At 61.3% G+C, this 112,136-nt stretch carries 100 protein-coding genes (1 of these 100 running past the window's edge); 44 read left to right on the top strand and 56 right to left on the bottom strand.

Annotated elements, in window-relative coordinates:
• Positions 1 to 1,433, top strand: the 3' portion of a protein-coding gene (locus ACJ8MK_RS18380) for a prolyl oligopeptidase family serine peptidase (RefSeq protein WP_101426857.1). Its footprint begins 661 nt before the window's first position; the window shows 1,433 of its 2,094 coding nt (coding positions 662–2,094); its start codon lies beyond the left edge, outside the window; its stop codon occupies positions 1,431 to 1,433.
• 77 nt (positions 1,434 to 1,510) lie between these two features.
• Here the strand turns inward: ACJ8MK_RS18380 and dtpA are convergent, their stop codons facing one another.
• The 6 genes from dtpA to ACJ8MK_RS18350 form a co-directional block, all read right to left on the bottom strand.
• Positions 1,511 to 3,025: a dipeptide/tripeptide permease DtpA gene (dtpA, locus tag ACJ8MK_RS18375; protein WP_033638407.1), complete on the bottom strand. Its 1,515-nt coding sequence runs from the start codon at positions 3,023 to 3,025 to the stop codon at positions 1,511 to 1,513.
• Positions 3,026 to 3,629: 604 nt separating this feature from the next.
• The gene (gene nth, locus ACJ8MK_RS18370; protein WP_019455952.1) at positions 3,630 to 4,271 is read right to left on the bottom strand and encodes an endonuclease III; all 642 of its coding nucleotides are present in this window, start codon (positions 4,269 to 4,271) and stop codon (positions 3,630 to 3,632) included.
• Entirely contained in the window at positions 4,271 to 4,969 is a 699-nt protein-coding gene (locus ACJ8MK_RS18365) for an electron transport complex subunit E (RefSeq protein WP_033638408.1), read from the bottom strand. The genes nth and ACJ8MK_RS18365 overlap by 1 nt, the downstream gene beginning before the upstream one ends.
• Positions 4,966 to 5,595 (bottom strand): electron transport complex subunit RsxG, encoded by a 630-nt coding sequence (gene rsxG, locus ACJ8MK_RS18360; RefSeq protein WP_033654762.1) that lies wholly within the window; start codon positions 5,593 to 5,595, stop codon positions 4,966 to 4,968. The genes ACJ8MK_RS18365 and rsxG overlap by 4 nt, the downstream gene beginning before the upstream one ends.
• 9 nt (positions 5,596 to 5,604) lie before the next feature.
• Positions 5,605 to 6,690: an electron transport complex subunit RsxD gene (gene rsxD / locus ACJ8MK_RS18355; protein WP_049197119.1), complete on the bottom strand. Its 1,086-nt coding sequence runs from the start codon at positions 6,688 to 6,690 to the stop codon at positions 5,605 to 5,607.
• Entirely contained in the window at positions 6,687 to 7,031 is a 345-nt protein-coding gene (locus tag ACJ8MK_RS18350) for a hypothetical protein (RefSeq protein WP_442517965.1), read from the bottom strand. The genes rsxD and ACJ8MK_RS18350 overlap by 4 nt, the downstream gene beginning before the upstream one ends.
• A gap of 24 nt (positions 7,032 to 7,055) precedes the next feature.
• Here ACJ8MK_RS18350 and ACJ8MK_RS18345 point away from each other — a divergent pair, with 24 nt between their 5' ends.
• Positions 7,056 to 7,949, top strand: a complete 894-nt coding sequence (locus tag ACJ8MK_RS18345; RefSeq protein ID WP_039566349.1) for a helix-turn-helix domain-containing protein — start codon at positions 7,056 to 7,058, stop codon at positions 7,947 to 7,949.
• 32 nt (positions 7,950 to 7,981) lie between these two features.
• Here ACJ8MK_RS18345 and rsxC read toward each other — a convergent pair whose 3' ends face one another.
• The 4 genes from rsxC to ACJ8MK_RS18325 all read right to left on the bottom strand — a co-directional run bounded on the left by rsxC (position 7,982) and on the right by ACJ8MK_RS18325 (position 12,019).
• Positions 7,982 to 10,297 carry an electron transport complex subunit RsxC gene (gene rsxC / locus ACJ8MK_RS18340; RefSeq protein ID WP_414123827.1) on the bottom strand — a complete coding sequence of 772 codons (2,316 nt, stop codon included), beginning with the start codon at positions 10,295 to 10,297 and terminating at the stop codon, positions 7,982 to 7,984.
• Positions 10,290 to 10,862, bottom strand: a complete 573-nt coding sequence (rsxB, locus tag ACJ8MK_RS18335; RefSeq protein WP_004938428.1) for an electron transport complex subunit RsxB — start codon at positions 10,860 to 10,862, stop codon at positions 10,290 to 10,292. Before rsxB ends, rsxC begins: the two co-directional genes overlap by 8 nt.
• Entirely contained in the window at positions 10,862 to 11,443 is a 582-nt protein-coding gene (gene rsxA, locus ACJ8MK_RS18330; protein ID WP_004938443.1) for an electron transport complex subunit RsxA, read from the bottom strand. The genes rsxB and rsxA overlap by 1 nt, the downstream gene beginning before the upstream one ends.
• Before the next feature lie 135 nt (positions 11,444 to 11,578).
• The gene (locus ACJ8MK_RS18325) at positions 11,579 to 12,019 is read right to left on the bottom strand and encodes a DUF2569 domain-containing protein (protein ID WP_019455945.1); all 441 of its coding nucleotides are present in this window, start codon (positions 12,017 to 12,019) and stop codon (positions 11,579 to 11,581) included.
• A 231-nt stretch (positions 12,020 to 12,250) separates the two neighbouring features.
• Here ACJ8MK_RS18325 and ACJ8MK_RS18320 point away from each other — a divergent pair, with 231 nt between their 5' ends.
• Positions 12,251 to 13,291, top strand: a complete 1,041-nt coding sequence (locus tag ACJ8MK_RS18320) for an oxidoreductase (protein WP_101426859.1) — start codon at positions 12,251 to 12,253, stop codon at positions 13,289 to 13,291.
• 73 nt (positions 13,292 to 13,364) lie between these two features.
• Positions 13,365 to 14,369 carry a bile acid:sodium symporter family protein gene (locus ACJ8MK_RS18315; RefSeq protein WP_101426860.1) on the top strand — a complete coding sequence of 335 codons (1,005 nt, stop codon included), beginning with the start codon at positions 13,365 to 13,367 and terminating at the stop codon, positions 14,367 to 14,369.
• Positions 14,370 to 14,380: 11 nt separating this feature from the next.
• On the opposite strand, the gene ACJ8MK_RS18310 is transcribed toward ACJ8MK_RS18315, so the two are convergent.
• From ACJ8MK_RS18310 to ACJ8MK_RS18300, 3 genes are all read right to left on the bottom strand, one after another.
• Positions 14,381 to 14,926 (bottom strand): AAA family ATPase, encoded by a 546-nt coding sequence (locus tag ACJ8MK_RS18310; RefSeq protein ID WP_101426861.1) that lies wholly within the window; start codon positions 14,924 to 14,926, stop codon positions 14,381 to 14,383.
• A 110-nt stretch (positions 14,927 to 15,036) separates the two neighbouring features.
• A complete protein-coding gene (gene add, locus ACJ8MK_RS18305) occupies positions 15,037 to 16,035 on the bottom strand; it encodes an adenosine deaminase (protein ID WP_033638417.1) in 999 nt (332 codons plus the stop codon).
• Positions 16,036 to 16,171: 136 nt separating this feature from the next.
• The gene (locus ACJ8MK_RS18300) at positions 16,172 to 16,927 is read right to left on the bottom strand and encodes a DeoR/GlpR family DNA-binding transcription regulator (protein WP_049196848.1); all 756 of its coding nucleotides are present in this window, start codon (positions 16,925 to 16,927) and stop codon (positions 16,172 to 16,174) included.
• 97 nt (positions 16,928 to 17,024) lie between these two features.
• Between ACJ8MK_RS18300 and ACJ8MK_RS18295 the strand changes: the two genes are divergently transcribed.
• Both ACJ8MK_RS18295 and ACJ8MK_RS18290 read left to right on the top strand, forming a co-directional pair.
• Positions 17,025 to 17,621 carry an NUDIX domain-containing protein gene (locus ACJ8MK_RS18295; RefSeq protein ID WP_049196846.1) on the top strand — a complete coding sequence of 199 codons (597 nt, stop codon included), beginning with the start codon at positions 17,025 to 17,027 and terminating at the stop codon, positions 17,619 to 17,621.
• A complete protein-coding gene (locus ACJ8MK_RS18290) occupies positions 17,618 to 17,986 on the top strand; it encodes a hypothetical protein (RefSeq protein WP_033638420.1) in 369 nt (122 codons plus the stop codon). The genes ACJ8MK_RS18295 and ACJ8MK_RS18290 overlap by 4 nt, the downstream gene beginning before the upstream one ends.
• A gap of 32 nt (positions 17,987 to 18,018) precedes the next feature.
• Here ACJ8MK_RS18290 and ACJ8MK_RS18285 read toward each other — a convergent pair whose 3' ends face one another.
• Entirely contained in the window at positions 18,019 to 19,200 is a 1,182-nt protein-coding gene (locus ACJ8MK_RS18285) for a MalY/PatB family protein (protein ID WP_442517964.1), read from the bottom strand.
• Complete coding sequence (gene malX / locus ACJ8MK_RS18280; protein ID WP_193169232.1) at positions 19,193 to 20,812, bottom strand: maltose/glucose-specific PTS transporter subunit IIBC; 1,620 nt, start codon at positions 20,810 to 20,812, stop codon at positions 19,193 to 19,195. The genes ACJ8MK_RS18285 and malX overlap by 8 nt, the downstream gene beginning before the upstream one ends.
• Positions 20,813 to 21,035: 223 nt before the next feature.
• Here malX and ACJ8MK_RS18275 point away from each other — a divergent pair, with 223 nt between their 5' ends.
• A complete protein-coding gene (locus tag ACJ8MK_RS18275; protein WP_041034948.1) occupies positions 21,036 to 22,067 on the top strand; it encodes a Mal regulon transcriptional regulator MalI in 1,032 nt (343 codons plus the stop codon).
• Here ACJ8MK_RS18275 and ACJ8MK_RS18270 read toward each other — a convergent pair.
• Positions 22,064 to 22,945: a LysR family transcriptional regulator gene (locus tag ACJ8MK_RS18270; RefSeq protein WP_060435947.1), complete on the bottom strand. Its 882-nt coding sequence runs from the start codon at positions 22,943 to 22,945 to the stop codon at positions 22,064 to 22,066. The genes ACJ8MK_RS18275 and ACJ8MK_RS18270 overlap by 4 nt on opposite strands.
• A 206-nt stretch (positions 22,946 to 23,151) precedes the next feature.
• On the opposite strand from ACJ8MK_RS18270, the gene blaSRT reads away from it, so the two are divergent.
• The gene (gene blaSRT / locus ACJ8MK_RS18265) at positions 23,152 to 24,288 is read left to right on the top strand and encodes an SRT/SST family class C beta-lactamase (protein WP_442517963.1); all 1,137 of its coding nucleotides are present in this window, start codon (positions 23,152 to 23,154) and stop codon (positions 24,286 to 24,288) included.
• A gap of 26 nt (positions 24,289 to 24,314) precedes the next feature.
• Here blaSRT and ACJ8MK_RS18260 read toward each other — a convergent pair whose 3' ends face one another.
• Entirely contained in the window at positions 24,315 to 25,223 is a 909-nt protein-coding gene (locus ACJ8MK_RS18260) for a LysR family transcriptional regulator (RefSeq protein ID WP_039566319.1), read from the bottom strand.
• 102 nt (positions 25,224 to 25,325) lie between these two features.
• Between ACJ8MK_RS18260 and ACJ8MK_RS18255 the strand changes: the two genes are divergently transcribed.
• Positions 25,326 to 26,489, top strand: coding sequence for a serine hydrolase domain-containing protein (locus ACJ8MK_RS18255; protein ID WP_442517962.1), 1,164 nt, complete (start codon positions 25,326 to 25,328; stop codon positions 26,487 to 26,489).
• A gap of 45 nt (positions 26,490 to 26,534) precedes the next feature.
• Here ACJ8MK_RS18255 and ACJ8MK_RS18250 read toward each other — a convergent pair whose 3' ends face one another.
• Positions 26,535 to 28,067 carry a YdgA family protein gene (locus tag ACJ8MK_RS18250; RefSeq protein WP_041034957.1) on the bottom strand — a complete coding sequence of 511 codons (1,533 nt, stop codon included), beginning with the start codon at positions 28,065 to 28,067 and terminating at the stop codon, positions 26,535 to 26,537.
• 140 nt (positions 28,068 to 28,207) lie between these two features.
• On the bottom strand, positions 28,208 to 29,386 hold the full coding sequence (gene manA, locus ACJ8MK_RS18245; protein WP_101426864.1) for a mannose-6-phosphate isomerase: 1,179 nt from the start codon (positions 29,384 to 29,386) through the stop codon (positions 28,208 to 28,210).
• A gap of 476 nt (positions 29,387 to 29,862) precedes the next feature.
• Between manA and ACJ8MK_RS18240 the strand changes: the two genes are divergently transcribed.
• The 4 genes from ACJ8MK_RS18240 (at position 29,863) to ACJ8MK_RS18225 (ending at position 33,033) form a co-directional block, all read left to right on the top strand.
• Positions 29,863 to 30,195 carry a hypothetical protein gene (locus ACJ8MK_RS18240; protein WP_043147412.1) on the top strand — a complete coding sequence of 111 codons (333 nt, stop codon included), beginning with the start codon at positions 29,863 to 29,865 and terminating at the stop codon, positions 30,193 to 30,195.
• Positions 30,196 to 30,425: 230 nt separating this feature from the next.
• Positions 30,426 to 31,823 (top strand): class II fumarate hydratase, encoded by a 1,398-nt coding sequence (fumC, locus tag ACJ8MK_RS18235; RefSeq protein ID WP_033638434.1) that lies wholly within the window; start codon positions 30,426 to 30,428, stop codon positions 31,821 to 31,823.
• A 61-nt stretch (positions 31,824 to 31,884) separates the two neighbouring features.
• Positions 31,885 to 32,574, top strand: coding sequence for a helix-turn-helix transcriptional regulator (locus tag ACJ8MK_RS18230; protein WP_308333257.1), 690 nt, complete (start codon positions 31,885 to 31,887; stop codon positions 32,572 to 32,574).
• A 90-nt stretch (positions 32,575 to 32,664) separates the two neighbouring features.
• The gene (locus ACJ8MK_RS18225; RefSeq protein ID WP_101426865.1) at positions 32,665 to 33,033 is read left to right on the top strand and encodes a VOC family protein; all 369 of its coding nucleotides are present in this window, start codon (positions 32,665 to 32,667) and stop codon (positions 33,031 to 33,033) included.
• On the opposite strand, the gene tus is transcribed toward ACJ8MK_RS18225, so the two are convergent.
• Positions 33,023 to 33,961, bottom strand: a complete 939-nt coding sequence (tus, locus tag ACJ8MK_RS18220; protein ID WP_043147415.1) for a DNA replication terminus site-binding protein — start codon at positions 33,959 to 33,961, stop codon at positions 33,023 to 33,025. The genes ACJ8MK_RS18225 and tus overlap by 11 nt on opposite strands.
• A gap of 332 nt (positions 33,962 to 34,293) precedes the next feature.
• On the opposite strand from tus, the gene ACJ8MK_RS18215 reads away from it, so the two are divergent.
• Both ACJ8MK_RS18215 and ACJ8MK_RS18210 read left to right on the top strand, forming a co-directional pair.
• Positions 34,294 to 36,090: a glycoside hydrolase family 3 N-terminal domain-containing protein gene (locus tag ACJ8MK_RS18215; protein WP_442517961.1), complete on the top strand. Its 1,797-nt coding sequence runs from the start codon at positions 34,294 to 34,296 to the stop codon at positions 36,088 to 36,090.
• 118 nt (positions 36,091 to 36,208) lie between these two features.
• Positions 36,209 to 37,495: a glycoside hydrolase family 10 protein gene (locus tag ACJ8MK_RS18210; protein WP_442517960.1), complete on the top strand. Its 1,287-nt coding sequence runs from the start codon at positions 36,209 to 36,211 to the stop codon at positions 37,493 to 37,495.
• 51 nt (positions 37,496 to 37,546) lie between these two features.
• Here the strand turns inward: ACJ8MK_RS18210 and ACJ8MK_RS18205 are convergent, their stop codons facing one another.
• Positions 37,547 to 38,815: an MFS transporter gene (locus ACJ8MK_RS18205; protein WP_031300458.1), complete on the bottom strand. Its 1,269-nt coding sequence runs from the start codon at positions 38,813 to 38,815 to the stop codon at positions 37,547 to 37,549.
• 148 nt (positions 38,816 to 38,963) lie between these two features.
• Between ACJ8MK_RS18205 and ACJ8MK_RS18200 the strand changes: the two genes are divergently transcribed.
• The 3 genes from ACJ8MK_RS18200 (at position 38,964) to bioD (ending at position 42,041) form a co-directional block, all read left to right on the top strand.
• Positions 38,964 to 39,854, top strand: coding sequence for a LysR substrate-binding domain-containing protein (locus ACJ8MK_RS18200; protein ID WP_033638441.1), 891 nt, complete (start codon positions 38,964 to 38,966; stop codon positions 39,852 to 39,854).
• 159 nt (positions 39,855 to 40,013) lie between these two features.
• Positions 40,014 to 41,231, top strand: coding sequence for a sugar metabolism global transcriptional regulator Mlc (mlc, locus tag ACJ8MK_RS18195; RefSeq protein ID WP_004938526.1), 1,218 nt, complete (start codon positions 40,014 to 40,016; stop codon positions 41,229 to 41,231).
• A 144-nt stretch (positions 41,232 to 41,375) separates the two neighbouring features.
• Entirely contained in the window at positions 41,376 to 42,041 is a 666-nt protein-coding gene (bioD, locus tag ACJ8MK_RS18190) for a dethiobiotin synthase (protein WP_033638445.1), read from the top strand.
• A 6-nt stretch (positions 42,042 to 42,047) separates the two neighbouring features.
• On the opposite strand, the gene ACJ8MK_RS18185 is transcribed toward bioD, so the two are convergent.
• Positions 42,048 to 42,542, bottom strand: a complete 495-nt coding sequence (locus ACJ8MK_RS18185) for a DUF2938 family protein (RefSeq protein ID WP_442517959.1) — start codon at positions 42,540 to 42,542, stop codon at positions 42,048 to 42,050.
• Between the two features lie 68 nt (positions 42,543 to 42,610).
• On the opposite strand from ACJ8MK_RS18185, the gene ACJ8MK_RS18180 reads away from it, so the two are divergent.
• Complete coding sequence (locus ACJ8MK_RS18180) at positions 42,611 to 43,003, top strand: helix-turn-helix domain-containing protein (RefSeq protein ID WP_060436260.1); 393 nt, start codon at positions 42,611 to 42,613, stop codon at positions 43,001 to 43,003.
• On the opposite strand, the gene clcB is transcribed toward ACJ8MK_RS18180, so the two are convergent.
• From clcB to ACJ8MK_RS18155, 5 genes are all read right to left on the bottom strand, one after another.
• Positions 43,000 to 44,301, bottom strand: coding sequence for a voltage-gated ClC-type chloride channel ClcB (gene clcB, locus ACJ8MK_RS18175; RefSeq protein WP_442517958.1), 1,302 nt, complete (start codon positions 44,299 to 44,301; stop codon positions 43,000 to 43,002). The genes ACJ8MK_RS18180 and clcB overlap by 4 nt on opposite strands.
• A 125-nt stretch (positions 44,302 to 44,426) precedes the next feature.
• A complete protein-coding gene (gene osmV / locus ACJ8MK_RS18170; protein ID WP_041034977.1) occupies positions 44,427 to 45,566 on the bottom strand; it encodes an osmoprotectant ABC transporter ATP-binding protein OsmV in 1,140 nt (379 codons plus the stop codon).
• Complete coding sequence (gene osmW, locus ACJ8MK_RS18165; RefSeq protein ID WP_033638455.1) at positions 45,563 to 46,213, bottom strand: osmoprotectant ABC transporter permease OsmW; 651 nt, start codon at positions 46,211 to 46,213, stop codon at positions 45,563 to 45,565. Before osmW ends, osmV begins: the two co-directional genes overlap by 4 nt.
• A gap of 11 nt (positions 46,214 to 46,224) precedes the next feature.
• Positions 46,225 to 47,082 (bottom strand): glycine betaine ABC transporter substrate-binding protein, encoded by an 858-nt coding sequence (locus tag ACJ8MK_RS18160; protein ID WP_223307178.1) that lies wholly within the window; start codon positions 47,080 to 47,082, stop codon positions 46,225 to 46,227.
• Positions 47,083 to 47,146: 64 nt separating this feature from the next.
• Positions 47,147 to 47,863 (bottom strand): ABC transporter permease, encoded by a 717-nt coding sequence (locus ACJ8MK_RS18155; protein ID WP_033638459.1) that lies wholly within the window; start codon positions 47,861 to 47,863, stop codon positions 47,147 to 47,149.
• Between the two features lie 508 nt (positions 47,864 to 48,371).
• Here ACJ8MK_RS18155 and ACJ8MK_RS18150 point away from each other — a divergent pair.
• Positions 48,372 to 49,859 carry an MDR family MFS transporter gene (locus tag ACJ8MK_RS18150; protein ID WP_047567634.1) on the top strand — a complete coding sequence of 496 codons (1,488 nt, stop codon included), beginning with the start codon at positions 48,372 to 48,374 and terminating at the stop codon, positions 49,857 to 49,859.
• 56 nt (positions 49,860 to 49,915) lie between these two features.
• On the opposite strand, the gene ACJ8MK_RS18145 is transcribed toward ACJ8MK_RS18150, so the two are convergent.
• Both ACJ8MK_RS18145 and ACJ8MK_RS18140 read right to left on the bottom strand, forming a co-directional pair.
• Positions 49,916 to 50,215, bottom strand: a complete 300-nt coding sequence (locus ACJ8MK_RS18145) for a DUF1161 domain-containing protein (RefSeq protein WP_033648229.1) — start codon at positions 50,213 to 50,215, stop codon at positions 49,916 to 49,918.
• A gap of 89 nt (positions 50,216 to 50,304) precedes the next feature.
• Entirely contained in the window at positions 50,305 to 50,673 is a 369-nt protein-coding gene (locus tag ACJ8MK_RS18140) for a DUF1283 family protein (protein WP_004938560.1), read from the bottom strand.
• 148 nt (positions 50,674 to 50,821) lie between these two features.
• Between ACJ8MK_RS18140 and ACJ8MK_RS18135 the strand changes: the two genes are divergently transcribed.
• Entirely contained in the window at positions 50,822 to 51,148 is a 327-nt protein-coding gene (locus ACJ8MK_RS18135) for a YnfA family protein (RefSeq protein ID WP_334282556.1), read from the top strand.
• Positions 51,149 to 51,184: 36 nt separating this feature from the next.
• On the opposite strand, the gene ydfG is transcribed toward ACJ8MK_RS18135, so the two are convergent.
• Together ydfG and ACJ8MK_RS18125 are read right to left on the bottom strand one after the other, a co-directional pair.
• Entirely contained in the window at positions 51,185 to 51,934 is a 750-nt protein-coding gene (ydfG, locus tag ACJ8MK_RS18130) for a bifunctional NADP-dependent 3-hydroxy acid dehydrogenase/3-hydroxypropionate dehydrogenase YdfG (protein WP_025302722.1), read from the bottom strand.
• 125 nt (positions 51,935 to 52,059) lie between these two features.
• Positions 52,060 to 52,581: a GNAT family N-acetyltransferase gene (locus ACJ8MK_RS18125; RefSeq protein WP_033638468.1), complete on the bottom strand. Its 522-nt coding sequence runs from the start codon at positions 52,579 to 52,581 to the stop codon at positions 52,060 to 52,062.
• On the opposite strand from ACJ8MK_RS18125, the gene ACJ8MK_RS18120 reads away from it, so the two are divergent.
• Positions 52,573 to 52,740: a hypothetical protein gene (locus tag ACJ8MK_RS18120; protein ID WP_154609291.1), complete on the top strand. Its 168-nt coding sequence runs from the start codon at positions 52,573 to 52,575 to the stop codon at positions 52,738 to 52,740. The genes ACJ8MK_RS18125 and ACJ8MK_RS18120 overlap by 9 nt on opposite strands.
• 41 nt (positions 52,741 to 52,781) lie before the next feature.
• Here ACJ8MK_RS18120 and fecA read toward each other — a convergent pair whose 3' ends face one another.
• The 3 genes from fecA to fecI form a co-directional block, all read right to left on the bottom strand.
• On the bottom strand, positions 52,782 to 55,133 hold the full coding sequence (gene fecA, locus ACJ8MK_RS18115; RefSeq protein ID WP_334282557.1) for a TonB-dependent Fe(3+) dicitrate receptor FecA: 2,352 nt from the start codon (positions 55,131 to 55,133) through the stop codon (positions 52,782 to 52,784).
• Between the two features lie 114 nt (positions 55,134 to 55,247).
• Entirely contained in the window at positions 55,248 to 56,204 is a 957-nt protein-coding gene (gene fecR, locus ACJ8MK_RS18110) for a ferric citrate uptake sigma factor regulator FecR (protein WP_033648233.1), read from the bottom strand.
• Positions 56,201 to 56,725, bottom strand: coding sequence for a ferric citrate uptake sigma factor FecI (gene fecI, locus ACJ8MK_RS18105; RefSeq protein ID WP_033638471.1), 525 nt, complete (start codon positions 56,723 to 56,725; stop codon positions 56,201 to 56,203). The genes fecR and fecI overlap by 4 nt, the downstream gene beginning before the upstream one ends.
• Positions 56,726 to 57,150: 425 nt before the next feature.
• Here fecI and guaD point away from each other — a divergent pair, with 425 nt between their 5' ends.
• The 3 genes from guaD (at position 57,151) to ACJ8MK_RS18090 (ending at position 62,291) form a co-directional block, all read left to right on the top strand.
• Positions 57,151 to 58,473 carry a guanine deaminase gene (gene guaD, locus ACJ8MK_RS18100; RefSeq protein ID WP_033655182.1) on the top strand — a complete coding sequence of 441 codons (1,323 nt, stop codon included), beginning with the start codon at positions 57,151 to 57,153 and terminating at the stop codon, positions 58,471 to 58,473.
• A 439-nt stretch (positions 58,474 to 58,912) separates the two neighbouring features.
• Positions 58,913 to 60,199: an HlyD family secretion protein gene (locus ACJ8MK_RS18095; protein WP_033648236.1), complete on the top strand. Its 1,287-nt coding sequence runs from the start codon at positions 58,913 to 58,915 to the stop codon at positions 60,197 to 60,199.
• On the top strand, positions 60,192 to 62,291 hold the full coding sequence (locus ACJ8MK_RS18090) for a peptidase domain-containing ABC transporter (RefSeq protein WP_033638474.1): 2,100 nt from the start codon (positions 60,192 to 60,194) through the stop codon (positions 62,289 to 62,291). Before ACJ8MK_RS18095 ends, ACJ8MK_RS18090 begins: the two co-directional genes overlap by 8 nt.
• Positions 62,292 to 62,475: 184 nt before the next feature.
• Here ACJ8MK_RS18090 and ACJ8MK_RS18085 read toward each other — a convergent pair whose 3' ends face one another.
• The 9 genes from ACJ8MK_RS18085 to ACJ8MK_RS18045 form a co-directional block, all read right to left on the bottom strand.
• Positions 62,476 to 62,763 (bottom strand): hypothetical protein, encoded by a 288-nt coding sequence (locus ACJ8MK_RS18085; protein ID WP_025302730.1) that lies wholly within the window; start codon positions 62,761 to 62,763, stop codon positions 62,476 to 62,478.
• A gap of 42 nt (positions 62,764 to 62,805) precedes the next feature.
• Positions 62,806 to 62,973, bottom strand: coding sequence for a hypothetical protein (locus ACJ8MK_RS18080; RefSeq protein WP_154067229.1), 168 nt, complete (start codon positions 62,971 to 62,973; stop codon positions 62,806 to 62,808).
• A 24-nt stretch (positions 62,974 to 62,997) separates the two neighbouring features.
• A complete protein-coding gene (locus ACJ8MK_RS18075) occupies positions 62,998 to 63,258 on the bottom strand; it encodes a hypothetical protein (protein ID WP_049196799.1) in 261 nt (86 codons plus the stop codon).
• Positions 63,259 to 63,502: 244 nt separating this feature from the next.
• Positions 63,503 to 67,648 carry a non-ribosomal peptide synthetase gene (locus tag ACJ8MK_RS18070; protein WP_442517957.1) on the bottom strand — a complete coding sequence of 1,382 codons (4,146 nt, stop codon included), beginning with the start codon at positions 67,646 to 67,648 and terminating at the stop codon, positions 63,503 to 63,505.
• Positions 67,648 to 71,454, bottom strand: a complete 3,807-nt coding sequence (locus ACJ8MK_RS18065) for an AMP-binding protein (protein WP_442517956.1) — start codon at positions 71,452 to 71,454, stop codon at positions 67,648 to 67,650. The genes ACJ8MK_RS18070 and ACJ8MK_RS18065 overlap by 1 nt, the downstream gene beginning before the upstream one ends.
• A gap of 27 nt (positions 71,455 to 71,481) precedes the next feature.
• Positions 71,482 to 71,922: a toxin-activating lysine-acyltransferase gene (locus ACJ8MK_RS18060; protein ID WP_060420920.1), complete on the bottom strand. Its 441-nt coding sequence runs from the start codon at positions 71,920 to 71,922 to the stop codon at positions 71,482 to 71,484.
• Between the two features lie 18 nt (positions 71,923 to 71,940).
• The gene (locus ACJ8MK_RS18055; protein WP_442517955.1) at positions 71,941 to 73,467 is read right to left on the bottom strand and encodes an MchC protein; all 1,527 of its coding nucleotides are present in this window, start codon (positions 73,465 to 73,467) and stop codon (positions 71,941 to 71,943) included.
• Between the two features lie 81 nt (positions 73,468 to 73,548).
• Positions 73,549 to 73,836 (bottom strand): E492 group microcin, encoded by a 288-nt coding sequence (locus ACJ8MK_RS18050; RefSeq protein WP_125460888.1) that lies wholly within the window; start codon positions 73,834 to 73,836, stop codon positions 73,549 to 73,551.
• Complete coding sequence (locus ACJ8MK_RS18045) at positions 73,833 to 74,108, bottom strand: hypothetical protein (protein WP_060420559.1); 276 nt, start codon at positions 74,106 to 74,108, stop codon at positions 73,833 to 73,835. Before ACJ8MK_RS18045 ends, ACJ8MK_RS18050 begins: the two co-directional genes overlap by 4 nt.
• A 316-nt stretch (positions 74,109 to 74,424) precedes the next feature.
• Here ACJ8MK_RS18045 and dcp point away from each other — a divergent pair, with 316 nt between their 5' ends.
• Complete coding sequence (gene dcp / locus ACJ8MK_RS18040; protein WP_442517954.1) at positions 74,425 to 76,626, top strand: peptidyl-dipeptidase Dcp; 2,202 nt, start codon at positions 74,425 to 74,427, stop codon at positions 76,624 to 76,626.
• A 71-nt stretch (positions 76,627 to 76,697) separates the two neighbouring features.
• Here the strand turns inward: dcp and ACJ8MK_RS18035 are convergent, their stop codons facing one another.
• The 5 genes from ACJ8MK_RS18035 to ACJ8MK_RS18015 form a co-directional block, all read right to left on the bottom strand.
• Positions 76,698 to 78,008, bottom strand: coding sequence for an MFS transporter (locus ACJ8MK_RS18035; protein WP_033655189.1), 1,311 nt, complete (start codon positions 78,006 to 78,008; stop codon positions 76,698 to 76,700).
• A gap of 142 nt (positions 78,009 to 78,150) precedes the next feature.
• Entirely contained in the window at positions 78,151 to 78,780 is a 630-nt protein-coding gene (locus ACJ8MK_RS18030) for an N-carbamoylsarcosine amidohydrolase (protein WP_442517953.1), read from the bottom strand.
• A 9-nt stretch (positions 78,781 to 78,789) separates the two neighbouring features.
• Entirely contained in the window at positions 78,790 to 79,542 is a 753-nt protein-coding gene (locus ACJ8MK_RS18025; RefSeq protein WP_015377793.1) for a maleate cis-trans isomerase family protein, read from the bottom strand.
• A 15-nt stretch (positions 79,543 to 79,557) separates the two neighbouring features.
• On the bottom strand, positions 79,558 to 80,352 hold the full coding sequence (locus tag ACJ8MK_RS18020) for an alpha/beta fold hydrolase (protein WP_033634449.1): 795 nt from the start codon (positions 80,350 to 80,352) through the stop codon (positions 79,558 to 79,560).
• Entirely contained in the window at positions 80,349 to 81,500 is a 1,152-nt protein-coding gene (locus ACJ8MK_RS18015) for an FAD-dependent monooxygenase (protein WP_033634450.1), read from the bottom strand. The genes ACJ8MK_RS18020 and ACJ8MK_RS18015 overlap by 4 nt, the downstream gene beginning before the upstream one ends.
• 326 nt (positions 81,501 to 81,826) lie before the next feature.
• Here ACJ8MK_RS18015 and ACJ8MK_RS18010 point away from each other — a divergent pair, with 326 nt between their 5' ends.
• From ACJ8MK_RS18010 to uilS, 5 genes are all read left to right on the top strand, one after another.
• Positions 81,827 to 82,885 (top strand): 2,5-dihydroxypyridine 5,6-dioxygenase, encoded by a 1,059-nt coding sequence (locus ACJ8MK_RS18010; protein ID WP_033648244.1) that lies wholly within the window; start codon positions 81,827 to 81,829, stop codon positions 82,883 to 82,885.
• A 66-nt stretch (positions 82,886 to 82,951) separates the two neighbouring features.
• Positions 82,952 to 83,425, top strand: coding sequence for a MarR family winged helix-turn-helix transcriptional regulator (locus tag ACJ8MK_RS18005; RefSeq protein WP_033634451.1), 474 nt, complete (start codon positions 82,952 to 82,954; stop codon positions 83,423 to 83,425).
• A gap of 85 nt (positions 83,426 to 83,510) precedes the next feature.
• Positions 83,511 to 84,053, top strand: coding sequence for a (2Fe-2S)-binding protein (locus tag ACJ8MK_RS18000; protein ID WP_033634452.1), 543 nt, complete (start codon positions 83,511 to 83,513; stop codon positions 84,051 to 84,053).
• The gene (locus ACJ8MK_RS17995; protein WP_334282560.1) at positions 84,046 to 87,618 is read left to right on the top strand and encodes a molybdopterin cofactor-binding domain-containing protein; all 3,573 of its coding nucleotides are present in this window, start codon (positions 84,046 to 84,048) and stop codon (positions 87,616 to 87,618) included. Before ACJ8MK_RS18000 ends, ACJ8MK_RS17995 begins: the two co-directional genes overlap by 8 nt.
• Before the next feature lie 99 nt (positions 87,619 to 87,717).
• Positions 87,718 to 88,578 (top strand): UilS family quorum-quenching N-acyl-homoserine lactonase, encoded by an 861-nt coding sequence (gene uilS / locus ACJ8MK_RS17990; protein ID WP_334282561.1) that lies wholly within the window; start codon positions 87,718 to 87,720, stop codon positions 88,576 to 88,578.
• Here uilS and ACJ8MK_RS17985 read toward each other — a convergent pair.
• A complete protein-coding gene (locus ACJ8MK_RS17985; RefSeq protein WP_334282562.1) occupies positions 88,562 to 89,467 on the bottom strand; it encodes a LysR family transcriptional regulator in 906 nt (301 codons plus the stop codon). The genes uilS and ACJ8MK_RS17985 overlap by 17 nt on opposite strands.
• Positions 89,468 to 89,574: 107 nt before the next feature.
• Between ACJ8MK_RS17985 and ACJ8MK_RS17980 the strand changes: the two genes are divergently transcribed.
• Together ACJ8MK_RS17980 and ACJ8MK_RS17975 are read left to right on the top strand one after the other, a co-directional pair.
• The gene (locus ACJ8MK_RS17980; RefSeq protein WP_060420933.1) at positions 89,575 to 90,321 is read left to right on the top strand and encodes a sulfite exporter TauE/SafE family protein; all 747 of its coding nucleotides are present in this window, start codon (positions 89,575 to 89,577) and stop codon (positions 90,319 to 90,321) included.
• A gap of 287 nt (positions 90,322 to 90,608) precedes the next feature.
• Positions 90,609 to 90,875 (top strand): hypothetical protein, encoded by a 267-nt coding sequence (locus tag ACJ8MK_RS17975; RefSeq protein ID WP_060422300.1) that lies wholly within the window; start codon positions 90,609 to 90,611, stop codon positions 90,873 to 90,875.
• Between the two features lie 70 nt (positions 90,876 to 90,945).
• Here ACJ8MK_RS17975 and ACJ8MK_RS17970 read toward each other — a convergent pair whose 3' ends face one another.
• Positions 90,946 to 91,092 carry a hypothetical protein gene (locus tag ACJ8MK_RS17970; protein ID WP_193146253.1) on the bottom strand — a complete coding sequence of 49 codons (147 nt, stop codon included), beginning with the start codon at positions 91,090 to 91,092 and terminating at the stop codon, positions 90,946 to 90,948.
• Positions 91,093 to 91,274: 182 nt separating this feature from the next.
• On the opposite strand from ACJ8MK_RS17970, the gene ACJ8MK_RS17965 reads away from it, so the two are divergent.
• The 5 genes from ACJ8MK_RS17965 to ACJ8MK_RS17945 all read left to right on the top strand — a co-directional run bounded on the left by ACJ8MK_RS17965 (position 91,275) and on the right by ACJ8MK_RS17945 (position 97,373).
• The gene (locus ACJ8MK_RS17965; RefSeq protein WP_033648254.1) at positions 91,275 to 92,330 is read left to right on the top strand and encodes a P1 family peptidase; all 1,056 of its coding nucleotides are present in this window, start codon (positions 91,275 to 91,277) and stop codon (positions 92,328 to 92,330) included.
• A gap of 16 nt (positions 92,331 to 92,346) precedes the next feature.
• Positions 92,347 to 93,171 carry a M55 family metallopeptidase gene (locus tag ACJ8MK_RS17960; protein ID WP_033648255.1) on the top strand — a complete coding sequence of 275 codons (825 nt, stop codon included), beginning with the start codon at positions 92,347 to 92,349 and terminating at the stop codon, positions 93,169 to 93,171.
• 205 nt (positions 93,172 to 93,376) lie between these two features.
• Positions 93,377 to 95,599: a molybdopterin cofactor-binding domain-containing protein gene (locus tag ACJ8MK_RS17955; RefSeq protein WP_442517952.1), complete on the top strand. Its 2,223-nt coding sequence runs from the start codon at positions 93,377 to 93,379 to the stop codon at positions 95,597 to 95,599.
• Positions 95,599 to 96,057, top strand: a complete 459-nt coding sequence (locus ACJ8MK_RS17950; RefSeq protein ID WP_033648257.1) for a (2Fe-2S)-binding protein — start codon at positions 95,599 to 95,601, stop codon at positions 96,055 to 96,057. Before ACJ8MK_RS17955 ends, ACJ8MK_RS17950 begins: the two co-directional genes overlap by 1 nt.
• 11 nt (positions 96,058 to 96,068) lie before the next feature.
• Positions 96,069 to 97,373 carry a c-type cytochrome gene (locus tag ACJ8MK_RS17945; RefSeq protein WP_442517951.1) on the top strand — a complete coding sequence of 435 codons (1,305 nt, stop codon included), beginning with the start codon at positions 96,069 to 96,071 and terminating at the stop codon, positions 97,371 to 97,373.
• Between the two features lie 23 nt (positions 97,374 to 97,396).
• Here the strand turns inward: ACJ8MK_RS17945 and ACJ8MK_RS17940 are convergent, their stop codons facing one another.
• Positions 97,397 to 98,308 (bottom strand): LysR family transcriptional regulator, encoded by a 912-nt coding sequence (locus tag ACJ8MK_RS17940; protein WP_033655268.1) that lies wholly within the window; start codon positions 98,306 to 98,308, stop codon positions 97,397 to 97,399.
• Positions 98,309 to 98,459: 151 nt separating this feature from the next.
• On the opposite strand from ACJ8MK_RS17940, the gene ACJ8MK_RS17935 reads away from it, so the two are divergent.
• A complete protein-coding gene (locus ACJ8MK_RS17935; RefSeq protein WP_033655266.1) occupies positions 98,460 to 99,380 on the top strand; it encodes an alpha/beta hydrolase in 921 nt (306 codons plus the stop codon).
• Between the two features lie 43 nt (positions 99,381 to 99,423).
• On the opposite strand, the gene ACJ8MK_RS17930 is transcribed toward ACJ8MK_RS17935, so the two are convergent.
• A complete protein-coding gene (locus ACJ8MK_RS17930) occupies positions 99,424 to 100,593 on the bottom strand; it encodes a cupin domain-containing protein (protein ID WP_442517950.1) in 1,170 nt (389 codons plus the stop codon).
• 287 nt (positions 100,594 to 100,880) lie between these two features.
• The gene (locus ACJ8MK_RS17925; RefSeq protein ID WP_060452975.1) at positions 100,881 to 101,792 is read right to left on the bottom strand and encodes a LysR family transcriptional regulator; all 912 of its coding nucleotides are present in this window, start codon (positions 101,790 to 101,792) and stop codon (positions 100,881 to 100,883) included.
• A 103-nt stretch (positions 101,793 to 101,895) separates the two neighbouring features.
• On the opposite strand from ACJ8MK_RS17925, the gene ACJ8MK_RS17920 reads away from it, so the two are divergent.
• Positions 101,896 to 102,462, top strand: a complete 567-nt coding sequence (locus ACJ8MK_RS17920) for a chromate transporter (RefSeq protein ID WP_103774019.1) — start codon at positions 101,896 to 101,898, stop codon at positions 102,460 to 102,462.
• A complete protein-coding gene (locus ACJ8MK_RS17915; RefSeq protein ID WP_033655286.1) occupies positions 102,459 to 102,980 on the top strand; it encodes a chromate transporter in 522 nt (173 codons plus the stop codon). The genes ACJ8MK_RS17920 and ACJ8MK_RS17915 overlap by 4 nt, the downstream gene beginning before the upstream one ends.
• Positions 102,981 to 102,984: 4 nt before the next feature.
• Here ACJ8MK_RS17915 and ACJ8MK_RS17910 read toward each other — a convergent pair whose 3' ends face one another.
• Positions 102,985 to 103,338, bottom strand: coding sequence for an AprI/Inh family metalloprotease inhibitor (locus tag ACJ8MK_RS17910; protein ID WP_033648487.1), 354 nt, complete (start codon positions 103,336 to 103,338; stop codon positions 102,985 to 102,987).
• Positions 103,339 to 103,748: 410 nt separating this feature from the next.
• Here ACJ8MK_RS17910 and ACJ8MK_RS17905 point away from each other — a divergent pair, with 410 nt between their 5' ends.
• Positions 103,749 to 105,365, top strand: a complete 1,617-nt coding sequence (locus ACJ8MK_RS17905) for a serralysin family metalloprotease (protein WP_103774020.1) — start codon at positions 103,749 to 103,751, stop codon at positions 105,363 to 105,365.
• A 43-nt stretch (positions 105,366 to 105,408) separates the two neighbouring features.
• Here ACJ8MK_RS17905 and ACJ8MK_RS17900 read toward each other — a convergent pair whose 3' ends face one another.
• Both ACJ8MK_RS17900 and ACJ8MK_RS17895 read right to left on the bottom strand, forming a co-directional pair.
• Positions 105,409 to 106,059, bottom strand: a complete 651-nt coding sequence (locus tag ACJ8MK_RS17900; protein WP_033655260.1) for a dihydrofolate reductase family protein — start codon at positions 106,057 to 106,059, stop codon at positions 105,409 to 105,411.
• A gap of 69 nt (positions 106,060 to 106,128) precedes the next feature.
• Entirely contained in the window at positions 106,129 to 107,130 is a 1,002-nt protein-coding gene (locus ACJ8MK_RS17895; protein ID WP_442517949.1) for an alpha/beta fold hydrolase, read from the bottom strand.
• Between the two features lie 234 nt (positions 107,131 to 107,364).
• Here ACJ8MK_RS17895 and ACJ8MK_RS17890 point away from each other — a divergent pair, with 234 nt between their 5' ends.
• A complete protein-coding gene (locus ACJ8MK_RS17890; RefSeq protein ID WP_041035031.1) occupies positions 107,365 to 107,796 on the top strand; it encodes a DcrB-related protein in 432 nt (143 codons plus the stop codon).
• A 31-nt stretch (positions 107,797 to 107,827) separates the two neighbouring features.
• Positions 107,828 to 112,136 (top strand): RHS repeat-associated core domain-containing protein (locus ACJ8MK_RS17885; RefSeq protein WP_442517948.1); only part of this gene is annotated, 4,309 nt, incomplete at its 3' end.

Below are 112,136 nucleotides of genomic sequence, written 5' to 3'. Positions count from 1 at the left end.
CCGCCGAAACGCTGTATGAAGCGCAGCCTGAGGACATGGCGGTCTTCGCCTATCACGATCGCACGCCGGGCTTTGAGCGCGATTTCGTCGGCCGCAGCCTGGATTTCTATCGCCGCGACTACTTCTTGCTGGCTCAGGACGGCCGGCAGATCAAAATCGACATCCCGGCCGACGCCGAGCTGGATACGCACCGTGAATGGCTGCTGATTAAACCGAGCAGCGACTGGGAGGTGGGCGGCAAGCGCTATCCGTCCGGCGCGCTGCTGGCGGCCAACTTCGATGACTATCTGGCGGGCAAGCGCGAGCTGCAGCCGCTGTTTACCCCAACGGCGGAGCAGGCGCTGAGCGGCTACAGCGGCACCCGCGATCACCTGATCCTCAGCATCATGGATAACGTGGTCAACCGGCTGGAAGTGCTGACGCCGAAGGGCGGCAGTTGGCAACGTCGCCCGCTGGGCAACCCCGGCGCCATCAGCACCATTTCCGCCGGCGGCATCGACGAAGAGAGCAACGCCTATTTCCTGACCGTCAGCGGGTTCCTGCAGCCGACCTCGCTGTACATGGGCAATCTCGACGGCGGTGAGGCGACGCTGCTGAAACAGGCGCCGCAGGATTTTGACGCGTCAGGCTACCAGGTGAGCCAGCATTTTGCGCGCTCCAAGGATGGCACCCGCGTGCCGTACTTCCAGATTGCCGCCAAAGATCTCAAATCGGACGGCAGCACGCCGACGCTGCTGTATGGCTACGGCGGGTTTGAAGTGCCGCTGCTGCCGGGCTATCTCGGCGGCAAGGCGCCGGCCTGGCTGGAGCGCGGCGGGGTGTACGTGGTGGCCAACATCCGCGGCGGCGGCGAATACGGCCCGGCCTGGCACCAGGCGGCGCTCAAGCAGAATCGCCATCGCGCCTACGAGGATTTCGCCGCCGTGGCCGAAGATCTCATCGCACGCAAGGTGACCTCGGCGCCGCATCTGGGCGCGCGCGGCGGCAGCAACGGCGGCCTGTTGGTGGGCAATATGCTGACGCTGTATCCGCAGCTGTTCGGCTGCATCGTCTGCGAAGTGCCGCTGCTGGACATGCAGCGCTATACGCAGCTTTCCGCCGGCGCGTCGTGGATCGCCGAATACGGTGACCCGAGCAAGCCGGAGCAGTGGGCTTATATCAAAACCTTCTCGCCGTACCACAACATTCAGGCGAAAACGGCCTATCCGCCGGTGCTGTTCTATACCGCGACCAGCGACGATCGGGTCAACCCGGCCCACGCCCGCAAAATGGCCGCGCGCATGCAGGCGATGGGGTATCAGCAGGCTTATTTCTACGAGAATACCGAAGGCGGGCACAGCGCCGCCGCCGACAAGCAACAGGCGGCGTTCCACAGCGCATTGGTGAGCGAGTTCATGTGGGCCAACCTGAGCGGCAAACCCAAGTCAGCGTAAGCCTTTTTCTTGCAGGCATAAAAAAACACCGGGGCGTTAACTCCGGTGTTTTTATTTACGTCTCAATCTGCCGGCGATCAGCGAGCCGCGGTGGCTTCCTGCGCTTTCTGATTGGCGTCTTCGGTGGTGTCCAGCGTCATGCGATACAGCTTCGGCGCGGTCAGCATCATCAGGATAGCGATGACGGCGGTGACGATACCGATCTGCATAAACACATGGCTGTAGATGGCCAGCGAAGCGTGCGCGTCGTTGATGTCGCTTGGGACGGCGGTCAGACCGGCAACCTTACCGGCGATCAGCGCGGCGGCGGCGGTAGTCAGGAACCAGGAGCCCATGATGAAGCCCATCAGGCGCTGCGGCACCAGCTGCGCCACCATCGCCAGACCCAGGCCGGAAATCATCAGCTCGCCGATGCTCTGCAGCGCGTAGCTCAGGATCAGCCAGTTGACCGACACGATGCCCTGTTCGTTGGCGAAGCTGGCGCCCCACGGCAGCACCAGGAAGGCGCAGGAGCAGAGGATCATGCCGAAAGCGAACTTGTGCGGCATCGGCAGGCGATCGCCCATTTTGTTATACAGCGCCGCCAGAATCGGGCTGGCGAGCATGATCCAGAATGGGTTCAGCGCCTGATACTGCTCCGGCTCGAAGGCGACGCCGAAGATGCTGTGTTCCACGTTGTGGATGGCGAAGAAGTTCAGCGAGGTTGGCATCTGGCTGTACAGCACGAAGAACACCACCGCTTCCAGCATCAGCAGGAAGGCGACGATCATCTTGCGGCGAGCGGCGCCGTGCAGGGCGAAGGTTTCCTTGGCGAACACCAGAACGATGCCGGCGGAAACCAGGGCCAGCGCCCAGCGCGCGATCACCTGGTTGTGCAGCAGCCAGCTGGACACGGCGATCAACGCCACGATGCCGACCAGCACCATCAGCAGTTTCGGCAGATGCAGCGGCTTGAAGTCAGGCTTGGAACCGTTTTCCTTCACCCACTTGCGGCACATCATAAAGTTGACCAGGGTGATCAGCATGCCGACCACGCTCAGCGAGAACGCCACGCTCCAGCCGTATTTCGCCGCCAGCCACGGAGTGGCCAGCATAGAGAAGAAGGAACCGATGTTCACCGACATGTAATACATGGTGAAGGCACCGTCGAGACGCGGATCGTCTTTCTCATAGCAGGTGGACAACAGGGAGGACGGGTTGGCCTTGAACAGACCGCTGCCCACGGCGATGGTCGCCATGCCCATGTAGACCCAGAAGATGTCGTGGCCGGAGTAAGCCACCATGGCGTAACCGGCGGCCAGCACCAGCGCGCCGAGCACGATCACGCGTTTGGCGCCCAGCACTTTGTCGCCCAGCCAGCCGCCGATGGCGACGAAGCCGTATACCAGGGCGCTGAAGGAAGAGAACAGGGTGATGGAGTCGGCTTCGCTCATGCCGAGCATCTTGACCAGATAAACCGCCATGATGCCCTGCAGGCCGTAGTAGCCGAAACGCTCCCACAGTTCGATCGAGAAGATCAGATAGAACGCTTTCGGTTGTTTGAACGCGTTAAGGCTAACGCTCTCCGGATGTTGGTTGTTTGCTGTTGACACTGGTACCTCTGTTTTTTCGCAGCCCGTCTTTGGAGGACGGGAAAGTACAAAAGTTGATGCGGAACGGCATCCTTTTGCGTTGTTATAGGATGGGGACGGCGGTTAATGTTCACTATCTTTGTCAACGAGGCAAGCAGTTTGTCATATTCGGTTACATTTAACGCCCGCAGGATTATGCCGCGATGTTGCAAATGTTATGCAGTATTAACTTTCGGGTTTTAATGGTTTGCCGATTTTTTGTTTTGATTAAAAGCTATACGAATTTTAAACAGGGATATATTCTGCTGAATTGCTATTTTTTAGCGCATCAGTGTAGGTGAGGTTATTAATCCGTTGGAATGTTGTGCACATGGCGCGTTTTGTAAAATTATAGAAATTTGGGAAAACGAGACTGGCATTTGTGAACGCCTTGTGATCCTGAAAGCGTGACGTTCACCGCAATTTTCGACTAATTTTTCGCTTGAAAATAACACGGCACTGAGCTTTTCACTGAAAACCTCGAAATTGCCGGGGTTACTGCTGCGCGATATCACATTTCCGATAAAAAAGAGGCGCTGGCGGGGGGAGAGGTGGCGACGGGTGCGGTTTGCCGCACCCAACAGACTCAGGATTCCGGATAAACCTTTTCTTTATACTCGCACAGGTCTTCGATAATGCAGGAGCCACAGCGCGGTTTGCGCGCGATGCAGGTATAGCGGCCGTGCAGGATCAGCCAGTGGTGGCAATCGACCTTGAATTCGGCGGGCACCACCTTCAACAGCTTCTCTTCCACCTGATCGACGTTCTTGCCTGGCGCGAAGTGAGTGCGGTTGCACACCCGGAAGATGTGGGTGTCCACGGCGATGGTCGCCCAGCCGAAGGCGGTATTGAGCACCACGTTGGCGGTCTTGCGGCCGACGCCTGGCAGCGCTTCCAGCGCGGCACGATCTTCCGGCACTTCGCCGCCGTGCAGCTCCAGCAGCATGCGGCAGGTTTTGATCACGTTTTCGGCCTTGCTGTTGAACAGACCAATGGTCTTGATGTACTCCTTGACGCCATCAACCCCCAGCGCCAGCATGGCGGCGGGGGTGTTGGCGACCGGATAAAGCTTGGCGGTCGCTTTGTTGACGCTGACGTCGGTGGCCTGTGCGGACAGCAATACCGCGATCAGCAGTTCAAACGGCGTGGTGTACACCAGTTCGGTGGTCGGATGCGGGTTGTTGTCGCGCAGCCGGGTCAGAATTTCCAGTCGCTTCTGCTTGTTCATCAGGCCTTCTCAGCACGTCCTTGTTCCAGCAGCGGTTCCACCGCCACGGCGCGGGCTTTGCGCGCCTTCATTTTTTCGTCGATCAGATATTTGACCGCCAGCAGCAGCCCCAGGCCGATAAAGGCGCCCGGCGGCAACATGGCCAGCAGGAAGGGGCTGTCGAAATGCACCACTTCGATGCGCAGTGACTTGGCCCAGCCGCCCAGCAGCTGGTCGGCGCCATCGAACAGCGTGCCGTTGCCCAACAGTTCTCGCATCGAGCCCAGCGTCACCATCACGCCGGTGGCGCCGAGGCCGATGGCCAGACCGTCCAGCGCCGAGAGGCCGACCGGTTTTCGCGCCGCCACCGCTTCGGCACGGCCGACCACGATGCAGTTGGTCACGATCAACGGAATAAAGATCCCGAGCGACTGATACAAACCGAAGGCATAGGCGTTGATCAGCATCTGCACGATGCTCACCACCGCGGCGATGATCATCACGTAGATCGGAATACGCACTTCGCTCGGCACCCAGCGGCGCACCGCGGAAATCGAGGCGTTGGTCAAGACCAAAACCAGGGTGGTGGCCAACCCCAGGCCGAGCGCGTTGGTGACGGTGGAGGTCACCGCCAGCAGCGGGCACATGCCCAGCAGCTGCACCAGGGCGGAGTTGTTCTTCCACAACCCCTGGACGATCAATTCTTTGGCTTCACTCATTCGGCGGCTCCACACGCAGGTAAGCTTTCAAGTTTAGGCGGCAGCGTTTCCATATACAACGCCGTGCGGCGCACTGCATTGACCACCGCACGCGGGGTGATGGTAGCGCCGGTGAACTGATCGAACATACCGCCGTCTTTCTTCACCGCCCAGCGCTTATCGTCCGGGCCTTCGATTTTCTTGCCGCTGAAGAAGGAAATCCAGTCGGAAATGCGCAGTTCGATTTTGTCCCCCAGCCCCGGGGTTTCGTGGTGTTCAATCACGCGGGTGCCGAGCACCGTGCCGTTGAAATCGGCGCCGACCAGCAGCTTGATGGCGCCGGAGTAGCCGTCCGGCGCGGTGGTTTCCAGCGCGGCGGCGGTCGGTTGCCCGTTTTTGCGCGCCAGGTACAAGCGGTGCGGCGCGCCGTCGCCCAGCGCCGGATCGCTGACCAGGAGGCATTCGTTCTGCATAATGTTGTCGTAGTTTTCCGGCGGCACCACCTGATCGAGCAACGCTTTTTGCTGCAGCGCCGCCTGATGGGCGATGGTGCCTTTCGTCAAGGTATAGACCACGGCGGTCAGGCCGGTGGTGACCGCCGCGAACACCGCCAGCGTGGTGCCGTGCTTTCTCATGGAATTCAGCATGGCGGCTCCTTAGCGATGGCCGTACACGCGCGGCTGCGTGTAGTGGTCGATTAACGGGACGGTGATGTTGGCGAGCAGCACGGCGAAAGCCACGCCGTCGGGGTAGCCGCCATAGACGCGGATCAGCCAGACCAGCATGCCGATCAGCGCGCCGTAGATCAGGCGGCCCTTCGGCGTGGTGGAGGCGCTGACCGGATCGGTGGCGATAAAGAACGCGCCCAGCATGCTGGCGCCGGAGAACAGGTGAATCAGCGGCGAAGCCTGATGCGCCGGATCGATCCACCAGGCAAGGCCGGAGCAGAAGGCGATGGCGGCCAACATGCTGAAAGGGATTTGCCAATGGATCAGGCGCCGCGCCAGCATAAACAGGCCGCCGGCCAGGAAGCCGAGGTTGACCCATTGCCAGCCGATGCCGGCCAGCGCGCCGCCGAACAGCGGCTGCTGTAACACCTGTTCCACGCTGTGGCCGCTGCGCAGGCCGGTTTTGAAGCCGTCGAGCGGCGTGGCCTGGCTGATGCCGTCCACGCCCATCTGCAGTTCGTGCAGCGTCGCGCCTTGCGAGGTATGGCCGCTGAAAATGGCCAGCAGCGTGTCGTGGAGCGACAGCGCGGTGGCGCGCAGCTCATCCGGCGGCAGCCAGCTGGTCATCTGTACCGGGAAGGAGATCAGCAGCACCACGTAACCGACCATCGCCGGGTTGAACGGGTTCTGCCCGAGGCCGCCGTACAGCTGCTTGGCGATGACGATGGCGAAGAAGGTACCGATAACGATCATCCACCACGGGGCCAGCGGCGGCAGGCTGATGCCGAGCAGCAGGGCGGTCAGCAGGGCGGAGTTATCCGCCAGCCGGCTGCGCACCGGCAGCTTGCGCAGCCTGAGGATCGCGCCTTCTGCGGCCAGCGCGACGATCGCCGCCAGCGCCACCTGAATCAATACGCCGTAGCCGAAGAACCAAATCTGCGCCGCGATGCCGGGAATGCACGCCAGCATCACCCACAGCATGATGCGGCTGGTGCTTTGCTGGTTGTGGGTGAACGGCGAGCTGGCGATGTGTAAGCCTTTGGCGGCTGTGGGTGATACCGGCCTGAACTTCATAGAGTAACGATACCTTCTGCGCCGCGCCTGCGGCAGTTTCGATGCGCCGAATTGCGGGCGCGGCAAAAATAATAGCCGAGCATTCTACCTGATTCGATGCGAGGGTAATACGCCTTAATGATAGGGGTATTCGGCTTTCCGCGCATCTGGCGATCGGGACGGCGCGATTTGATTTTTTTTTGGCCGGAAAATAGGCTAACGTGAGGAATTGTCAGTGGAACTTGTGCCGCCATCGACCGCAATAAATGGGTTAACCGTATGAATGAAATATCATTTTTCACCAGATTTCCGCACAAAATAACAACTTTCACATAATCCGTGTAGGTTACTATCGCGAACATTATTGAGTCAGTGAACCCATAATAATGACAAATGAAGACATTTTTTTTATTGAAGAGCTAATTGAGTGGGTGGAGATACATCTGGAGAAACGGCCAAACCTGGATGAAGTCGCGCGTATTTCGGGCTATTCCAAGTGGCATCTGCAGCGTAAATTCAAGCGTATTACCGGCATTCAACTCGCCACCTACATCCGTTCGCGTATCCTGACGCGCGCCGCGGTGGCGCTGCGCATTACTCGTCGCTCGATCATCGACATCTCCGATGAGCTGGGCTTCGACTCTCAGCAGACCTTTACCCGCATGTTCAAGCAGCGCTTCGGCACCACGCCCAATCGCTACCGATCGATGACGCACTGGGACGTGAAAAACCTGATGCCGCGCTTTAACTTCGATGCCAGCTACGGCGCCGGTTATTACCCGGAAGTGAAGCGGCTGACGCTGCCCGAGATGCAGTTGGTCGGTTTCACGCGCCGGCTGGATTTCGCCTCCGAACAGGAGCTGGAGTACTCTTCCTGCATGGCGATGAAGGACGAGATTTTCAACGACTTCTTCAAGGGGCTGCACGTCGACTGTCGGCGGATTTACAGCATCTACTCCCCTCATGCCGGGGAGGGCGACGAGCTCTCATCCACGCTGGTGATGGCGGTCGATCCTGAACACAAAAAAGATATTCTTTCCAACTATCAAATCGACACTTTCCATCTGCCGAGCCGCGAGTTTATCTCCATCAACCATAAGGGTTCGGCGAAAGAGTGTTTGCAGTTTTTCGGCTACCTGATGTCGCATGTAATGCCGGGGCTGAAGGATGAAGTGCGCGGCAGTATGGAAATGGAGATCATTCAAACCAAAGAGTGGAATCCGGAATCCAAACTGCGCCAGATTGATGTGGATTACACCTACCTGATCTCTATCGATTAAACGGCGCCGGCGTCAGCCAGGCGCCGCTGTCATCATTTGTCTTCCGTTTCCGCCGCCAGCGATTCCCTGGCGGCTTTTTTGGCTTTGGCGCGGGCGATAGCCGCCGCGACCGCCGCCTTGCGCGGATCTTCCTCGGTGACTGCCGCCGCCGTTTCCGCCGCTGCAGGGGCATCCGCCTGCTGAGCCGCTTTCTTGGCTTTGGCGCGGGCGATAGCCGCCGCGACCGCGGCCTTGCGCGGATCTTCCTCGGTGGCTGCCGCCGCCGTTTCCGCCGCTGCAGGGGCATCCGTCTGCTGCGCCGCTTTCTTGGCTTTGACACGCGCCAGAGCGGCAGCGACCGCGGCCTTGCGCGGATCTTCCTCGGCGGTTGCCGGCACCGTTTCCGCCGGTGCAGGGGCGTCCGCCTGCTGCTCTGCCTTTTTGGCTTTGGCGCGGGCGATGGCCGCCGCGACCGCCGCCTTGCGCGGATCTTCTTCGGCGGTTGCCGGCGCCGTTTCCGCCGCTGCAGGGGCATCTGCCTGCTGCTCTGCCTTTTTGGCTTTGACGCGCGCCAGGGCGGCAGCGACCGCCGCCTTACGTGGATCGTTCTCTGCTGCTGCCGGAGCAGTGCTGTCTGCGGCCGGCGCTTCCTTGCGCGCTTTCACGCGGGCCAGCGCCGCGGCCACGGCGGCTTTGCGCGCGTCGTCGCCGGAGGCCGCCGGTGGCGCCTCTTTTTCCGCCTCGGCCGCCAACTGGGCGCGGCGTTCACGCGCCTGCGCTTTACGCGCTTCGCGGGCGGCGATCATTTCGCTGTTATCCGGCTGCTGGCCGTCGACCGGCGTAACCGCCGCTTCGGCATTCTTGCTGCGCACGCGCGCCAGCGCGGCCTGCACCGCACCCTGATCGTCGTCGGTCAGTTTGACGGCGGCTTTTTTGTGCCGCTCTTCGCGCGCCAGCTTCTCGCGCTCCAGGCGGGCCAGCTTGGCTTCGTAACGCGCCTTGGCCTCGGCGGCGCGCGCCGCTTCCAGATCGATAGCCTTGATCTCGGCCTTTTCCTGACGGTAGTACTGTACCAGCGGGATGTTGCTGGGGCAGACGAACGCGCAGGCGCCGCATTCAATGCAGTCGAACAGGTTATGGTTGCGCGCCTTGTCGTGCTCCTGCCCACGGCTGAACCAGTACAGCTGCTGCGGCAGCAGCCCGGCAGGGCAAGCGTCTACGCACAGGCCGCAGCGGATGCAGGACTGCTCCGGCTCCTGCGGTGTCATTTCATCGACCGTCGGCGCCAGAATGCAGTTGCTGATCTTGACGATCGGCACGTTCAGCGCAGGCAGGGTAAAGCCCATCAGCGGGCCGCCCATGACCACCATCTGCTGCGCCTGCGGGCGGAAACCGGCGAAGTCAAGCAGGTGCTGCACCGGCGTGCCGATGCGCGCCCACAGGTTGCCCGGGTGCTCGATCGCGTCGCCGGTCAGGGTCACTACGCGCTCAATCAGCGGTTCGCCGTCGACGATCGCTCGCTTGATGGCGAAGGCGGTGCCGACGTTTTGCATCAATACGCCGATGGCAGAGGAGTGCTTGCCGTGCGGCACTTCCTTGCCGGTCAGGATCTTGGTCAGCTGTTTGGCGCCGCCGGACGGGTATTTGGTGGGGATAACGCGTAGCGCAATGCCGGACTGGCCGCGCAACGCCTGCTTCAGCGCCGCGATCGCCTCCGGTTTGTTGTCTTCGATGCCGATCAGCGTGACCTTGGGTCGCAGAATATGTTGCAGGATCTGCGTGCCTTCAACGATCTGATCGGCATGTTCCTGCATCAGGCGATCGTCGGCGGTGATGTAAGGCTCGCACTCGGCGGCGTTGAGGATCAGCGTTTCCACGCCGCTCATGCCGCCCTGCAGCTTGCTGGCGGTCGGGAAACCGGCGCCGCCCAGACCGGCGATGCCGGCCTGATGAATACGTTGAATCAGATCCGCGGCGGGCGCTTGGCGGTAGTCAGCCACCGGATCGCGCTCGCACCAGCGGTCTTCGCCGTTCGCCTCGATAATCACGCACAGCTCCGTCAGCCCGGAAGGGTGCGCGGTGATGTGCGGCGTGATGGCGCTGACGGTGCCCGAGGTCGGGGCGTGAACCGGCACGGTGCGGCCGCGGCCGACGGTCAGCGGCTGGCCTTTCAACACCCGATCGCCGGCATTGACGCACAGCTCGCCTTCCGGCCCCAGATGCTGCTGCAGCGGAATGATAAAGGTCTTGGGCAGGGGAGCGACACGCAGCGGCGCACCGCTGGACTGCGTTTTCATTTCCGGCGGATGGATCCCGCCGTTGAAATCCCAGATCCGGTCTTTTTTAAAGGCGGCGAACAGATTAAGCATGTTGCTCCACGTGGATCACTTGCACCGGGATCGTCTTCATGTCCCACTTCCAGTTGGCGGTGGTGGTGGCGACCGGTCTCATTTCAATACAGTCGGTAGGGCAAGGGGCGACGCACAAGTCGCAGCCGGTGCAGAGGTCGGTGATGACGGTGTGCATGGCGCGGGTGGCGCCGACGATGGCGTCCACCGGGCAGGCCTGAATGCACTTGGTGCAGCCGATGCAGTTGGCCTCGTCGATATAGGCCACTTTACGCTCCGGTTCGGCGGCGGCTTCGCTGCCCAGCGGCTGCGGCTCGACGTTGAGCAGCTCCGCCAGTTTCAACATCACCTGTTCGCCACCCGGCGCGCATTTGTTGATCATCTCGCCGTTGGCCACCGCCTCGGCGTAGGGGCGGCAACCGGGGTAGCCGCACTGGCCGCACTGGCTCTGCGGCAGGATCGCGTCGACCTGCTCGGCGACCGGATCCTCCTCCACCTCAAAACGGCGCGCGGCGTAGCCCAGCACCAGTCCGAACAGCAGCCCGAGCGCGCTTAAAGCCGCGATAGCTATCCACAACGCAGTCATTAGAATTTCACCAGCCCGGTAAAGCCCATAAAGGCCAGCGACATCAGCCCGGCGGTGATCAGTGCGATCGAGGAGCCGCGGAACGGCGCCGGCACGTCGGCGACCGCCAGACGTTCGCGAATGGCGGCAAACAGCACCATGACCAGCGAGAAACCGGCGGCGGCGCTGAAGCCGTACACGGCGGACTGCAGGAAGTTGTAGCCGAGGTTAACGTTAAGCAACGCCACGCCAAGCACCGCGCAGTTGGTGGTGATCAGCGGCAGGAAGATGCCCAGCAGGCGGTAGAGCGCCGGGCTGGTCTTGCGCACCACCATCTCGGTGAACTGCACGACGACGGCGATCACCAGAATGAAGGAGAGCGTGCGCAGGTACACCAGATCCAGCGGAACCAGAATAAAGGTGTTGATCACCCAGGCGCTGACGGAGGCCAGCGTCATGACGAAGGTGGTGGCCATTCCCATGCCGATGGCGCTTTCCAGCTTCTTGGAAACGCCGAGGAACGGGCACAGGCCAAGAAACTTCACCAGAACGAAGTTGTTCACCAGTACGGTGCCGACAAACAGGAGCAGGTATTCGGTCATTGCGATGCCTAAAAAAATAAAAGCCGCCTATTATCGGGAATCGGCGGCCGGACGACAACATATGAATCGCAGGGGTATTGCCTTTTTTGGCGAAAATTTACACAAAATACCCGATAAAACGTGCTGCAACCGCCCTTAACGTTCGGTAAAGGTGCCTTTGACCCGCTGCGAGCGCTTGATGTAAGGCACCAGCAGCGCCGCCATCAGCAGCGGCCAGCCGAGGCTGCGCACCGCCACTTCATCCGGCACCGGCGCGAAGGCGAAGGCTTTCACCGCCAGGAGCACCGTGATCAGCAGCCACAGCAAGAACAGTTTGGGAAAGCGCTGCGAGCGCTGGCAAAACAGCCACAGCAGCCACAGGGTGAAGCACCACATCAAGAGCGTGGTCAGCACCGAAAAGTACCATTGCAGGGTAAACGCCTGGGCGTTGGTCAGCAGGTAGTCGCGCGATTCGGGCATGAAGATCGCCATGGCGTACAGGAGCAGCATCAGGCTGGCGCTGAGCAGGGTGACGATCAGATAGGCCATCGGGGCCAGCAACCAACCGCCGATACGAGAGTATTCAGCTTGAGACATAAAGGCTTCCTGATTGAAACGGGGATCACAGGCGGCATAGCTTAGCGGGTAATACCGGCTTCGTCATCTCAATCAACCGGATAGCTCGGCATCGCGGCGGGTGGCAGCACGTTTGGCTACTCGACGCCGTATTAAGCCCGCTTCAAATTAACATCTCATTTACTTCTTGTTCCATCCGGCCGCATGGTGTCAAATCGAAAGGTCTGTCGTGAGCCTGCAAGAGGAAATCCCATGGCTGAGAAAATTCGTGTCGGGCTGGTCGGTTACGGCTACGCCGGCAAAACCTTTCATGCGCCGCTTGTCGCCGGTACGCCGGGGCTGGAGTTGGCCGCCGTCGCCAGCAGCGATGCCGGCAAAGTGCACGCCGACTGGCCGTCGATGGCGGTGGTGGGCGATGCGCAGGCGCTGTTCGCCGATCCCACCCTCGATCTGATCGTGATTCCCACTCCCAACGACACCCACTTCCCGCTGGCGCAGCAGGCGCTGGCCGCCGGCAAGCATGTGGTGGTGGATAAACCGTTTACCGTGACATTGTCACAAGCGCAGGCGCTGCAACAGCAGGTGCAGCAGAGCGGTTTACTGCTGTCGGTGTTCCACAACCGCCGCTGGGACAGCGACTTCCTTACTTTGAAAGCGCTGCTGAATGAGGGTGCGCTGGGCGAGGTGGTGTATTTCGAGTCGCATTTCGATCGCTACCGGCCGCAGGTGCGCCAGCGCTGGCGTGAACAGGGCGGCGTCGGCAGCGGTATCTGGTACGATTTGGCGCCGCACTTGCTCGATCAGGCGCTGCAACTCTTCGGCAAGCCCGAGCGGCTGTTCGTCGATCTGGGGGAATTGCGGCCGGGGGCGCAGGCGGTGGACTATTTCCACGCCTTGCTGAGCTATGGCAATCGCCGCGTGGTGCTGCACGCCAGCATGCTGGCGGCGGCGGAGAGCCCGCGTTACGTGGTGCACGGCACCCGCGGCAGCTATATCAAATACGGCCTGGACCCGCAGGAAGACCGGCTGAAGGCCGGCGAGCGCCTGCCGCAGGCCGATTGGGGCTATGACATGCGCGACGGCGTGGTGACGCTGTCACGTGGCGATCTGCTGGCGGAGCAACCGCTGCTCAACATTCCCGGCAATTACCCGGCTTATTACGCCGCGGTGCGCGACGCGATCGCCGGCATCGGCGAAAACCCGGTGCCGGCCGCCGACGCCATCGCGGTGATGGCATTGATCGAACTGGGGCTGGAATCGGCCCGGCTGCAGCAGGCGCTGCCGGTGGTCTGAGCCCGTCTATTTCTCTGTGGCCCGGCGCAACGTCGGGCCTTTTTACGACTTTACGTGCAAGGAAATCCGTTTCATGTCCTGGTTGCAGCGTTTGCGCATTGATAAATTTTTGCTGGTTCTGATTTTGGTGGTGATCGTCGCCTCGCTGTTCCCTTGCGAAGGCATCTGGAAAACCTTCTTTGAACACCTGACCACCGCCGCCATCGCGCTGCTGTTCTTTATGCACGGCGCCAAGCTGTCGCGCGAGGCGATCGTCGCCGGCATGAGCCACTGGAAGCTGCATCTGCTGGTGTTCCTCAGCACCTTTGCGCTGTTCCCGCTGCTCGGGCTGGCGATGAATCTGCTGGTGCCGGGCATCATGACGCCGACGGTCTATCTCGGCTTCCTCTATCTGTGCGCGCTGCCGGCCACGGTGCAATCGGCCATCGCCTTTACCTCGGCGGCGGGCGGCAACGTGGCGGCGGCGATCTGCAGCGCCTCGGCGTCGAGCATTCTTGGCGTGTTCCTGTCACCGCTGCTGGTGGGGGCGTTGATGCATACCCAGGGCGGCAATACCGACGTGCTGCACGCCATCGGTTCAATCATTCTGCAGCTGATGGTGCCGTTCGTGGTTGGCCATCTGGCGCGGCCGCTGATCGGCAAGTGGGTCGATCGCCATCGCAAGCTGATCAACCTGACCGACCGTTCGTCTATCCTGCTGGTGGTGTATACCGCGTTCAGCGCGGCGGTGGTGGAAGGGATTTGGCAACGTATCGACGGCTGGTCGCTGCTGACCATCCTGGTGATGTCGCTGGTGCTGCTGACGGTGGTGTTGGTGATCAACACCTATGCGGCGCGCTGGCTGGGCTTCAACACCGCCGATGAAATCACCATCGTCTTCTGCGGCTCGAAAAAGAGCCTGGCGAACGGCATCCCGATGGCCAACGTGCTGTTCCCGGCCGCGGCGGTGGGCGCCATGGTGCTGCCGCTGATGATTTTCCACCAGGTGCAGCTGATGGTGTGCGCGGTGCTGGCGCAGCGCTATGCGCGTAAAACCGCCAAACAACGGGCCGAGGCGGAAACGCTGGCGGCCAAATAGACCGCAGGCCGCTAACGGCAGCCCAGCGCGTCGAGCAGAAAGTCGGCGCGCTCGTCGGGCGAGGCGCGCGGCAGTTCCTGCAGCCGATAGCCCGATCGGCGGTAGACGGCCAGCATAGCTCGATAGGTCTGCTCGGCTTCGGCGAAAGATTGTTTTCTCTCGCTGTCCTGCGCGTAGATTGCTCGCCACGGTGGGGCGATGAACACCGTATCGGCATAGCGAAAAGCGCCGATCGCCGCGGTTAAGGGAGCGGGGATCGGCAACTCGCACAGCGTCAGGTAACCGGCGATATCCGGCAGGCCGCGATCGAAGAACCAGCATGTTGCGCCCGTCGCTTCCCGCCATGAGCGCAGCTCCCAATCCAGCATCCGCTCGGCGAAGGCCTGGCGATCGCCCCACGGCAGCGCATTGCCGCCAATACTCACCTGCTCCTGAATAATCGCCCGGCCTGCCTCCTGCGAATGCGGGTAGCCACGGCGATGAAGAACCTCGATGAGCGTGCTTTTGCCCGAACCCGGGCCGCCGGTCAGCACGATGCGGCGTAGTTTGTCAGACATAAGAAATTCCTCTAGTGCGGCAGAGTTATGGGTGAAAACAGCGATAAAGACGAGCAGGCGGAAGAAAACGGGGGATGAGAAGAAGGCGCCGTGTGGCGCCTTGGAGGAATTTAACCTTGCACTTTGGCGCGCAGCGCCTGTTTTTCCTGCTCGCTGAGGAAGGCCAGCTTCAGGCCGTTTTCCTGCGCGGTGCGGATTTCCTGCGGCGTCAGCCCGGCCTGCGGCGCGGCGACGCGGTATTCGTGCTCGATCTCGATGCCCTGAACCGCCGGATCGTCGGTGTTGATCGATGCCAGCACGCCGTGGCGCAGGAAGGTGGCCAGCGGATGCTGCGCCAGCGAAGGCACGGTGCTGGTCTGGATGTTGGAGGTCAGGCAGGACTCGATGCCGATGCCGTGTTCCGCCAGGAAATCCATCAGCGCCGGATCTTCAACCGCTTTCACCCCGTGGCCGATACGCTCGGCGCCCAGCTCGCGGATCGCCTGCCAGATACTTTCCGGGCCGGCGGCTTCGCCCGCGTGCACAGTGATGCGCAGGCCGGCGTCGCGCGCGCGGTTGAAGTGGTTGAGGAACAGGCTGCCGGGGAAGCCCAGCTCATCGCCCGCCAAATCCAGCGCGGTAATGCCGTCGCGGTGCGCCAGCAACCCTTCCAATTCCTGCAGACAGGCGGCCTCGCCAAAGGTGCGGCTCATGATGCCGATCAGGCGAATGTCGATGTCGCGATCGCGGCAGCCCGAACGGATCCCGTCGATCACCGCTTCCACCACGCCGGCGACCGGCAGCTGGTGCTTCATCGCCATGTAGTAAGGGGAGAAACGCAGCTCGGCGTAGTGCAGGCCGGCGTTGGCGGCGTCTTCGACGTTTTCGTAGGCCACCCGGCGGCAGGCGTCCAGATCGCCCAGCACCGCTACACCCCAGTCCAGTTTCTGCAGGAAGCTGACCAGATCCGGTTCGGCGTGGGTGATCTGCACGTGCGGGCGCAGGCTCTCCAAATCGTTGGCCGGCAGGGCGAGATTGAATTGGCGACCGAGGTCGAGAATGGTCTGCGCGCGGATGTTGCCGTCGAGATGGCGGTGAATGTCGGTAAGCGGTAGGCGGGGATCGATCATGCTGGGCACTCGCTAATTTATCGTAGGTAAAGTGCAGAACAGTATAAAAACAAATGAATGAAACTTGCCATCTCGTTGCATAAAAAAGTGACTTGAATCACAAATAATGCGAAATCTATCGCATTATCGTCGTGAATCAGGCTTTCAACACGCTGACGCCCGCCTGCTGCAACGGCGCGATCAATGCGTCGTCGGTGGCGCGTTCAACGATGATGGTATGCGCCAGCGTAATATCGCCGATCGCATACTGCGAGGCGGCGTTAAGCTTGGCGGCGGAGGCCAGCACCACGGTTTCCGCCGCGCGGGCCGCCAGCGCCCGCTTGATGTAGGCCTCTTCCAGATCGCCGGTGCTCAGCCCCGCGGTGGGGTGCACGCCGGTCACGCCCATAAAATAGATATCGGCGCGAATATGCGACATCGCTTCCACCGCGGCGGCGCCAACGCTGACGATCGAATGCTTGTACAGCCGGCCGCCGATCAGGATCACCTCCACCGTGGGGTGATCGACCAGGCCCACGGCAACGCTGGGGCTGTGGGTGACGATGGTGGCGTTCAGGTTGGGCGGCAGCTGCCTGACCACCTCGGCGGAGGTGGTGCCGCCATCGATAATCACTACCTGGCCGGGGGCGATCAGCGCCGCCGCCGCTTTGGCGATCGCGCGTTTGGCGCCGGATTCCAACTGATTGCGCTCGGCGAAGCTGGCAATGGCAGAGGAAACCGGCAGGGCGCCGCCATGTACCCGTTGCAGCAACCCCTCGGCGTCCAGTTCGCGCAGATCGCGCCGGACAGTGTCTTCCGACAGCCCGAACATTTCGCTGAGCTGCTTGGCCAACACCTGGCCATCCTGGGCCAGTTTTTCCAGGATGATTTTCTTGCGCTGGCTGGTCAACATGGCCATTTTCCTCTCAAATTTGCTTTGCACGAAATATCTTGATCATACACGAAATTGCACGATAGTATCAATTTCCTTCCTCTGGCGGAGTAAACCGATGATAGCCACCAAAGACAGGGTTCGCATTGTCGAAACCCGGGTGTTGTCCGATGACTGGTACCTGCTGAAAAAAACCACCTTTGATTTTCTGCGGCGCGATGGCGTTTGGCAGCGGCAAAGTCGCGAGACCTACGATCGCGGCGACGGCGCGGTGATTTTGCTGTTCAACCGGCGGGCGCAAACGGTGATCCTGACGCGCCAGTTCCGCTTTCCGGTGTTCGTCAACGGCCATGACGGCATGTTGATTGAGGCCGCCGCCGGGCTGCTGGACAACGCGTCGCCGGAGGCGCGCATCCGCGCCGAAGCGGAAGAGGAAACCGGCTATTTCGTGCAGAACGTGGAGAAGGTGTTCGAAGCCTACATGAGCCCCGGCTCGGTCACCGAGAAGCTGCACTTTTTCGTCGGCGAATATCAGGCGGGCGACCGCGTCAACGAGGGCGGCGGGGTGGTGGCGGAGGGGGAAGATCTGGAGGTGCTCGAGCTGCCGCTGGCGCAAGCCCTGCAGGCGGTTCGCCAGGGCACGATCGTTGACGCCAAGACCATCATGCTGCTGCAGTTTGTCGCCTTGAACCGCACGTTGGAGGAAGAACGATGAAAGCGCAACAAATCCTGATCGCCGGCCCCTATCGCAGCGGCACCGATGGCGATCCGCAGCGTATCGCTGCCAATCTGGCGCGCCTGGAACAGGCGGCGCTGGCGGTTTACCAGCGGGGGCACGTGCCGGTGATCGGCGAGTGGTTGGCGCTGCCTTTGGCGGCCGCGGCGGGTTCCACGCAGGTTGGCGATGCGGTGAGCGAGGCGTTTCTCTACCCGGTGGCCCATCGGCTGATTGCGCAGTGTCAGGCGGTGTATCGCATCGAAGGGGCCTCTGCGGGGGCCGATAACGACGTGCGGCTGGCCAACGAGTGGGGCCTGACGGTCTATCGCCGCCTGGAGGAGATCCCGCCTGTTCAGGGGTAACGCAGGGGCGGGCAGAGGCTCGCCCCCTCGCGCTATTGGTCGCTCAGCACCAACCTCAATCCGGCGATCAGCTTGTCCATGCCGGCCTCCAGCTTGCTGCGCGGGCAGCCGACGTTGAGGCGCAGGAAACCGCGGCCTTCCTCGCCGTAGGTAAAGCCCGGCATGATCGCCACCTTTTCGCGCTCGATTAGCACCTGCTGCAGCGCCCGATCGTCTACGGCCAGCGGCCGCAGATCGATCCAGGCCAGGTAGGTGGCCTGCGGCGGGCGCCAGCCCAGCGCGGGAAAAGCCTGCTCCAGCCGCTCGGCGACGTAGGTCAGATTATCCTGCAGGTAGTCGCGCAGGGCGTCCAGCCAGGGTTCGCCGTGGCGATAGGCGGCCACGTGCGCGGCCACCGCCAGCACCGCCGGCGAAGAGAGGCCGTCGCGGGCTTTGAGCTGCTGGAAGTAGGCTTCGCGGCTGGCGGCGTCGCTGATGAAGCCATAGGCGCCGGTCAGTGCCGGAATGTTGAAACTCTTGGAACCGGAGGTCAGCAGGGCCCAGGCGCCGCTCGCCACCTGGCTCCACGGCGTATGGCGGTGTTCCCCCCACACCATGTCCATATGGATCTCGTCGCTGATGACGCGCACGTCGTGGCGCTCGCACAGTTCGGCCATCTGCTGCAGCTCGTCGCGGCGCCACACTTTGCCGGTGGGGTTATGCGGGCTGCATAGCAGCAGGATCTTGGTCTGCGGCCGCGCCAGCAACGCTTCGAGGTGCGCCATATCGCAGCGCCAGTCGTCGCCGGCTTTTTGCAGCGGGCAGGCCAACAGCTGGCGCTGGTTGGCGAGGATCACCTTGTAGAAGGCGTCGTAGGCCGGGGTATGGGTCACCACGTAATCGCCGGGCACCGACCACTGGCGGATCAGCTGCGCCGCCATGTAGATAACGGAAGGGCCGTACACCGCCGTCGCGGTGTCGATGCCGACGTTGAAACGTTGCTGATACCAGTGGCGCAGCGCGCCGAGAAAATCCTCGTGCTGCCAGCGGCTGTAGCCCAGCACGCCGTGCTGCAGGCGCTGCTGCAATGCGTCGAGAATGCACGGCGCGGTGGCGAAATCCATATCGGAGATGGTGAACGGCAGCAGATCGGCGCTGCCGAAACGATCGGCGATATAGTCCCACTGGGTGCACCAGGTGCCGTGGCGGTCGATCGGGGTGGAGAAATCAAACATGGGTGGCTCCCTGCAGCGCCGCGGCAGGGAGCGCCGTGGCTATCAGTGAGTCTAATTCATCCTTAACCGATTGCACCTGCGGGCCGATCACCACCTGCAGATTATGGTCGTTGAGATGCACCACGCCGATGGCGCGGTTGGCCTTCAGCGCCGCGTCGTCCACCCGGCTCATGTCGTTGACCGACAGGCGCAGGCGGGTGATGCAGTTGTCCAGCGTGATGATGTTGTCCGGGCCGCCGAGCGCCGCCAAAATCGCCGGCACGTTGTAGCCGGATTTGCCCACCGCGCCGCTCGGCGCGCTTTGGCTAACGGCGCCATCGCTCTCGCGGCCCGGCGTTTTGATGTTAAAGCGCTGGATGGCGAAGCGGAAAATGGCGTAATAGCCAACGAACCAGACGGCGGCCACCACCGGCACCAGATACCACTTGGTGGCGGTGCCGTGCAGAATGCCGAACACCACGAAGTCGATGATATTGCCGTCGGTATTGCCGATGGTTACGCCCAGCAGCGCCATCACGGTAAAGCCCAGCCCGGTGAGCAGCGCGTGGATCAGGTAGAGGAACGGCGCGACGAACAGGAACAGGAACTCGATCGGCTCGGTGGTGCCGCCGACCACGCAGGCCACCACGCCGGAAATCAACAGCCCTTTGATTTTATGACGGTTCTCCGGTTTGGCGCAGTGGTACATCGCCAGCGCCGCGCCCGGCAGGCCGCCGAGGAACGCCGGCATTTTACCCTGCGACAGGAAGCGGGTGGCGCTTTCGGCGAAGCCGGTGGTGGTTGGGCAGGAAAGCTGCGCCTGGAAGATGGTCAGGGCGCCGCTGACGCTGTGGCCGCACACTTCCATGGTGCCGCCCGCCTCGGTAAAGCGGATCAGCGCCACCAGAATGTGCTGCAGGCCGAACGGCAGCAGCAGGCGTTCGCCGGTGCCGAACAGCATCGGGCCAAAGGCGCCGGCGCTGTTGATCACCCAACCCAGCCCGGTGATGCCGGCGGCGAACCACGGCCAGATCAGCGGGATCACCAGGCCGCACAGGCCCAGCACCACGGTGGTGACGATCGGCACGAAGCGCGTGCCGCCGAAGAACGCCAGCGCGTCCGGCAGGCGGATGGTGTGGAAGCGTTCATGCAGGCGATAGACGATGATGCCGACGATCACCGCGCCGAGGATGCCGGTATCGATCGACTGAATGCCGAGGATGTTCTGGATATTGTTGGCTTTCAGCACCAGCGGATCGCCGGTGGGCAGCACGCCGGCGGCGGTCAGGTAGAAATTGGTGCCCAGATTCAGCACGGCGAAGCCGACGAAGCCGGAGAAGGCGGCGACGCCCTTGTTCTCGCGCGCCATGCCCAGCGGAATGGCGATGGCGAACATCACCGGCAGGAAGCTGAAGGCGAAGGAGCCTACCTTGCTCATCCAGGTAAAGATCAGCTGGAAGATCGGGTGGCCGATAAACGGCATCAGGGTGATCACGTCGCGGCTGCTCAGCGAGCTGCCGATCCCCAGCATGATGCCGCAGAAAGAGAGCAAGGCGACGGGCAACATGAAGGTTTTGCCCAGGCTCTGGAAGAACTCCCAGAGGGTGATTTTTGGTTTGTTGGCTGCTGACATAACCGACTTCTCCTGGCGAAAAGACGAGCAAAAAGAGGACTGCAGATTAGATAAAAAGAAGATAAAACGTTTTACCTAGCAAAAATGCGCCGCCAATCACAAATCTGTCGCCCGGTTTTTGGCGACAATGCGGCAGGCAGTAAAACGTTTTACTGAGATAACGGATTCGGTATACCCTTGATCATTACGGCGCGGGTTGCCCAGGAACGGGTTCGCAGAGACTATGAGCATCAAAAAGATCACCATCACCGATGTGGCGCAACAGGCGGGTGTGTCGGTCACCACGGTTTCCCTGGTGTTGAGCGGCAAGGGGCGCATTTCGCCGACCACCGTCGAGAAGGTCAATCAGGCGATAGAGCAGCTGGGCTATGTGCGCAATCGCCAGGCGGCGACGCTGCGCGGCGGGGAGTCCGGGGTGATCGGCCTTATTCTGCGCGACATCTGCGAACCCTTCTATGCCGAAATGACCGCCGGGCTGAGCGAAGCGCTGGAGGCGCACGACAAGCTGCTGTTTTTGACGCAGAGCGGGCGCGACGGCCAGGGCTTGCAGCGGGCGTTTGACGCGCTGCTGGCGCAGGGCGTCGACGGCATCGTGCTGGCGGGCGGCATTCGCGCGGCGGCGGGCCTGAAGGAGAAGGCGGCCGAGCAGGGCGTGCCGCTGGTCTGCGTGGCGCGCTCCAGCGGTCTCGACGGCGTGGACGTGGTGCGGCCGGACAACATGCAGGCCGCCAAGCTGGCCACCGAATTTCTGATCTCGCGGGGCCACAGCCAAATCGCCTACCTCGGCGGGCAGAGCGACTCGTTGACGCGCGCCGAGCGGCTGGGCGGCTTTTGCGCCACGCTGGTGCAGTACGGCCTGCCGTTTCGCAGCGAATGGATCGTCGAGTGCGATTGCCGGCAGCGCCAGGCGGCGGAAGCGGCGGAGCAACTGCTGCGCCACTACCCGAACATTACCGCCATCGTCTGCCACAAGGCGTCGGTGGCGCTCGGCGCCTATTTTGGCCTGGCGCGCAGCGGCCGCAGCATCGGTTCGGACGGGGTCGACGCCTACTACGGGCGGCAGGTGGCGCTGATCGGCTTTGGCGACGTGCCGGAGGCCGAACTGACCGAGCCGCCGCTGACCTTCGTCTCCAGTTCGGCGCGGGAAGTGGGGCGCAGCGCCGCCGCGCGCCTGCTGCAGCGCATCGGTGACGCCGAGCTGCCGGCACAGAACGTCATTCTGCCGCCGACGCTGATCCGGCGCGGCTCCGCCTAGCCCTGCTGCTGTTCCTCCTCCGCCTCACGGCGGATCCAGCCGATAAAGGTCTTCATCGCCGGCGTCAGATCCCGCGATTTCAAATGGGTCAGCCAATAGGCGCCGAGCGCGGCCTCGGCGGCGAACGGCCGCTGCAGCGCGCCGGCGGCCAGTTCGCGGCGGAACATGCTGACCGGCGCCAGCGCCACGCCATCGCACTGGATCGCGCCTTCCACCATCAGCCTTGACGAGTCGAACACCGGGCCGTTGATCCGCCACGGCGTCACCTGTGCCGCCGCGAACCAGTGCTCCCACTCGTCCTTGCGGTAGGTGCGCATCAGCTGCTCGTGCTGCAGATCCTGCGGCGTGCGCAGGCGCGCGGCGACCGCCGGCGGGCAGAGCACCGTCAGCGGCGCGTCGAACAGCTTGATATTGCAGGTGGCGGGCCAGAGGCCTTCGCCGAAGCGGATGGCGAAATCCATGCCGTCGGCCGACAGATTGACCAGGTTGTTGTGGGTCAGCACCCGCAGATCGATAAACGGGTGCGCCGTGCGGAATGCCGCCAGCCGCGGCATCAGCCAGCCGACGGCGAAGGTGCCGACCACCGCCACCGTCAGCACCTCGTGGAAATGCCCGCCTTCGAACTGCTGCAGCACCGCTTCGATGCGGTCGAAGGCGTCGCTCAATACCGGCAGCAGCGCCTGGCCCTCTTCGGTCAGATCCAGCCCGCGCGGCAGGCGGCGGAACAGCTGAATGCCCAGCTGTTCTTCCAGCATGCGCACCTGCTGGCTGACGGCGGCCTGGGTGACGCGCAGCTCCAGACCGGCGCGGGTGAAGTTCAGGTGGCGAGCGGAGGATTCGAACGCCCGCAGGGCGTTGAGGGGAAGTCGATTGCGCATTGTCGATAGCCATAAGTTTTTCTTTATGCTGGCTGAAATTATTATCGCTTGTCAACCCGGCGGCAAAATCCGATATTTGGCGCGGCTGCTGCGAGCGTCGCGGCAGCCGTAAAGGAATGACATCATCAATCAGGGAAAGCGCCGTGCATAACGCCAATAAAAACTTTTGGCCGCGGCTGATACCCTGCAACCTAAGAGCTTCTATCATGACGAAAATGAACCGCCTGGCGGCCGCGCTGATCGCCGCACTGATCTTGCCGACCGCGCAGGCCGCGCAGCAGCAGGATATCGACGCCGTTATTCAGCCGCTGATGAAAAAATATGGCGTACCGGGCATGGCGATCGCCGTGTCGGTCGACGGCAAACAGCAGATTTACCCGTATGGCGTCGCCTCGAAGCAGACCGGCAAACCGATCACCGAGCAGACGCTGTTCGAAGTGGGCTCGCTGAGCAAAACCTTTACCGCGACGCTGGCGGTCTATGCGCAGCAGCAGGGCAAGCTGTCGTTCAACGATCCGGCCAGCCGCTACCTGCCCGAGCTGCGCGGCAGCGCCTTCGACGGCGTCAGCCTGCTGAATCTGGCGACGCATACCTCCGGCCTGCCGCTGTTCGTGCCGGACGACGTCACTAACGACGCCCAGCTGATGGCCTACTACCGGGCCTGGCAGCCGAAACACCCGGCGGGCAGCTACCGCGTCTATTCCAACCTCGGCATCGGCATGCTGGGCATGATCGCCGCCAAGAGCCTCGACCAGCCGTTTATCCAGGCGGTGGAACAGGGGATGCTGCCGGCGCTGGGCATGAGCCACACCTACGTTCAGGTGCCGGCGGCGCAGATGGCTAACTATGCGCAGGGTTACAGCAAGGACGATAAGCCGGTGCGGGTCAATCCCGGCCCGCTGGATGCCGAGTCTTACGGCATCAAGTCCAACGCTCGCGATCTGATTCGCTATCTGGACGCCAACCTGCAGCAGGTGAAGGTGGCGCAGCCGTGGCGCGACGCGCTGGCCGCGACGCACGTCGGGTATTACAAGGCGGGCGCGTTCACGCAGGATCTGATGTGGGAGAACTACCCGTATCCAGTGAAACTGTCGCGTTTGATTGAAGGCAACAACGCCGGGATGATCATGAACGGCACGCCGGCCACCGCCATCACGCCACCGCAGCCGGAATTGCGCGCCGGCTGGTATAACAAAACCGGCTCCACCGGCGGCTTCTCCACCTACGCGGTATTTATCCCGGCGAAAAATATCGCCGTGGTGATGCTGGCCAACAAGTGGTTCCCGAACGACGATCGCGTCGAGGCGGCTTACCACATCGTCCAGGCGCTGGAGAAGCGCTGACGGCCAGGGGCGCCGACGAGGCGCCCCTACCAGCGATGCTGCCGTTCACGTTGCTCGCGCATGAAATCGATAAAGGCGCGCAGCTTGAGCGGCAGATGCCGGCCGGCGGGAAAGTAGATGAAAAACCCCGACGCTTCGCTGGCGTAATCCGGCAGCACTTCCACCAGTTGCCCCTGCGCCAGCTCCTGCAACACCGTGCCCTGAAAACGCTGTGCGATACCCAGGCCCGCCAACGCCGCATCCTTGATCAGCCTATCTTCGTTAAAAATTAAACTGCCGCTGACGTCCAGCGCGCGTTCATCGTCGCCCAGGCTGAAATACCAGGGTTCCAGTTTGCCGCTGCCGGGGAAACGGTAGCGCAGGCAGTGGTGAACGGGCAGATCGTCCGGCGTGGCCGGTACGCCGCAGCGCGCCAGATAGTCGGGCGAGGCGACCAGCACCCGGCGCTGGCCGTTGTCGATCGGCACGGCGATCATGTCCTTTTGCAGCATGGCATGCATGCGAATGCCGGCATCGAAACTGCCCAGCACCAGATCGGAAAAGCGGTCTTCGGTAAACAGCTCCAGCTGCACCTCGGGATAGCGCCGCTGAAACGCCGCCAGATGCGGCATTACCAGCAGCGAAGCGGCCAGCTGCGGCAGCGTAATGCGCAGCAGGCCCGCCGGCTGCGCGCCCAGAGCGCGCACGTCGTCCGCCGCCACGTCGATCTGGCTCATCGCCGGCGATACCTTCTGATAGAACAACCGGCCCTCGTCGCTGAGGCGCACCGAGCGGCTGGTGCGGTGAAATAACCGCACTCCCAGCTGATTCTCCAGCGCCTGAATGTTTTGCGACACCGCCGGCGGCGTGACGCCGAGCTGGCTGGCCGCGCGGGTAAAGTTGCCCAGGCGCGCGACGGCTTCGAAATAGGGCAACAGCTGCAGGAGTGAACTCATCTATCAATAACCTGTGCTTAATGATTCATTAAATTATTCCTTATTTTAATTTATGACGAAGGTTTTAGACTGATTTTACTTTCCATCAGAGAGATGAAAATCATGTCGGCAGAACAACGGGCGTTAACAGAACGGATCGCGGCGATCGATCAACAGGCGATGGCCGAAGGGCGCATCGTGGGTAGCGTAGTGCTGGTGGCGCGGCGGGGCGAGATTTGCTACGCCGGGGCGGCCGGCTATGCCGATCGCGAAGCGCGGCGGCCGATGCGGCGAGAAACGCAGTTCCGGCTGTCGTCGGTCTCCAAACCCTATACCACGCTGGCGGCGCTATGCCTGATAGAGCAGGGCAAGCTGAGCCTGGATGACGCGGTCAGCGACTGGCTGCCGTGGTTCACTCCGGCGTTGGCGGACGGCCGGCGCCCGGCGATCAAGATTCGTCATTTGCTGAGCCATACCGCCGGGCTGGACTATCGGCTGAACCAGCCGCCGGCGGGCGTTTATCATCAGCTGGGGATCCAGGACGGCGTGGAGCTGTCGACGCTGACGCTGGAGCAAAACCTGCGGCTGTTGGCACAGGCACCGTTGCTGTCGGCGCCGGGGGAGCGCTTCAATTATTCGCTGGCGATCGACGTGCTTGGCGCGGTGCTGGAACGGGTGACGGGCATGCCGCTGCCGCAGCTGTTTGTCGAATGGGTGGCGCGGCCGCTGGGGCTCGGCAATACCGCGTTTTATGCGGCGGACGCCGCGAACCTGGCGACGCCGTATTACAACACGCCGCATGGGCCGCAGCGCATGCATGAAGGCCTGCGGCTGGCGCTGCCGGAGGAGATGGCGGGGGGCGAGGTACTGTTTTCACCCGCGCGGGCGCTTAACGCCGGGGCCTATCCTTCCGGCGGCGCGGGCATGGTCGGCGATGCCGACGATGTGCTGCGGCTGGTGGAGGCGCTGCGCAGCGGCGGGCAGGGCATGTTGCAGCCGGACACGGTGGCGTTGCTGCGCAGCCCGCACGTGGGGGCGCAGGCGCAAACGCAAGGGCCGGGCTGGGGATTCGGTTTCGGCGGGGCGCTGCTGGTGGACACAGATGCCGCGCAGACGCCGCAGCATGCCGGCACGCTGACCTGGGGCGGCGTTTACGGCCACAGCTGGTTCTTTGATCCACAGGCGCAGTTGAGCGTGGTGATACTGACCAACACCGCGTTTGAAGGCATGTGCGGCCGCTATCCGCAGCAGATCCGCGATGCGGTTTACGCCGCGGAAATGGGGTAAATAAAAAGGGCCCCGCAGGGGGCCCTTGATCAGGCTGTCAGGCGATTACTGCGCCGGTGCCGGAGCGGGTTCCGCTTCCTGCGCCGGTTCAGCGTCTTCCGCCGGGGCGCCCAGCATGGCGAACTGGCCGATGAACTCTTGCAGCGACATCTTGTTGCCGTTGAGGTCAACCTGGTTGTCGGCATAGTGGAACGTGCTCGCGATCACGCCGTCTTTCTGGGTGGTCAGCTTGAACATCTGGCCCATGGCCGCCAGGCCCTGCACTTGCTGCTGCGCCAGTTTCTGCGCGTCTTCCGCATTGTAACCCTGCAACAGCGCGGTTTTCGCGGTCACTTCGGTGGCCATCGCTTCCGGAATGGTCAGGTTGATATCCAGCTTTTTAACCGCCTGCGCGATCAGCTGATCCGGCGATTGCGCCGGGGAGGCGGCCTTGCTCGGATCGGTCAGCGCCAGATCCAGCGTGAAGGTGCTCTCGCCCTTGCTGTTTTTCCAGCTCAGCGGCGCGATGCTGAGGCTCGGGTTGCCTTTCAGCAGCAGCGGCAGGTTCTTTTGCAACAGCTCGGCGTTTTGCTGCTCATACACGGCCGGATCCAGGTTCTCGCCCTGTTGCAGCAGCGCCATGGTCTGGCGGTTGTAGCTGTCGGCGAAGTCTTTCAGCGCCTTGCCGTCGACGTTGTCGATTTTCAGCGCCAGCTTGCCGGCGCCGAAATCGTTGCCCTGCACCTTGAGCGCGTCCATGGTGTAGTCGATCTGGCCGCCGATGTTGCTGCTGCCTTGCTCGCCGAACTTGCTCACCAGGTTGAAACCGTCCAACGCCACGGTATCTTTACCGTCGATCGTCAGTTTGAACTGCTTCAGCGTCATCGTCTGATCGCCGAGCTTCACGCCGAACTTGCTCTCGTTGCTGTTGCCTTTCAGGTTGAAGCCCTGGAAGGTGATCTGCTCGTTTTGACCGAATTCGTTCGGGCTGGCGAACACGATATTGTCGCTATTGGCGTCCAGCACGAATTTTTTCAGATCGCTGGACACATCGGCGTTAATGGTGGCGCCGCTGAATTTCAGCGAAGACTTATCCTTCTGGTAGTCCAGCGGGATGATGTCGATGGCGGACGAGGTGTCCCCGCTGTAAGAGATGCGCGAATCGGCGGTAAACAGCGATTTGCCTTTGGTGGTGTCAAACAGGCCTTTCACCGCCGGGGTATTTTCCAGCTCGGTATGCACCGACGCCATGCTCGGCAGCAGATTGAATTTTTTCAGCTGGGCGAAGGGGAACGGGCCGTGATCGATGGTTTCCAGGAACGCCACTTCTTCGCCGGCTTTCAGCGCCGCGTCTTCACTGGTATCCGTGCCGTCGGAGCGCAGCACATAACGCACTTTACTGCTGAACAGGCCGCGCTGGTAATTTTCATAGCTCAGCTTCACGCCGGCTTTCGGCAGGTAAGCTTTCAGCTGGCCGTTGGCGTTGTCGACGACTTCGCCCATGTGCTGCTCGATCAGTTTCCCGGTGTACCAGGATGCCCCGGTCCATGCTGCGCCAAGAACCACAATGACGCTGACAGCGACTAACGATTTTTTCATAGCTCTGTTTCATCCTTTTTTCTTATCACCCTCCGTTGCGCGGGAGGGGCAAATAGGGGCCGAAAATAAACGCCCGCAGGCGTTTAATTGTGGGGGTAGCTCTCGCTTTCAGCAAGCAATTTGCTGAAATTTATCAACGGTTAGGCCAGCTGGTTATAAACCCTGGCGATGCGGCCGCTGCCGCTGACGTTGACCGGGGATTCGAAAGCCCCGATAAAGCAGGATTCGCCCGGTTTGAGCGTCAGGCGTTGCCCGGATTTTTCCAGCGTCGCTTCGCCGGTGACGCAGAACACGATGGCGGCGCTTTGCTGCGCCAGCGCCTGCGGGGCGGCGGTCAAATCGTGCAGCGAGAAGGCGAAATCCTCCACCGGAATCGGGAAGAACAGCTCGTTGCCGCGTGGCTCCGGCTGGGTCAGCAGGCCGGAAGCCGGCTGCGGGCGGAACTGCAGATTGGCCAGCAGCTCGGGCACGTCGATAAATTTCGGCGTCAGGCCCGCGCGCAGCACGTTGTCCGAGTTGGCCATCACCTCCAGCGCCACGCCTTTCAGGTAGGCGTGCGGCGTTTCGGCATACAGGAACATCGCTTCGCCCGGCGCGAGCTGCACCACGTTCAGCAGCAGCGGTGAGAACAGGCCGCTGTCGTCCGGATAGAAGCCGGCGATAAAGCGTACGGTATCCCAGGGTTCCCCCTGCTGGTTATTGAGCGCGGCTTTCAATACGCCGAGCGCCAGCGACTTTTGCTCGCCGCTCATCGTCAGCAGGCTGGCGAACAGGGTTGCGAGATGCGCGGTGTCCGGCTGTTGCAGGAAGGCGGCGATGTCGTGGTGTGCGCCGGCGATCGGTTGCAGCAGGGAAACGATATCGGCCAGTTCGCGAAAGCCGTTCATCGCCAGGAACGGCGTGAGGGCGAACACCAGCTCGGGCTTGTGGTTGGGATCTTTATAGTTGCGTTCGGCGGCGCTCAGGGGGATGCCGGCGGCATTCTCTTTCGCGAAGCCGATTTCGGCCGCCGCTTTGCTCGGGTGAACCTGGATCGACAGTGGCTGATCGGCGCAGAGTACTTTAAACAGGAACGGCAACTCGCCAAAGCGGCTGGCGACGTTGGTGCCCAGCTGTTTTGGCTGGTCTTCATCGATCAGATCGCGCAGCGAACGCAGCTCGCCGTCGGCGCCCGGCACGCGGGAAGGGCTCTTGGGATGGGCGCCCATCCACAGTTCGGCCATCGGCAGATTATCAGGGTTGGCGATGCCGTAAAGACGGGTCAGCGCATCGTGGCTGCCCCAGGCGTAATTCTGTACCGCGTTGGTCATTTTTTGCATGTCGATAAACGTCCTTAGCGTCATTGCCGTACCGGATGGCAATAACTTACTGATTTTATACGGTTAGTTAAATCTGTGCCGACAACCATCATACGCCCGCGTCGGCAGGAAAAATCATGGGCGCGATCAAAACAACGCCGAATAACGTCGCGCCCGGCAACGGGGCCAAAGTATAGCGTGATAACGATCGGCGCCTCAATTGGCGCGCAGGCCTCAAGGCGGCCCGGAAAACCCGCCATTCGATTATTTTTTGAACCGGCAGGATTATTGCCGATAGTCCGCTCATCCTGCCGCATTATTTATTATTCAGCATGTCAAAATATGACTGCTGAATTTATTTTTTACCGTCTGAGCCATTCCCTTATTATTATTTTCGCGCTGCGCCGGGCGATCACACGCCGAGCTTAAACCTGCGCGTCAGACCCCTTTACCGTAACGGCTAACGAGTCGATTTAACAAAACCAGAGGTCTGTTGCATGAAAAAACTGTTGTTGCTGTTGGGGCTTTGCGCCGGCGCAGCCCAGGCGGCGGTGATTGTCACCTATCCCTACGCGGCGCCGCGCGCCGTGGCGATCGCGCCGGCGCCGATCGTCGTTGCACCCGCGCCGGTCGCGGTTCCCGCCGCGATCGTGCCCGTGGCGCACCCGTTGGCGCTCACCGCCGGCGCGGCGGCGACCGGGGCGTATCGGCATCATGAACGGCAGGACGCCTACGACGAGATCAATCATCTGCAGCAACAACGTATCGATGAGCTCAATCATTTACAGGCGCAGCGCATCAATAATTTTAATTCGCGTCATCCGCGTTAATGATTAGCCACACTTTTATTCTCCTGGCTCATTCCCGGCCGTTTATTTCGCCGCGGGTTAACCGATGGAAAATAACCGCGTCGTTAATGGGTAAAAAAGATGAAACGTGCTGTGAGATAACTCTCTTAATGCGAATAGTTATTATGTCACTATACTGGGAGTGCATGCCGACGGGGGATAGCGCGTCGGCCTAACCCTACGATTTTAGGAATTATGCTAAGGAGATAATGATGGCAGGCGTTCGTATCGAAAAAGACTCTATGGGCCCCATCGAAGTACCGGCCGACAAGCTGTGGGGCGCGCAAACCCAGCGTTCGTTGGCGCATTTCCGCATTTCCTCCGAAAAGATGCCGACCGCGCTGATCCACGCGCTGGCGTTGACCAAGCGCGCCGCCGCGCAGGTGAACGTGGATCTGGGGCTGCTGCCGGCCGAACGGGGCGCCGCCATTATCAGCGCCGCCGACGAAGTGCTGGCGGACAGCCATGCCGACCAGTTCCCGCTGTCGATCTGGCAAACCGGCTCCGGCACCCAGACCAACATGAACATGAACGAAGTGTTGGCCAACCGCGCCAGCGAGCTGCTGGGCGGCGTGCGCGGTGAAGAGCGCAAGGTGCACCCGAACGACGACGTCAATAAAAGCCAGAGCTCCAACGACGTGTTTCCCACCGCGATGCACGTGGCGGCGGTGATTGCGCTGCGCGAACATCTGATCCCCGAGCTGAAAGTGCTGCACAAGACGCTGAGCGACAAGGCTGAAGCCTACCGCGACATCGTCAAAATCGGCCGCACCCATCTGCAGGACGCCACGCCGCTGACCCTGGGGCAGGAGATCTCCGGTTGGGCGGCGATGCTGGCGCACAATCTGAAACACATCGAGGACAGTATTCCGCACATCGCCGAGCTGGCGCTTGGCGGCACGGCGGTCGGCACCGGGCTGAACACCCATCCGGAGTACGCGGTGCGCGTTGCTAAAGCGCTGGCGGAGTTGACCCATCAGCCGTTCGTCACCGCCCCGAACAAGTTCGAAGCGCTGGCGACCTGCGACGCGCTGGTGCAAGGGCATGGCGCGCTGAAAGGGCTGGCGGCCTCGCTGATGAAGATCGCCAACGACGTGCGCTGGCTGGCTTCCGGCCCGCGCTGCGGCATCGGCGAGATTTCGATCCCGGAGAACGAACCGGGCAGTTCCATCATGCCGGGCAAGGTCAACCCGACCCAGTGCGAGGCGATGACCATGCTGTGCGCCCAGGTGCTGGGCAACGACGTGGCGGTGAACATTGGCGGCGCTTCCGGCAACTTCGAGCTGAACGTGTTCCGCCCGATGGTGATCCACAACTACCTGCAGTCGATTCGCCTGCTGGCCGACGGCATGCAGGGCTTCAACGAGCACTGCGCGGTGGGCATCGAACCGAACCGCGATCGCATCACCCAGTTGCTGAACGAATCGCTGATGCTGGTGACGGCGCTCAACACCCACATCGGCTACGACAAGGCGGCGGAAATCGCCAAGAAAGCGCACAAGGAAGGGCTGACGCTGAAAGCCGCGGCGCTGAAGCTGGGCTACCTGACCGAAGCGCAGTTCGACGAGTGGGTGCGGCCGGAAGCGATGGTCGGCAGCATGCAGAAATGATTGATCTGTGAGGCAACCGGGGGCTTACTGAGGTAAGCCCTTTTTTTGTGGAGAAATCAAGATGTCGCGCGCACAACGTTTACTCGATCTGATGCAGCTGCTGCGCAGCCACCGTTATCCGGTGGCGGGCCATGCGCTGGCGCAGACGCTGGGCATCAGCATGCGCACGCTGTACCGCGATATCGCCACGCTGCAGCAGCAGGGGGCGGAGATCGCCGGCGAGGCGGGCGTCGGCTATGTGCTGCGCCCCGGCTTTATGCTGCCGCCGCTGATGTTCTCGCAGGCGGAGACAGAAGCGTTGGTGCTGGGCATGCGCTGGGTCAGCCGCCGCGGCGACAGCCAGCTGGCGAGCGCGGCGGGCCAGGCGCTGGCCAAGATCGCCGCCGTGCTGCCGCCGGCGCTGCGGGAGGAGCTGGAGGCTAACACGCTGTTGATCGCGCCGGTTCAGGCACCGCCGGTGGCGGATGAGCTGCGGGTGCTGATCCGTGACACCATCCGCCGCGAGCGCAAGCTGCATATCGGCTATCTCGATCTGGCGGGGCAGCGCAGCGAACGCCTGCTGTGGCCCTTTGCGCTGGGCTTTTTCGACCAGCTCCAGGTACTGGTCGCCTGGTGCGAGCTGCGCCAGGCGTTTCGCCATTTTCGCCTCGATCGCATTCAGGCCGCTACGCCGTTGGAACAGCGCTATCCGCGCGGCCGGCGGCGGCTGCTGAAAGAGTGGCGCCTCAGCGAGGGCATTGCGGAGCAATAGCGGCACGCTGCTGCCATAAACTGTCAGCCGCGCGCTTTAGTCTGTGCCTATCGGGAACCGGCCGGTTCCCATCACCCAGAGGACAGACCGATGACTCTTCCCAGCATGACCCTGCTTTACGTCGACAACCCGCTGAACAGCGCCGCCTTTTATCAACGCTTACTGGGACAGGCGCCGGTGGAACTTTCTCCCGGCTTCGCCCTGTTCGTGCTCAACAACGGCTTTAAGCTGGGTATGTGGGCCAAACAAGGGGTAAAACCTGCGGCGACCCTGACCGGCGGCGGCGGTGAACTGGGCTTTTTGTGCCAGGATCCGCAAGAGGTCGAGGCGCGCTATAACCAGTGGCGCGAACTCGGGCTGCCGATTGAACAAACGCCGACCGAGATGGCGTTCGGTTACACCTTCGTGGCGCAGGATCCGGACGGCCATCGCCTGCGGGTGTATGCCCTCAGCGAGTAGCGTCGTCGGTATACAGGTGCAGGCGTGGCACCAGCAGCCGCAGCGGCCGGGCGTCGGGTTTGTAACGGTGTTTCACCGCGTCGACGTCGTAGTTGAGCAGCTCGCCAATCTTCGGCACTGCGGCGCCGTTTTCAACCTGACACAGGGCGATCAGCGGCAGCGGGCAGGGGTGTTGCACCTGTTTTTGCTGCTGCTGATACCACACCCGGGCGATCGGCTGCACTTTGACCGGCCGCTTGATTTTCAGCGTCGCGTGCTGCGGCAGGCGGCTGACGTCGTCTATCTCGCGGCTGACCAGGGCAGCCCACTGTTCACGGCTGTGCGGCGGCACCGCGCGGCCGGCTTTCAGGCTTTTCTCCAGCTGTGCCAGGATGTCGTCCCGCTTGACGTTTTTGATGATGTGCTTGTTGGCCCAGCCGAAGCGCACGGAGTCGGGATTGGTCAGGGCGGTGAGGGTGCGATAGGCGCTGAGGGTAATCAGCCCGTGCAGATGGGTGTGCACGAACTCGAAACGCTGCTCCGGCGCCAGGCCGGAATCGACGGTGATAATCTGTTCCAGCTCGCCCTTCAGGCGATTGATCAGCGCCAGCTGCGTTTGCAGCGCCTGATACTCCGGCTGCTCCACCGCCAGACAGATGACGCCGGGCAGGCGAACGGCGGCCTTGCTGCTGACATTCTCCCGGTTATGGTGGATAAACAGCCGCTGATAGTGCTCCAGCGCCAGATCGCGCGCCGCTTGCCCTACATGCTGTTCGACCGCGATATGTGAGATGGCCTGATGTTCCTGGCCTTTTTCAACCTCCGGCAGGCTGAACACCCGCGCCGCCAGCAACCGCAGCGGGGCGATCTGCTGCTGCAGCGCGCCGAGCGCCTGCTCCAGTTCGGTAAAGCAGGCATTCATCCGGCCTATCACATCGTATCTGCTCATCGCACCTTCCTATTTTAGTTACAACATACTATAGAAGAGTAGCAGACTGGGGGCAACATAGGCTACCGGGGAAAAGGCGGCTTCATTGGCCACCCGGCTTATCAGCGGAAAATACGCCATAACGGTCTTTGGCGGCAGGGCACGCAAGACACTCTGTATGCGTAGTGTTTTGATTAATTTATGGATTTTATCCTGTTCGTTTGTGTTTTGTTTAATCCATTTTCCGCACGCCGTTGTCCAAACGCTGGAACAAACGGAATGGCAGGACGCGATGAGCCCTTGGGGTTATCTTTTCTTCTGTCATTAACGGGCGCTTTAAACGGAGGTTCACTGTGGATATTAAACAGAAAGTCAAAAACATGACGCTGGAAGAGAAAATCGGGCAAAAAATCATGCTGGATTTTCGCTACTGGGATCGGAGCGGTAGCAGCAATCAGGATATGACCGTTCCCGATGAAGCCATTGGCAAGCTGATCGCCGATAACCACGTGGGTGGGGTGATCCTGTTTGCCAATAATCTGAAAGACAAGCAGCAGATCAACACATTGACGGCCTGGTATGCCGCGATGAAAACCCACGCGGGCATTCGTTTGTTTATTGGCACCGATAACGAAGGTGGTAACGTTTTCCGGCTGCCGCGCGGCGACTATGCCTCATTTCCCGGCAATATGGCGCTCGCAGCGGCGATTGAGGGCGGTGCGGATAAACATCTCGCCGTTGAACAAGGCAAACTGATGGCCCAGGATATGCGCGCGTTGCATATCAATACCAACTTTGCCCCGGTCGTGGACGTCAACACCAACCCGTTCAATCCGGTGATTAACGTTCGCGCCTTCAGCGATGATAAGAACACCGTTTCCCGTCTGGCAGAGAAAATGGTGGCGGGCATGAAACAGCAGGGGCTGATCACCGCTTACAAGCACTTCCCCGGCCATGGCAGCACCTCGACCGACTCGCATACCGGTTTGCCGCGCGTCGATCGCACGCGGGAAGAGGCTTTTGCCATCGATATCGCCCCTTACAAGCAGGCCATCGATCGCTGCGCGGCGCCGGACATGGTCATGACCGCCCATATTCAGTATCCGGCACTGGATAACCGCCAGATAGACACCCGCAGCGGTGAAAAAATCACGGTGCCGGCCACCATGTCGCATGAAATTCAGACCCAGATCCTGCGCAATGAGTTGGGGTATGCCGGCGTAACGATTTCAGACGCGCTGGATATGGGCGCGATTGCCGAGCATTTCAGCCAGCAAGCGGCCGCTGAAAACGTCTTTGCCGCGGGGGTGGATATTGCTCTGATGCCTGTCAGCATCGCTTCGCCGGCCCAGGCGCGCTTGCTGCCGGATCTGATCCGTTACCTTGTGGATAGAGTGAAAGCGGGGCATCTCAGCGAGGCTGATATCGATGCCTCGGTCGAGCGAATTTTGCGCCTGAAATTACGCCATAACCTGATGGGCCATAGCGACAGGCCGTGTTTCAACGACGCTTCGTCCTCAGCGCACAAGCTGGAAAAACGCATCGCCGATCGCTCCATTACCGTGGTGATCAATCGCCACAGCCTGTTGCCGTTGAAGGACAAAACGCTGCGCTACTTTATTTTGACCCCGTGGGGCGAGCAGGCCAACGGTATTGCGCGCGTGATGGCGCAGGAGGGGTATCAGAACGTCGTTGCCGCGAAGGAAACGGAACTGAGCGATGCCCAGATCAGAGAGCATATTGCCGGCTGCGACGTGTTCCTGCTCGGAACGCTGTCAACCCGCTTTACGCCTGCCGAGCAGGATGGGGTGGTGACTTCAGCAACCGGAGCGGGCAATGAAGGCAGTCCTTATCCGGGCTGGTTGAAATACGCTGCCGAGCAAGGGAAAAAACGCGTTCACCTCTCACTGCGCGCCCCTTACGATATCGTGAACTATGCCGCAGAGGTGGAGGCGGCCGTCGCCACCTACGCCTACTACGGTTATGACAGCGGCGTGTGGCGCGGCCCTTCGATGGTCTCTTTGGCGCAGGTGCTGACGGGTAAAATCAAACCGCAGGGCAAATTGCCGGTCAACACCTGGCATGACTACGATGCGGAAACCAATACGGGCAAGGTGGCGTTCCCTCGCGGGACTGGGCTGAGCTGGTGATGGGGTAAGGACACCGGCGTCGTCTGAAAAAGGCGACGCCGGCAGCTTGATAACGGGCAGTTTCTTGCTCTGCACGTAACGACATGGGATAACCGTCACTCACGGAAGGAGAATCAGGATGCCGACAGGCGCAACAAAATTAGGCGGATGGCTGTTGATGGCCGCCATGCTGGGCGTGAGCGGATGCGCCAAGCCACCCGAACCGGAGAAGCCCCCGCGGCCGACACCGCCGATAACACCGATGCGGGGCATCTGGCTGGCCACGGTCATTGGCCTGGACTGGCCGCCGGCGGCCTCCCTGAAGGCGGAAACCGCGCAAGAGCGGGTTTGCCAGCAGAAACAGGGGCTGACGGACGCGCTGGACGAGATGGTGAAAACCGGGATTAACACGGTCTATTTTCAGGTTAAACCGGACGGCACGGCCCTGTGGCGCTCAAACATCTTGCCCTGGTCTGAGGTGTTGACCGGCACCGTTGGCCAGGATCCCGGCTATGATCCGCTGGCCTTTATGCTGCAAGAAGCGCATCGGCGCGGCATCAAGGTGCATGCCTGGCTGAACCCTTATCGGGTTTCCATGAATACCCGCCCACAGACGATTGATGCACTCAATCATACGCTGCAGTCGCCGCCGGCCAGCGTCTATGCGCTGCATCCCGACTGGATACGCACCGCCAACGAGCGCTTCGTGCTCGACCCCGGCCTGCCCGACGTGCGCAACTGGATCACCGGCGTGGTGGCTGAAATCGTCAAAAACTACGATGTCGACGGCATTCAGTTTGACGATTATTTCTATTACGAAACGCCGCAATCGCCGCTGGATGATGAACGAACGTATCGCGCATACGGCAAAGGATTTGCAGACAAAGCCGCCTGGCGCAGAGACAACACGCTGCAATTGATAAAACAGGTGTCAGCCGCCGTCAAAGCATTGAAGCCCGAGGTTGCGTTTGGCGTCAGCCCGGCGGGCGTATGGCGAAACAAAGCGGACGATCCTGACGGTTCGGCGACGCGGGCAGGCGCGCCATCGTACGATACGGCCTATGCCGATACGCGCCAGTGGGTAAAACTGGGGCTGCTCGATTACATCGCACCGCAGCTGTATTGGCCTTTTGATCGCGAAATTGTCCGCTACGACGTGCTGGCCAACTGGTGGGCCGAGGTGGTGAAAGGCACGTCGGTTCGGCTCTATGCCGGGGTGGCGCTGTATAAAGTAGGCGCGCCTGCCGCCGGTGAGCCGGCCTGGGCCGTCGAGGGCGGCGTTCCCGAACTGAAAAGGCAGCTCGATCTCAACGAAAGCCTGCCGGGAATGGGGGGAACCATCCTGTTCCGGCAACGCTATCTGACTGAGCCGCAAACGGATAAGGCGGTGGAGTACCTGCGCACCCGCTGGAAAACCGGTCAATAATCACAGGCACTGGCATGACAAGCCGCGGCAAACCACCGCGGCTTTTTCTCTTCAAAGGCGCGCCGCTTCCGGCAGGCGTTTCAGGTAATGCACCACCAGCAGCGCCAGCAGCAGCATCAGGCTGATGAACGCCGCCACGCCATTCCAGCCGAAGCTGTGCCAGAACACGCCGCCGAGGGTGCCGGCCACGCTCGAGCCGACGTAATAGCAGAACAGATATAGCGACGACGCCTGGCCTTTGGCGCGGCGCGCGCGGCGGCCGATCCAGCTGCTGGCCACCGAGTGGGCGGCGAAAAAGCCAGCGGTGAACAGCATCATGCCGATAAAGATCGCCGGCACCTGCGGCAGCGCGGTAATCAGAATCCCGATCAGCATAATTACGATCGAGGCCAGCAGCACCGGGCCGCGCCCGAAGCGCGAGGTGAGCGCGCCGGCCTTGGGCGAGCTGTAGGAGCCGGTGAGGTACACCACCGACAGCAGGCCGACGATCGCCTGGCTCAGGTGGTAAGGATCCGCCAGCAGGCGATAGCCTATGTAGTTGAACAGGGTGACGAAGCTGCCCATCAGCAGGAAACCTTCCGCGAACAGCAGCGGCAGGCCCTTATCGTGCCAATGCAGTTTGAAATTGATCAGCAGGGTGCGCGGGCGCAGCGAGCTGGCGCGAAAATGCCGCGAGGCGGGCAGGATGCGCCAGAACATGCAGGCGGCGGCGAGGGCGAACAGGCCGATAACCCCGAGCGACACGCGCCAGGAGAAGAAGTCGGTCAACACCCCGGTCACCAGGCGGCCGCTCATGCCGCCGATCGAGTTGCCGCTGATATACAACCCCATCGAGAAGGCGACGAAGCTGGGATGGATCTCTTCGCTGAGATAGGTCATGCCGACCGCCGCCACGCCGCTCAGCGACAGGCCGATCAGCGCGCGCATCAGCAAAATGCCGTGCCAGCTGGTCATAAAGGCGCAGATCAGCGTGCAGACCGCCGCCAGCAGCAACGCCACCACCATCACCGATTTGCGGCCGATGGCGTCGGACAGCGGCCCGGTAAACATCAGGCCGATCGCCAGCAGGCCGGTGGAGACCGAAAGCGACAGGCTGCTTTCCGCCGGCGAGACGCCGAAATCTTGCGACAGCACCGGCAGGATCGGCTGCACGCAGTAAAGCAACGCGAAGGTCGCCAGCCCGGCGGAAAACAGCGCCAGCGTCACGCGCATAAACTGCGGCGTGCCGCGTTCGATGTAGGGGAGTTTGTTGTTGAGGGTGGAGCGTTTTACTTTTGGCGCAGCGGCCGCGTCATCGTTGGCGGCCAGCGTCGACGGCATCGCGGCCGCAGAACGCACAGGGGTTGTCACAGCGTTTCCTTACCGAACTTCGGGGGAGATAAACAGACACTTTGCAGATAACAAAATGATAGGGAGCGGCGATTTTTTTGTCTAATATATTAATAATTCAAATTAAGACGTTTTAAATATGAATATCGAATTGAGACACCTGCGTTACTTTATCGCCGTGGCGGAAGAGCTGCATTTTGGCCGCGCCGCCGAGCGGCTGCGTATCTCCCAGCCGCCGCTCAGCCAGCAAATCCAGGCGCTGGAGGAGATGGTCGGCGCGCGGCTACTGGCGCGCAACAACCGCAACGTCAGTTTGACCCAGGCCGGGGAGATGTTCCTCAAAGAAGCCTATCAGGTGCTCGATCAGGTCGGGCGCGCGGCGGAAAAGGCGGCGCGTCTGGATCGCGGCGAACTGGGGGAAATGACCATCGGCTTTACCTCTTCCGCGCCCTTTATCGGCGTGGTGTCGCGCAGCCTGCGCGCCTTTCGTCAGCACTCGCCGCAGGTGCATATCAAAATGCGCGAAATCAACACCAAACAGCAGATCGAACCGCTGCTGAACGGTGAGCTGGATCTGGGGGTGATGCGCAACACGCGGCTGCCGGAGGCGCTTCACTATCAGCTGCTGCTGCGCGAACCGCTGGTGGCGGTGGTGCCGCAAGGGCATCCGCTGGCGGAAACGCCCGGCGGCGCGCTGCGGTTTCAACATCTGGCGCAGGAGCCGTTCGTGTTCTTCTCGCGTGAAGTCGGCACCGCGCTGTACGACGAAATTCTGCTGCTGCTCGGCAAGGCCGGCATAACTCCGTACATCACCCAGGAAGTGGGCGAAGCGATGACCATCATCGGGCTGGTCTCCGCAGGGTTGGGGGTGTCGATTCTGCCGGCCTCTTTCGCCCGGGTGCGGGTGGACGGCGTGCGCTATTTGCCGCTGGCGGAACCCGACGCCACCACCGAAGTGTGGCTGGTGCATCACCGCCGGCGGCCGCTGACCGCTGCGGCGCAGGCGCTGATGGCGTTGATGCTCAAATGACGCCGTAACCGGGTAAATAAAACTCGATTCACGCTGAAATTGCGAGGAATTTGTGCAGCAAATCACATAACGAATCAAATAGTTGACGCTGTATGACAAAAGCCCCACCATAACCCCTAGTCTTTATTTAGAAGCGCGAAAAATAGTAGGAGCAGGTTTGTGATTGCGGTTGGGCAGCCTGGGCATATCGATCAAATCAAGCAGACTAATGCGGGGGCGGTTTATCGGCTAATCGATCAACTGGGCCCGATTTCGCGCATCGAACTGTCAAAACGCGCGCAGCTGGCGCCCGCCAGCATCACCAAGATCGTGCGCGAACTGCTGGAAGCCCACCTGGTCAAGGAAACCGAGTACCAGGAAATCGGCAGCCGGGGCCGCCCGGCGGTGGGACTGGTGCTGGACACCGAAGCCTGGCATTACCTGTCCGCCCGCATCAGCCGCGGCAGCATCACGCTGGCGCTGCGCGATCTCAGCAGCAAACTGGTGGTGGAGGAACAGTTGCCGCTGGCGGCCGAACACCCCGAACCGCTGTTGAAACGCATCCTGACCGAAGTCGATCAGTTCTTTATCCGCCACCAAAGCAAGCTGGAGCGGCTGACGGCGATCGCCATCACGCTGCCGGGCATGATCGACGTGCAGTCCGGCGTGGTGCACCGCATGCCGTTTTACGACGTGCTGGAGATGCCGCTCGGCCCGGCGCTGGAAACCCGCACCGGCCTGCCGGTTTACCTGCAGCACGACATCAGCGCCTGGACCATGGCCGAGGCGCTGTACGGCGCCTCGCGCGGCAGCCAGAACGTCATTCAGGTGGTGATCGACCATAACGTCGGCGCCGGGGTGATCACCGGCGGCCATGTGCTGCACGCCGGCAGCCACAGCGTGGTGGAGATCGGCCACACCCAGGTCGATCCTTACGGTAAACGTTGCTACTGCGGCAACCACGGCTGTCTCGAGACCGTGGCCAGCATCGAGAACATGCTGGAGATCGCCCAGCAGCGGCTGAGCGGCTCGATGAGCTCCAGCCTGCACGGGGCGCCGCTGACCGTCGAATCACTGTGCGACGCCGCGCTGGCGGGCGATCAGCTGGCGCGGGACATTATCCTCGGCGTCGGCCACAGCGTGGGGCGCATTCTGGCTATCATGGTCAACCTGTTCAATCCGGAGAAGATCCTGGTGGGCTCGCCGCTCAACCGCGCGGCGGAGATCCTGCATCCGGCCATCGCCTCCTGCATTCGTCAGCAGGCGCTGCCGGCCTACAGCGAGCAGGTCAAGGTCGAATCCACGCAGTTCTTCAATCAGGGCACCATGCCCGGCGCGGCGCTGGTGAAAGAGGCGCTGTACAACGGTTCATTGCTGGTGCAGCTGCTGCAGGGCTAACATCAGAACTTCTTATTAATCCCGCAAAAGATTGAGCTACCTCAAGCCCCTATGAGGGCGCATCCCCTAGAATCTTTCCGCAAGACTTCTTCGCCGCCGGTGCGGCGACACATTGTTAACGGGGCATTCTGGGGCATTTTATTCATGTTGAAGCGTTTATTTGTGACAGGCACGGATACCGACGTCGGTAAAACCGTGGTTTCCCGCGGGTTGATGCAGGCGCTGGCCGCCGATGGCCGTTCGGTGGCCGGCTACAAGCCGATCGCCGCGCGCTGCCAGGAAACCAGTGAGGGCATCCGCAATAAAGACGCTTTGGTGTTGCAGGCCACCTCAACCCTGCCGCTGTCCTACGAGGAGATCAATCCCATCACCTGCCTGGATGAGGTGTTTCACGCGCATGCAACCGAGGACATCAACTATGGCGTGATGAGCAGCGGTCTGCGCGATCTGTCCGCCAAAGCCGATACGGTGGTGGTGGAAGGCAGCGGCGGTTGGCGGGTGCTGATGAACGATCTGCGGCCTTACGCCGAGTGGGTGGTGCAGGAACAGCTGCCGGTGGTGCTGGTGGTGGGCATCAAACTGGGCTGCGTCAGCCACGCGCTGCTGACCGCGCAGTCGATAATCAACGACGGTCTGCCGCTGCTGGGCTGGGTCGCCAACCGCATCAACCCGGGGTTGGCGCACTATGCCGAAACCATCGCGGCGCTGCAGCAGCGCATTCCCGCGCCGCTGCTGGGTGAAATTCCGTATCTGCCGCGCGCGGAGCAGCGCGAACTGGCGCACTACCTCGATATTTCCACGCTGCTGTAAGCTCGCTCAGGCGCAGAGCGTCGCCAACAGCCGGGCGGCGATCAGCAGGCCCAGCCCATACACCGTGTGGGTGAGCAGGCTGAGGAGCCGCGCTTTTCGTGGGTAGGCGGTTTTCGCCGCCGCCACGCCAAAGCCCAGCGCGGGCTGCATCACCAGAAACGGCGCCGCCAGGCTCAGCCAGCCGCTCAACAGCGCGATGAGCGGCTCCGGCGCCGCATACCATCCGCTGCCCGCCAAACCGAGCGGGATAAAGGCAAACGCGATGCCGATGGCGTAATGCAATATCCAACCGATTTCTCTCTCCCCCCGGCGCGGCGGCGCCGTAACGATGGTGGCGTGAAACCAGCGGCCGTCGAACATGCCGAGAAACCAACGGCCCACCAGCGCATAATCGAGAGAAGGGATGCCGAAGCGCCGCTTCAGCAGCAGCGCCCACAGATCCATACAGGGGGTGGCGCCGGCGCCGGTTAACAGGATGCGCACTAACAGATCGGGGGTCATAGGGTGTCCTTGGCTCAGTGACGTGATAATGTGCGCACAGTGTGCAACTTAAAGTCGGCTTCAAGTCAATGGCAAAAGAACTGGATATCGGCGCGGTGGCGCGCCTGAGCGGAGTCGCGCCTTCCGCGCTGCGGCATTACGAGAAGAAAGGGCTGATCGCGTCGACGGGCCGCCACGGTTTGCGCCGCCAATACGCCGCCGGCGTGCTTGACCAACTGCGGCTGATCGCGCTGGCGCGCCTGGCCGGTTTTACGCTGGACGAGATGAGCGCCTTGTTTGACGAACGGGGCAAGATAGCGCTCGATCGCGGGCTGCTGGCGGCGCGGTCGGATGAACTGGATCGCCATATCCAGCGCCTGATGCAGGTGCGCGACGGGCTGCGCCACATGGTCGATTGCCCTGAACCCGAGCACCTGCAGTGCCCACAGTTCAGGAAAATCCTGCAGCAGGGCGAGTTCTAAGCCTCGCGTTTGGGCGGCGGCGCCGAGTGATACACCGACACCGGCCGCAGGCCGCGCGACACGGTGGTGGCGATCACGCACGAGAGCAGAATGCCGGGCAGCAGCGCGTATTCGCCGGTCATTTCAAACACCATCAGCGCCGCCATGATTGGCGCATGGGTGGTGGCGGCCAGCAGGGTGGCCATGCCGGTCAGCGCCAGCAGCAGCGGCACCACCGCATCCATGCCCGGCCACAGGCCAAACAGCTGACCGATGATCGAACCGAGCGCGGCGCCGACGAACAGCGTCGGGGTGAAGACCCCGCCCGGCGCGCCCGACCCGCTGCTGGCGAGGATCGCCAACAGTTTGCACACCAGGATCGCCCCCAGCAGCAGCACCCCCGGCGGCGCGATCAGCAGCGCCTGTACCACGCTGTAACCATTGCCCCACACCTGCGGGAACAGCAGCGAAAGCAGCCCGACGATCAGGCCGCCCAGCGCCAGCTGCAACGGCGGCTTCAACCGCAGCGAGCGGAAGGCATGGCCGGTGGCGGTCATCAGCCATAAAAACAGCGGCCCACCGGCGCCGGCCACCACGCCGACCAGCGCCATCAGCAGGTATTGCGTCGGCAAGGGGGCGGCGAGCGGCGTCACCAGATAGAGCGGCGCCTGGCCGCCGTTGAGCAGGTTGGTCATCAGCAGGGCGCTGACCGCCGCGATCACCACCGGGCCGAGCGAGGCCAGCATCAGGGTGCCGAACAGGATCTCGGCGATAAACAGGCTGCCCGCCAGCGGCGCATGATAGGCGCTGGCCATCCCGGCGGCGGCGGCGCAGGCCACCCACAGTTTCCACTCTTTCTCGTGCGTAAAGCGCTGGGCGAACAGCGAGCCCACCAGCGCCGCCAGCAGGATCATCGCGCCTTCGCGGCCGATGGCGCTGCCGCTCGACACCACCAGCAGCGACGCCAGGCACTTCACCAGGCTGGCGCCGGTGTCCAGCTTGCCGTTGCCGGTCTCGATCGCTTCCATATAGTCGGTGGGCGCCGCCGGGCGCTGGTGGCGGTAGCGCTGATGCATATACAGCAGCAGGCCCGCCGCCAGCCCGCCCAGCGCCGGAGTGAGGGCGCGCCGCCAGCCGGGCAGCGCGGCGGCGGCGGCCACCAGGCTGCCGTCGGCATTGCCGAGCAGCAGCCACTCGAGGCCAATCATCGAACGGTGGAACAGCCACACCGCCAGGGCGGCGGCGACGCCGATGAACACGGCGATAAACAGGCTGCGCAACAGGGCGCGATAGTGGTGCAGATGGACCAATCTTTTCATGCGTGGGCAGCGTCGTGAGAAAAATCAAAGGGTCATCAGCGCATTGTGCTTGGCGCTCCGGCCGATGACCAGTGAATCTTTAGCAAACTGCGGCATGGGCGGGGCGGCGAGCGCCCCGGCGTGGGTTATTGCGGCGTCAGCACCCGGCGCGTGCGGCCGGAGCTGAGGTAGTCGGCGATATAATCCTGCGAGATTTCGCCGCTGTAGCGGCCATCTTCATCGACGATCGGCATCCAGGAGGTGTTGTGCTCGTACAGCTTCGACAGCACCACGCGCAGGTTCTCCTCCGCACGGGCGGTGACGCGGAAACGGTGCAGGCTGTCGGCGCAGACGCCCGGCGCGCCGCGTGCCTCGCGGCGCTTGACGTATCCCAGCGGCTTGCCGTCGGCGTCCACCACCGTCACCGAGCGGGCGTCGATATCGTCCATCAGCCCGAACGCTTCCACTAGCGGCGTCTCCCGCCGCACCGTCACCGTTTCCTGTTGATCGGCCACGTCGCCGGCCTGCACCAGCAGCAGGCGCTTCAGCGTGCGATCCTGGCCGACAAAGGAAGCGACGAAGTCGTTGGCCGGTCGCGCCAGCAGCTCATCGGCGCTGGCGTTCTGCACGATTTTGCCCTGGCGGAACACCGCGATGCGATCGCCGAGCTTCAGCGCTTCGTCGATGTCGTGGCTCACCAGCATCACGGTCTTTTTCAGCTGGCGCTGCATGTCGAGAAACTCGTTCTGGATGGTTTCGCGGTTGATCGGATCCACTGCGCCGAAGGGTTCATCCATCAGCAGCACCGGTGGATCGGCCGCCAGCGCGCGGATCACGCCGATGCGCTGCTGCTGCCCGCCGGACATCTCTTTCGGGTAGCGGTGCAAAAAACGCTTGGGATCCAGCGCCACCATGCTCATCAGCTCCTCGGCGCGATCGTGGCAGCGTTTTTTGTCCCAGCCCAGCATGCGCGGCACCACGGTGATGTTCTCCTCGATGGTCATGTTGGGAAACAGGCCGATCTGCTGGATGACGTAGCCGATTTTGCGGCGCAGGCTGACGGTATCCAGCGCGCTGGTGTCTTCGCCGTTGACCAGAATGGTGCCGCCGGTGGGTTCGATCAGGCGGTTGATCATCTTCAGCGTGGTGGTTTTGCCGCAGCCTGAAGGGCCGAGCAGCACGCAGATTTCGCCTTCCGGCACGTCCAGATTGATGTTGTCTACGGCGTTGAACGGCGTGCCGTTCTTTTGCATGAACTGTTTGGTCAGATTTTCCAATTTAATCATGAGCGGATCCCCTTGGGCGTTAGCGCAATTTGCAAGCGGTGCAATAACCAATCGAGGACGATCGCCAGCAGGCTGATCATCACGGCGCCGGTAATCAACTGGCGAATGTCGCTGCTGCTGATGCCGTTGAGCAGCAGCAGGCCGAGGCCGCCGGCGCCGATCACCGCAGCGATCGCCATCACGCCGATATTCATCACCACGGCGGTGCGGATGCCGCCGAAGATCACCGGCAGCGCCACCGGGATCTCCACCCAGCGCAGGCGTTGCCAGAACGTCATGCCGATGCCGCGGCCGGCTTCGCGCAGCCCGCCGGGCAGGTTGTCGAGCGCGGTGTGGGTGTTGCGCACGATTGGCAGCAGCGAGTAAAGGAACACCGCGGTGATCGCCGGCACGTAGCCGATGCCGTGGCCGATTAAGGAAAACAGCGGGATCATCAGCCCGAACAGGGCGATGGAGGGCACGGTCAGCACCAGCGTGGCCAGGCTCAGCACCGGCGTCGCCAGCCATTTGTGGCGGACGATCAGCACGCCGAGCGGCACGCCGATCAGGATCGCCAGGCCGACGGCGACGCCGACCAGCAGCAGATGTTCCAGCGTCAATCCGGCGATATAGGCCCAGTTTTGCCAGGCGTAAAGTATGGTATTCATCACATGCCTCCCTAAATCAGGCCGCGCTGCTTGAGGAACGCGTCGGCGACCTGTTGCGGCGTCTGGTAGTCGATATCCACCCTGGCGTTAAGCTCGGTGATCACCTGATTGTTGAACTGTTTCGACAGCGTGTTCAGCGCCTCTTCCAGCCCCGGCGTGTTTTGCAACACGTCGGCGCGCACCACCGGCGTGACCGCATAGCTCGGGAAGTAACCCTTGTCGTCTTCGAGCACCTGCAGATCGAAGCCTTTCACCCGGCCGTCGGTGGTGTACACCAGCCCGGCGTCGACGAAACCGTCGCGGATGGCGTTGTAGACCAGGCCGGGATCCATCTGGCGGATTTGCGGACGATCGAGCGGCATGTCGTACAGCGCCTGCATCGGCTTCAGGCCGTCCGAGCGGCCGGCAAACTCCAGATCCAGCCCCAGCAGCCAGTTGTGTTTCGGGTCGGTTTTACGCACCTGTTCCACTTTGGCCACCAGCTGCGACATGGTGCGAATCTGTTCTTTTTCTGCGCGCTGGCGCTGCATGGCGAAGGCGTAGGTGTTGTTCATGTCCGCCGGCTGCAGCCACACCAGGCCGAGTTTGGCGTCGAGCTTTTTCACCGTGTCGTAAGTTTCCTGCGGCGTCATGCGCTTATTGATGTGGTTAAAGATGATCAGCGAGGTGCCGGTGTATTCCCAGGTCATGTCGATCTGTTTGTTGATCATGGCGTTGCGGGTGATCACCGTGGCCAGATTGGTCTTGGGTTCGACCTGAAAACCTTTGGCCCGCAGGTATTGCACGGTGATCGCCGACAGAATGCGCTGTTCGGTGAAGTTCTTGCTCGCCAGCGTCAGCGGGGCGGCCCAGGCGGCCGCGCCGGTCATCAGCAAGGAGAACAGCAGCGCGTGGCGGAGGCGTTGTAACCATCGAGTCATCGCGTTTCTCCCATCAGGATGCGGTGTGCGGGCTGAGCCGGCGGCCGAGACCGGCCAGCGCCAGATCGAGCAGCAGGGCGATCAGCGCGGTGGCGGCGGCGCCGAGGATCAGCGTCGGGAAGTCGTTCAGGTAGATGCCGGGGAAGATCAGTTCGCCGTAGCTGCTGGCGCCGATCAAAAACGCCAGCGGCGCGGTGCCGACGTTGATCGCCATCGCGATGCGTACCCCGGCGAAGATCACCGGCAGGGCGTTGGGCAGTTCGACCTGGCGCAGCCGCTGCCCGGCGGTCATGCCAATACCGTTGGCGGCCTCGACCAGCGCCGGCGGCACCGAACGCAGGCCGGCATAGGTATTGCGCACGATGGGCAGCAGCGAGGCGAGGAACAGCGCCACCACCGCCGGTCGGTCGCCGATGCCGATGATCACCATCGCCAGCGCCAGCACCGCCAGCGGCGGCAGGGTGTTGCCGACGTTAAAGATCTGCATCACGTGCTCCGCCCAGCGGCGGGCGAAAGGGCGGCTCAGCAGGATGCCGCTGGGAATGCCGACCAGCAGCGACAGCAGCATGGAGCACGCCACCAGGAACATGTGCTGCTGGCCGAGGTAAATCAAATCTTCCCGGCGCGACTTGAGGGTTTCCCAGCCGATGCCGTAAACCAGCAGCGCGACGACGGCGATAAACAGCAGGCTCCCGAGGAGCAGGCGCCGGTATGGCGCTGACTTGTGCATGATGTTGCGTCCTCCGTTGCGCGGAGCGGCCGATAGGCGGCGCATTCCGCTCTGATTGTTACCCACTGCCCGGCGGGCGTGGTGGTACAAAACGGGCGTTTCGCATGAGGTTAGCGAGATTGAGCGAAGGGTGCGTTCGGCACAGCGTGCTGAACGTAGGCTCAATACGTGAGTTAATCAGCATAAGATACTGATATTTAAACCCGAGAAAGCACGAAGCCCAAAGGCACCGGCTAGGGAAGGTATAGCACCCTGTCGTTGAGCGTGCCAAGTTTTATGAACAAAATCAGCTGATTGAGTTTGCCCAGATTGGCGCCGCAGACCGCGTCAGCGCTGGGATGCGTGGAAAGTAAAAAAAATCCGCAGCAAAACGTTACGCCGTAACAATCAGTCCAAATGGTGCGATTCGCCGCCGGCAAAGGCAGGATGTGAGGGCGGATAGACTCGGCGCAGACGCTTGCTGATATACTCAGGGAAAATAAAAACGCCAGGAAGCCTGCATAACGCCATGACAAATAACGTTTCACCCGCACCCATCGCCCACCGCCCGCTGATCCTGATCGCCTGCATGCTGGCGATGTTCATGTCGGCGATCGAAGCCACCATCGTCGCCACCGCCATGCCGACCATCATCGGCGATCTCGGCGGCTTTTCGCTGCTGGGCTGGGTGTTCGCGGTCTATTTGCTGGCGCAGGCGATCACCATTCCCATCTACGGCCGGCTGGCGGATCTCTACGGCCGCAAGCGGGTGTTCTTCTTCGGCGCCACGCTGTTCCTGCTGGGATCGGTGCTGTGCGGCTTCGCCCCCGACATGTATTGGCTGATCGGCTTCCGTCTGCTGCAGGGGCTGGGCGCCGGCGCCATCATGCCGATCGCCTCCACCATCATCGGCGACATCTACAGCGCCACCGAGCGGCCGAAGGTGATGGGCTACCTGTCGAGCGTGTGGGGCGTGTCGGCGATCATCGGCCCGCTGCTGGGGGCGTTTATCGTGCAGCACCTGCCGTGGGCGCTGGTTTTCTGGGTCAACCTGCCGATCGGCCTGCTGGCGATGTTCTTCCTCTGGCGCTATCTGCCGGCGCATCAGCAGCTGCGGCGGCACGCGCTGGATCTGGCGGGCACCGCCTGGCTGACGCTGTTTGTTTCGGCGCTGCTGCTCGCGCTGTTGCAGATGGAAAGCCTGGGATGGTGGGTGGCGCCGTTGCTCGCGCTGGCGGCGGCGTCGCTGGCGCTGCTTGTCCGCCAGGAGCGGCGCGCGGTCGAACCGCTGTTCCCGCTGGCGCTGTGGCAAAGCCGGGTGATCGTCGCCGGCAACATCGGCGGGCTGGTGATCGGCGCGGCGATGATGGGCATCAGCGCCTTCCTGCCTACTTTCATTCAGGGCGTAATGGGCGGCTCGCCGCTGGAGGCGGGCACCACGCTGGCGCTGATGTCGATCGGTTGGCCGCTGGCCAGCACGCTGAGCGGCCGTTTGATGCTGATGACCTCGTACCGCGCGACGGCGTTGCTGGGTGCGCTGCTGTTGGTGGCGGGCGGCCTGATCCTGCTGATGCTGCAGCCGACCGGCGGCCTGCTGTGGGGGCGGGTGGCGGCGTTTATGGTCGGCGCCGGCATGGGGTTGTGCAACACCACGTTTTTAGTGTCGGTGCAGAACGCGGCGCATTACAGCATTCGCGGCATCGCCACTGCCTGTACGGTGTTTACCCGCATGGTGGGTTCGGCCATCGGCACTGCGATTTTGGGCGCCACGCTGAACCTCAACCTGCAGTGGCGTTTGCCGGAGGTTGACGACCCGGTGCAGCGGCTGATGGAGCCGGCGGTGCGGCAGAGCATGGGAAGCGAAGCGCTGGCGCAGCTGATCCAGCAGGTGGCGGCTTCGCTGCATTGGGTGTTCCTGGCGTCGGCGTTGGTGTCGTTGCTGGCGTTGGCGGCGGCGATGCTGATCCCGGCGCGTTGTCGGCCGCAGGGCGAAGGGGAAGAGGCGGAGCAGGCGTAAGGGAAAAGTAAAGGGCGCGGCTGTGAATGAACTGCGCCCTGGATAGCCGATGCGGCTTACTGCGTGTTGGAGGTATCCTGGCTGCTGCCGGTCTGCGCCGCGTCACCGCGATCGTCGCCATTGTTCAGGCGGGTATAGACGATCTTCTGGGTGTCGTTTTCGCAGTGGCCGACCACTTGGCCGCCCGCTTGATCGGCCTGATCGTTAGGCACGATCTCCAGTTTGAAGCCGGACTCCGGAACGCCGTTATTGATGATTTTCTGCGAAATGTCCGCTTTCACGCTTTCGCAGGAGGCCAGAGCCGCCAACGGCGCGCCGGCCAGCAAGACAGCGGTTAATATCAGCGTTTTCTTCATCACGTCATCCTTTTAGACAATGGACTTCCTGTAACAGGATAGCAGTAATGGCGGCCGGGTTTCACGCTTGCCCGCCCGCCGCAGGCGGATTAAGGATTAATCCGACGCCCGGTCTGACGATCCAGACATTTACGGGTGTCCGGCTCCCAGTATGCGTTAACGTTGTTGCTGTCGTTGCAGCGATCTTCGTCATCCGCCGCGCGATCGGCCTTGTCGAACTCTTTCTCGACGCGAGTGTTAACCTTGTGGCGCAGGGATTTGGTATCATTCCACTGCTCTTTGCTCTGGCGTGCTTCTTCGGTGCTCATCGCGCCGCTGCCTTTGCCATCGACGGTGACGCAGGTGCTGCCCTGCGTGCAGGTGGCGGCCAGCGCCGGCGCCTGCCAGGCGCCCATAACGGCCAGCATGGCGACCGGCAGCATCCCGCGCAGCAGTCGTTGGGTCGAAAATGTTTTCATCGTTTCATCCTTATGAGTGAGTGCGCCTGATGATGGCGGCACTGGCGTTACTTCGCCCGCAGGCGTGGTGACAAATATACCACCGCGCTTCTGAAATTCACCAGCCAAGCGCCGATTCGTTTACTTTATCGAGAGAAAACTGCGACCGATGTTAAAAACCACGCTGTTGTTTTTCGCCACCGCCCTGGCTGAAATTATCGGCTGTTTCTTGCCTTATCTCTGGCTCAAAAAGCAGGGCAGCGCCTGGCTATTGCTGCCGGCGGCAGTGAGCCTGATGCTGTTTGTCTGGCTGTTGACGCTGCATCCGGCGGCCAGCGGGCGGGTCTATGCGGCCTACGGCGGCGTGTATGTGGCGACGGCGTTGCTGTGGCTGCGGGTGGTGGACGGGGTGAAGCTGTCTGCGCTGGACTGGGTGGGCGCGGGGGTGGCGCTGGCGGGCATGTTGATCATCATTTCCGGCTGGCGCGCAGCCTGAGCAAACACGGCGGGAGTCGCCTCCCGCCGCCGGAGATCAGGCGCCGCGGTGGATGTTCAGCCCGGCGAAGGACTGGCTGACCGGCATCATTTCCAGCGTGTTGATGTTGACGCGCGCCGGCAACGTCGCGACCCAGAACACCGACTCGGCGATGTCTTCCGGCGTCAGCGCATCGGCGCCTTCGTAGGTTTTGTTGACCTTGCCGTCATCGCCCTTGAAGCGCACGTTGGAGAATTCGGTGCCGCCCACCAGGCCCGGCTCGATATCGGTCACGCGGATGCGCGTGCCATGCAGATCGGCGCGCAGCCCCAGGCTGAACTGTTTGACGAACGCCTTGGTGGCGCCGTACACATTGCCGCCGGCGTAAGGCCAGTTGGCGGCGGTGGAGCCGATGTTGATCACATGGCCGACGTTGCGCTCGACCATGGCCGGCAGCAGCGCACGCGTCATGTTCACCAGCCCTTTGGCGTTGGTGTCGATCATGGTTTCCCAGTCATCGGCGTTGGCCTTGTGCGCCGGCTCCAGCCCCAGCGCCAGCCCGGCGTTGTTCACCAGCACGTCGATCTGGCGCAGCTCGGCCGGCAGTGCTTCGATCGCCTGTTGAATGGCGGCGCGGTTGCGCACGTCGAGCCGCACGATGTGCAGCGCTTGCCCTAATTCGTCCTGCAGCTCTTCGAGACGCTCAAGGCGGCGCCCGGCGGCGATCACCTGATGGCCTTCACGGATAAAACGGCGTGCGATTGCCTCGCCGAAACCGGAGGTGGCGCCGGTAACAAAAATAATCATGTTGCTGTTCCTCAACTGTTTTTACCCTACATGCCTCTATCATTAGCACAAACCCGCTGGCAGTGGCAGCGGTTATCGCGGCGCAGAGAAAAAAAGGCCGCACCGGGCCGGCGGCCCGGTGCGGATCAATGCTGAGGCGGCAGGTGGTAGACCACGGCGTCATACTTGATGTTTTCACGCTTGCCGGCCAGCACGCCGCCCAGCGACTCGGCGAGGCGGCGGCTGGCGGTATTTTGCTCGGCCACCGGGTAGATAAGGTGCTGAGGCTGAAAGCGCTCGCTGACCCAGCGCGCGATGCCCTGCACGATTTCGCGCCCGTAGCCCTGGCCGTGCAGGCTCTCTTTCACCCAGATGCCCAGCTCCGGGGTGCGGCTGCGCAGGTTGTGCGCGCCGCCGACGCCGACAAACTGCCGGTCTTCGCGCCGACGGGCGACGAAGATCACTTCTTCGCCTTCGCGCATCAGCGGCAGCCAACCTTGCCAGACGTTGGCGAAATCTTCCGGCGACGCCTCCGGCTCAAAGGCCATAAAGCGCGTCAGAGTGGGGGTGATCGCCTGGTAAACATCGTCGGCGTCTGCTGCGGTAAAGGGGGCAATCAACAAACGGTCGGTGTCCACGCGGCACTGAGAAAGGTCATTATGATTCATCTTATTTTCCCTCGCTTTTCAGGCCAGAACGGCAAAAAATCCGCGCCCATAAATCAGGGCGGATCGTCGATATTACGCGCATTGGCGGCAGAAGCGACTTATTTTTCGCCGCTTGGGCAAGATGGAAAGATCGGGATTGGTGACAATGTCACGTTATGAATGAAGCGGCGAGCGCGCTGAGGTGCGCCCGCCGTCGGGGATCAGAACTTCACCGAGCCTTGCAGATAGATCGTGCGCGGCTGGCCGATGTACAGACCTTTGTTATTGTCGTCATAGGCACGGGTGAAATACTCGTGGTTGAACAGGTTTTTCACGCCGACGCCCAGATTCAGGCCGGCCATTTCCGGGCCGAAATCATAGGCGGCGCGCACGCCCCACAGCATATAGCCGGGAATGCGACCGGTGCTGCCGTCGGCGCTTTCCGCCACGGTGTTGGCGTTATCGGCGAACTGGCTGGATTGGAACTCGCCGTTGAGGTTAAACGCCCAGTTGCCCGGCGTGTAGTCCAGCCCCAGCGTGCCTTTATGCTTCGGTGAGAACGGCACCTGGTTGCCCTTGTAGCCGCCGTCTTCGCGGATAGTGGCGTTGACGTAGGCGTAGCTGGCGTAGGCGGTCAGATCGTCCAGTTTCGGCGTCAGCTGCGACAGATCGTAACGCAGGCTGCCCTCCAGCCCGGCGTGGCGAGTTTTGCCGCGCGCGGTCACGCTGTCGGTCACCTGGTTGGAGTCGTACTGGTTGTTGAAGTTGATCAGGAACAGCCCGATTTCGCCGGTCAGCGCATCGCCGGCGTAGCGGGTGCCCAGCTCCCAGGTGCGCGCCTTCTCCGGTTCAATCTTGCCGCTGTCGACCGCTTTGCCCATCTGGCTGTACTGCACGGTGCCGAAGGAGCCTTCGGTGTTGGCGTACAGGTTCCAGTATTCGTTAAGGTGATACATCACGTTCAACGCCGGCAGCGGCGCGTTATAGCTGACGTCGAGGCGGTTGTTCTTGATGTAGTTGTTCTGATACGACTTGATGTACTCGTAGCGCATGCCTGGCGTGATGGTCCAGTCGCCGATGTCGATGCGATCGTCGATATAGAAGGCGTGCGCCTCGGTGCCGGACTGGGTATCGCGATCGTACGGGCTGGCGCTGGACGGCAGCCGGCCGGTGCTGGCCTTGCTGGTGTAGCGCAGCTCGTGGGTGGATTCGCTGACGTAGCGGTAGCCGACGCCGACCTCATGCGCCGAGTCTCCCCAGCGGAAGCTCTGGCTGTAGCGCGGTTCCACGCCGCGCACCCAGTATTCGCGCGGTGACAGCGTCAGATTTTTGCCCTGATCCAGATAGCCGCTGCGCAGGGTGTAGGTGTAGAAGCTCTGCACGTCGAACTTGTGCTGTTGATCCGGCTGATACTGATAGCCGAAGTTCGCCAGCTGGCGGCGGCCCCAGAACTTGTCGTACGGGCGCGTCGACTGGAACGGGTTGGCGTTGTAGTCCGCCCGGCTCAGGCCGCCCGGCATGTCCGCCTCGCCTTCGTAGTATTGCAGCAGGCTGTTGAAGGTGTGCACCTCGTTCGGGGCGTAACGGCTTTTCAGCATCACGTCGTCAATCTTGGTCGCGCTGTGTTCGCGCCAGTCGCTGCCGCGGGTGCCGGAGTAGAGCAGCGCCGCGCCGAAGCCGTTGTCGGCGGTGCCGCCGATCATCAGGTTGCCGGTGCCTTTCGGGTGATCCTGGCGCGAAGTCGGGCTGAGCTGCCCCTGCATGCCCGCCTCCATGCCGAAGGTTTTCGGGATGGCGCGGGTGACGAAGTTGACGACGCCGCCGACGCTCTGCGGCCCATAACGCACGGCGCCGCCGCCGCGCACCACGTCGATCGCGTCCATATTGCCGAGCGAGACCGGCGCCAGCGACAGCTGCGGCTGGCCGTAAGGCGCGAAGGGCACCGGGATGCCGTCCATCAGTACGGTGGAGCGGCTGGCGAGGCGCGGGTTGAGGCCGCGAATGCCGAAGTTCAGCGCCATGTCATGGCTGCCGGTGCCGTTGTTCTCCGGCGCCACCACGCCCGGCACGCGATTCAACGCTTCGCGCACGGTGGTGGTGCCGGTTTTGGCGAATTCTTCGCGGCGCACCACGTCGCGCGCGCCGGGATGTTCGAACACGTCTACCTGGCGGCCTTCCGCCAGCCAGTCACCGACCACGGTGATGTCTTCTTCCTTCTGCGGCTGCGGCAGTTTGGCCAGCGTGTAACCGTTGTTGCCGAGCGCTTTAGCCTGCAGGCCGCTGCCCGCCAGCAGGGCGTTCAGGCCGTCATCGACGCCGTAGCTGCCGCTCAGGCCCGGCGAACGTTTACCGGCGGTCAGCGTGCCGTCCACTGAGAGCGCGATGCCGGCGCGAGCGGCGAAAGCGTTCAGCGCGCCGTCCAGCTCACCGGCCGGAATATGATAGGCTGCGGCGGCGCTGGCGGCGCTCGCCGTCAGCGGTGCGGCGAAGGCCAGGCCAATGGCCACGGCCAGCGGCGTGGCGCGTTTTCCCCAAAGCGAAGCCGGCGCTCCCTTTTCCCAAGCGTTGTTCATACCTTCTCCTGAATCATTTTTTATTTATTGCTGCAGTGTTTTCCTGGGAGTCGGATGAGCGAAGCAAAAGGGACAATCAAGAATGCGATTTTTTATCATTTTCATTTAAAAAATTCAGGCGGGAACGATTTGCAGCCAATAGCGGGTAAAGCTTTGCAGGCGCACCGGCAGCGTCTGGCTGAGCAGGGCGAGGGCGCGATCGGTATCGTTGAGCGGGAAACTGCCGCTGACGCGCAGGCCGGCGACGGCCGGATCGCAGCTCAGGTGGCCGCGTCGGTAGCGCGCCAGTTCGGCGATCACCTGGTCCAGCCGCCATTGGCTGACGCTCAGCACGCCGCGCAGCCAGCCGTCCTCCGCCGCAGCCGGTTGCTTGTCGCTGAAGGCCGAGGCGCTGAAGCCGATCTGTTCCCCGGCGTCCACCCGGCGCGTTTGCTGCGGATCCTGCGCCAGCTGCGCTTCGACCGCATGCTCCAGCACCGTCAGGCGCGTCTCTCCGCCGATCTCGCGCACCAAAAAGCGGGTGCCGAGCGCGCGCATCGCCCCTTGCGGGCTTTGCACCCACAGCGGCCGGGGGTCGCGCCCGGTAATCAGGCTGATTTCTCCGGCGTGCAAACGGATCAACCGTTGACGATCGTCGTAATGCACGTCCACCGCACTGGCGGTGTTCAGCACCAGCTGGGTGCCGTCGCTTAACACAATGGGTTTGATTTCGCCGGTGGCGGTGCGGTAGTCGGCGCGCAGCTCCCGGCCGAACGGCGATTGGTAAAGGAAACCGCCGCCGCCTACGCCAAGCAACAGCAGCAGGCTCTTCAGCAGGGTGCGGCGATCGATTGCCGACTGGCGGCCGGCGCGATCGAGCGCGCGGTAGCTGAACTTGCCCGGCACGCCCTGCAGCTGGCTCTGCAGCGCTTCGACGCGCTGCCAGGCCCAGCGGTGATCGGCGTGCTGCTGGTGCCAGGCTTGCCACTGTAGGCGCTGGCGGTCGGTGACGTGCTCATCGCACAGCAGGGCATACCAGTGTGCGGCCATCTTCAGCGCCTGGCGCTGCTCGGGGGTAATGGCGTTGCTCATGAGAAAACGTCGTTTTCCAGGCTGAACAGCAGGCAATGCTCGGTGGCCTTGGCCATGTATTTTTTAACCGAACTGACCGACACGCCGAGGCGCACGGCGATGTCCGCATAGCCCAGGCCTTCGAGCTGCGACAGCAGAAAGGCCTGTTTCGCTTTTGGCCCCAGGCCGTCGAGCATGGCATCGATCTGCTGCAGGCTTTCCAACAGGCTCTGGCGCTGTTCCGGCGACGGGGCGTAGCCTTCCGGGATCAGCGTCAGCATCTCCAGATAGGCGCGCTCCAGCGTTCTGCGGCGGAACAGATCGACCATCACCCGCTTGGCGACGGTGACCAGAAAGTCTTTCGGCTCGCGCAGGGTCGCCGCGGCGTCGCTTTTCAGCAGGCGCATAAAGGTGTCCTGCGCCACATCGTCCGCGTCGAAAGCGCAGCCCAGCCGACGGCGCAACCATCCCTGCAACCAGGCGTGATGGGTGGCGTAAAGGCGCGACAGCGCGGCGTGCGGGGCGGAAGCGGTGGCGGACATGGTTTTCGCATTGCTGGTCAAAAAGATGCGCGGATGATAATTGAGAATGGTTATCGTTTCAAGTTTGTCGGGTGGGTTCCTGAATGGTTCCGGCCTCTTTTTATCGCGTTGAAATAGGCTGACGGGCGCGAAAATATCCCTTTGCCCATTAAAGGTGCAGCAACGGTGTTATTTCGGTAAGCAAACGGTTGCTATTAGTCTGCCGTCGAAGATCGCCGCGTGTTTTATTCTTTTTCTTCGGTTGGTTTTCTTTGTTTAATTAGTATCACTTTGTTTTAACGTGAAAATATATTTTATGTCGGTCTGTTGGCACACGGCTTGCTATGCTTAACCCGGTCTTTAAGTTTGGGCAACAGAAGGCATTGTTTCATCGGCGCAGGTTATTATGCGGGTGAGATTGGCCGGTCGTCACAAGGAAGAAAATAATGGCACTGCAATTCACCACGGCTATTCGTGGCAATTTTTTTGATATCGCGGCCTGCGTGGAGGAACCGCAACAGCTTGACGAACGCCTGCGGCACATTCCCGACGGTTTGTTGCTGCTGAACGGGGGCGTTATCGTCTGGTTCGGCAGCTGGCAGCAGGGTGAGGCGCTGCTGCCGCCGGGTTTCGCGGTCACGGAGTATCGCGACAAACCGATCGTACCGGGCTTTATCGACACCCATATCCACTATCCGCAAACCGAAATGATTGGCGCCTATGGCGACCAACTGCTGGACTGGTTAAATAATTACACCTTCCCGACCGAAAGCCGCTATGGCTGCGAGCGGCACGCCGACGCGATGTCGGCCTTCTTTCTGCGGGAGTTGCTGAGCAACGGCACTACCACCGCGCTGGTGTTCGGCAGCGTGCATCCGCAGTCGGTCGATGCGCTGTTCAGCCAGGCGCAAACGCTGAACATGCGCCTGATCGCCGGTAAGGTGATGATGGATCGCCATGCGCCGCAGGCGCTGCTGGAAACGCCGGAGCAGAGTTACCGCGACACGCGCGAGTTGATTGAACGCTGGCACGGCAAAGGCCGCCTCGGTTACGCCATTACGCCGCGCTTTGCGCCAACCAGCACCCCGGCGCTGCTGGCGCAGGTGCAGCGGCTGCGCGAAGAATTCCCCGACGTGTGGCTGCAGACGCACCTGAGCGAGAATCCGCAGGAAGTGGCCTGGGTAAAATCGCTGTTCCCGCAAAGCCAAAGCTATCTGGACGTTTACCATCGCTACGGCATGACCGGCGGCAAAAGCGTGTTCGCCCACTGCCTGCACCTGGAGGAGCAGGAGTGGGACTGCCTGTGCGAGACCCGTTCGGCGATCGCCTTTTGCCCCACCTCCAACCTGTTCCTCGGCAGCGGGCTGTTCGACCTGCAGCAGGCCTGGCGCAAGCGGGTGAAGCTCGGCATCGGCACCGACGTGGGGGCAGGCACCTCCTTCAATATGCTGCGCACGCTGGGCGAGGCGTACAAGGTCGGCCAGCTGCAGCATTACCGGCTCTCCGCCGTAGAAGCGTTCTATCACGCCACCCTGGGCGGCGCCCGCGCGCTGTCGCTGGACGACAAAATCGGCAACTTCGACGTCGGCAAAGAGGCGGATTTCGTGGTGCTCGATCCGGCGGTGACGCCGCTGCAGCAGTTACGCTACGCCAACAGCGCCACGCCGGCGGAACAAGGCTTCGTGCTGATGACGCTGGGGGACGATCGCAATATTTATCGCACCTATGTGGACGGCAAGGTGGTTTATCAGGCGGCGGTGTCAGACTGATTTCATTCGCGGTGTTGGCGCAAAGGCATATTGGAATACGCCGACACCGCGTGGCGACAATTTTAACATAAGGAAGTGAAAGCCTTGATAGCGTTATTGCTGCACACATTGTGGATGAAAAACAGACAATGGAAGGGCGGCGCATGATTATTTATTGGACATGCCGAGATGTAGTCTGAATACGATTATTTGGTTAGGAGACTCTTTATTGGTTTTTTATGAATATACCTAGTGATATACAGCCATGTTGCTGGATAAGTGCGTAAAAAGCATTGCATTTCTTCGGGGGGCTCTATATCATAATGAGAATAATTATCTTTACGATATCGCTGCTTAAAAAGCAACAGGCTTGTTTTAATCACTGTTGCTGTTTTTTCGGTGTACTTCTGCATTTTACGAGCCAGGATTGGCTTGAGCTTTATTTCTGGAAAGGGATTTCATGCGTGATTTGTTTCGACAGGAAGCCACGGATCATCAGCGGGCGAAATGGGCGGGTAAGGCCTTATTGATAAACGGCTTGCCCGCCTGGTGCTTTGGTCTTTTATCGTTTTTATTTATTCTTGTTTTCCTCTCTTTTCTTATATTCAGTCATTATACGCGCCGCATTAATGTTTATGGTGAAATCACCACCTTCCCCCGCTCAGTCAATGTGTTTGCACCCCAGCAGGGTTTTATCTCGGAACGCTTCGTCGAAGTGGGCGACGTGGTTAAAAAAGGCCAGCGTCTTTATCAGATTGATGTCAGCCGGGTGACGGATAACGGGAAAGTGAGCGCCAATACGCGCCTGGCGCTGGAAAACCAGTTAAAACACGTTGACAGCATCATCCTTAAGTTGCAAGACAACAAGCGCATGACGCTGGAAAATCTACGCGCGCAAAAAAAACAGTATGAATTGGCGCACATGCAGTCCAAACAGCTGTTGGATAACGCACGAGAAGGGGTGGCATTTGCTCAGGACAACATGCGTTCCTATAAGGAATATCAGCAGCGCGGTCTGATTACCAAAGATCAGCTTAGCGGACAAACCTATTCGTTTTATCAACAACAAAGTCTGTTCCAAAACCTGCATAGCCAACACATTCAGGAATCGTTGCAAATTACGAATTTGGAAAGCGACATCGTTACGCGCGCGGCAGATTTCGATAATCAAATTTCACAGTACCAGTTTCAGCGTAATGATTTGCAACGGCAGTTAGCGGAAGCCGATGCCAGCGGCGCATTGATCGTGAACGCCCCGAGCGATGGCCGCATTGAATCTCTCAGCGTTACCCCGGGTCAGATGGTCAATAGCGGTGACAGTCTGGTACAGATTATTCCACGTAATGGCGCGATTTATCAGCTAGTTTTATGGTTGCCGAACGCCAGTGTGCCTTATGTTTCAGCGGGGGACGCCATCAACATTCGTTATGATGCTTTCCCCTATGAGAAGTTTGGCCAGTTTCCCGGCAGGATAGAAAGCATCGCTTATGTGCCGGCCTCCATGCAAGAAATGTCAACTTACAGCAGTTCTCCCGTGCATCAGCCCAACGCGCAAACGGCATCTTATTACAAGGTCACCGTTTCCCTGGATGAAACGCATATCAGTTACCAGGGCAAGGCGTTGCAGCTCACTAACGGCATGCGGGCTCAATCCACGCTGTTTCTGGAAAAAAGGCCTTTATATCAATGGATGTTCTCGCCTTTCTACGATATGAAAAACAGCCTGATGGGGCCAATTAATGACTGAATCTTATTTCGACACGCTAAAGGGCAAACTCAATTTGTCGCTGCGCCGCAAAGTGCCGCAGATCCTGCAAACTGAAGCCTCGGAATGTGGGCTGGCCAGTCTGGCGATGGTATGCCATTACCATGGCTTGCAAATCGATCTGTTTAATCTGCGCAGCCGCTACGGCTTTTCTTCACGCGGGGCGACGCTGTCCGCGCTGATTGACATCGCGAGCGCACTGAAACTGCAATCCAGAGCGTTATCGCTGAATATCGATGAACTTAAGGCATTGAAAATGCCTTGTATTCTGCATTGGGACATGAAGCATTTCGTGGTGCTTGTCAGTGTCAGCCGAGGGCGGGCGGTGATCCATGATCCTGCCTTTGGCCGTAAAGTGCTGGGGTTGCATGAACTGTCGCGGCATTTTACCGGCGTAGCGCTTGAGCTGTGGCCAGACAGTGAATTTCAGCCGATCAAACAGCAAAGCAGATTGCGTTTTCGCAAGCTGATGAGCAATGTGCGCGGCCTCAAGGGGGCCTTGCTAAAGATCTTCTGTCTGTCGATCGTGATTGAAACGGTTAATCTGCTGTTGCCCGTCGGTACGCAGTTGGTCATGGACCATGTGATTCTGGCCGGCGATCATGATCTTTTAGCGCTGATATGCATAGGATTGCTGTTTTTTATTTTATTCCGTACCGGCGTATCCATGTTGCGCTCGTGGATCTCTATCGTCATGGGCGCGTTGATAGACGTGCAATGGAAGGCGGGAGTGTTCGATCATCTGATGAAATTGCCGCTTTCCTTCTTTGAGAAGCGCAAGTTGGGTGATATTCAATCCCGTTTCGGCTCATTGGATACGATAAGAGCGACTTTCACTACCAGCATCGTCAGCAGTATTATTGATGGCATCATGTCCGTAGGCGTATTTATCATGATGCTGCTCTATGGCGGCTGGTTGGTTTGGGTGGTGCTCGGCTTTACGGCGATATACGTTATTCTCAGGTTGTCGACCTATCAATATTATCGGCAGCTGTCGGAAGAGCAGTTGGTGAAAGGGGCACGAGCCGGGTCTCATTTCATGGAAACGTTGTATAGCGTCAGTACGTTAAAGGCGCTGGGGTTATCTGAAACCCGTTCGCAGTATTGGCTGAATCTAAACGTAGAAACGATCAATGCCGGTATCAAGCTGACCAAATTAAACATGATGTTTGGCGGCCTGGGGGCGTTTATCGCCACCTGCGATCAGGTGATCATCCTTTGGCTAGGCGCGGCATTGGTCATAGACAATCAAATGACGATCGGCATGTTTATCGCGTTTAACGCCTACCGCGGGCAGTTTTCGGAGCGTGCCAGCAGCCTGATCGACATGATGCTTCAGCTGCGAATGCTGAGTTTGCATAATGAAAGGGTGGCGGACATTGTGCTTTCGTCACCGGAATCGCAAATGCCTGCGCGCCAGCTCTTCACAAAAGGCAAAGCCGCGGAGCTTCAGGTGCGGAATCTGCGCTACCAGTATGATCGCTTGGCGAAACCCATTATCGCGGATTTGAATCTCAGCATTGCAGCGGGAGAAAGCGTGGCGATTGTCGGTCCCTCCGGCGCGGGTAAAACCACGTTGATGAAGTTAATGTGTGGGTTGCTGTCGCCGGATGAAGGGGCCGTGCTGGTCGACGGTATGGATATCAGCAACATTGGCGTTAATAATTATCGCCAATGTATCGCTTGCGTGTTGCAGGATGACAAGCTGCTGGCGGGATCTATCGCTGAAAATATTTCAGGATTTGATGCCGAAATGGATCTGAAGCGTATTGAGGCGTGCGCACGACGTTGCAATATGCATGATGATATTCAAAACATGCCGATGGGCTATGAAACATTGATCGGCGAACTGGGGGGGAGCCTTTCTGGCGGGCAGAAACAGCGCTTATTGATAGCCCGTGCGCTCTATCGTCGCCCCAGCATTCTGTTTATGGACGAAGCGACTAGCCACCTGGATCTAGATAATGAAACACATATTAACCGCGCTATTTCACAACTGAACATTACCCGCGTGATTATTGCGCACCGTCCGTCGACGATTGCCTCTGCGGATAGAGTCATTCGACTCGGGTAATGTCAGCTTCGCTTTACCTGGCCTCTTCACCCCGATATTTTCGCTACGTCAACCGCGCACTCATCCTGCGGTGAACCCATGAAAAAAGGGTTATCACAATGATAACCCTGGCATGATGTGACGCTTTAGGCGCTGAAGCCAATGTTAACCGCAGAGGTCAACCGCGAGGCTTGCAGGGCCCCGATCAGTTCGAATCGGTATTGTTGTTGTTCCCCCACATGGTACCGCCGCCGTTGCTCCCGCCCCAGGGAATGCCTGATGGGCCAACTGAGCCGGGGGCACGATCGCCGGTGACATAGTTACCGACAGCACCGCCGACAATAGTGCCGACAACGCCGCCCGCCACGCCACCGATAGAGCCGATGCCGCCGCCGATCGCTGCGCCGACAGTTTCTGCGGAAACCGTCAATGTACCGCTGCGATCTCCTGCACCGGAAATGATTGAACATTCTTCAGAGGTAAGATTGCGCATACTTGCTCCTTAGTAATTAAATTTTAAAATAAGCCACGTTGATCATGCTGAGCGTCGCCCGCGATCGCTATTGAGCAATTTATGCGTGGCGATAACGGCAAAGGCGATAAGGGCGTATTTCAAGAAACGATTGAGGCTGAAATAATCCGCAATCGCGCCAACAACAAGCCCGATTAAAATGGCGAACAATATAATGAATAATCTTTTCATATGATGGATACGAATCTTCCTGCATTAGTTACTGTCGGCAGGATTGTTCGTCGATGTTTGTTTATTGCCACCCAACATGGATTCCACCATTTTGCCAGCGGTATAGGCGGCACCACCGATAACGGCACCGGCAACAGCGCCTGGGCCAGCACCGACGCCGCCAGCCATGGCGCCGGTCATCGCTCCACCAACCGCGCCGGCAGCGACTGCACCGCCCAACTCTGCATAGCTGAAATCCCCAGCTGCCGCGATAAAGTTCACTTCATTAAGTGTAAGCTCTCTCATAATGACTTCCTTATATTATTGGTTTTTGGTTTTTGCAGTTTTCCGATACCAGAAAAATGCCACTAGCAAGGTTGAAAAGATAAAGGATTGAATGATTGTGCTGGTAAACCTCCTGTCTTCGGAAAAAAATAAAGAATAAAAAATATCCATAAATGTGTAGTAAAAGCAGAACAAAAAAATCCAACTGCTTAGTAATTTCATCAGTGCCTCGATAGGTTTGATTGATAGGGGGTATCTTCTCGCGTTATTCCAATGATGTTGACAACGCGTGCAGCAATTGCGTCAGCGCTCGAAGAAGTTGAGCGTTGTTTAAAATGCTGTAATGCGTTTCTGCACAATAACTGAGTTGAACGCTATGCGAGGATTGCATCTCCCAGCGTTGTGCAAGATGGGGGTGTTTACGCTGACGTTGCTGGCTGAGCCAAAGCGTTAGCGGTATCGCTATCTGCGGCAGGGGGCCGGCGTTATTCGTTAGTTCGAACGATTTTTTCAGCGCCCAACAGAAGGTTTCGGCATGTTCCAGCGTGATCTTCTCCGCAAGCACGCTCTGATTCAGCGCATAGTGCATTTTTATCTCGTTGGCGAAGCTGTCTATCGCATTCGTTTCTTGACGCCGACACAAATGGCGCGCAATACCGAGGGAGTCGAACAGACTGAGGTAACTTTGGGCCACGCTGAAACGTCGCTTCACTGCGGGCTGCTGGGCGGGCAAACCGCTGTCGACAACCACCGCATGCGCAAAGGGCGCGCCTTGTTCCGCGGCCAGCGCCGCCATATGGACAGCTAATTGGCCACCCAATGACCAGCCGGCGATAACGGCCGTGTCGCGTTTGGCACGCGGTATGGCCGCCAAGTGGGAGGCGGCCAATCGCTGCAGGGTGAGTGTGTCGTCTGCGCCTGGCGCGGCCAACCCCGGGCTGGCGATGGTAATGATGTTGGCGCAGGCGCAAAGCTGTTTTGTCCACTTTGCATATTGATGTACCTGGCCGCCGGCGCCATGCACCAAATACAAGGTGGGCAGAGTGGGGCGATCGGCTGAGCCGGACAGCATCGATAACGGCAGGGGCGCATTCGCGCGCAGACGCTCGGCAAGTTTATCGAGCTGTGAGTAGCCAAGGATTTCCGCCAGGGTTAATTCCACATTAAGGGCGCGCTTGATGTTGCCCAAAAACGTGATGCCGGAAAGCGAGCTGCCGCCATTGCTGAAGAAGCTGGCATGGGGGTCGATCTTGTCTGGGGTACAGCCTAACGTATTCGCCAACAGCTCTCGTAGCAGCATGAGTTCCGCGGACGCCGCGGGTGCAACATCGCTGGCCTGACTCCGTTCGGTGCCTGGCGATAGCAAGGTGCGATCCAATTTGCCGTTGCGTGAAAGCGGGAAACGTTCAATGAGATGATAGCGGGATGGCGCCATATACGTGGGCAATGCGGCCGTAACCAGCTCGCGTATTCTTTGCTCTGCTTGAATGCAGGTTTTCCCCGCCTCGGTCAATGTGATGTAAGCCTCCAGATGCGGTGTGCCGTTCCCGGTTTCATCGCGACAGACGACACACGCTTCAGCGACCAGCTCGCTGCTTTTGAGCGCGAATTCGACGTCACCCAATTCGACGCGAAAACCCTGCAGTTTCACCTGTTGGTCTTCGCGGCCGAGAAACTCGATGTAACCGCTGCGATGCCAACGGCCGCGATCGCCGGTGCGGTACACGCGTTCTCCGGTGGTTGGGAAAAGCACAAAGCTGCCGGCGGTGGTTTGGCTATCGCGCCAATACTCGCGGGCGACCCCAACGCCACCGATATAAATGTCGCCGGTAACGCCGAAACCGCACGGCTCGAGTTTTTCATCCAACACCCACATGCTCTGATTTGGCAATGCGGTTCCATAGGGGATGGCGTTTCTGTAGTGCGTATCTCGTGTAACCGGATGATAAATTGACCATATTGCCCCTTCGGTTGCACCGCCAAGGCTGGTGATGGTGGCGTTGGGGCAAAGCCGATGTGCCTCGGCGATCAGCCGCGAAGAGATGCGATCGCCGCTCAGCCAAATATGCCGCAGTTGAGGCAGCGACAGGATGTTTTCTTGTGCGCAATATTGCACCAGCATTTGCAAGATGGCGGGAACCGAGTTCCAGATGCTGATTTGCCGCTGGCGTATCGCATTTAGCCATGCTGACGGCTCTTTCGCTTCATGCGGCGATAGCACCGTTACCGATGCGCCGGCTAGCCAGCTGCCGAACAGGTCATAGACCGATAAATCGAAGGCCAGATCGGCGAGCGCCAATACGTTGTCACGATGAGAAACGTTAAACTGTCGGTTCATGGTCAGCAAGGTATTGGTGACGGCACCCTGTTCCATAGCCACACCTTTTGGCGTGCCGGTCGTCCCCGACGTATAAATGACATAGGCGAGCGCTTCCGCTTCGCCTGGCGGGAAGGTCGCTGTGTCTGTGACATGAGGGGAAAACAGCGCCTCCAGATCTTGAATGCGGGTAGTCTGCGGATAGCGGGCGCGATGGTGAGCCTGGTTGCTCAAAACCCAGGCGCAACCTGATATCCGCATAATGGCCGCTGCGCGGGCATCCGGCAATCCTTCGGCCAACGGCAAGTAGGCGCGTCCGGCGAGGATCACGCCGAGCGCCGCAATAGCTTGATGAGCGCCGCGTGGAAGATCGATGGCGATGAGCGCGCCTGGGGCGGTATGGGCGATCAGCCAATGCGCCACGAGGCCGGCGTGCCGCAACAGTCGATCGTAATGCCATACGCTATCGCCCTCGTACAACGCCGGGCGATCCGCATGCTGGTGGGCAGTGCGTAACAGCCGATCGGAAAGAGGTTGCCGCAAGAATGCCGGCATTGCCTGTCCGATGGAGAGCTGACGCAATTGCCGGTTATCGGCCATTGACGCCAGCGAATAGTGGCCGACGGCCCGCGAGGGATCGCAGGCAATTTGCTGCAGCAGCAATGCGTAAGCTTGCGCCAATCCATCAATGCGCTCCGGCGTAAACAGCTTGGCGTTGTATTGCCATTCCAACTGAATGCCCTCTGCGCTGGAAATCACTTCCAGAACCAGATCAAACTTGGGCGGCGCATAGCCTCTCGGCAGGGTGTTAACCTGCGCACCGCCAACATTTAGCTCATTGCTTTTGCGATGTTGGCAGACGAACATGATTTGATAAATGGGGTGAAACTTGCCGCGCGTGGGCTTGAGTTGTTCAACCAGGTAAGAGAATGGCAAACCCTGATGTTTGAAAGCGCGCGCAAATTTATTCGCGTTCTTTTGCAGCAGCGCGGTGAAACTGTCGTCGCCAGTGATGATAAATTGGTGAGCGATCGTGTTGACGAAGCTGCCCACGGCATCGTTTAACGTCGGCTCGTTCCTGTTGGCGATCGGGCTACCGATGACCACGCGATCCGTCGCAGATTCTCTGGCAATCAGTAACGCGAAGGCGGAGTGCAACAGCGTAAACAGCGTCGTACCGTTATGTTTGGCTAACTGGGCCAGAGCCGACTGCAGTTCGTTCGTCAGCGATGTTCTGACGATATTCTGTGTTTTTCCTGCTGCGGTGATGGCGATATCGTATTCAAGCGCGTGTTTTTCCGGCGCACCATCCAGTTCATCGCGCCAAAACGCCATGCTGTCATCGACATTGGCGACGGCGAGGAAAGGGTCTTCAAGGTAGCGGAAAAACGCCTGGCCGTTGTCATAATGGCAATGCTCTTCGTGCGCGTGATAGCCACGGCTCAGTTCATCCACCAGCAAATTGGCCGTCCAGCCGTCGACCACGCAATGGTGAAAAGTCAAGAACAGATAGTGGTGCTGCGCGCTCTTTCTCAAGATCCGGCAGCGCAGGGGATACTCGGCACCGAGATCAAACGGAATCGTGCACTGGGCGTTAAGCGCCGCTAGCATACTTTTTTGCTGCTCCTCACTATTCTGCCCGCTGATGTCCTCGAGACTGTGTTCGAAAATGGTTTCATCAGGGTGCACGATGTCAACGGTGATGGCTTCCCCGTCTAGCCGATAGCGGCCGCAAAGCGCACCGTGCCGCTTGAGTAGTTTTTTCAGCGCGGCGAGCAAACGCGTGGGTTCAAAGGGCCCCAGGATCTCTTTGGCGATCGGAATGTTATACAGCGGGCTGTTCTTGGTGAAGTTTTCATACAGCCACAGGTATTGCCCCGCGTAGTGATTGACGGTGTAACAAGGCTTCTCCCCGGTGTCTCGCACTGCATTATCTGGCGTACAGACAGATAAAAATGCGGTGATGTCTTCCTGCACCGCACTGAGGGCGGCGGCGTCGACATGCTCAATGGTTTGGCGTCGAGGCGACAGCTCGCCGAATGTTGCTCCCTGTTTCGCCATTTCCATCAGATTGATCAGGCCGATGACGCTCATCAGTGCACTCCTTCTATGTTGACGTCGATAGCTTTCCCTGTTCGACCGCTTTTATTCGGGCGTTTGTCGCTGTGGGCGGAAATCAAATTCAGCCAATGCGACAAGCTACACAACTGCACTCCCGGGTTTCTCCGCTGTGCCATTGTGAAGGCGGCGCGATGATCGATATTCTCGCCATCATCGAAGCCGAAGATCCTCAGTACGCAGCCGTTCAATCGCTCATTGGCCGTATCGAACCGGATGTGCGGGAAATAGCCAAGCCGCGCGGAAAAGGCTATCAACTCAGTAACGCCGGCGTCGACGGCTTGGCGGCGCGAATCGGTTTTATGCAGCAACAGCAGCCGCTCATGCCGAAAATCGCGCAGCAGGCTTTGCGTGAGTCTGGCGCCGCCGGCTGTATCATGCATAAAGATCATGTAGTTAACTCGGCCGGGCAGGACGAGCAGCAGGGCCGAAAGCGCATCAAGCCAGCTGGCATATTGCGTGGCTTCGTTCGGTACGTTGAATATGGCCGCGTTCAGCGGCCATTCAGCATGCAACGGCAGCGCCTGCGGTGACAGAATGTCCACACCGTGTTTGTCGGCGAGGGCGGCCAACAAAAGTCGTTCATCTGCGCCTTCGGGGGATTGAATAAACAGCCGGCTGCTGGCCGGCGCCTCGGTTGATAGGCGGCGGCCGATAGCGCAACGGATGTCCAGATGCTGCGGATCCAGGCCATAGCGTGCATGGGCCAGCTGCGTTAGGTGTCGGCAGAAATCGGCGAGTCTCGGATGTTCAAAAATGTCGCTCAGGTTCAGATCCAACCGACAGTGGGCGTTAAGCGCGTTAATGATTTTTATGGCCTGCAGCGACTCGCCGCCGAGCGTGAAGAAGTCGCCATCGTCACTGCCCAGCGTCGCCAGCCAAACCTCATTCACCAGGGTGTTGAATGTCGTAGAACGCAATTCCCGTGTGGGTTCAGGCAGCCGGGATTGTCTTTCCAGGGTGCGATAATCAATCTTGCCGTTAGCCAGTTTGGCCAGCGGCGTTGGGTGATGCACGAAGCGCTGAGGAATATGTGCATTGGGCAGTTCGCCATACAGCGTGCGGCGCATTGCCTCGCTGAGCGGCTGCCGGCTGTGATAATGCGCGTACAGTTCCGTTCCCGCGTCGCCGCTTTTGGCCAGCACGGCAATTTCGACAATTGCGGGCAACCGGGCCAGACAGCTTTCTATCTCACCCATATTGACGCGCTGCCCGGCGATTTTCGCTTCACGAATTTTGCGGCCAAGGAACACCAGCTGCCCATCCTGGCGCTGGCAGGCGATATCGCCGGTACGAAAGGCGGGCATGGGATGGCCATTAACCTCAAGGGTGACGAACTTTTCCGCGCTCAGCGTTGGCTGATGCAAATATCCCAGGCTGACGGTCGCTCCGGCTATCAGTAATTCGCCGCTGCAGCCGAGCGGCAACAGCCTGAGATCCTCGCCGACGATCGCCGTGTATATACCGTCCAACGGTGCGCCTATCGTCACGGCGGCGCCATCGTTTTTGATTTCGGCGACCGTCGCCACCACGGTTGTCTCGGTTGGGCCGTAGGAGTTGAATAACTTTCTGCCTTTGGGATAGTGCGCGAACCAGCTTTCTTTGGCTCGCGGTGAAAGGCTTTCGCCGCCGATGATAACGGTCGTGACGGCCTGCGGCAGCGTCTGTTCGCCGCCGGAGGCGAACAGCATCTCATTAAAGTAGGCGGTCGGCAGATCCAACAGGCTGATTTGATGATCGGCGCAGAATGTGAAGAAAGCGGCAAAACTGTGCTTGACGGCCTCAGGGGCGATACACAGGTGGGCGCCGGCACCCAGCGTCATGAAAATTTCTTCAATGCACGCATCGAAATGCAAGGGCGCAAATTGCAACACGCGTTCATGCGGTTGAATGCCATAGCATTTTATCGCCGCATCGACAAAAACGTTGAGAGCATGTCGGGCGCCTATCACGCCTTTAGGCATTCCCGTCGAGCCGGAGGTAAACATGATATAGCCGGTTCCGGCCGGGAATGGCGGCGCCTCTGCCGCTGTTTGCCGGCGAAACACGGTGAAGTGCGCGAAATCCGCCGGCATATCGAGTGTCGATGCGCGCCAATGCGCCAATGCGTCAGGTTCGGAATGAAAGGAGGGAAGTGTGCGATCGGTAATCAGGATAGCGTCGCTAAACTGTTCAAGCAGCTGACGATGAGCCGCTCCATCCCCTTTGGCATTCAGGTTGACGAACGGCATTTTCAACTGCAGCGCAGCAAGCATGCAGATGATGGCTTCCGGCCCTTGCGGCAAGTCGAGCAACAGCACGGTGTATGCAGCACGGGCGGGGGCCAGGGTATCGGCCAGCGCACGCCACTGTTGCTGCAAAACGGCATAAGACAGCGCTCTTAGCGACAACGAAGCGTGTGCGGGCGTGAGGATCGCCGTGCGTTGCGGCGCTTGAACGACGGCACGATCGATACGTTGCATTATATCGACCACGTTCTCGTTGGCTGCTTTACCCTGCAGCGAGAGCGGGAAACGTTGTCGCAATGCCGCGACGGAAAGATTTTCCGGGACGTGATACAGCAAGGCGCACAAGGTCTGTATCCCCTGGCTGTGCCGCACCAGGCTGGCCGCATCGTAAAGCCCTGAGTCGGCATCGATCTCCAGCCGAAGCGTTTGGTTATCGAGATCGGGACGCATGTTGAAGACCAGATCCTGCGCGCCTCCTGAGCGTAAATTACGGATTTCGCTGCGCTGCGCGGAAGAAAATGAGGCTGCCGCTTCAAAGGGAATGATATTGACCACGATGTTGAACAGCGGCGAGCGGCTGGTGACGCTCCTCAGACTTTTTATCTCTTCGTAACGGAACGCTTGATGTTTTTTGAGTTGCCTGAGCATGCGTTCAATGGTCTGCGCCAACTGTCGGCATGAGGCCGTGTCCTCAATATCGAGCGTCAAAGGAACAACGTTGGTTTTGCAAGTCAGCGCCTGCCTCGTCAGGGAGTCTGTTCGCGCCATCATTGGGACGCCGATCGTTTGCTGTTTCTCGCCGGTACACAAGTACAAATATGCCATCACTGCCACGAAAGTGCGCGCCAGCCAAGAAGGGTGCCCGGTTTGCAGCGCAAGGCGCTCGGCAGGATAGGGCAACGACGTCACATGGCGGATCGTTTGTCCTGAGGGAATATTGGCGCAGGCTAATGTCATCGGGTCTGGTAGTGAGGCGCTGGCTGCTTGCCAAAAATGTCGGTCCGCTTGATAGGCGGCTGACTGTTTATACTCAGATTCAGCCCTGAGCAAGGCATCGAGCGCAGGTACGTCTTGCGGTTGCTGCGTTTGGCCTCGGTAGGCCTGTGCCACTTGGTGGATCAGCAAATAAGTGCCGTAACCATCAAGCAGCAGATGGTGGCTGCAGAAATACCACAGAAAGCGTTGCTCACCCAGTCTAATGATTTTTTGTCTGAATAACGGCGCAGCGTTCAACGAGAACGGGCGCTTGGTATCCGCTTCCATTAATTCGATAGCGGTGGCCATATTGTTGGCGCGCTGCGAAAGATCTACCCATTCCACTGAGATGTTGGCGGTGACGGGATATTGATAAGGCGTACCGTTATCTTCATCAAACAGAACGTGCAGCGTCGGCGTTTGGCTGATGACGCGATGAATGGCACGTTTCATTCTTGCGATATCGAGAGTGTGATTTATTTCGACATATTCCGCGATATTATAGCTCGATTTGTCATCGCCGATCTTGGTGCCGTAGTAAAATCCCGCCTGTGAATCCAATAGTTGATGCTTGCTCATCGGTTCATCCCTGATGTTTATTTTTCTTTATTTTTTTACCGTCATCAGTTTGCCCGTTCGGCGGGAACGCCATACAACCGTGCGACGTTCTGCGATTGGGTGAACTGTTTTAAGGTGTTCCAAACATAAATGCGCGCTGCCTGGCTTGCAGCAAAAATCTAAAATACACAGCGTGCCGCCCTCATCCCATTCTGAGGTATGGAGAAGAAACTGCGGATCGTTAATAAATCGACCCAGCGCCTCATCTCTCAGGTAGGCCCAGGTTATATATCCTAACGGATTATCCAAATGGTCGAATAATATTTTGAATTGGTTTTGATTAATCGCTTCCTGAGTCCATAGCTGCAACGTTTTTATATGGTACAAACTGTAATTTTTATTCATCAGCATACAGTTAACGGCGAAGCCCAGGCTCTCGTATTGACTGAACTTACTTTTACCCTGCTGGTTTTCTTTGATAAAACTCACGAAATATCCTCAGCGTTATTATTGTAATACGTTGATCGTCTGGCGCTCGAAACGATCCAGATAGGTTTGCAACTGTTCGCTGATCTCGCTGACTTCACCGCGCCAGCCTGCAATTTCTTGAAAAATCACTTCACGGCGCATGAACGCGCGGGAGCCCAACCTTCGGGTGACGGTCTGCTTCATCGCCTGTTGTAATCCGGCGGCGGTTTGATCCGCTGATGTTTCCTGAAGGTACTTCGCGTATAACCGCTGGAATGCCAGAGAAAATTTCTCCTCCGCTGTCGTACCCTGTTGTTCGGCGGAAACCCTTACGGGCGAGTCGATGAGCCGATGCAACAGGGCAATCGCCGGATGAGCATTCCCCTGGCCCAGACCTTGTCGACGGCTAAAGACGCCGGGAGCCAAATCGAACATTTTTTGCAAGCGTTCGCCTAAGGCGAACCATTCGGCGGTGAGAGGCAGGCGTTGTAAAAATGCAGGGGCAAAACCCGCCATACCGAGATTATCCAGCAGGCAGGCTCGCTTGTAGGCCATACTAAAGGCCGCGCCGATGCCTTGATGCGCTGCCGCGAGAAATGCCGGGCCAAATTGATGCTTGGCTAAATAAAAAGCGAGATCTTGCATGCCTCTCAGCAACAAAGGGGCGTCTTCGTTGAGTTTGTTGTGCTGAATGTAGCTGCGGCCGGGATCTCGACGTTCTGCGGGAAAAACGCTGCGAACACCATGAAAGTCCAGCAGCCTGCCGGCCATATCGCAATTGGAGGGTGAGGTCATCATCACCAAATGGCGGGTACGGCAGTAAGCTATCTGCGTCGCAAGGCGCCGGGCAAGCTCGCAGAGCCCGTAGAATGCTCGTTCTTCCTGCGGCAATGCCAACCAGCGCACAGCGTCAAACTCAGAGGGACGAGGCAGAAAGGACGGTGCGGCGACAATGAGCTTTTCGGTCCGCTCAATATCCGAAGGCTGCCTTTGCATCGCATCATGAGGATGATAGTAGGGCGCGCGGCAAAAATGTGCAGGGCGCACGACGGGTTCGCGCACCAGCAACGCCTTGCGGTTATGGACATCTCCCGCCGATGCAGGAGAGAGGGTGGCGATGGGGTTGTCGGTCAGCAAGATCGCCTTATTGGGCACGGCGCCGTAAGGCAGCAGTTTGGCCATGACGTTTCCCCACAATGCCTCCAATACTGCGCCGTTCATTGTCAACTCGCCATCGATATGCTTTGCCCCTTGACCGACTAACGCATTGGCTCCGATGCCTTTAACCTGCCATCGCCCATCAAAGCCACAGCGTGCGCCACCGCCGTTGCGCGAAATAGCCCCGCCGCCATAACGTTCGGCGAAAAAGACTTTTTCATCGTTTAAGAGCGGCGTGCCGTCATCAAAAATAGCATGACGATTATTTTCTTCGATGAGATAGCTGGCCTCATTTTTCAGTTCGTCCTGCTCGGCAGGGCTTAATTCGTTGTGCCAGAGTAATTGAGAACCTGTCTTTTTTGCGACAAAAGGAATCAAGCTTTCGTGAAGCATGGCGAGGTTTTTCATTTTTTTAATCGTTATTTTTATGGGCGCAGGGCAAGTTAAATATCGGCCTTGTTGTTCAAGGGATAATAAGGTCCACGTTTTTTAATTTGAAGAATCCGGTGTTGAAAGTGACGACGACGGTGAAGGGCGACCACCGCCACTGCCATTCCATGTTGGGCCCATGGGAACCTGTGGAATAGCAACGTTAACCGGCATGTGCGGTGCGGCCTGAATAGCGATTTCCGTGCCCACGCCCACGGCTAATGATACGGGGGTGGGCAATTTCGCTATTGTGCTCAGGCTGCCGACAATAAGTGAAGTCGGATTATAAGAATCATTGCCGTCAGAACCGTTAATACATGACAACTCAACTTCCGTTAAGGCTCTCATTTAAGCTCCTTCTTGCGAGAGGTAATAGATAACACAAGCGAAAAAATAACTGCCATCGACAAACCATACATTGCCGTGATTTTAAGGGCGGCCGTATCCAAAAGGATCGCTTGGCGCTGCAGGCAGTAGTCTAAAAATACGGCAAGGGGGAATATCAAGAACAGCATGACGATATGGTACGTGCGCAAGCCTTTTTTCTTCGCGTTTTTATAAGTTGCACTGATAATGAGGATGAAAATGACAATAAGAACTATTTCCGTTATAAGCTGCAATTTGATTAGCTCCATTAATCAAAATTTACATCAAGTTACATTGAGTAACCTGATAAGTCAACAGGGTATTTTATGATTCTTCTTTATTTATCAATGGCATTGAATTAATTTCCTATAAACTAATTACATTATGTGACTATATATTGATGATAAAAAACAAAGATGTCACTGGCGCTTCTGGCAGCGGCCGGCGAGGCGGCTAACTTCTAATCACTTGTTTTTGCTCAAACTGCCAACTGCACCTAAGCTAGGAGGTGACTCAGAGGGAGCGATTCCCCGAGACCTTATTCCGTGAACATGGAGGAGTTTCGATTTGATGCGTTTATCCACATTGGTGCTGGCGATCGGCATGGCGCTGGGCTCGCAGGCACAGGCAGCAGAAACCCAACCTCACGCCGACCATAGCGCGCTGCCCAGCGGCCAGGCGAAGGAGGCTAACGTGACCGGTGAAGCCAATCAGCACGACAAGCAAAAGACTCAAAATCCGTTCTTCTATCAAAGCCGTCTGCCGTTCCAGGCGCCGCCGTTCAACCTGATCAAGGAGAGCGACTACGCGCCGGCGATCGAAGCGGGCATCAAGCAAAAGCGGGAAGAGGTGGAGAAGATCGCCAACAACCCGGCCAAGCCCAACTTCAAAAATACCTTCGTGGCGCTGGAGCAGGCTGGTTCGTTGCTGACGCGGGTGATGAACGTGTTCGGCGCCATGACCTCGGCCAACACCAGCGACGCGCTGCAAAAGCTGGATGAAGAAACCTCGCCGAAGCTGGCGGCGCTGAACGACGACATTATGCTCAACGGCAAGCTGTTCGCGCGCATCAAGGCCATCTATCAGGATCGCGACGCGCTGAAGCTGGATCCGGAGTCGCGCCGGCTGGTGGAAGTGACCTACAAGAACTTCGAACTGGCGGGCGCCAACCTGTCGGACGCCGACAAGGCCAAGCTGAAGGCGCTGAACCAGGAAGCGGCGACGCTGAGCACCCAGTTCACCAACAAGCTGCTGGCGGCGAGCAAAAACGGCGCGCTGGCGATAACCGACCCGGCGAAGCTGGACGGCCTGTCGGAAGGCGAGCTGGCTGCGGCGGCCCAGGCGGCCGCCGAACGCAAGCTGGAGAAACAGTGGCTGCTGGTGCTGCAAAACACCACGCAACAGCCGTTGCTGCAGAGCCTGAAAGATCGCGACACCCGCCAGGCGCTGTTCGACGCCTCCTGGACGCGTGCGGAGAAGGGCGACGGCAACGATACCCGCCAGACCATTTCCCGTCTGGCCAAGGTGCGTGCCGAGCAGGCCAGGCTGCTGGGCTATCCGAACTACGCCGCCTGGAAACTGCAAAACCAGATGGCCAAGACGCCGGATGCCGCGCTGAGCTTTATGCGCAACATCGTGCCGGCGGCCACCGCGCGCGCCGAGCGTGAAGCCAAAGACATTCAGGCGGTGATCGACCAGCAGAAAGGCGACTTCAAGGTGCAGGCCTGGGACTGGCAGTTCTATGCCGAACAGGTGCGCAAGGCCAAGTACGATCTGGACGAGTCGCAGATCAAGCCTTACTTCGAGCTGAACAACGTGCTGAACAACGGCGTGTTCTACGCCGCCAACCTGCTGTACGGCATCAGTTTCAAGGAGCGCAAGGACATCCCGGTCTATCAGCCGGACGTCAAGGTGTACGAAGTGTTCGACAAGGACGGCAAGTCGCTGGCGCTGTTCTACACCGACTACTTCAAGCGCGACAACAAGGGCGGCGGCGCCTGGATGAGCAACTTCGTCGATCAGTCGAAGCTCAACGGCACCAAGCCGGTGATTTACAACGTCGCCAACTTCACCAAACCGGCACCGGGCCAGCCGGCGCTGCTGTCGTATGACGACGTAATCACCATGTTCCACGAGTTCGGCCATGCGCTGCACGGCATGTTCGCCGATCAGGAATACCCGAGCCTGTCGGGCACCAACACCGCGCGCGACTTCGTCGAGTTCCCGTCGCAGTTCAACGAGCACTGGGTCAGCGATCCGAAAGTGTTCAGCCACTTCGCCAAGCACTACCAGACCGGCGAGGCGATGCCGCAGGAACTGGTCGACAAGATCAAGAAGGCCGACAAGTTCAACAAGGGCTACAGCATGACCGAGCTGCTGTCCGCCGCGCTGCTGGACATGCACTGGCACATGCTGACCGCCGATCAGCCGCAGCAGGACGTGGACAAGTTCGAAGCCGAGTCGCTGCAAAAAGACAAGGTCGATCTCAGCTACGTGCCGCCGCGCTACCGCTCCAGCTACTTCCAGCACATCTGGGGTAACGGCTATGCCGCGGGCTACTATGCCTATCTGTGGACGGAAATGCTGGCGGACGACGCCTTCCAGTGGTTCACAGAACACGGCGGCCTGACCGCCGAAAACGGCCAGCGCTTCCGCGACATGATCCTGTCGCGCGGCAACAGCCAGGATCTGGAGAAGCTGTACATCGACTGGCGCGGCAAAGAGCCGAGCATCGAACCGATGCTGATCAACCGCGGGCTGAAGGACGAGTAAGTTCGGCCACTCCCGGTAAGCAAACAAAAGGGCGCGTTATGCGCCCTTGGTCTTTTTGGCTTGGTCGACATTCAGCGGTTCACCACCTTGGCCGGCAGGGCCACCACCAGCAGCGAGCTGAGCAGCAGGCAGCCGGCGAAGGCCCAGAGCGCGCCGCCGCTCTTGCCGGTCAGATCCAGCGCCAGCCCCATCAGCGAATTGCTCACCAGCCCGGCGATGTTGGCCAGCGAACAGGCCAGCGCGAAGCCGGTCGCCGCCGCCGTGCCGCGCAGGAAGGTGGCCGGCAGGCTGAAGAACACCGGCACCGCGCCGATGATCGCCGCCTGGGCGATGGAGAACAGCAGCACCGTGGCCAGCGCGTTGTGGGTAAAGAAGGTGCTGCCGGCCATCGCCAGCGCGCCGACGATAAACGGCACGATGATATGCCAGCGCCGTTCGCGCAGCCGGTCGGAACTGCTGCCGATCAGCAGCATGCCGAGCAGGGCGGCGACGCTGGGGATCGCCGTCAGGTAGCCGATGGTGGTGATGTCGGTGACGCCGGCGGTTTTGATGAAGGTCGGCATCCAAAAGCCCATGGCGTAGGCGCTGAGCAGAATGGCGAAGTCGATGCCGCCGAGCATCCAGACTTTCAGGTTGAAGAAGCCGTCGCGGAAGCTGTGCTTGCCGTGATCGGCCTCGGCGTCGTCGCGCGCCAGATCGTCGGCGATGCGCTGTTTCTCCTCGGGCGTCAGCCACTTGGCCTGCTGGTAGGTGTTAGGCAACAGCCAAAAGGTCAGCACGCCCAACAGCACGCTGGGAATGCCCTCCAGCAAAAACAGCCATTGCCAGCCGTGCAGCCCGTGAAGCATGTCGAAATGGCCCATGATCCAGCCGGACAGCGGCCCGCCGATCACGCTGGACAGCGGCAGGCCGATCATGAACAGCGCGATGATGCGGCCGCGGCGATAGGTCGGGAACCACAGCGTCAGGTAAAAGAGCACGCCGGGCAGGAAACCGGCCTCCGCCACGCCGAGCAGGAAACGAATGACGTAGAACTGGGTCGGCGTGGTGACGAACATGGTGGCGGTGGACAACAGCCCCCAGGTGATCATGATGCGGGCGATCCACATTTTGGCGCCGACGCGCTGCAGGATCAGGTTGCTCGGTACCTCGAACAGAATATAGCCGACGAAGAACAGCCCGGCGCCGAGGCCGAAGGCCGCTTCGCTCAGCTGCAGCGCGTCGGCCATCTGCAGCTTGGCCAGCCCGACGTTGATGCGATCGAGGTAGGCCGCCAGGTAACACAGGCAAAGAAACGGGATCAGTTTCCAGGTGATTTTGCGGTACAGCAGCAGCGATTCTGCGTCCGCTTTCCCCGCCAGCGGGGTGTCGACAATGGCCATGATGTTGTCTCCAGGTGGTGCGTGTTGGCCTCCGCAGGAGGCGCCTGTTGTGTTTGCGTTGCATGGGCGCCGCCCTGTTTCGGGCGGTCGCGTGAGGCGCTGTTTGCGCCTTCGTTATTGTCGTTGCAGGTGAATCCTTGACTCATAACCGGTTCAGGTAGTCGAGCGCCTCCCGTTTGTGCACCACGTCGCCGTATTTGCTGTCGATATCGAACAGGTTGGCTTCGTGTGGGCCGGGGTGACGATCGCCGACGCACTCGCGCACCACCATGGCGCGAAAGCCGTGCTGCACCGCGTCCACCGCGCTGGCGCGGATGCAGCCGCTGGTGGAGCAGCCGATCATCAGCAGCGTGTCGATCCCTTGCGCCACCAGCAGCGGCGCTAGCGCGGTGCCGAAAAAGGCGCTGGCGTATTGCTTGCTCAGCACCACCTCATCGGCCAGCGGCGCCACCGGCGGGCAGAACGCCGCCAGCGGGTTGCCCGCCACCATGTCCTTCATCACCGGCGCTTTCTTCATCCACAGGCCGCCATCGGCAAAATGGCCTGCATGATAGCGGATGTGGGTGTGGATGACAGGAATTCCCGTGCGGCGCGCGCAGGCCAGCAGCTCGCGGCTCTCCTCGACCGCGCTCACCACGCCCGGCGCGAACAGCGGCGCGCCTTCGGTGGTGTAGGCCTGCATAAAGTCGATCGCCAGCAGCGCCGGGCGCCGGCCGAAGCCGATGCGCTGGCCCCAGACGCCGCGGTAGTTGTCGCTGAGGGTGTCGTTCATCCTGCCTCCTCAATAGGCGCCGGACAGCAGGGCGCCGGCGCCGGGGACGATCGGTTCCAGCTCCAGCGCGGTCAGCATCGCGTAAGTGGTGGCGATGGCGGCGGTGATCACCGGCTTGCCGGTTTGGGCCTCCACCGTCGGAACCGCCGGCAGCGAAGGCATCTGCACGCAGGCGGACAGCACGATAGCATCGACCTCGCGTAAATCCATCTCGGCGACGATCCCCGGCAGCCTGGCCGGATCGTGCCGGCCGACTTCGAGGTTGTCCGGGATCTCCAGCGCGCGCCACACCTTGACCTCAATGCCTTCGTGCTGGATGTAGTCCACCACCAGCTGGGTCAGCGGTTTCATGTAGGGCGCCACCAGCGCGATGCGTTTGGCGCCGATCACCTTCAGGCCGTTGACCAGCGCGCCGGCGCTGCTGATAACCGGCGCGGCGGCCTGATTGTCTTTCGTCACCTGCGCCAGCCGGGCCTGCGATTCGCGGTGGTAGCCCAGCCCCATCGCCATGATGGCCACCAGGCAGGCGTAGCCGAGCACGTCGACCCGCGCGTCGGACAGCTCCAGGGCGCAGCGATCGGACTCGGCGTCCATCGCCGCCAGCTCTTCTTTATTGACGTGTTTCATGCGCATGCGGCTGGAGTGAAAGGTGAAGCGCTCCGGGCGTATCAGCTGGCGCGCGCCCAGCATCGCCGGGATCTCGGTTTCCATCGTGGTGTTGGAGCTGGGCACGATCTGGCCGATGCGGTAGTGGTTGCTCATGTCGGTGTTCCTCAGTTAATCCAGAAAATCGCCCAGGGCGCGGAAGAAGCCGTCGAAGTCGTCCCACGGGATCATGTGCCCGGCGTTCTCGACCTCGACGATGGCGATCTCCGGCTGCAGCGCGCGGATCTCCGCCCGGTCTTCGGGCTGAATGACGCCGCCTTTGCCTGCGGCCATCAGCAGCGTCGGCATGGTCAGCAGCGGGTAGTCGCGGTGGCTGTCCACCTGATGAAAATCGTCGTAGGCGCGTTGGATCGCCGGCTCGTAGCAGGTGTGCAGCCACTCGGCGCGCAGCCGGCGCTGCTCTTCGCTCCAGGTCGGGCAGAAGGCGCGCATCTGCTCGGCGCTCATGCCCGGCAGCGACTGCCGGATCGAGTCGGCGTACCACGGCCATTGGCCGGGATAGGCGCGGCGGCCGGGGCCGGAAACCGGCGGATCGACCAGCACCAGCCGCCGCACGCCGGCGGGCTGCAAAACGGCGGCGCGCAGGGCGAAGCGGGCGCCCATCGAATGGCCGAGCAGGGCGTAACTGGCCAGGCTCAGCGCGGCGGCGAAGGCATTGACGTCCTGCGCGCAGGTCTCCGCGTCATAAGCCAGTTCCGGGCCGCTGGACGACAAACCGCGGCCGCGCACGTCGAGCACGTAGACGTCGTATTTTTCCCCCAGCCGCTCGGCGACGAAACCCCAGGTGATCGCCGGGCTGGTGATGCCGGGGATCAGGATCAGCGCCGGGCCGTGGCCGCCGTAGCGCAGGTAGTGTTGGCGAATGCCGTTGGCGTGAACGTGGGCGCCGTAGAGGAAAGTGCTCATGCGGCGTTCTCCGATTTCAGCGCTTGCGCGTACAGGTCATAGCCGTAGACCCAGGCCGGATCTTCCTGGGTGCGCAGGAAGGTGTTGGCGTTGGACACCGCCTGCACCCGTGAAGCGCGCTCCTTGCGGTTGGCTTCATACAGCTGGAAGGCGGTGCGGTAGTCGCCGAGGCCGGTTTCCTGCAGGCAGCGGGTCAGCATGGCGGCGTCTTCGATCGCCATCGCCGCGCCCTGCGCCATGTGTGGCTTCATCGGGTGGCAGGCGTCGCCGAGCAGCACCAGGCGGCCCTCGCTCCACAGCGGCAGCGGTTTGCGGTTCAGCAATGGCCATTTGGTGACCTGCTCGCTGGATTCGATCAGCGCCTGCACGATCGGGTGGTAGCCGGCGAAGGTCTCGAACATCTCTTCGCGGCTGCTGTCGATGAAGCTGCCCTGGAAATCCCAGGCCGGGTGCGGCACGCCGCTGACGTAGTAATACTCGTCGCGCCGTTGGGTGGTGTAGTAGACCATCAGATGGCGGTCCGCCGACCACCACTTCACGCAGTCTTCGAACGTCAGGTTGTATTTCGCCAGCTTCTCGCCGCGGATCAGCGCGCGGTGGGCCACCCAGCCGCTGTAGGTCGGCGCTTCGGCGCCCAGCAGATGTTCGCGGATGCGCGAGTTGATGCCGTCGGCGCCGATCACAATGTCGGCATGGGCCGAGGTGCCGTCGACGAAGTTCAGCACCACCTCGTCACCGCGATCTTCAATCTTGCTCAGGCATTTGCCGAAGTGCAGGGTGCCGGGCTGCAGCGCGGAGAGCTGCAACGCCTGCAAATCGCCGCGGTGCACCGTCACATAGGCGGCGCCGTACTCCCGGCGGGCAAAGCCGCCCAGTTCGATGCGCGACAGGTAGTCGCCGCTTTCGGCATCGCGGCTGAACCAAAAATCGGGATGAGACGCCATCTGCTCCAGCCGCTGCTCAATGCCGAGTCGGCGGAAAATCTTCAGGACGTTCGGCCCCATGTGAATGCCGGCGCCGAGGCGCGAGAACGCCGGGCTCTGTTCATACAGATCGACGGTAAAGCCGGCTTTTTGCAGCAGCCCGGCGGCGGCGGCGCCCCCCAGCCCGGCGCCGACGACGGCGATGCGTGGTTGTTTGCTCATCATGTTTCCCCTGTCTGTTGGCTTTTTCAGCGTAGGTCCAACGCATGGCTGGACGATCGATTTATAGTGTATGCGCTAGATAACGCAAAGTTGCAAAAGTGTTAAATCAGATCTTGCTCACGCTAATTGACAGCGCTTTACTGTTAAACTCATGTTAATCACAGGATTAGAAAGGGATGAAATAGGACTTTCTTATGGTGGATATTCGCAGCTTGCTTTCCTTTGATTTTTTGACTTAGATAAAAATGAGTGTGTTCACTTTAAATTGTTTGAAAAATCACCGCCGCCTTGCGGGCGGCGGACACCCTTGACGAGACAGGAGACAGGCCATGGCGGTCAATGAAACCCAGTTGGTACAGCTGTTTGAGCAGGTGCTTACGCTGTCGAAGGTCGATGCTTCGCAGAGCGTGGCGATTTTGAAAAGCCATTATTCCGATGCGCGCACGGTGCGCGCCGCGACCGACGCGGCGCTGCGGCTGGGCGCCAGGGTGTATGCCGTCGAGCTGCCGGCGTTCAACCATCCGCGGGCGATGGGCAACGACATGACCGCCTATTGCGGCGATACCGCGCTGACCGGCAACCTGGCGGCGCAGCGTGCGCTGGAGGCCGCCGACCTGATCGTCGATACCATGATGCTGCTGCATTCGCCGGAGCAGGAGCAGATCCTGAAAACCGGCACCCGCATCCTGCTGGCGGTGGAGCCGCCGGAGGTGCTGGCGCGCATGTTGCCTAACGCGGAAGACAAGGCGCGGGTGCTGGCCGCCGCCGCCGTGCTGGAGCAGGCGAAGCTGATGCAGGTGACGTCCGCCGCCGGCAGCGATTTCCGCGCGCCGCTCGGGCAATACCCGACGGTGACCGAGTACGGCTATGCCGATGAACCGGGGCGCTGGGATCACTGGCCGAGCGGTTTCCTGTTCACCTGGCCGAATGAGGAGCAGGCGGAAGGGGTGCTGGTGCTGGAGGTCGGCGATATCTTGCTGCCGTTTAAAAGCTACGCGCGCGAACGCATCACGCTGGAGATCGAACAAGGCTTCGTCACCCGCATTCACGGCGGCTTCGAGGCGGAATACCTGCGCGAATACATGAAATACTTCGACGATCCGGAGGTGTACGGCATCTCGCATATCGGCTGGGGCCTGCAGCCGCGCGCCCAGTGGACGGCGATGGGCCTGCACGACAAGAACGACGGCATGTGCATGGACGCGCGCGCTTTCTACGGCAACTTCCTGTTCTCCACCGGGCCGAATACCGAAGTGGGCGGCACGCGCAAAACGCCTTGCCATATGGACATCGCGCTGCGCCGCTGCGACATCCGCCTCGACGGGCAAACGGTGGTGGCGGATGGGGAAGTGGTGGCGCCGGAGGCCTCGCGCGCGCGTCGGGCTTAATCGTTGCTGCCAACGGCGGGGGTTTGTACTATTCTCGTGAATTCCATAGATGGTGAGAGTAACGCAATGACGCCCCCCGAATACCCGTCAGCCGTGAGCGGCCAACCCGAAAATTATCATTTTACCGAGCAAGTCGGGCACCTGCTGCGCAAGGTTTATCAGCGCCACCTGGCGATTTTTCAGCAAAACGTTGGCGATTCGCAGCTGACGGCGGTGCAGTTCATCACCCTGTGCGCGGTGCGCGATATGGGGCCGAGCTCGCTGACCGAGCTGGTGCAGGTGACGGCGGTGGATCAGGCCACCATACGCGGCATCGTCGAGCGGCTAAAGGCGCGCGATCTGATCACGGTGACGCCGGATCCGGTGGATCGGCGCAAGGTGGTGGTCGGCCTGACCGACGCCGGCGCCGTGCTGCTGACGGAAACGGTGCCGCAGGCGGCGAAAATCACAGAGCTGACGTTCGGCACGCTCAACCCGGCCGAACGGATAGCGCTGATATTCCTGCTGAATAAAATGCTGGAAGATCCGCCCACCGGCTGATTCGCCCGCGCAACGTCGGTTGCCTGGTGGTCGGTGGTGAGAGGCCAGCCCATAAGACCATCAAGTGCAGGCGGAGACGCGAACAATGGCGATATCTGAAGTGCAATCGCCCAGGGAAGGCGCGAAAACCACGCTGACGGAGCATCCGCTGATGCTGTCGGTGAACGGCGAACAGCTTCATGCGCAGGTGATGGCGGATACGCCGCTCTTGCTGGTACTGCGCAACGATCTGGCGCTCAACGGCCCGAAATACGGCTGCGGCCTGGGCGAATGCGGCGCCTGTACCGTGTTGATCGACGGCGTGGCGGCGCGCTCCTGCGTGATCCCGGCGCTCGGCGTGTCCGGCCGGGCGATCGTGACTCTGGAAGGCCTTGGCGATCGCCAGCGCCTGCATCCGGTGCAGCGCGCCTTTATCGAAGAGCAGGCGGCGCAATGCGGCTACTGCCTCAACGGCATGATCATGACCACCAAAGCCCTGTTGGATCGCAATCCCGCTCCGAGCGAGGCGGAGATCCGTCAGGCGCTGTCCGGCAACCTGTGCCGCTGCGGCACCCATCTCGAAATCCTGCGTGCGGTTCAGCGCGCCATCATTCTCTGCCGCGATGAGGGCGCCCACGCTTATGACTGATTCCCGTCCCTCATCGCCGAGCCAGGCCGAATTGCTGCAGCGCGACGGCGTGCTGCTGATCGTCGACAGCGTGCAACCGCCTTCGGGGCCGGTGCCCAAAGGGCAAACGCCGGTGCTGAAGCCCAGGGAGCAAGGGCTGTTTATCGCCCTGTGCGACAGCGGCGAAATCTATGCCTTTAACGGCCATGTCGATCTCGGCACCGGCGTGCGCACCGCGCTCGGCCAGATCGTCGCCGAAGAGCTGTACCTGCGCATGGATCAGGTGCGCATGGTGTTGGGCGATACCGAGCGCGCGCCGAATCAGGGCGCCACCATCGCCAGCGCCACGCTGCAGATCTCCGCCGTGCCGCTGCGCAACGCCGCCGCCGAAGCGCGCCGTTGGCTGTTGCGCCAGGCGGCGCAGCGCTTCGATGCGCCGGTGGAACAGCTGACGCTGGAGGAGGGCGTGATCCGCGGCCCGCAGGGGCAGGCGCTCAGCTACGCCGAACTGGTGGCCGGCGGTCATGTCGAGCTGTCGATTTCCGGCGACGCACCGCTTAAACCGCAGGCAGAATATCGCCTGGTGGGCACCAGCGCCGCGCGCGTCGATATTCCGGCCAAGGCGACCGGCGAAACCACCTACGTACACGATATGCGCCTGCCGAATATGCTGCACGGCCGGGTGGTGCGGCCGCCCTATGCCGGGTACGACAGCGGCGAATTCGTCGGTACCAGCCTGCTGGCGGTGGATGAAACCTCGATCGCGCATATTCCCGGCATCGTCAAACTGGTGGTGATCGGCGATTTCATCGGCATTGTCGCAGAGCGCGAAGAGCAGGCGATCAAGGCGGCGCAGGCGTTACAGGTCAGTTGGAAAGACTGGCGGCGCAATTTGCCGCAGATGACCGACGTGGCGCAGGCGCTGCGCGACAACCCCCATTCGACCCGGGTGGTGCACGATACCGGCGATGTGGACGCGGCGCTGGCGGCGGCCGACAGGCGTTTCACCCGCAGCTACCTGTGGCCGTATCAGCTGCATGCCTCGATTGGCCCTTCCTGCGCGCTGGCGGACTACCGGCCGGAGCGCCTGCAGGTCTGGTCGGGCAGCCAGAACCCGCACCTGCTGCGCGCCGATCTGGCCTGGCTGCTGGAATACCCGGAAGCGCAGATCGAGATCGTTCGCATGGAGGCGGCCGGTTGCTATGGCCGCAATTGCGCCGATGACGTCTGCGCCGACGCGGCGCTGCTGTCGCGCGCGGTGGGCAGGCCGGTGCGGGTGCAGCTGACCCGCGAGCAAGAGCATGTGTGGGAACCGAAGGGCACCGCGCAGCTGATGGAGGTGGACGGCGGGCTGGACGCCGCGGGGCATCCGGTCGCCTACGATTTTCGCACCTATTATCCTTCAAACGGCGCGCCGACGCTGGCGCTGCTGCTGACCGGCCGGGTTGAACCGCTGCCGGTGGCCTATGAAATGGGCGACCGCACCTCGGTACCGCCTTACGAATATCCGGCGCTGCGCGTCAGCATCGAGGACATGGCGCCGATCGTGCGCGCCTCCTGGATGCGCGGCGTTTCCGCCTTGCCGAACACCTTCGCCCACGAATCTTATATCGATGAGCTGGCCCACGCCGCCGGCGTCGATCCGCTGGAATATCGGCTGCGCTATATCGATGATGAACGCGCCAGTGAGCTGATGCGCAGCACGGCAGAACGCGCCGGCTGGACGCCGCATACCGAACCGATGCAGACCCCGGCGGAAGACGGCGTGCTGCGCGGGCGCGGCTTTGCCTATGCCCGTTACATCCACAGCAAGTTTCCCGGCTTTGGCGCGGCCTGGGCCGCCTGGGTGGCCGACGTGGCGATCGACAAAGCCAGCGGCGAAGTGGCGGTGACGCGCATCGTGGTCGGCCACGACGCGGGCATGATGGTTAACCCGGACGGCGTGCGCCACCAAATTCACGGCAACGTGTTGCAATCGACCAGCCGGGTATTGAAAGAGCGCGTGACCTTTGAGGAATCGACGGTCTCCGCCAAAGAATGGGGGGCTTACCCGATCCTGACCTTCCCGGAGGTGCCGGAAGTGGACGTGGTGATGATGCCGCGCCCTTACGATCCGCCGCTGGGCGCCGGGGAATCGGCGTCGGTGCCCAGCGCGGCGGCCATCGCTAACGCGGTATTCGACGCCACCGGCATTCGTTTTCGCGAGCTGCCGATCACCTCGGATAAACTGCGCGAGGCGCTGAACGGGCCGGACGCCGAGCGGCAGGCCGCGCCGCCCAAGAAAAAGAAGCGCGGCAAATGGTGGTTCGGCGGCGCGGCGGGGCTGTTCGGCGCGGTGCTGGGCATCGCCGGCAGCGCCTTGCCGTGGCGGGCGGAGATCGCGCCGGTGGCGACGCCCGGCGCCGGCACCTGGTCGGCGGCCACGCTGGAGCGCGGCCGCCAGTTGGCCGCTGCCGGAGACTGCGCGGTTTGCCATACCGCGTCGGAAGGGGCGACCAACGCCGGCGGGCTGGCGATGGCGACGCCGTTCGGCACGCTCTACAGCACCAACATTACCCCGGACGTGGCAACCGGCATCGGCAACTGGTCGTTTACCGCGTTCGATCGGGCGATGCGCCAGGGCATCGCCCGCGACGGCCGCCATCTGTATCCGGCATTTCCTTACACCGCCTTCAGCAAAATGACCGACGGCGACATGCAGGCGCTGTACGCTTATCTGATGTCGCAACCGGCGGTGCGCCAGAGCAATCCGGCCAATCAGATGCGCTTCCCGTTTAACCTGCGGCCGCTGATGGCCGGCTGGAACGCGCTGTTCCTGCGCCAGGGGGAATATCAACCCGATCCGCAACAAAGCGCGCAGTGGAACCGCGGCGCCTATCTGGTCAACGGGCTTGGCCACTGCGCCGCCTGCCATTCGCCGCGCAATCTGCTGGGGGTGGAAAAGGGCGGCGCGGCTTTCCTGGCGGGGGGAATGGTGGACGGGTGGGAAGCGCCGGCGCTGAATCAATTGGCCAATGCGGACAAGCCCTGGACCGAGGAACAGCTGTTTCAGTACTTCCGCAGCGGGCATTCCGCCGAGCACGGCGTGGCGGCCGGGCCGATGGGGCCGGTGGTCAGCGAACTGGCGACGTTGCCGCAGAGCGATCTGCGGGCGATGGCCAACTATGTGATGTCGCTGAGCACCAAGGCGACGCTGAATGTGGAACCGCAGGCGCAGTTGGCGGCCCGCGCCTTGCCGGCGGCGGGGCAACTGGCCGGCGAGCGGTTATTTCAGGGCGCTTGCCAGGCCTGCCACAGCGCCGCCGCCGGCGGGCCGCAGCTGTTCGGCGTCAGTCCCGATCTGGCCAATAACACCAATATCTTCAGCGATCGCCCCGATAACCTGATCAAGGTGATCCTGCAAGGGATCCCCAAACCGGCTACCGCCGAATTGGGCTTTATGCCGGGCTTTAAGGACAGCTTTTCCGATCGGCAGGTGACGGCGCTGGTGAATTATCTGCGCCAACGCTATGCCGGCGACAAACCGGCCTGGCGCGACGTGGAGGCGCAGGTGGCGCGGCTGCGCGCGGAGCCGGGGAATCATTAACATTGTAAATTGTTACATTGGGTTATTGACTGGCGGCGCTCATTTGGTGATTAATGTTAGCCTGATTTTTACCTTACCTATAAAAAACAGGAAGTTAACATGGCATTAACCACGCATAAAATGGAAAGCGGCCTGGCCGTAACAGTTCGTTTACCTGAGAATCAGGCCAAGGTTCCGGCGATTATTCTGTGTCACGGCTTCTGCGGCATTCAGGAGCTGTTGCTGCCGGCCTTTGCCGAGGCCTTCGTCAACGCCGGTTTTGCGGCGGTGACGTTTGACTATCGCGGCTTCGGCGCCAGCGAGGGTGAACGCGGGCGGCTGGTGCCGGCGCTGCAGATTGAGGACATTCTGGCGGTGAGCCGTTGGGTGCAAACGCAGCCGCAGATCGACAGTGAGCGCATCGGCCTGTGGGGCACATCGTTTGGCGGTTGCCACGTGTTCGGCGCTGCCGCGGCCGATCCGGCCATCAAGTGCATCGTTAGCCAGCTGGCCTTCGCCGACGGGGAAACCATCGTGACGGGGAAAATGGCCGCCGACGAAAAACAGGCGTTCATCGCCACGCTGGACAAAATGGCGGAGAAGAAACAGGCTACCGGCAAAGAGATGTTTGTCGCCGTCACCCGGGTGTTGAGCGATGACGAGTCGAAAGCGTTCTTCGAGGAGAACAAGGCGCGCTACCCGGCGATGGACATCAAGATCCCGTTCCTGACCGTGCGCGAAACGCTGCGCTATCAGCCGCGCGACAATGCGGCGCGCGTCACATGCCCGGTGCTGGTGGTGGTGGCGGGCAACGATACCGTCAACCCGCCGGAGCAGGGCATCGCGCTGTATGAGGCGGTAGGCAGCGCGAAAAAGGCGCTGCACGTCGAGCAGAATGCGAAGCACTACGACATGTACGCCGGCCCGCATTTCGCCGGCATCATCGGCCGTCAGATCGCCTGGTTCAACGAGTACCTGTAATACCGTCCTCCTCCTGGCGCAGAAATGCCACCAGCCGCTGCGCCGGCAATGGCAGCTGCGCCCGTTCGCGCACCACGATCGACAGACGCCGGATCGCCCAGTCGTCCGTCAGCGGCAGGGCGTTGCGCAGGATCTCGGGCAGCCGCCGGGCGCTCTCTTCCGGCACCACCGCCAGACCGGCGCCGCGCAGCACCATGCGGCAGATGGCGTCGAAATTGGCGGCGCGCGCCCGCAGCCGCATCGGGCCGCCGCTGCGTATCGCCAGCTGCTCCAAATGCTGTTGCAGCGCGCTCTGTTCCGGCAGGCCGATAAAGTCGAAAGGCAGGGCGTCCGCAAAGCTGAGCTGGCGGCGGCCGCTGAGCGCATGCCCCGGCGGCAGCGCCAGCACCAGACGATCCTGCCGGAAGGGGTAGCTTGCCAGCCCGCGCAGATCGGCATGATCCGCCACGATGCCGATATCCGCCGCCCGTTCGGCGATCGCCTGCGCGATGGCCGGGCTGGGCAGCTCCTCCAGCGCGATGTCGGTGTACGGGTGCAGCACCAGAAAATCCGCCAGCAGTTCCGGCAGAAAAGCGTCGGCGGCGACGGTATTGGCGACGATGCGCAGCTGGCTGCGCTGGCCCGGCGCGAACTCGGCCATGTCGCCGCGCAGCCGGTCGCGCTGCTGCAGCAGCACGCGCGCGTGTTGCAACAGGCGTTCACCGGCGGGCGTCGCCTGGACGCCGCGCGGATTGCGCGTCAGCAGCGCCACGCCGGCCTGTTGCTCCAGCCCGCGCATGCGTGCGCTGGCGGCGGCCAGCGACAGCCCGACGCGCTCGGCGCCGGCGGTGATGCTGCCGGTCTCGAGCACCGCCGCCAACAGCCGCAGATCGATAAAGTCAAAATGCATGCGTTCTTCCTCTGTCTTTGCCGCAGGCAGGCTCTGCCATTGCCGCATTGTGCCGCGGCGCGGCGCCGGCCACAATCGGGCCGTTGATTCGCCATAAGGATAGACGCATGTCGCTGACGTTACTCGAAATTGTCGCCCTGACGGGCATTTTTACGCTGGCCGGCACGGTCAAAGGGGCGATCGGTTTGGGATTACCGACGGTGTCGATGGGGCTGCTCAGCCTGATGATGCCGCCGGGGCAGGCCGCCGCGCTGCTGCTGTTGCCCTCATTGATCACCAACCTGTGGCAACTGCTGTGCGGGCCGCGGTTGGGGGCGCTGTGCCGTCGGCTCTGGCCGATGATGCTGTGCGTCACGCTGGGCACCTTGCTGAGCGCCGGCACGCTCACCGCCATCGACGGCCGCCTGGCGCCGCTGGCGCTGGGCATTTGCCTGACCGGCTATGCGCTGTTGGGTTTTACCCGTTTCGACTGGCGCGTTTCCGCTGCGGCGGAGCCTTGGCTGGGGCCGCTGTGCGGCCTGTTGACCGGCGTGCTGACCGGCGCCACCGGCGTGTTCGTCATACCGGCGGTGCCCTATCTGAACGCATTGGGCCTGGCGCGTGACGATCTGGTGCAGGCACTGGGGCTGTCGTTCACCGTCTCGACGCTGGCGCTTGCCGCCGGATTAGCCTGGCATCAGGCGCTGCCCGGCGCGCTGCTCGGCGTTTCGCTGTTGGCGCTGCTGCCGGCGTTGGCCGGCATGTGGCTGGGCGGGATCGCGCGTCGTCACAGCAGCCCGCTGATTTTTCGTCGCCTTTTCTTTATTGGGTTATTAATCTTGGGTGTTGAGATTATTTGGCGTTCAATTAATTGAATCGATAGCATCTACGTGTAATCAGGTTCGGTATATTATTCTGGGTTTTATTCTAATATGATTGTTTCCAGCATTGAGAATACACTTGCAGTCATTCTTGTCAAAAACAGCCCTTGTGGCAGCGGTTACGGAGCCAGTGGTTTCTGGGGGAATGGCAGTTCTACAGGAAATGGTTATGGCGGCAATGGCACTGAACCGAGAGAGGCCCGAGAATCCGGAACCAAACGCTAATTAACCGCTGCAATCCCAGCACAGAAGTAAAATTCTGTGCTTTTATGGGGTATATGATGAATAGATATGTTGTTTTTATAAAGAGTGATGAATCAAAAGTGCTAAGAAAGGACGTGGTTACACGCGAGATTATTAAGGATATGAAGCGGAAGGGCTTCAGAAAGCATCATGTCGAAGTAGAGGCTGATAACGAAAGCGATGCCGTTAACAAATTAAATAAGAACAGCAATGACTATTTGGATTCATTGAAAAATTTCTCCGGTGATTTATTGTTTTGCTCTATTTGTGTCATTGTTATGGTCATGGTTTATTTATTTAGGTGATCCATGATCTAGTGTTGAGTAATTCAGGTTTTTTATACTATACGACTGCCCGCCAAAACCCCAATAAGGCTCAGGCCTGCGCTCCACTCCAAATGGTCTCCTGCATGCCGGAGAGGATGCGTTCGCCGATTTCGCTCTCCCGTTCTTCATACCCGCCGTGGGCGATGACCCTGTCTTTGCCGTGCGTGAGGTCGCAGCGCTTGTGCGCTTTCAACACCCGTTGTTTCACTCGATAGCGGCGTCGCCCTGCCCGTAGGAGCGGCGGCAAAAAAGTCGTGCAGGCAATGAACGGCGATGGGGCAAGGCTATTTTTTCTGCCCGCTCCGGTTCTCAATTTACTGGGCGCTTACATTGCGCGATATTCTGGTTTTCTGATGGGCTAAGGCGGATGAGGGAACCATGACGGACAGCCAGGCGTTTGAACAACAAAGCCTCGACAATCTGCTGAGCTATTGGCGGCGCCATCGCCGCCTGCCGGGCGCGCGCTATCCGGCCGGCCCGACCGATACCCTGTGCGACGTGCCGGGCGTTAGCGTCGGGCATCACACCTTGGCCGACGGCGAATGCCAGACCGGCGTTACCGCCATCGTGCCGCCGGGCGATCTGTTCAACCAGCCGTTGCCGTGCGGCAGCGCGGTGCTCAACGGCTTCGCCAAACCGCTGGGGCTGGTGCAGCTGAACGAGCTGGGGGTGCTGCAAACGCCGATCCTGCTGAGCAACACTTTCGCCGTCGGCACGCTGTTCAATGCCATGGTGCGGCGCAGCTGTCTGCGCTACCCGCAGATCGGCCGCGGCAGCGCCACCATCAACCCGCTGGTGCTGGAGTGCAACGACGGCTACCTCAACGATATTCAGGCGATGGCGGTGCGCGAGGAGCACGTCTTCAGCGCGCTGGATAACCATTCCACCCGCTTTGCGCGCGGCAGCGTCGGCGCCGGGCGCGGCATGAGCAGCTTCGGCCTGAAAGGCGGCATCGGCACCGCCTCGCGCTATTGCCCGGGGCTTGGCACCACGCTCGGCGTGCTGGTGCTGGCCAACTTCGGCACCCTCGACTCGTTGACGCTGAGCGGCGTGCGCGTTGGCCAGGCGCTGGGCAGGCTGCTGGCGGATCCGCCGCCGCAGGTGGACGCCGGTTCGGTCATTATCATCATCGCCTGCGATCGGGCGCTGGACAGCCGCCAGCTGAACCGCATCGCCCGCCGAGCGGGCGCGGGCCTGGGGCGAGTGGGCAGCCATTGGGGGCACGGCTCCGGCGATATCGCGCTGGCGTTTTCCACCCGGTTGCTGGGGGCGACGCTGCCGGACGAACGGCTGGAGCCGCTGTTTGCGGCGGCGGCGGACGCCACCGAATACGCGGTGTTGGATGCGTTGCTGAGCGCCGAGGGCGTCAGCGGTTTCCAGCGGCACGATCGCATGGCGCTGGGCCCGCTGCTCGATCGGCTGGCGGAAAATTAAATAACGGGAGCGTGGCGTGAAAGTCTTTATCTCTGCAGATATCGAAGGTATCGCCGGCGTAATGCGGCCGGAGCAATGCAACCCGGCCCATGCCGACTATGCGGCGGCGCGCGAGCTGATGGAGCAGGAGGTCAACGCGGCCATCGACGGCGCTTTCGCCGGCGGGGCCACCGCGGTGACGGTGGCCGACAGCCACGCCATGATGCAGAATCTGCGCGCCGATCGCCTCGATGGGCGCGCGCGCCTGGTGCAGGGTAAACCGCGTGGGCTGTCGATGGTGGAAGGGCTGCAACACCAACGTTACGACGGCCTGATGTTCATCGGCTACCACAGCGCCGCCGGCGAGCATGGCGTGCTGGCGCATACCATCAACGGCCGGGCCTTTTACCGCGTCAGCCTGAACGGCGAAGCGGTGGGCGAAAGCGATCTGTACGCGGCGGCGGCGGCCGAGTTGAACGTGCCGCTGTGGCTGGTGAGCGGCGACGACGAGCTGCAACGCTGGGTAGCGGAACGTTACCCGCACGTCGGCTATGCCTGCGTCAAGCGTGCGATCTCGCAAACCGCCGCCGAATCGCTCAGCCCGCAGCGGGCGCGCGCCGAGATCCGCGAACGGGCAATGCAGCAGGTGCGCCAGGGCGGGAAGCTGCCGGTGGAGCGCCGCTTCATGCCGCCTTACCGGCTGACGCTGATGGCGGCCAAACCGGTATTGGCGGATCTGTTCAGTCTGGTGCCCGGCGTGGAGCGCCAGGACGCGCTCACCGTGGCCTTCGACAGCGACAACATGGCGGCGCCAATCCGCCTGCTCAGCGTCTTTTCGTATCTGGCGACGACGCAGAATTGATGCACGATGTGCGGGCGACCCGCCCGCAGCGCACGATTCCTCAACGAAAAAATCCCTTATCAAGATTAGGCCTGCTGGATAATAGGCTACGCTAATTATTGCTCTGTTGCGCTATGTCACCCGACCGGCGCAACAACCCATTCCCATAACAAGATTTGTTTCGCCGAAGGCAGTGACGCCTTCGGCTTTTTTGGAGTCATGAGCAATGAGCATATCCCAAGTTCCGCTTTCGCGGCGGCGGTTTATCGTCGGCGCCGGGGCGTTGGTGATCGGCGCCTATCTGCCGTCCACCGGCGCGCTGGCGCGGTCGAATGCCCCGGCCGCCTCTGGCGCGGCGGCGTTTGACGCCAACGCCTTCGTTCAGATCGGCGCCGACGGCGTCGTCACCGTCATCAGTAAACACACCGAAGTGGGCCAGGGGGTCTATACCGGCATGGCGACGCTGGTTGCCGAAGAGCTCGATGCCGACTGGGCGCAGGTGCGGGTCGTCGCCGCGCCGGTGGACACCCATATCTACAAAAACCTGAGCTTCGGATTCCAGGGCACCGGCGGTTCCAGCTCGGTGGCCAATGCCTATGAGCAAATGCGCCGCATGGGCGCCATGGCGCGTGCGCTGCTGGTGCAGGCCGCCGCGCAGAGCTGGAAAACCTCGGCGCAGGAAATTACCGTGCAGGCGGGCAGGATTCGCCATGCCGCCAGCGGACGCGAAGCGGGCTTCGGCGAATTCGCCGCGCTGGCCGCCACGCTGCCGCCGCCCGATCCCGCCAGCCTGACGCTGAAGGATCCGGCCAATTTCACCCTGATCGGCAAAACGCGCGGCCTGCATCGCGTCGATTCGCTGGCGAAAACCAACGGCAGCGCGCAGTTCTCGCAGGATATCCATGAGCCGGACATGCTGACCGTCACCATCAAGAAACCGCCGCGTTTCGGCGGCAAGGTGGCGGCCTTCGACGCCGAACGCGCGCTGGCGGTGCCGGGCGTGGTGGCGGTGAAACAGGTTGCCACCGGCGTGGCGGTTTACGCCAAAAATACCTGGGCGGCGATCCAGGGGCGGGAGCGGCTGAAGGTGACGTGGGACGATGCGCAGGCCGAACGGCGCAACACCGAGGAGATCTACGCCGAATTCCGCCAGGTGGCGCAGAAAACCGGCGTGGTGGCGAAGAGCCACGGCAAGCCGGACGAGGTGTTCGACAAGGCCGACAAGGTGATCGAGGCCGAATACACCTTCCCGTACGTCGCCCACGCGCCGATGGAGCCGCTGGACGGCTATCTGTTCTGGGACGGCGAGAGCGTCAAGGCGCGCTACGGCTGCCAAATTCAAACGCTCGATCACAAGCAGCTGTGCGATCTGTTCGAGTTGCCGCCGGACAAGGTGCAGATTGAAACCATTCTGGCGGGCGGCAGCTTCGGCCGGCGCATCGATTTAGGCAACCCGACGCTGGGGCCGGATCTGGCGGCCGACATGGCGGCGGCGGCCAAGGGCATCGGCCCCGGCCACGGCGTGAAGGTGGTATGGACGCGCGAGGACGACATCCGCAACGGCTGGTATCGCCCGATGATCCTGCACCGCCTGCGCGGCGCCATTCGCGGCGGCAAGGTGGTGGGCTGGACCGATACCGTGGTCGGCCACTCCTGGACGCGCCACAGCGCGATGGATGCGCTGGTGGTCAACGGACTCGATCAGATGATGGTCGAGGGCGCCAGCGAAGTGTCATACACCTTCGAAGCCTTCCGCTGCGATGCGCACATTGTGCCCGGCAAGGTGCCGACCACCTCGCTGCGGTCGGTCGCCAGCACCCACACCGGCCACGCGGTGGAGAGCTTTATCGATCAACTGCTGCAGGAAACCGGCCAGGATCCGGTCGAAGGGCGGCTGGCGCTGATGGGCGACGCGCCGCGCGCGGCGGGCGCGCTGCGGGCGGTAGCGAAAGCCGCTGACTGGCAGGGCGCCAAGGTGGTGGACGGGCGCGCGCGCGGCGTGGGCGTCGCCAAGGCGTTCGATACCTATGTGGCGCAGGTGGCCGAGGTGTCGATCGGCGAAGGCGGCATCCCGAAAGTGCACAAGGTGTGGTGCGCGGTGGACTGCGGCGTGGCGGTGAACCCCGATGTGATCCGCGCGCAGATCGAGGGCGGCATCGGCTACGGCCTGAGCATGGCGCTGTACGGCAATATCACGCTGAAAGACGGCGTGGTCGAACAGTCCAACTTCAATAACTTCCGCCCGCTGCGCATCGATGAGATGCCGGAGATCGAAGTGATCATCGTGCCCTCGAGCGAGAAACCGACCGGCGTGGGCGAGCTGGGGGTGCCGACCATCGCCCCGGCGGTCGGCAATGCGCTGGCGCTGCTCGGGCGGCCGCGCACCTCGCTGAGCCTGCCGCTGCATAATCCCACCGCGAACCCGGCGTCTGACAAGGAGAGAACCTGATGATTCAATTAACCGTAAACGAGCAGCCGCTGACCTTCGAGGGCGATCCGCACATGCCGCTGCTGTGGTTCTTGCGTGACGAAGCCGGCCTGACCGGCACCAAGTTCGGTTGCGGCATCGCCATGTGCGGCGCCTGCACCGTGCATCTGGACGGCGTGCCGGTGCGGTCGTGCATGACGCCGATTTCGGCCGCCGTCGGCAAAAAAATCACCACCATCGAAGCCGTGGGCGCCACGCCGGAAGGCAAGGCGGTGCAGGAGGCCTGGCTTGATCTGGATGTGGTGCAGTGCGGCTACTGCCAGTCCGGCCAGATCATGAGCGCCAGCGCGCTGCTGGCGCAAAGTAAAAATCCGAGCGATGCGGACATCGACGCGGCGATGGGCGGCAACGTCTGCCGCTGCGCCACCTATGTGCGCATTCGCGCCGCCATCCACCAGGCCGCCAAGGCGTTGGGTTAGGGAGAGATGTGATGAGCAACGCCTTGAAAGGGCTGTTATGGCTGATTATCGCCGTGGTGGTGTTGGCGGGAGGATATGCGCTGTACACGCTGCTGCGGCCCACCGGCGCGGAGCCTGCGGCGCCGATCGCCGGAGCGCCGGCCGGCATCACCGATAAACTGGCGCGCGGCGAGTACCTGGCGCGCGCCGCCGACTGCGTGGCGTGCCACACCGCGCCGGGCGGCACGCCTTATACGGGCGGCTTCGCCTTCAAACTGCCGTTCGGCACCATTTACGGCACCAACATCACCGCCGACAAGGAGACCGGCATCGGCAACTGGAGCGACGATCAGTTCGTACGTGCGGTGCGTGAGGGCATCGGCCCGCACGGCAACCTGTATCCGGCGATGCCGTACACCTCCTACACCGGGCTGAGCCGCGACGACGTGCTGGCGATCAAAGCCTATCTGTTCAGCCTGCCGCCGGTGAAGCAGGCCAACCCGCAAAACGATCTGTCGTTCCCGTTCAATCAGCGTTGGGGCATGAAATTCTGGAACCTGGCGTTCTTCCATGAGCAACGCTTTACGCCGGATCTCAACAAGGACGAGCAGTGGAACCGCGGCGCCTATCTGGCGACGGCGCTGGGCCACTGCGGCGAGTGCCATACGCCGCGCAATCTGGGGTTCGGCCTCAACCAGAGCAAGCACCTGAGCGGTGAAGTGGTGCAGGGCTGGTTCGCCGCCAACATCACGCCGGATAAGCAGACCGGCATCGGCGGCTGGAGCGACCAGCAGCTGTCGCAATATCTGGCCACCGGCCATGCGCCGGGGCGCAGCAGCGCCGCCGGCCCGATGGCGGAAGCGGTGGAAAACAGCCTGCAGTTCCTGACGCCGGAAGATAATCTGGCGCTGGTGAAATACCTGCGCGATATCGAACCGATCGCCGGCGACGCCGCCGCGGCGGTAAATCTGCAGCCGAAGGGCGCGGGGGCTTCCACGCCGATCCTGCCGGGCGGGCAAGAGCAGTCGCTCGGGCGGCGGGTGTTCGCCAACGACTGCAGCGGCTGCCACCAGTGGAACGGGCCGGGCCGCCAGAGCGAGTATGCGTCGCTGGTGGGCAGCACGGCGGTGAACGATCCGCAGGGGCGCAGCGTGGTGCAGGCCATCCTGAAGGGGACGAGCATCAGCATCGGCGAACGGCATGAAATGATGCCGGCGTTCGGCAGCGCCTATTCCGACGAGGAAGTGGCGGCGGTCGCCAACTTCGTGGTCGGCCATTTCGGCGATAAGCAGGGCAAAGTCACCGCCAAACAGGTGGCGGAGCAGCGCAAGCAGTAAAGCGAAAAGGCGCGCGGGCCGGTTTAGCCTGCGCGCTTCTCGACCAGAAAGTCCAGCAGCGCCCTGACCTTGGAAGACATGTGCTCACGGGAGGGGATATACAGGTAGAAGCCGGGAAACGGCTGCGACCAGGGCTGCAGGATCCGTACCAATTCACCGCGTTCCACCAGCGCCTTCACGGCGAAATCAAAGTGCTGAATAATGCCGACATGCTGCAAGGCGGCGCGGATCATGCCGTCGTCGTCGTTGGTGATCACGCTGCCTTGCGGCTCGACGGAAAAGGTATGGCGCGCGTGCCGCTCGATAGTGGAAAACTCCCATTGATAAATGGCACCGCTGGTTGCGTGACGAAAAGCGATGCAGTTGTGGTTGACCAGATCCGCCGGCGTGGCGGGCGTGCCGTTACGGCTGAGGTACTGCGGCGTGGCCACCGCCACCAGTTCCACCTGCGGGGTGATGGGGATCGCCACCATATGCTCGGCGAGGCTTTCACCCAGCCGCACGCCGGCGTCGTAGCCTTCGGAAATGATGCTGGCCATGCCGTCGTCCATCACCAGCTCAAGCTTCAGCCTGGGATAGCGCGCCAGAAATTCACCGACATGCGGTTCGATAAAGTGCTTGGCGGCCGTGCGCGAAGCGTTTATCCGCAGCAGCCCCGCCGGCTCGTGGCGGCTCTCTTCCAGCGTGCCGACGGCGTGTTCGATCGCGTTGAGGGCGGGAGCCAGGGCCTCGAGCAGGCGTTGCCCTTCCTCCGTGAGCGACATATCGCGGGTAGTGCGGTAGAGCAGCTTGACGTTCAGCTGTTTTTCCAGCGCCTTTAGATTTTGCGACAGCGCGGCGCGGGAAACGCCCATTTGGGCCGCCGCTTTGGTAAAGCTGCGATGCTGCGCGATATGCGCGAACCACGCCAGTGAGGGAAGCAGGGAAGGATCCATCGATACGTTCCGCATTGTAAATCACAGCTTAACACTGTAGTCCATTCCCTGGGCTTCTCAAAGAACAATACGGCGTCTAAAGTGAGCGTTATCCCAGCGGAAGCGATACCGAGCGCGTTTCCCGAGCCAGCAACCCTGTGAGGAACTCATGATGAAAACGGTCAAAATCAAGCGTCAGTATTGGGACATCGCGGCGGATATTCATTTCCCGCCGGATTTCGACGAGCGGAAAAAGTACCCGGCGATCATCAGCGCCCACCCGATCGGCAGCTGCAAAGAGCAGACCTCGGGGAACGTCTATGGCGCGGCGCTGGCGAAAGCCGGTTTTGTGGTCATCGCGTTCGACGCCAGCTTCCAGGGCGAGAGCGGCGGCGAACCGCGCTTTATCGAAGATCCCACCCAGCGCGTGGAAGATTTTCGCGTCGTGACCGATTATCTGGTGACGCTGGATTACGTTGACGACCAGCGTATCGGCGTGCTCGGCATCTGCGGCGGCGGCGGTTACGCCATCAACGCCTCAATGACGGAGCGGCGCATCAAAGCGGTGGCGACCATCACCGGCGCCAACTATGGCCGGGTGATGCGCGAGGGCGTGTTGGCCAATGGCGATCCTGTGGCTTTTCTTGAGGATATTGCCCGGCAGCGCACCGCAGAGGCGCGCGGTGCGGCGCTGCGCGTGGATGTAGGCCTGTATCCGAGCGTTGAGGCGGCGCAACAAGACGGCGCCGATATCGATCTGCGCGAAGCGACGGAGTACTACCGTACGGCGCGCGGCGAGAAGCCGAACGGCGTAAACAAGACGCTGTATTCCCACAACGCGGCGGCCGTAGGCTGGGACGCGTTCCACCTGGCGGAAGTGCTGCTGACCCAGCCGCTGTTGGTGATCGTCGGCGGCAAGCCCGGCCTGTTCGGCGCGTTGCGCGACGGCTATGAGATTGTGCGCCGCGCCAAATCGCAGCACAAAGAGCTGGTGGTGGTGGAAGGCTGGTCGCATTACGATCTCTACGACAAACCGGAGCCGGTAGCCCGGGCGCTGGAGAAGCTGGTGCCATTCTTTAAAACCACGCTGTAAGAGGCAGGCCAGGGGGCGAGGGAGCTTCTCCCTCGCCGTGGCGTCAGCGGCTGCGGCGCGACATGACCCGCTTGTCTTTCGGTCTATCCTGCCAGTCCTCAACCTGGTTATTGAAGTTGTCCGCCAGCAGGTAGGCCGGGGTTTTCGCCAGCCAGTCGGACAGCGAAATGTCCTGATAAATGCCGTTGTCCATCACGATCAGCACCTTCAAATCCTCATCGCCGATGTTCTCGATGTAATGGCCGAAGCCCTGCGGCACGTAACCGACGTCCGAAGGGGCGTACTCTTCCGTCTGCGCGTGGCCGTGCGAGCTGAACACCGTCATGCGGCCCTTACCGGCAATATAGTATTGCCATTCGTTGGCATTGGGGTGCCAGTGCAATTCCCGGATCGCGCCGGGTTTCACGATCTCGATGATGCCGGTCATGGTGGTTGAGATGGGAAATTCTTTCGACGACACCAAATGGACGCTGCCGGCGTCATTTTCAAAGAACGGTTTTTGCTTCATTAATTCATAGCGGTGGGTCAGCGGGGCGTTATTTAATCCGCCGTCGTTTTTCGGCAATGGCAAGGTGGGCGGAACGGCGCCGCCGACAATATAGGCCTCGCCCTGTTTGGCCTTGGAAAATACCGCCGCCGGCATGTTGACGCTTTTTTCCAATACCTCTTTCGGCATATGCGCCACCCAATCGGTAATGCTGAAGGTACCGAATTCGGAGAAGTGCCCATTATCGAACGCCAGAATAAAATGCGCGCCGTCTGCCAGCGCCTGAATGGAATGGCCATAGCCTTTCGGGAAATACCACACGTCGCCGGGGCCGAAATCCGCCACCTCGCATTTTCCCTCGGGATCGAGGATGGTGATGCGAGCATGGCCTTCCAGCATAAACGCCCATTCGGCGGCGATGGCGTGCCAGTGCAGCTCGCGCACGCCGCCCGGCTCCAGCGTCATGTCCACGCCCGCCACGCCTTCGGAGATCGGAAATTGCTCGACGGTGGCTTCGCGCGCCCAGCCGCTGGGCAGGCTGCGTTTCTTGCTGTCGGTGAATTTGTATTTATAGAGATGCTGCGCATCGGCAGGCGGCTGATAGCTGCTGGGGGGGACGATATTGCGATGATCGTCGGCAGTGGCATTTTTTACGATGCCGCCGATCATGCCGGCGGCGGCCGCGCTGACGGCGGAGACTTTCAATATATCACGACGCGATAGCATAGCATTTTCTCCAATATAAAACCGCGCGTCTGAATAGGCAGGCGCGGGGAAGGCAAAATTGCTCTTAAAAGGTGTTTTGTCATCGGCGAAATAGGCTGCGACCCTTAAATCCTAGCGGCTGGAATGTATTGCGTAGGCGCTTATTTGTTTGCGTTTGTTACTAAGTGAGTGCAGGTTTAATTAATTTATCTGAAGTTGAATAGTCATTAAGTGGAATTAATTTTAGTCGCTGACCTGTTTAAATAAATAATAAACGAACGTCATTTTTTATTGGCCGTTCGGGCTTTTTATGACTGCGCCACGGTCTCCAGCACCAGCTGACGAAAGCGCTCGACGATCGGCGAAGCCGGGCTGCGGCGCAGCGCCAGGTAAAGTGGGGCGCTGAGCTGCGCTTCTTCGGCGAGGGTGCGGTAGACGATGCCGTCGCCGCCCAGCCGCCGCATCGAGCCGGGCACCACTGACAACCCCAGCCCGGCGCCCACCAGGCTGAGGGTGGCCGGCAGGCGCGGCGCTTCCTGCACGATGCGTGGGCTGAAGCCGGCGCGGTGGCAGGCGGCCAGGATGGCGTCGTACAGCCCCTGGCCGGCCGGGCGGCGATAGAGAATAAACGCTTCGTGGGCCAGTTCGGCCAGCGGCAGCGGTTGCTGCGTCTCATGCGCCAGCCGGTGGCCCAGCGGCAGGGCGACGATCATCGGCTCGCTGAGCACCGGCTCCACGCTCAGGCCGGGAATGCCGTTGGCCGGCGAGCGCACGAAGGCGGCGTCGAGGCGCTGTTCCAGCAACGCCTCCATCAGTTCGCCGCTGCCGGCTTCTTCCAGCTGGGTGGTGATGCCCGGCAGGATGTCGCGGTAGCGGCGCAGCAGGTTGGGCACGAACGGGTGCAGCGCGGCGGAGCTGGTGAAGCCGATGGCGATGTGGCCCTGCTCGCCGCGGGCGGCGCGCTGCACCGCTTCGCGCAGGCGTTCGGCGCGCGCCAGCAGGGCGCGGGCCTCTTCGAACAGCACGCCGCCCGCTTCGGTGACGCGCACGCCGCGCGGCAGGCGCTGCAACAAGGTTACGCCCAGTTCGTCTTCCAGCCCCTGCAGCAGGCGGGTCAGCGGCGGCTGCTGGATAAACAGCCGCTCGGCGGCGCGGGTGATGTTGCCTTCTTCCACCACGGTGACGAACGCCCGCAGGCGACGCAGTTCGATCATTGCCATACCTCAAAGGTATCTTTAGTTGTTTAGGAATGCATTAGACATCATGGCACGGCGGCGCGCATGATACCAGACATCAAAACAAGCGATGTGGAATGGCAATGTCATGTCAGATATCAATACGTTAAAACCGCACCCGGCGGCAGCGCCGGGCAACGCGGAGCTGTTTGTGGGCTTTCTGTGGCTGGGGCTGATCGGCTTCGGCGGCGTGCTGCCGCTGGCGCGCAGCATGTTGGTGGAGCGCCGGCGCTGGCTGAGCGGCGAACAGTTTACCGAGCTGCTCGGGCTATGCCAGTTCCTGCCCGGCGGCAACGTCATCAACCTGTCGGTGGCGGTGGGCATGGAATTTCGCGGGTTGCGCGGCGCGCTGTGCGCCTTGCTGGGCCTCATCAGCGCGCCGACGGCGATCGTGGTGGGGTTGGGCGTGGTCTACGCCCGCTTCCAAAACGATCCGCATGTGCAGCATGTGTTCGCCGGGCTGGCCGCCGCTGCCGCCGGGCTGCTGCTGTCGACCGGGATCAAGATGCTGCTGCCGCTGCGCGGTAAATGGCCGGCGCTGGCGATCGTCGCGCTGGCATTGATCGCCATCGCCTGGCTGCGCCTGCCGCTGTTGCCGACCATGCTGATGCTGGCGCCGCTGAGCATTCTGCTGATGTGGCGGTGGCCGTCATGAGCGGGGTTTTAATTGCGCTGGCGCTGATCTTCACCGAGCTCTCGCTGCTGGCGTTCGGCGGCGGCATGACCATTCTGCCGGAGATGCAGCGGCAGGTGGTGGAGGTGCATCGGTGGATGAGCGCCCAGGAGTTCAGCGCGCTGTTCGCCATGGCGCAGGCCGCGCCGGGGCCGAACATGATGATCGTGCCGCTGGTCGGCTGGCACGTGGCCGGTTGGGCGGGGCTGCTGGTTTCTTCGGTCGCCAAGTTCGGGCCGTCTTCCATCGTTACGCTGCTGGTGATGGGTGCCTGGCGGCGCTTTAAGGATCGCCCGTGGCGCCGCATCGTGCAGGCCGGGCTGGTGCCGCTGACCGTGGGGCTGGTGGCGGCCAGCGGCATCTTGATCGCCGAGGCTTCTGCGCCCAGCTGGCGGCTGGCGGCGATCGTGGCGCTGGCGACGGGATTGAGCATGAGCAAGCGCCTCCATCCGCTGTGGGTGCTGGCGGGCGGCGCGCTGCTCGGGTTGCTGTTCGCCTGAGGGATTAGCGCGGGATCAGCATAAAGCGTGAAGGGCCGTTGCGATCGATCAGCTCATAGCGCTTCGGCGCGGTCAGGGCCAGAAACGCCACCATGCCGCCTTCGGCGTCGGTCAGCGTCATGCCGTCCGGCGTCGGCCGCCAGGCGACCGGCAACGTTTGCAGCGCCAGCGGCTGCAGGCACTGGGCGGAGGCGCTGAAGCGGAAGGCGTTGGTGTTGGCCACCGCTTCGTCGCTCAGCTGCACCTCGCAGACGGCTTTACCGTCGCCGATGGCGGCGAGCTGCCAGTCGCCCTTCAGCGCGGCGGGTTCCAGCAATGGCAGTGAACTGCCCAGGGCACTGCTGCACAATACGCTCATAACGACTCCCGTCAGGCTGGCGCGGCGCAAGGCGCGCATAAGAAAAAAGGTTGGCATCGGGTCACTCCTTTCGGCTGTCCATTCACACTTTAGCACGTACCCCCGTGATGATGAGGGAAGGATTAGGTTTTTTAATCCTCGATTATTCTGATCTAACCGGCGATAAAATGCGCAAAAAGACGAATGATTAACCCGTTAATGCACTTATTTTTCTCATTAATATAGTGAGAATACAAATTGTTACGAGTATCTCCATCTCAATGCCCGGCACGGTGAAGCCAGGCGGGGCGGGCTCGCGCCGCCGGGGTGAGTCACTATACTGGTCATTCCTAAGCCTTGGCTTAGATTAGAACGACTGATGAATAGTCTTACAAAGCGAGTGGGTTCCTATTGTGTAAAAGGAGAATGCAATGAGCAGTCGCCACAATGACATTTTGCAAGATGATGATGAGTTCACCAGCCTGGCCGCCACATCCCCCAACGATCATAACTATCAATTTTACTATCACCAGCCCGGCAGCCCCTATGACGGATTGGGCTACGGCGCGCTGTTTACGCTGGACAACGCCAACCTCTACAGTAACCAGCGCGGTGGGGCAGCCATCAACAACCTGGGTAAAATCCGCGATAACTTCAGCTTCGATCGCGCCGCCGACCAGCTGACGCGGCCGGGCCTGACGCACAACGGCGACCAGGTGTATCACCAGCCGATCGCGCTGACCTATTCCTTCCTGACGCAGAGCGCGCTGAACCGCATCGGCCAGACCGGCGACGGCGACAAGGGGCTGCAGCCGCTGACCCAGGCGGCGCAGGCGCAGGCGCTGAAATCGATGCAGGCCTGGGCCGACGTGGCGAACGTGACCTTTACCGAAACGGCGTCCACCGATATCAACCATCGCGCGGACATCACCTTCGCCTACTTCACCCAGCGCGCCGACGGCAGCACCGCTGAGGGCAGCGGCCCGAATGCCATTAATGCTTACGCCTATTACCCGCCGAGCTCCAAACCGGGCAGTGATAACGCCTTTGCCGGCACGGTGTGGTTCAACAAGAACTTCGCCACCCATCAGGCGCCGGTTAGCGGCGATTTCAGCAGCCAGACCTTCACCCACGAGCTGGGGCATGCCCTGGGGCTGGCGCATCCGGGATCTTATGACGCCTCGTTGGGCAACCCGAGCTACCAGAACGACGCGGCTTACTATCAGGATTCGCTGCAATACTCGATCATGAGCTATTTCAACGCCGGTTACACCGGCGCCGACACCAAAGGGGTGTATGGCTATGGCCCGATGGTGGATGACATCGCCGCGATCCAAAAATTGTACGGCGCCAACATGAACACCCGCACCGGCGACACGGTGTACGGCTTTAACTCCAACACCGGGCGCGATTTCCTGACCGCCACGGCGGACAACGGCAAACCGGTCAACTTCGCGGTGTGGGATGCCGGCGGCAACGACACGCTGGACTTCTCCGGCTACAGCCAGCAGCAGATGATCAACCTGAACGACGGCGCGTTCTCCAGCGTCGGCGGCGGCACGCAGAACGTCGCCATCGCGCGCGGAGCGATCATCGAGAACGCCATCGGCGGCAGCGGGCGCGATGTGATCATCGGCAACGATCAGGACAACCTGCTGGCGGGCAACGCCGGCTCCGACATCCTGTACGGCGGCCTGGGGGCGGATCATCTGTGGGGCGGCAAAGATGCCAACAACTTCACCGACTATTTCGTCTATCTCAATGCCAAAGAGTCCACGGTGGCGGCGTTCGACGTGATTGAAGACTTCGAGCACGGCATCGACAAGATCGATCTCTCCGGCCTGCGCTTCAACAACAGCCTGAGCGAGCTGCGCTTTATCGACAGCGGCAGCGCCTTCAGCGGCCAGAAAGGCGAGATCCAGCTCAACTTCGACGCCTTCAACGGCACCACCGATCTGTTGATGAACACCCAGAGCAACAGCTATGCCGCCGACTTCAAGATCCACGTGGTTGGGCAGGTGGAGCAGAGCGATATTCTGTTTGCCTGAGGGCGATGCAGGGGAAAGAGAAAAGGGCCGAACGGCCCTTTTTTTACGGCTGGGCCACCGCGGCGCTTTCCGCTACGAAAGAGCCGGTTGCCACCGCGCCGGCGCGGCGGTAGTGGGCCACGATCACGCCGCCGGGCGAGACCACCGATTGAGCCAGCGTGAAGGCCGCCGGCGCCGCGTTGTCATCGAACAGCCGCTTGCCGCCGCCGAGCAGCACCGGGTAGGTGAGCAGGCGCAGTTCGTCCACCAGATCGTTGGCCAGCAGCTGTTGCATCAGCGTGCTGCTGCCCTGCACCAGCAGTACCGGCCCCTGCGCGCGTTTCAGCTCGCGCAGCCGGGCGAGGATGTCCCGCCCCAGCCACTGGCTGTTCTGCCACGCCAGCGTCTCGCCGTGGTGGGTGGCGACGTACTTGGTGGCCTGATTGAACACGCGGGCGATATCGGCGGATAACGGGTCGGCCTCGTCGGTGATCTGCGGCCAGTAGCCGGCGAAGATGTCGTAGGTGCGCCGCCCCAGCAGCAGATCGAACGGCGCAGAGAAAAGATCGCCCATCGTTTCCGCAATGGCGTCATCCCAGTAGGGGGCTGTCCAGCCGCCGAAGCGAAAGCCACCGCTGCGGTCTTCGTCCTGCCCGCCGGGCGCCTGCATCACGCCGTCGAGGCTGACGAAGGCGCTGGCAATAATCTGTCGCATGGCTGTCTCCTGCCGTTGAGTGCCAGCTGAAAGTTTAGCCGCCGCGCGGCGGCTGCGCCAACCGGCCGCTCAGGGCCGCAGCGCCTTGAGCAACGCCTGATGGAAACGCTCCGGCTCCTCCATTTGCGGCGCATGGCCCAGCCCGGCGAACTCGATCAGCGTGGTGTGCGGGATCAGCTTCGCCGCCTGTTTGCCCAGCTCCGCGTAGTGGCCGATCCTGGCCTTGACCGCCGGCGGGGCGATATCGCTGCCGATGGCGGTAGTGTCGGCGGTGCCGATCATCAGCGTAGTGGGGGTTTGCAGATCCTTGAACTCGTAGTACACCGGCTGGGTGAAGATCATGTCGTAGATCAGAGCCGAGTTCCACGCCACCAGGCGATGGCCCGGCCCGTTGTTCAGCCCGGCCAGCATATCCACCCAGCGATCGTACTCCGGCTTCCAGCGGCCGCCGTAGTAGGTGCGCTGCTCATAGTTGCGGATGCCCTCGGCGGAGGTGTTCAGCTCGCGCTCGAACCATTGATCGACGCTGCGCCACGGCACGCCTTTCGCCTTCCAGTCCTCGAGGCCGATCGGGTTGACCATGACCAATTGCTCCACTGCCTGCGGATACATCAGGCTGTAGCGCGTGGCCAGCATGCCGCCGGTGGAGTGGCCGATGACGATGGCCCGGCTGATTTTCAGGTTCTGCAGCAGGCCGTGGGTGTTTTGCGCCAGCTGTTGGAAGCTGTACTGGTAATGCGCCGGCTTGGTGGAGGAGCAAAAGCCGATTTGATCCGGCGCGATGACGCGGTAACCGGCCTTGCTCAGCGCCTTGATGGTGTCCTGCCAGGTGGCGGCGCAGAAGTTTTTACCGTGCAGCAACAGCGCGGTGCGGCCGTTGGCGGCACCTTCCGGCGGCACGTCCATATAGCCCATTTTTAACGGCTGCCCCTGCGAGGTGAAGCTGAACTGCTGCAACGGGTAAGGGTAGTGAAAACCCTGCAGCTCCGGGCCGAACTTAGGCGTTTCGGCGGCGGCGGGGAACGCGGCCAGCGTGGCGCACAGCAGCGCGCGACGGGTGAATCTCAGCATCCTGATCTCCTGAAAAACGGACGATAGCCGAGTATAGCCACAATCAGGGCGTCGGCGCGCCGATGGTTTCAGATAATTCTGTAATGTTACGGCCCGATCCCGGGCAAGGTTCCGGCCACGGCCTTGCACACAGTGAACGCGGTCACGCCGCGCAACATTGGCGGTGCCTGATGGTTTTATTTCAAGGCTAAGTTATGCGATGCTTAAGCATTATTTATGCAAAAGGATCCTCGCATGTCCGCTTTATCCCGCTGCGCTTTCAGCGAAGGCAGCGTCGCTTTGCCGGAAGGCTATGCCGATCGCACCGTCAACGTGCTGTTGGCCGGCGATGATGTTTCCCCCTCAATCAATATTTCCCGCGATGCGCTGCAGCCGGCGGAAAACCTGGAAAGCTACGTCACCCGCCAGCTCGATGCGCTGGCGCAGGGGCTGAAAGGCTGGGCGTTCAAAAGCCGCGAGCCGGCGACGCTGGGCGATGGATTAACCGCCGGTGAATGGGTGCGCGCCAGCTACCTGCGCGACGGCAAGCGCATCTGGCAAAACCAGGCGGTGTTCGCGCTGGCGGAGGGCCGGGTGCTGGTGTTCACTCTGGCGATGGCGCGCAAGCTGACGCCGCAAGACGACGCGCTGCTGCAGCAGGTGCTGAGCAGCTACCGTGCGGCCTAACGATGAACTCTTTGCGTAAAAGGATCTTACGATGACCGAAGCGGCTCGCGTCGGCGATACCATCGGGCATTCCCATGCCCTGGCCGGCATGATTGCCGGCACGATTGTCGGCGGCCTGATCGCCGCCGCAGGCGCGGTGGCGGCGGGTGCGCTGTTCGTCGCCGGCCTGGCGGCTTCCTGTATCGGCGTCGGCGTGCTGCTCATCGGCGCCAGTCTGGCGGTGGGGTATCTCACCGGGGAGGCGGCCACCGCGGCGCGCGACGGCATTGCCGACGCCGGCGCCGGTAGCCTGACCCCCAAAGGCAATATCGTCACCGGCTCCCCCAACGTCTTCATCAACGGCAAACCCGCCGCGCTCGCCACCAACAGCCAGGTGACCTGCAGCGACGACGGCCCGAGCATGCAGATGGCACAGGGCTCCGACAAGGTCAGCATCAACGGCCAGCCCGCCTCGCGCGTGGGGGACAAAACCAACTGCGACGCGCAGGTGATGGAAGGTTCGCCCAACGTGTTTATCGGCGGCGGCACCGTCACCACCTTGCCGATCAAGCCCGAAGTGCCGGATTGGCTGTACAAGGTCTCTGACCTGACGCTGCTGTTCGCCGGCCTGGTGGGCGGCGTGGGCGGCGCCGCCGGCAAGCTGGGGGCGCTCGGCAAACTGCTGGGCAAGCTGCCCGGCATCAACAAGCTGGCGCGCATCGCCTGCCGCGCCGGCACCCTGATGACCGCCACCGCCGCCGTCGGCATTATCGCCCGGCCGGTGGATATCGTCAGCGGCCAGAAATTCCTCGACGGCGAAGACGATCTCGATTTCGTGCTGCCTTCGCGCCTGCCGGTCGCCTGGCAGCGCTATTGGCGCAGCGGCAACCCCGGCGACGGCGTACTGGGCCGCGGCTGGAACCTGTTCTGGGAGAGCAGCCTGCAGCCGTATCAGGACGGCCTGGTGTGGCGCGCGCCTTCCGGTGACTTCGTCGCTTTCCCCAGGGTGCCGCGCGGCCACAAAACCTACTGCGAAGCCGAAAAATGCTGGCTGATGCACAACGACGACGGCAGCTGGCAGCTGTTTGACGTCGGCGAACAGATTTTCCATTACCCGCCGCTGGCGGGCGATCAGCCGAGCCGGCTCAGCATGATCACCGACGCCATCGGCAACGCCACCTCGCTGTTTTACGACGACGAGGGGCTGCTGAGCGAACTGGTGGACAGCGCCGGGCAGCGCCTGATGTGCCGCTATGCGCAGGGCCGCCTGCGCGAAGTGGCGCTGCAAACCGCCGAAGGCGAACGGACGCTGGCGCGCTACGATTACGATGAGCAGGGCCAACTGACGACGGTCAGCAACCGCGCCGGTGAGGTGACGCGCCGCTTTGGCTGGCGCGACGGCCTGATGATCAGCCACCAGGACGCCGCCGGGCTGCTGAACGAATACCAATGGCAAGAGATCGACGGTGTGCCGCGCGTGACGGCCTACCGCAACAGCGCCGGAGAATCGCTGGAGTTCGGTTATGACTTCGCCGGTGGGCGCCGCAGCGCGGTGCGCGGCGACGGCAAACGGGCGGAGTGGCGGCTGGATGACGACGACAACGTGGCGCAGTACACCGACTTCGATCAGCGCCGCTACGGTTTTATCTACCAACGCGGCGAACTGTGCAGCGTGCTGCTGCCCGGCGGCGCGCAGCGCCAGAGCGAATGGGATCCTTACGGCCGCCTGCTGTCGGAGACCGATCCGCTCGGCCGCGTCACTCGCTATCAATATTCGCGCAACAGCGGCCGGCTGTTCGCCGTCGCGTACCCGGACGGCAGCAGCGAAGCGCAGCACTGGGATACGCTGGGGCGCCCGACGCGCTATGTCGATGCGCTGGGCAATGCCACGCTGTACCGCTATCCGGATGACGAAGAGAGCCTGCCGGCCGGCGTGATCGACGCGCTGGGCGGGGAAGTGAAGCTGGAGTGGGACGCCCGCGGCCAGCTGACGCGCTACACCGACTGTTCCGGCAGCGTGACGGCTTATACCTACGATGCGCTGGGGCAACTGACGGCGCAGACCGATGCCGAAGGCCACCAGACGCGCTACTGGTGGGATAACGGCGGGCGCCTGCACACCCTGATCCACCCGGACGGCGGCGAAGAGCGCTTTAACTGGAATGCGCACGGCCAGCTGGCAGAACATCAGGACGCGCTGGGCAGCCTGACCCGCTGGCAGTACAACGCCCTGGGGCTGCCGGTCAGCATCACCGACCGCATTAACCGCACCCGGTGCTATCACTACAGCCCGCAGGGCTGGCTGACGCGGCTGGAGAACGGCAACGGCGGCGAATACCGCTTCAGCTACGATGCGGTGGGCCGCGTGCTGGCCGAAGAGCGCCCGGACGACACCCGCCACTATTATCGCTACGGCGCGGCCGGGCTGTTGGAGGAGCACCGCGAGGTCGGCCTGCCGGGCAGCGCGGGTGAGCTGACGCAACGCGAACAGCGCTTCCGCTTCGACGAGGCGGGGCAACTGGTCTGGCGCGGCAACGCCAGCGCGGAATGGCATTACCGCTTCGACGCCATGGGACGGCTGCGCGAGCTGAACCGCCTGCCGACGGTGAGCGGTGCGGCGCTGGGCATCGAGCCGGACAGCGTGCAGATGCGCTATGACGCCGCCGGGCGGCTGCTCGGCGAGCAGGGCGTGAACGGCGAGCTGCAATACCAGTGGGATGCGCTGGCCAACCTGCAGGCGCTGACGCTGCCGCAGGGCGATCGCCTGCAGTGGCTGTATTACGGCTCCGGCCACGCCAGCGCCATCAAATTCAACCAGCAGGTGGTGAGCGAGTTCACCCGCGATCGCCTGCACCGGGAAACCGGCCGCAGCCAGGGCGCGCTGCAGCAGCAGCGGCGTTACGACGCCATGGGCCGCCGCAGTTGGCAGAGCAGCGCCTTCGGCCACGACAAACTGACCCGGCCGGAAGACGGCGTGCTGTGGCGCGCTTATCGCTATACCGGCCGCGGCGAGCTGGCCGGAGTGAGCGACGCGCTGCGCGGCGAAGTGCACTACGGTTACGACGCCGAAGGCCGCCTGCTGCAACACCGCGAGCCCAATCAGGGCAAACCGGGCGCACGGCTGGTGTACGATTTGGCGGATAACCTGCTGGGCGAGCGCAGCCCGCAGAGCGACATCGACGCGCACCTGCCGCTGGCGCCGATTGTCGATAACCGCCTGACGCACTGGCAAAAACTGTTTTACCGTTACGACGCCTGGGGCAACCTGATCAGCCGGCGCAACGGCCTGTATGAACAGCACTACCGCTACGACGCTGACAATCGACTGGTGCAGGCGCATGGCCGCGGCCCGCAGGGCGAGTTCGAGGCGCAGTATCATTACGATGCGCTGGGCCGCCGCAGCCGCAAGGCGGTGCGCTACAAGGGCAAAACCGAACAGACGACTCGTTTCCTGTGGCAGGGTTACCGGTTGCTGCAGGAGCAGCGCGACGACGGCAGCCGCCGCAGCTGGAGCTACGATCCGGCCAGCCCGTGGAGCCCGCTGGCGGCGCTGGAGCAGGCGGGCGACAGCCGCTCGGCGGATATTTACTGGTATCACACCGATCTGAACAGCGCGCCGCTGGAGGTGACCGACGCGGCGGGCAACCTGTGCTGGTCCGGGCAATACGACACCTTCGGCAAGCTGCAGGGCCAGACGGTGGCCGGCGCGGCGAAGCGGCAGGGCGCGCAATATCAGCAGCCGCTGCGCTACGCCGGGCAATATCAGGACGACGAAAGCGGCCTGCACTACAACCTGTTCCGCTACTACGAACCCGAGGTGGGGCGTTTCACCACGCAGGATCCGATAGGGTTGGAAGGCGGGTTGAACCTTTATCAGTATGCGCCGAACCCGCTGATGTGGGTGGATCCGTTGGGGTTGACAAATGAGGATGTAACGACATTCTATCATGCTGGTGATATTAAAGGAGCAATAGACCCTTCTTACGGAAACGGACTAAAAGACTTTGATCCAGCAGGCAAAGGTGGATTCTATGTTACGACTGATAGAGCTCAAGCGGAAAGGTGGGCTCAGATGAGAACCGACCGAAATATGTCTATAACTCAATTTGATGTGCCAAATTCAGAATTAGCCAAACTTAATATTAAAACGTTTGGTTCAGCAAATGCAGAGTGGGCTGAGTTTGTCACGAAGGCTAGAGCAGGAACTCTTGCACATTCATATGATGCCGTGAGTGGCCCTATGCTATTGAATTTAAAAGATTTCAGGAGAGGGGGTAAACCTAGGGCTGGTGGTTCCCAATTTGCAATATATAGTGATAAAGCAGCAACAACATTTAATAAATACAAATCAGGATGTAAGT

Origin of the sequence: Serratia sp. CY38905 (genome assembly GCF_052168875.1) — a bacterium.
Lineage (GTDB): Bacteria > Pseudomonadota > Gammaproteobacteria > Enterobacterales > Enterobacteriaceae > Serratia > Serratia sarumanii.
Note: the sequence above shows the minus strand (reverse complement) of the source record. Positions and strands in the feature narration are given on the sequence as shown.

What these genes read in the sequence shown, in the direction of transcription:
- ACJ8MK_RS17915 (WP_033655286.1), top strand. Translation starts at nt 102,459, where the DNA reads ATGAGCGGGGTTTTAATTGCGCTGGCGCTGATCTTCACCGAGCTCTCG.
- ACJ8MK_RS18025 (WP_015377793.1), bottom strand. Translation starts at nt 79,542, where the DNA reads ATGAGCAACCACTACCGCATCGGCCAGATCGTGCCCAGCTCCAACACC.
- ACJ8MK_RS18240 (WP_043147412.1), top strand. Translation starts at nt 29,863, where the DNA reads ATGAAAAAACTGTTGTTGCTGTTGGGGCTTTGCGCCGGCGCAGCCCAG.
- ACJ8MK_RS17940 (WP_033655268.1), bottom strand. Translation starts at nt 98,308, where the DNA reads ATGGATCCTTCCCTGCTTCCCTCACTGGCGTGGTTCGCGCATATCGCG.
- ACJ8MK_RS17950 (WP_033648257.1), top strand. Translation starts at nt 95,599, where the DNA reads ATGATTCAATTAACCGTAAACGAGCAGCCGCTGACCTTCGAGGGCGAT.
- ACJ8MK_RS18000 (WP_033634452.1), top strand. Translation starts at nt 83,511, where the DNA reads ATGGCGATATCTGAAGTGCAATCGCCCAGGGAAGGCGCGAAAACCACG.
- ACJ8MK_RS17945 (WP_442517951.1), top strand. Translation starts at nt 96,069, where the DNA reads ATGAGCAACGCCTTGAAAGGGCTGTTATGGCTGATTATCGCCGTGGTG.
- ACJ8MK_RS17965 (WP_033648254.1), top strand. Translation starts at nt 91,275, where the DNA reads ATGACGGACAGCCAGGCGTTTGAACAACAAAGCCTCGACAATCTGCTG.
- ACJ8MK_RS17955 (WP_442517952.1), top strand. Translation starts at nt 93,377, where the DNA reads ATGAGCATATCCCAAGTTCCGCTTTCGCGGCGGCGGTTTATCGTCGGC.
- manA (WP_101426864.1), bottom strand. Translation starts at nt 29,386, where the DNA reads ATGCAAAAAATGACCAACGCGGTACAGAATTACGCCTGGGGCAGCCAC.
- ACJ8MK_RS18300 (WP_049196848.1), bottom strand. Translation starts at nt 16,927, where the DNA reads ATGTTGACCAGCCAGCGCAAGAAAATCATCCTGGAAAAACTGGCCCAG.
- ACJ8MK_RS18120 (WP_154609291.1), top strand. Translation starts at nt 52,573, where the DNA reads ATGATTCATCTTATTTTCCCTCGCTTTTCAGGCCAGAACGGCAAAAAA.
- ACJ8MK_RS18155 (WP_033638459.1), bottom strand. Translation starts at nt 47,863, where the DNA reads ATGCACAAGTCAGCGCCATACCGGCGCCTGCTCCTCGGGAGCCTGCTG.
- ACJ8MK_RS18180 (WP_060436260.1), top strand. Translation starts at nt 42,611, where the DNA reads ATGGCAAAAGAACTGGATATCGGCGCGGTGGCGCGCCTGAGCGGAGTC.
- ACJ8MK_RS17890 (WP_041035031.1), top strand. Translation starts at nt 107,365, where the DNA reads ATGTCCGCTTTATCCCGCTGCGCTTTCAGCGAAGGCAGCGTCGCTTTG.
- fumC (WP_033638434.1), top strand. Translation starts at nt 30,426, where the DNA reads ATGGCAGGCGTTCGTATCGAAAAAGACTCTATGGGCCCCATCGAAGTA.
- ACJ8MK_RS18055 (WP_442517955.1), bottom strand. Translation starts at nt 73,467, where the DNA reads ATGAAAAACCTCGCCATGCTTCACGAAAGCTTGATTCCTTTTGTCGCA.
- ACJ8MK_RS18275 (WP_041034948.1), top strand. Translation starts at nt 21,036, where the DNA reads ATGAGCATCAAAAAGATCACCATCACCGATGTGGCGCAACAGGCGGGT.
- ACJ8MK_RS18150 (WP_047567634.1), top strand. Translation starts at nt 48,372, where the DNA reads ATGACAAATAACGTTTCACCCGCACCCATCGCCCACCGCCCGCTGATC.
- rsxA (WP_004938443.1), bottom strand. Translation starts at nt 11,443, where the DNA reads ATGACCGAATACCTGCTCCTGTTTGTCGGCACCGTACTGGTGAACAAC.
- osmW (WP_033638455.1), bottom strand. Translation starts at nt 46,213, where the DNA reads ATGAATACCATACTTTACGCCTGGCAAAACTGGGCCTATATCGCCGGA.
- dcp (WP_442517954.1), top strand. Translation starts at nt 74,425, where the DNA reads ATGCGTTTATCCACATTGGTGCTGGCGATCGGCATGGCGCTGGGCTCG.
- ACJ8MK_RS18070 (WP_442517957.1), bottom strand. Translation starts at nt 67,648, where the DNA reads ATGAGCGTCATCGGCCTGATCAATCTGATGGAAATGGCGAAACAGGGA.
- ACJ8MK_RS18310 (WP_101426861.1), bottom strand. Translation starts at nt 14,926, where the DNA reads ATGTCTGACAAACTACGCCGCATCGTGCTGACCGGCGGCCCGGGTTCG.
- ACJ8MK_RS18140 (WP_004938560.1), bottom strand. Translation starts at nt 50,673, where the DNA reads ATGAAAACATTTTCGACCCAACGACTGCTGCGCGGGATGCTGCCGGTC.
- fecI (WP_033638471.1), bottom strand. Translation starts at nt 56,725, where the DNA reads ATGTCCGCCACCGCTTCCGCCCCGCACGCCGCGCTGTCGCGCCTTTAC.
- clcB (WP_442517958.1), bottom strand. Translation starts at nt 44,301, where the DNA reads ATGAAAAGATTGGTCCATCTGCACCACTATCGCGCCCTGTTGCGCAGC.
- ACJ8MK_RS17925 (WP_060452975.1), bottom strand. Translation starts at nt 101,792, where the DNA reads ATGGCAATGATCGAACTGCGTCGCCTGCGGGCGTTCGTCACCGTGGTG.
- ACJ8MK_RS17930 (WP_442517950.1), bottom strand. Translation starts at nt 100,593, where the DNA reads ATGCTATCGCGTCGTGATATATTGAAAGTCTCCGCCGTCAGCGCGGCC.
- rsxB (WP_004938428.1), bottom strand. Translation starts at nt 10,862, where the DNA reads ATGACTGCGTTGTGGATAGCTATCGCGGCTTTAAGCGCGCTCGGGCTG.
- fecR (WP_033648233.1), bottom strand. Translation starts at nt 56,204, where the DNA reads ATGAGCAACGCCATTACCCCCGAGCAGCGCCAGGCGCTGAAGATGGCC.
- ACJ8MK_RS17975 (WP_060422300.1), top strand. Translation starts at nt 90,609, where the DNA reads ATGAATAGATATGTTGTTTTTATAAAGAGTGATGAATCAAAAGTGCTA.
- rsxC (WP_414123827.1), bottom strand. Translation starts at nt 10,297, where the DNA reads ATGCTTAATCTGTTCGCCGCCTTTAAAAAAGACCGGATCTGGGATTTC.
- fecA (WP_334282557.1), bottom strand. Translation starts at nt 55,133, where the DNA reads ATGAACAACGCTTGGGAAAAGGGAGCGCCGGCTTCGCTTTGGGGAAAA.
- ACJ8MK_RS18210 (WP_442517960.1), top strand. Translation starts at nt 36,209, where the DNA reads ATGCCGACAGGCGCAACAAAATTAGGCGGATGGCTGTTGATGGCCGCC.
- ACJ8MK_RS18250 (WP_041034957.1), bottom strand. Translation starts at nt 28,067, where the DNA reads ATGAAAAAATCGTTAGTCGCTGTCAGCGTCATTGTGGTTCTTGGCGCA.
- ACJ8MK_RS18125 (WP_033638468.1), bottom strand. Translation starts at nt 52,581, where the DNA reads ATGAATCATAATGACCTTTCTCAGTGCCGCGTGGACACCGACCGTTTG.
- ACJ8MK_RS17895 (WP_442517949.1), bottom strand. Translation starts at nt 107,130, where the DNA reads ATGCTGAGATTCACCCGTCGCGCGCTGCTGTGCGCCACGCTGGCCGCG.
- ACJ8MK_RS18205 (WP_031300458.1), bottom strand. Translation starts at nt 38,815, where the DNA reads ATGCCGTCGACGCTGGCCGCCAACGATGACGCGGCCGCTGCGCCAAAA.
- ACJ8MK_RS17935 (WP_033655266.1), top strand. Translation starts at nt 98,460, where the DNA reads ATGAAAACGGTCAAAATCAAGCGTCAGTATTGGGACATCGCGGCGGAT.
- ACJ8MK_RS17900 (WP_033655260.1), bottom strand. Translation starts at nt 106,059, where the DNA reads ATGCGACAGATTATTGCCAGCGCCTTCGTCAGCCTCGACGGCGTGATG.
- ACJ8MK_RS18255 (WP_442517962.1), top strand. Translation starts at nt 25,326, where the DNA reads ATGTCGGCAGAACAACGGGCGTTAACAGAACGGATCGCGGCGATCGAT.
- tus (WP_043147415.1), bottom strand. Translation starts at nt 33,961, where the DNA reads ATGAGCAGATACGATGTGATAGGCCGGATGAATGCCTGCTTTACCGAA.
- ACJ8MK_RS18020 (WP_033634449.1), bottom strand. Translation starts at nt 80,352, where the DNA reads ATGAGCACTTTCCTCTACGGCGCCCACGTTCACGCCAACGGCATTCGC.
- uilS (WP_334282561.1), top strand. Translation starts at nt 87,718, where the DNA reads ATGGCATTAACCACGCATAAAATGGAAAGCGGCCTGGCCGTAACAGTT.
- ACJ8MK_RS18365 (WP_033638408.1), bottom strand. Translation starts at nt 4,969, where the DNA reads ATGAGTGAAGCCAAAGAATTGATCGTCCAGGGGTTGTGGAAGAACAAC.
- ACJ8MK_RS18035 (WP_033655189.1), bottom strand. Translation starts at nt 78,008, where the DNA reads ATGGCCATTGTCGACACCCCGCTGGCGGGGAAAGCGGACGCAGAATCG.
- ACJ8MK_RS17905 (WP_103774020.1), top strand. Translation starts at nt 103,749, where the DNA reads ATGAGCAGTCGCCACAATGACATTTTGCAAGATGATGATGAGTTCACC.
- ACJ8MK_RS18015 (WP_033634450.1), bottom strand. Translation starts at nt 81,500, where the DNA reads ATGATGAGCAAACAACCACGCATCGCCGTCGTCGGCGCCGGGCTGGGG.
- osmV (WP_041034977.1), bottom strand. Translation starts at nt 45,566, where the DNA reads ATGATTAAATTGGAAAATCTGACCAAACAGTTCATGCAAAAGAACGGC.
- bioD (WP_033638445.1), top strand. Translation starts at nt 41,376, where the DNA reads ATGTTGAAGCGTTTATTTGTGACAGGCACGGATACCGACGTCGGTAAA.
- ACJ8MK_RS17910 (WP_033648487.1), bottom strand. Translation starts at nt 103,338, where the DNA reads ATGAGCGTATTGTGCAGCAGTGCCCTGGGCAGTTCACTGCCATTGCTG.
- rsxG (WP_033654762.1), bottom strand. Translation starts at nt 5,595, where the DNA reads ATGCTGAATTCCATGAGAAAGCACGGCACCACGCTGGCGGTGTTCGCG.
- ACJ8MK_RS17995 (WP_334282560.1), top strand. Translation starts at nt 84,046, where the DNA reads ATGACTGATTCCCGTCCCTCATCGCCGAGCCAGGCCGAATTGCTGCAG.
- add (WP_033638417.1), bottom strand. Translation starts at nt 16,035, where the DNA reads ATGATCGATCCCCGCCTACCGCTTACCGACATTCACCGCCATCTCGAC.
- ACJ8MK_RS18260 (WP_039566319.1), bottom strand. Translation starts at nt 25,223, where the DNA reads ATGAGTTCACTCCTGCAGCTGTTGCCCTATTTCGAAGCCGTCGCGCGC.
- ACJ8MK_RS18350 (WP_442517965.1), bottom strand. Translation starts at nt 7,031, where the DNA reads ATGTTCGCGATAGTAACCTACACGGATTATGTGAAAGTTGTTATTTTG.
- ACJ8MK_RS18290 (WP_033638420.1), top strand. Translation starts at nt 17,618, where the DNA reads ATGAAAGCGCAACAAATCCTGATCGCCGGCCCCTATCGCAGCGGCACC.
- ACJ8MK_RS18030 (WP_442517953.1), bottom strand. Translation starts at nt 78,780, where the DNA reads ATGAACGACACCCTCAGCGACAACTACCGCGGCGTCTGGGGCCAGCGC.
- ACJ8MK_RS18315 (WP_101426860.1), top strand. Translation starts at nt 13,365, where the DNA reads ATGTCCTGGTTGCAGCGTTTGCGCATTGATAAATTTTTGCTGGTTCTG.
- blaSRT (WP_442517963.1), top strand. Translation starts at nt 23,152, where the DNA reads ATGACGAAAATGAACCGCCTGGCGGCCGCGCTGATCGCCGCACTGATC.
- ACJ8MK_RS18160 (WP_223307178.1), bottom strand. Translation starts at nt 47,082, where the DNA reads ATGACCGGCGCGGCCGCCTGGGCCGCCCCGCTGACGCTGGCGAGCAAG.
- rsxD (WP_049197119.1), bottom strand. Translation starts at nt 6,690, where the DNA reads ATGAAGTTCAGGCCGGTATCACCCACAGCCGCCAAAGGCTTACACATC.
- ACJ8MK_RS18005 (WP_033634451.1), top strand. Translation starts at nt 82,952, where the DNA reads ATGACGCCCCCCGAATACCCGTCAGCCGTGAGCGGCCAACCCGAAAAT.
- ACJ8MK_RS18185 (WP_442517959.1), bottom strand. Translation starts at nt 42,542, where the DNA reads ATGACCCCCGATCTGTTAGTGCGCATCCTGTTAACCGGCGCCGGCGCC.
- ACJ8MK_RS18230 (WP_308333257.1), top strand. Translation starts at nt 31,885, where the DNA reads ATGTCGCGCGCACAACGTTTACTCGATCTGATGCAGCTGCTGCGCAGC.
- ACJ8MK_RS18080 (WP_154067229.1), bottom strand. Translation starts at nt 62,973, where the DNA reads ATGAAAAGATTATTCATTATATTGTTCGCCATTTTAATCGGGCTTGTT.
- ACJ8MK_RS18010 (WP_033648244.1), top strand. Translation starts at nt 81,827, where the DNA reads ATGGCGGTCAATGAAACCCAGTTGGTACAGCTGTTTGAGCAGGTGCTT.
- ACJ8MK_RS18050 (WP_125460888.1), bottom strand. Translation starts at nt 73,836, where the DNA reads ATGAGAGCCTTAACGGAAGTTGAGTTGTCATGTATTAACGGTTCTGAC.
- ACJ8MK_RS18225 (WP_101426865.1), top strand. Translation starts at nt 32,665, where the DNA reads ATGACTCTTCCCAGCATGACCCTGCTTTACGTCGACAACCCGCTGAAC.
- ACJ8MK_RS18345 (WP_039566349.1), top strand. Translation starts at nt 7,056, where the DNA reads ATGACAAATGAAGACATTTTTTTTATTGAAGAGCTAATTGAGTGGGTG.
- ACJ8MK_RS18135 (WP_334282556.1), top strand. Translation starts at nt 50,822, where the DNA reads ATGTTAAAAACCACGCTGTTGTTTTTCGCCACCGCCCTGGCTGAAATT.
- malX (WP_193169232.1), bottom strand. Translation starts at nt 20,812, where the DNA reads ATGTCAGCAGCCAACAAACCAAAAATCACCCTCTGGGAGTTCTTCCAG.
- ACJ8MK_RS17985 (WP_334282562.1), bottom strand. Translation starts at nt 89,467, where the DNA reads ATGCATTTTGACTTTATCGATCTGCGGCTGTTGGCGGCGGTGCTCGAG.
- ACJ8MK_RS18200 (WP_033638441.1), top strand. Translation starts at nt 38,964, where the DNA reads ATGAATATCGAATTGAGACACCTGCGTTACTTTATCGCCGTGGCGGAA.
- ACJ8MK_RS18090 (WP_033638474.1), top strand. Translation starts at nt 60,192, where the DNA reads ATGACTGAATCTTATTTCGACACGCTAAAGGGCAAACTCAATTTGTCG.
- ACJ8MK_RS18325 (WP_019455945.1), bottom strand. Translation starts at nt 12,019, where the DNA reads ATGTCTCAAGCTGAATACTCTCGTATCGGCGGTTGGTTGCTGGCCCCG.
- ACJ8MK_RS18095 (WP_033648236.1), top strand. Translation starts at nt 58,913, where the DNA reads ATGCGTGATTTGTTTCGACAGGAAGCCACGGATCATCAGCGGGCGAAA.
- ACJ8MK_RS18075 (WP_049196799.1), bottom strand. Translation starts at nt 63,258, where the DNA reads ATGAGAGAGCTTACACTTAATGAAGTGAACTTTATCGCGGCAGCTGGG.
- guaD (WP_033655182.1), top strand. Translation starts at nt 57,151, where the DNA reads ATGGCACTGCAATTCACCACGGCTATTCGTGGCAATTTTTTTGATATC.
- ACJ8MK_RS17920 (WP_103774019.1), top strand. Translation starts at nt 101,896, where the DNA reads ATGTCAGATATCAATACGTTAAAACCGCACCCGGCGGCAGCGCCGGGC.
- ACJ8MK_RS17980 (WP_060420933.1), top strand. Translation starts at nt 89,575, where the DNA reads ATGTCGCTGACGTTACTCGAAATTGTCGCCCTGACGGGCATTTTTACG.
- nth (WP_019455952.1), bottom strand. Translation starts at nt 4,271, where the DNA reads ATGAACAAGCAGAAGCGACTGGAAATTCTGACCCGGCTGCGCGACAAC.
- ACJ8MK_RS18320 (WP_101426859.1), top strand. Translation starts at nt 12,251, where the DNA reads ATGGCTGAGAAAATTCGTGTCGGGCTGGTCGGTTACGGCTACGCCGGC.
- ydfG (WP_025302722.1), bottom strand. Translation starts at nt 51,934, where the DNA reads ATGATTATTTTTGTTACCGGCGCCACCTCCGGTTTCGGCGAGGCAATC.
- ACJ8MK_RS18295 (WP_049196846.1), top strand. Translation starts at nt 17,025, where the DNA reads ATGATAGCCACCAAAGACAGGGTTCGCATTGTCGAAACCCGGGTGTTG.
- ACJ8MK_RS18085 (WP_025302730.1), bottom strand. Translation starts at nt 62,763, where the DNA reads ATGCGCAATCTTACCTCTGAAGAATGTTCAATCATTTCCGGTGCAGGA.
- ACJ8MK_RS18270 (WP_060435947.1), bottom strand. Translation starts at nt 22,945, where the DNA reads ATGCGCAATCGACTTCCCCTCAACGCCCTGCGGGCGTTCGAATCCTCC.
- ACJ8MK_RS18145 (WP_033648229.1), bottom strand. Translation starts at nt 50,215, where the DNA reads ATGAAGAAAACGCTGATATTAACCGCTGTCTTGCTGGCCGGCGCGCCG.
- ACJ8MK_RS18285 (WP_442517964.1), bottom strand. Translation starts at nt 19,200, where the DNA reads ATGTTTGATTTCTCCACCCCGATCGACCGCCACGGCACCTGGTGCACC.
- ACJ8MK_RS18065 (WP_442517956.1), bottom strand. Translation starts at nt 71,454, where the DNA reads ATGAGCAAGCATCAACTATTGGATTCACAGGCGGGATTTTACTACGGC.